Raw genomic sequence first — 99,366 nt, 5'->3', positions numbered from 1 at the left:
CCCGCGACGTCCCTCTCCGAGGGGGACCGCGTCGAGGTCCTCACCGCCGTCCAAGGAGGCTGACCCATGGCCGACGACCCCTTGACATGCGCTTCCTGGTATCGGCGTCGGCGAGTGACACGCGCCTCCCGGCATCGGCGTGGGCGAGCGATACCCGCCCCCCAACACCAGCGCCGACCAGCTCCCTGCCCACCGCACGCCGCCGGACCCACCGCCGGCGCCGGACCCTCCTCGCCGCCCTCATTGCCGCCGCCGTGGTCCTCCCTCTCTCCGGAGCCACTCGCCCCCAGATCCCCGCCCCACCCCCGGCAACCCTCGCCCCCCTCACGCCCTCCACCCTCACCGCGGCCTACGCAGCCAACCGCGCCAACGCCGCCGAAGCCGCCCGTATGGCCGCGGCCCACCGCGACACCTCCCGTGCCGCCGCGGACCGTGCCATGGCCGCCCCTGCCCGCCATCTCCTCCACTTCGACGGCCGAGGCCCCGGCGAGGCCACGGAGGTGTTCGGCGACCTCGCCCACGCGACCCGTATCGCCGTCCTGGTCCCCGGCTCCGACACCTCCCTCGACACCTACGGCCGCTTCCGGGCCACCGCTGTGGCCCTCGATCAACGGCTCACCCGCGAGGCCCCCGAAGGCACCCGCACGGCGGTCGTGGCCTGGCTCGGCTACCGGACACCCGCCACGATCAGCACCACCGTCCTCACCCCGGGCCGAGCCGAACAAGCCGCCCCCCACCTGCGCGACCTCATCCGCGAACTCCGCGCCACCGCAGGCGACAAGCCCGCCGTCTCCCTGCTCTGCCACTCCTACGGCACGGTCGTCTGCGCCCGCGCGGCGGCCGGCCTGGACGCCGCCCATCTGCACGTCACCGACATAGCCCTGGTCGGCAGCCCCGGCACCGGCGCGGACTCGGCGGCCGGCCTGCACACCCGGGCCCGTATCTGGGCCGCCCGCGGCGCCGACGACTGGATCGCGGACGTACCGCACATCCGGACCGACCTCTTCGGCACGACCGTCGGCTTCGGCACCGACCCGGTGTCCCCGTCCTTCGGCGCCCACGTCTTCGCGGCGGGCCCCGGCGGCCACAGCGACTACTTCAAGCCGGGCTCGGTCTCCCTGACCAACCTCACCCGCATCGTCCTCGGCGAGACAACGGAGGTGACCCATGCGTGAGTCCAAGACGCCGGAGTCGAGTGCGGGCGGACGGACCGTGCCGAGGCAGAGGCCACCTGTGCCGACTACGTCGTCGGCTGCGTCGGCCGCGATGGCCGCGATGGCCACGTCGGCGTCGCGCGCCCCGGTGCCATCGGTGCCGTCCCTCCTCCACCGCGCCCGAACCGCCCTCCACCGCACCGCCACCCGCATCGACACCGCCACCCCACCCACCCGCGACCGGGCCGTGGACGCGCTCCGCGCCTTCGCGATCCTCGGTGTCGTCCTCGGGCACTGGCTGGTCACCGCGCTCGTCGCGGACGGCGGCACCCTCCACACCACCAGCCCGCTCCAGCACATGCCCTGGCTGGCCCCGATCTCCTGGGTCTTCCAGACCCTCGCCGTGTTCTTCCTGGTCGGCGGTCATGTGGCGACCCGGAGTTACACGGCGGCCCAGGCCAAGGGCACTCCGTATCTTCGGTGGCTGACCGCCCGTCTGTCCCGCCTCTTCAAGCCGGTCGCCGCCGTCCTCACCCTGTGGACGATCGCCACGATCGCCCTGCTCCTGTCGGGCACGGAGTTCGAGACGGTCCGCACCCTCGTCAAACTCGCCCTCTCGCCGATGTGGTTCCTGGTCGTCTTCGCGGCGCTGACGGCGGCGACCCCGCTGCTCACCCGGCTCAACCCCCTGTGGCCGCTCGCCGTCGTCCTCCATGTGGACCTTCTCCGCTTCGGCCTCGGCGCCCCGCAGAGCCTCGGCTGGGTCAACCTGGCGGCGGGCTGGCTGGTGCCCTACACCCTGGGCGCGGCCTGGACCCGCGGTGAACTGGACCGGCCGCGCGCCGGCTGGATCCTGCTCGTCGGCGGCGCGGCGACCACCGCCGCACTGGTCGCCTGGGCGGGCTACCCGGCGTCCATGGTCGGCGTCCCCGGCCAGTCCCTCTCCAACCTCAACCCGCCCACCCTGGCCGCCGTCACCTTCGGCCTGGCCCAGTGCGGCCTGGCCCTTCTCCTCCGCGACCGGCTGCGCCGTGCGATGCGACGCCCGTTCGCCTGGGCGGCGGTGGCGTTCGTGAACCTCTCCGCGATGACGATCTTCCTCTGGCACCAGACGGCGATGATGGCGACCACGGCCACCGGTCTCCTCGTGGGCCGGCTCCCCGGCCTCCACAGCCGCCCCGACAGCGTCGTCTGGGTGGCGTACCGCCTGGCCTGGCTCCCGGTCTTCGCCCTGTCCCTCGCCCTGTGCTGGGCGGCTTTTCGGTCCTACGAGCAGACCAGGCCCCGTAAGCGGCGCAGCTCCCGCGTCGTCCGGACATATCGCTCGTCCGATCGGGCGAGGGCGGCGGGGCCACGTCGTGTCTAGGGTGGTCCGCGTGACGGAGACGGGGATCCGGCGGCTGCTCGGCGGGCGGGTGCTGGGCTGGCTGCGGGTGCTGCGCGACGACCTGTGGACGGTCCGGGCCGACCCGCTTCCGCCGTCCGTATGGCTGCGCCGGCTGCCTCATGGCGTGGTGTGGCTGACCGGTCTCGGCGTCATGCTCGGCGGACTGGCCCAGCTTCAGGACAACGGACACCTGGGCTTCGGGTCCGCCTTCCTGATCGCGGTCGCGCAGAGCGGCGCCGTCGTCCTCGCGCTGTGGCGGCCGATCCCGGCGTGGTGGCTGTCCCTGGGCGCCACGCTGGTGGGCGCCCTCGCGCTGCACGGCAGGCTCGGCATGCAGCCGGGCACCGAGTTCACCTGGCCCTGGACCGCGGCCGGTATCGTCGCCCACCTGGTCGTCCTGCTCCTGCTCGCCCTGCGGGTGCCCACCCGGGTGTCCACGGAGGCGCTGGGCCTGACCGTGCTGGTCACCTATGTCCTCGAAGCGGGGTGGGGCGGAGGCGACCACCACCAGCCCACCGCTTTGCTCACCGTCGCGCTGTCCACGGTCGTCGTCGTCCTCGGCACAGCGCTGCGCGGCCGCCGCGAGGCGCGCAGCGAACTGCGCCGGCAGGCCACGCTGACCGCCGAGGAGCGGGCCCGGCGCACGCTGCTGGAGGAGCGCAACCGCATCGCGCGCGAGCTGCACGACGTGGTTGCCCACCACATGTCGGTCATCTCCATCCAGGCCCAGGTCGCCCCGCACCTTGTGGAGAACCCGCCCGCGGAGCTCAGGGAGAACCTGGACGGCATCCGGAACAACGCGCTGGAGGCGCTGACCGAGCTGCGCCGGGTGCTGGGCGTCCTGCGTTCGGAGGACCCCGGCTCGGCGGACGCGCCCGGCCTCGCCGAACCGCACACCCCGCAGCCGACCCTGGACCGGCTCGACGCGCTGGTCGAGAACACCCGGGCCGCCGGTCTGGACGTGACCCTGAAGGTCACCGGCGAGAACCGTGCGCTGCCCCAGGGCATGGAGCTGTCGGCGTACCGGATCGTGCAGGAGGCGTTGAGCAACGTCCTGCGCCACGCGCCCGGCGCGAACGCCGGCATCCAACTCCGTTACACCGCCTACGGGTTGATCGTGGACATCGTCAACTCGCGGCCGACGCGGCCCGCAGCTCCGTCGCCCGGTGCCGGGCATGGTCTGCTCGGCATGCGGGAGCGGGTCACGATGCTCGACGGTTCCCTGACGGCGCACCCGCTGCCGGACGGCGGCTACAAGGTGTTCGCGTTCCTCCCGTCGCACCCTGCCGCCGGTGGCCCCGACCCCACCGATGCCCTCGACCCCACCGACGCCCCCGACTCCGGGGACGATCCCGCCTAGACCCCGCCCAGACCCTTAAGGACGCCTCCGCATGACGAGCAGCCCCATCCGCGTACTGATCGCCGACGACCAGCAGATGGTCCGGCAGGGCTTCACCGTGCTGCTCAACACCCAGCCCGACATCGAGGTGATCGGACAGGCGGTGGACGGCCTGGACGCGGTGGCGAAGGTCGCCGAACTCGCCCCGGACGTGGTCCTGATGGACATCCGTATGCCGGAACTGGACGGTATCGAGGCCACCCACCGGATCACCACCGAGCGGGAACACATCAAGGTCCTGGTGCTCACCACGTTCGACCTCGACGAGTACGTCTACGAGGCGCTGCGCGCGGGTGCCTCCGGCTTCCTCCTCAAGGACGCGTCCGCGGACAAGCTCGCCGAGGCGGTGCGGGTGGTGGCGGCCGGCGACGCCCTTCTCGCGCCGGGCATCACCCGCCGGCTGATCGCCGAGTTCTCCCGTCTGGACGGCAAGCCCCGCGCCCCGCTCAAGCAGCGCGTCGGCGATCTGACGGAGCGCGAGACGGAGGTCCTCGCCCTGATCGCCCAGGGCCTGTCGAACGCGGAGATCGCCGAGCGCCTGGTCGTGGCCGAGCAGACGGTGAAGACGCATGTGGGCCGCATCCTGGTGAAGCTGGGCCTGAGGGACCGTACGCAGGCGGCGGTGTTCGCGTACGAGTCGGGTCTGGTACGGCCGTCGGGGCGTTGACCTGCCCTCCCCTCGGCCGTACCCGTAGTACTTGAGGCGGATGCCGAAGGACCCCTCTCACTGGTGACGACCGAGACCCCCGCCTGCGCCTACCGTTCCTGATGTGACCGAGACGACCCAGACGACGCCCACGAGCCCACCGGAGCCGCCGGAGGGTGCGCACGAGGCGTACAAGCCGAACAGCCCGGAGTTCCGGGCGGCCGTGGACGCCCTGCGCGGTATGCGGCAGGACCTGTTCCACGACGCCTTCGCCTATCGCCCGCTGCCGCGCCTGAGCCTCGACGACCCGCTCGTCCGCCGCCTGCCGGGGCGCCTGCGGGACTACGCGACCTGGATCCCGCACGCCGTGATCACCGCGTTCGCCGTCCTGGCCATGCTCATCGCCGCGAACAGCGCGGTGATCGGCGCCGGCGGCAACTTCTTCCTCGGTCTGCTGGCCCTGGTCCCGGTCCTGCTGACGACGGTCCGGCCGGTCGGTGCGTTCTGGGCGTCGATGGCCGCGACCCCGGTCGCCGCGGTGCTCGGCTCCGACTGGGACACCGAGTGGCCATGGCTGCCCGGCGCGTTCGCCTGCCACCTGTTCGTGCTCACGATCGTGGCGATACGGACCAGGCCGCGCACGGCGGCCTGGATGTGGGCGCTGACCGGGGTCTACGGCGTGGTGGTCGCCACCTTCTTCAGCTGGGGCCACTCCACCTTCGACACCAACACCGCCCAGATGCTGTCCTTCTCCGCCCTGGTCCTCCTCGCGGTCGCCGTCTGGCACATCCGCCGGCAGGCCCGCCAGGAGGTGACCGCCCAGCAGACGGTGACCGCGCACGAGCGTTCGCGGCGCACCCTCCTCGAAGAACGCACGACGATCGCCCGCGAACTGCACGATGTGGTCGCCCACCACATGTCGGTCGTCGCCATCCAGGCGGAGGCCGCCCCGTACCGGGTGGAGAACCCGCCGCCGGAGCTGGAGAAGGCGTTCGCGACGATCCGGGAGAACGCGGTGGCGGCGCTGACCGAACTGCGCCGCGTGCTGGGCGTGGTCCGCGCCGAGGACTACGAGGCCCCGGACGCCCCGCAGCCCACCCTCGCCGACCTGGAGGGACTGCTCGCCAACGTGCGCGAGACCGGCCTGCAGGTGGACAGGACGACGACCGGGGCGATACGGGAACTCCCGCAGGGCGTCGAGCTGTCGGCGTACCGCATAGTCCAGGAGGCGTTGAGCAACACCCTGCGCCACGCACCGGGGGCGAGCGCACGTGTCGAGATCGGTTATGTCCTCGGCGGCCTGGGCCTGCGCATAGTCAACGGCCCGCCCCCGAACCCGTCCCTTCTCAAGCCCTCGCCCGGCGCCGGTCACGGCATCACCGGCATGCGGGAGCGCGTCACGATGCTGAACGGCGAGATGACGGCGGGCCGGACGGACGGGGGCGGCTACGAGGTGACGGTGTTCCTGCCGGTCGCCACCGGGACCGAAGGAGAGGCATGACGATCCGCGTACTCATCGCGGACGACCAGATGATGGTGCGCGAGGGCTTCTCGGTCCTGCTGAACGCGATGCCGGACATCGAGGTCGTGGGCGAGGCGGTCAACGGCCGCGAGGCGGTCGACCGCGTCCGTGAACTCGCCCCCGACGTCGTCCTGATGGACATCCGCATGCCCGAACTGAACGGGATCGAGGCGACCCGAGAGATCGTGGCCGCCGACACGACGTCGAAGGTGCTGGTCCTGACGACCTTCGACCTCGACGAGTACGTCTACCAGGCGCTGCGGGCAGGGGCGTCCGGCTTCCTCCTGAAGGACGCGTCCGCCCGCCAACTGGCGGACGGCGTAAGGGTGGTGGCCTCGGGCGAGGCACTCCTGGCCCCCACGGTCACCAAGCGGCTGATCACCGAGTTCTCCAAGCTCTCCCAGGCCCCGCGCATCATGCGGTCCGCCCAGGCGGCCTACGGCGACCTGACCGAGCGCGAGACGGAGGTCCTGGTCCTGATCGCCCAGGGCCTGTCCAACGCGGAGATAGCGGAGCGCCTGGTGGTGGCCGAGTCCACGATCAAGACCCATGTCAGCCGCATCCTGGTGAAGCTCGGCCTGCGGGACCGCACCCAGGCGGCGGTGTTCGCGTACGAGGCGCGGCTGGTGACGCCGGGCTAGGGGTGTGCCTCCAGACCTTGGTCACATGCGTGCGAACTTTTCGATGGCCGCTGGGGTGACGGGGGTGAAGAAGTTGACGAGGTTGCCGTCGGGGTCACGGAACAGCAGCGACCGGTTGCCCCAGGGCATCGTGGTGGGCTCGGTGACGAAGTCGGTGACGAAGCCGGTCAGGTTCCGGTGAACGCGGTCCACGTCGTCGACGAGGAACTCGGTGATCACACTGTGGTTGTCCGCCGGGCGGGCAGAGCCCGGGGCGAACAGCGGGACGGTGCGGGTGCCGGCGATCGCGAGGGTGGCGCCCGCGGTCCTGAGTTCGGCGAAGTCTTCGGTGGCCCACGTCGCCCGCGCCCCTGTTGCTCGCTCGTAGAACTCGACGAGGCGCGCCACGTCGCCGGTGATGATGCGGATCGAGACGAAGTCCATGGGATTCTCCTTGGCCGGGCTGGAGGCGTGCACGTCGCACTGCCACGTCGCAGGCTAGGAGAAATAGTGGACAGAATCGGTCCTGTATTCGCAGTAGGCTGCGCACATGCCTCGCCCCACCGGCCGCGTGCTGACACTCCTGGAGCTGCTGCAGTCGGGCGGCACCCGGACGGTGGCCGAACTCGCCGACCGGCTCGGCGTCGAGGGGCGCACCGTGCGGCGGTATGTGGACCAGCTGGTCGACCTGGATGTGCCGGTGGAGTCGGTGCGCGGGCGCTACGGCGGGTACCGGCTCGCCCCCGGGTACCGCCTGCCTCCGCTCATGCTCAGCGACGACGAGGCGCTGGCCGTGCTGCTCGGCCTGGTCGCCGGCCGCCGGGCGGGGTTGACGACGATGGAGCGCACGGCGAGCGAGACGGCATCGGCGAAGATCCGGCGGGTGCTGCCCAAGCACATCGCCCGCCGGCTCGACACACTTCTGGAGGCTCTCGCCTTCACGGACCAGCCCGGCGAGTTCGATACGCCCGACGCTGAGGTCCTGCTCACCATCGCCGACGCGGTGCGCCACCGCCGACCGGTCTCGATCCGCTACACCGACCGCGAGGGTCGGCGCAGCGAACGCACACTGCACGCGTACGGGATCGTCGCCCATGCGGGCCGCTGGTACGTCACAGGCGAGGACGCCGAGGTCGGCGAGGACCGGACCTTCCGGCTCGATCGCATCGCGGACGCGAGGACCCTGCCCGGCTCGTTCGAAGCGCCGGTGGGTCCCGATCCGGCCCAGCGCGTGCTGTCAGGATTCGCCACGGCCGAGTACCGGCATGAGGTGACCTTGCGGATCCACGGGACAGTGGAGCAGATCCGAGCCCACCTCCCCGCCGGCGTCGCGAGCCTGGAGGAGCACGAGCCCGCGGCCGGCCAGGGCCCGGCGGCCGAGCGCTGGCTGCGCGTCGAATTGCGGGCGGAGCGGCTCGACTGGTTGCCCCGGATTCTCGCCGCACTCGACCGGCCGTTCGTCATCGAGCGCCCCGCCGAACTGCGCGACCTGGTCCTCGCGCTCGCCGACCGCCTCACGTCCCACGCGCGCCGAGCCTGACGCCGAGGAACCACTGTCAGGAAACGGCACAGCCAGGACTCGTCCGGCACGGAAACCGGAAGGAGTCACCGAGCGCCGCCAACGCGAGCAGCGGCGCGCCTGCAGCCACGACGAGGGCGACCAGGAGGGCGCCTTGGACGCCGTGCGTCTGCGCGAGGCCGCCGGAGACGGCTTGTCCGGCGGCTGTCCCGAGGGGGCCGCCGGCGCAGAGGACGGTCATGGCGACGGTGGCCCGTTCGACGGGGGCGAGTCGTTCGGTCAGGGCGTACAGGCTGATCATGTAGGGCGCGACGGTGACGCTCGCGACGGGGAGGGATGCCAGTCGGGTGCCGACGAAGAGAACCAGCATGCCGACGAAGAGCGTCGCGGCGAAGGTGAGGTAACGGGCGCGGAGGGAGAACCGCTCGGGCAGCCAGGCACAGGCGGCGCCGGCCAGGGCGCTCCCGATGCCGAACTCGGCGTAGACGAGCCCCGAGGCGGCCGGCCTGCCGATCGTGTCGGCGTAGACGGTGACGGCGGTCTGGACCGCGCCGAAGACCGCCCCCATCGCGGCCATCGCCAGGAACATGACGGCCAGGGGGCGGCGAGGCAGGCGCGGCTTCTCCGGCCCGCCCGGCGAAGGGCGGCGCGCGCCGGCATGGGCGTGGAGCTGGGCGAAGGGGAGGGTGGCCAGTGCGAGCAGAGCCATCGTGGCGAGGGCCGGGGCAAGAGGGGAGAGAGACGCGAGCAATCCGACGAAGGCCGGCCCGGCGACGAAGCTCAGCTCGTCGGCTGACGCCTCGTAGGAGAGGGCCGCGGGCAACAGGTGGTGCTGGTATCCCGGCGGGGAGGCGAGGGCTGGGCCGGAGTGGGCTTCGCAGGGCCGGCCGTGTGCTCAGAGCTCGGTGCCGCCACCGGCGAAACGTACCGGAGAGACGAGTGCGATGCGGATCAGGCCGGGCTCGGGAGGCGGGGCGTCGTAGACGTAGGTGGCGGTGAGCGCGGGGTGGGTGTCCGTGGCTTCGAGACGGGTCGTGTAGATCTTCATGCCTCGGGCGGCGCTTTGCGCTCGTCGGCCGAGTGTCGGGTTCTTCTCCAGCTCTGCTCGTAGCGCCTCGACAGCCTCAAGTGCTCCGCCGCCGATGGCGAGGCAGCGCGCATGGGCCTCGCGGGTGATCTCTGCGACGGTCGGCTGCTGGTTCTCGTTCAACGGTCGTTTCCCCGAGCCTTTCGGATCTCGGCGGCGGCCGCGGCGACGGCGGAGTCGAAGGCAGGGTCCTGGCGTGCGGCGACCCGGCCGCGGAACTCCTCGACGAGGCGGACGACACCGGAGAGATCCGCAGGGTCGGCATGGTTGATCTCACGGGCCAGCTCGGCTTCGAAGTCGTCCGCGTCGCCGGGGAAGCCGTAGCCCATGGTGAGGGCCGCGCGGAGCTCGCCGATGGTGCGCATCGGCGGGAAGTGGGGCTGGCCGGACTCTGCCGGGCGGGTGGTCATGGCGTCGGCTCCCTTTCGCGGTGTCGCTTTCACCGTACCCGGACGATTCCGTGCGGTGATGTTCACGCCGCCACCAGTTCGCACCACACGTACTTGCCCCGGTTGCCGTTCCTCGACTGTGGTTGCCAGCCCCATACGTCGCCGCAGGCGCGGACCAGGGAGAGGCCGCGGCCGTTCTCGGAGTCGGTGAGGTGCTCCAACGGGCGGGGCGGGTCGGGCGGTTCGGGGTTCGCGTCCCATGCGGCGAGGCGGAGTACGCCGGGGGAGTGGCGGACGCGCAGGGCGGCGGGGCCCTTGGTGTGCAGTACGGCGTTGGAGATCAGCTCGGTTGCGAGGAGTTCGGCCGTGTCTACCAGCGTGATCAGGCCGTGCAGGGTCAGGATCAGGCGGAGCGTGCGGCGACAGACGGTGACGGCTCGGGGGTCGTTGGGGATGGAGAGGGTGTACTCCCAGGTTTCGGGCATGCGTGAACTCCGTACGAGTGAGGGGGAGTTGTGCGGTGGCGGTGCCGCGGCCGTCGTGGCGGGACGGTGCGGTGCACTTCCGCACTGTGTGCGTTGCGTCACCGACGGTAGGGCAATAATTATCGCCAGCGCAACTGGTTGTCGTAGTCTTGCCCTCGAACGAGGCATATCAACAGGGGTGTTGAGGAGGGCTGATGCCGCCGAGGAGTCATGCGACCGCACGGCAAATGCGCCTGGGGGCTGAGCTGCGACGCCTGCGCGAGGCGGCCGGGCTGAAGGCGCGTGAGGTGGCAGGGCTGCTGAACTCGACCTCGGCGCAGATAAGCCAGATGGAGCTGGGTTTCGCAGGCGTCAGTGAGGAGCGGGTGCGGCGCCTCGCGGCTCATTACGCCTGTACGGACGAGGCGTTGATCGACGCTCTCGTGGCGATGGCGACCGATCGTACGCGTGGTTGGTGGGAGAAGTATCGGGGCGTGCTGCCTCCGGTGTTCCTGGACACCGCCGAGGCCGAGCATCATGCGACATTTCTCCGGGAAGTCGTGATCATGCTCGTGCCCGGGCTGCTGCAGACGGCGGACTACGCCCGCGCGGTGTACACATACATGAGACCCGAGCTTTCCGAGAACGAGGTCGCGCTGCGCGTGGAGCACCGGTTGAACCGGCGAGCCGTCATCGAAGGCGACGATCCCACCCCGTACGAGACGGTCATCCACGAGTTCGCCCTGCGGGTCCATGTGTCGGATCGCCGCATGTCACTGGCTCAACTCAGGTTCATCCTGGAGGAGATCGAGAAAGGGCATGCCACCGTGCGGGTCATCCCCGTCGACTACGTGGGTTTCGCCGGTGCCGGTGCCTCGATGATGTACCTGGGCGGCCCCCTGCCTCGGCTGGATACCGGGCTGCGAGACGCGCCGACCGGCGTCGGTTTCTCCGATACGGAAGCCCAGTTGGAGAAGCTGCGCACGCTGTTCCATAAGGTGAGGAGCGCGTCGCTGGAGCCGGTGGCGTCGCGGGACTTCATTCACCGGTTGGCGAAGGAACTCTGATGAACTGGCGGAAGTCGACGTACTCCAGCGGCGGCGACGGTGACACCTGCGTCGAGATAGCCACCCTCCCCACCCGCATAGCCGTCCGCGACTCCAAGGCCCCGGACCGTGCCACCCTCTCCTTCCCCAACACCTCCTTCGTGGCCCTCGTCGAGCACCTGAAAGTAGCGTTCACTTCTCGTCCATTGCAATGAGGGGTCGTCTATCGTTGCGTTAACTTCAGTAGTGTTGCAATGAAATATCTGCTCTGAGCTGTGTAAACGCATCTCCAGTGCAACAAATATGTTGTCACTATTTGGAAAGCTACGTAGCGTTTCCCGTGTCAGAAACAAAGACGCACACGGGAGACCACAATGCAGAAGTTCGACACCCCCGCCCCGATCTCCGCCGTCCTGGACATTCCCGCCGGCCGCATCCGGTTCCTCGCCGCGGACCGCGTCGACACCGCCGTCCAGGTGCTTCCCGGCGATCCGGCCAAGAGTCGTGACAGCAAGGCCGCCGAGCAGACCGCCGTCTCCTACGCCGACGGCGTTCTGCGGATCGCGGCCCCCGACAGCAAGCTCTTCGGTCCTTCCGGATCCCTGGAGGTGACCGTCGAGCTGCCCGCCGGGTCCCGTGTCGAGGTCAAGGCCGCCAGTACTGAGCTTCGGGCCGTCGGGCGCCTCGGTGACGTCGTCTTCGAGGGGGCGTACCGCGAGACAAGGATCGACGAGGCCGCGAGCCTCCGCCTCAGCGCGACCGACGGTGACGTCGAGGTCGGGCGGCTGGGGGGCGACGCGGAGATCAGCACCGCGCGGGGCGACATCCGGATCGCCGAGGCCGTACGCGGGACCGTCGTGCTCCAGACCCGGTCCGGCGACATCTCGGTCGGCGCCGCTCCCGGAGTCCCCGCCTCCCTGGACGCCGCCACCCCCAACGGCCGCGTCAGCAACGCCCTCAAGAACGACGGCAGCGCCGAACTCGACATCCGCGCCACCACCTCCAACGGCGACATCACCGCCCGCAGCCTCTGACGCAGGACCCACCCGACAGCCGGCCCACCCGACCCGGAGGAACTCATGATGAAGAACAGCACTTCCATGGTCCCGGTCGACGACACCGCCCTCGCCGTCACCGACACCGGCGGCCCCGGTATCCCCGTCGTCTACCTCAACGGCCAGTTCGCCACCCAGGGCTACTGGCGGCGGGTCCTCGCCGAACTCGGCCCGGACTGGCGGCACATCACCTACGACGAGCGGGCCCGCGGCAAGAAGTCGGGGCGGTCGGCCGACTACTCCTTCGAGGCGACCGTCCGGGACGTGGACGCCGTCCTCGCGGCCCGGGGTGTGGACCGGGCGCTGGTGGTCGGCTGGTCCTACGGCGCGTTCGTCGGCGCCCACTGGGCCGAACGGAATCCGGAGCGTGCCCTCGGCGCGGTCCTGGTCGACGGCGCGCAGCCGTACGACTGGCTGGACGAGGCCATGGAGCAGCGGATCCGCAAGCTGTTCCGGCGGGTGAGCTGGTTCGCACCGCTGCTGCGTCCGACCGGTCTGATCCCGCGGATGTCCGCCGAGGAGATGGCGGAGTGCAACATCGAGCTCGGCCGGATCTCCCGCGAGCGCGAACTGGCCCCCGTGCTGGACGCCATCACCGTCCCGGTGCGGTACGTGCTCGCCTCGGGGGCGTCCCTCGGCAGCAAGGGAGACGAGCAGGAACGCATCCGCGCAAGCCTCGACCAGGTCTTCGGGCGCAACCCGAACCTCCGGCTCGGCGCCAAGGTCGCCAGCAACCACGACGCGATCCTCAAGAAGGACTTCGCGGCCGTCGCCGAGGCCGTGCGCGAGGTGGCCGCTCTCGACCACCGCGGCACCCCGGAGTGAGACACCCCTGGTCAGAAGCGGGGACGCCGGGCTAGCGTCCCCGCATGGCAGCCTTCGATCCGTGGGACCCGGCGTTTCTCGCCGACCCCTACCCCGCTTACGCCGAGCTGCGCGCCAAGGGGCGCGTGCACTACTACGAGCCCACGAACCAGTGGCTCGTCCCGCACCACGCCGATGTCTCGGCGCTGCTGCGCGAGCGGCGGCTGGGGCGGACGTATGTGCACCGGTTCACGCACGAGGACTTCGGACGGACCGCGCCGCCCGCGGCGCACGAGCCGTTCCACACCCTCAACGACCACGGGATGCTCGACCTGGAGCCGCCGGACCACACCCGCATCCGACGGCTGGTGTCGAAGGCGTTCACCCCACGGACGGTGGAGCAGCTGAAGCCGTACGTGGCCCGGCTCGCCGGGGAACTGGTGGACCGTCTCGTCGAGAACGGCGGCGGCGATCTGCTCACCGACGTCGCCGAGCCGTTGCCCGTCGCCGTCATCGCCGAGATGCTGGGCATTCCGGAGGCGGACCGGGCTCCGCTGCGGCCCTGGTCGGCCGACATCTGCGGGATGTACGAGCTCAATCCGCCGGAGGAGGTGGCGGACCGGGCCGTGCGGGCTTCGGTCGAGTTCTCCGGGTATCTGCGGGAGCTGATCGCCGAGCGGCGCCAGCACCCCGGCGACGATCTGATCTCGGGGCTCATCGCCGCCCACGACGAAGGTGACCGGCTGACCGAGCAGGAGATGATCTCGACGGCCGTCCTCCTCCTCAACGCTGGGCACGAGGCGACCGTCAACGCCACGGTGAACGGCTGGTACGCCCTCTTCCGCAACCCCGGCCCGCTGTCCGCCCTGCGCGCCGACCACTCCCTGATCCCGAGTGCGATCGAGGAGCTCATGCGCTACGACACCCCGCTCCAGCTCTTCGAGCGGTGGGTGCTGGACGAGATCGAGATCGACGGCACGACGATTCCGCGGGGCGCGGAGGTCGCGATGCTCTTCGGCTCCGCCAACCATGACCCGGAGGTCTTCCGGAACCCCGAGCGGCTCGACCTCACCCGCACGGAGAACCCGCACATCTCGTTCTCCGCCGGCATCCACTACTGCATCGGCGCCCCGCTGGCCCGTATCGAACTGGCGGCCTCCATGACCGCCCTCCTGGAGAAGGCCCCGACCCTCGACCTCGCCGAGGAACCGAAGCGGAAGCCGAACTTCGTGATCCGGGGTCTTGAGGGGCTCAGCGTCGTGGTCTGAGGCGCCGGAGCAGGGCCCATACGCCCAGGGCGGCGGCGGTTCCGCCGAGAACCGCCGGCGGCAGTTCGGCGTAGAGCACGCTCCAGTCGGGGGCGGCCTCGAACCGCCACAGCCGTTCCCGGACGTCGACGGCCCACAGCGCCGGGCCCGCGCCCGCGCCGACGGCGGCGATCAGACATCCTGCGGCGGCCTCCGTACGTTGTCCCATGCCCGGGACGGACGTACGCGGGCCGCCCACGGGTTCCCGGCGCCGGTCAGCTCGTGAGGTCGCGCCGCCGCAGCCCTGCCAGACCTACGGCGACCAGCGCCGCCGCCACCCCCAGCAGGGCCAGCACCGGCCCCCAACTCATCTCCCCGCCCGGCAACTTGGGCAGATGGCCGAAGGGGGACACGTCCAGTACCACCTGCGGGACGTCCAGCGCCGGTCCGACCCAGCCGATCAGCAGGACCGCGCCCGCGACACCCCACGCCGCCGTCGCCGCCCGCGGCAGCAGGCCGTGCAGCAGCACCGCCACCCCGCCGATCACCCACACCCCGGCCACCTGCACCAGACACGCCCCGAGGATCGGCCCGACCTCCTTGCCGTAGCCGACGGCGAAGCCGAGGCCGGCGAGCAGCATGATCAGGACCGCGCCTCCGAAGGCGATCGTCAGGTGGCCCGCCGCCCAGCGCAGCCGGCCGACCGCGTTGGCCAGCAGCGGTTCCGCCCGGCCGGAGGTCTCCTCCCCATTGAGGCGGAGCACCGACGCCACCACGTACAGCGCGGCGATCAGGCCCAGCATGCCGGTCATCGACGCCAGGAACGCGTCCGTCAACCCACTGTGGCCGCCCATCCGTTCGAAGATCTCGCGGGCGTTCCTGTTGTCGCCGACCAGGTCCGCCACCCCGTCGGTCAGGCCGCCGTAGACGACACCGGCCAGGAAGAAGCCGATCGACCAGCCCAGGACGCCGCCGCGTTGCAGTCGCCAGGCCAGTGCGCCCGCCGTGCCGAGGCGGCCGACCGCCGGTCCGATGGGGGTACCTCCCACGCCCTTAAGGCGGTGGGGGAGTGTCGGCAGGAAGCTCATGCCCACGTCCCGGCGGCCCGCGAGGCCGTAGGCGACCGCGGCCTGGAGAGCCACGGCCGCCGCGAACAGCAGCAGCACCCACCAGCGTTCGGAGGCGTACGGCCGCAGGTTCTCCAGCCAGCCCAGCGGGGACAGCCAGGTCAGGGGCGAGGAGCCGTGGTCGGTCGCCGCGTCACCGGCCGCGCGCAGCACGAAGGCCGCGCCGAGCACCGCCGCCGTCAGGCCCCGCGCCAGCCGGGCGCTCTCCGTCAGCTGGGCGACGATCGCCGCCATCGTGGCGAAGACCATGCCGACCGCGGCCAGGCCGAGACCGAAGGCGACCGCCCCGGTGGCGCCCTGGCCGGCCAGGCCCGCCGCAACCAGCAGCGCCAGTACGGCATTGGCCACCGCCGCCGCCAGCAGGGCCGCCGTCAGCGAGGCGCGGCGGCCCACCGCGCCGGAGGCGATCAGCTCCTGGCGGCCGCTCTCCTCCTCGTCCCGGGTGTGGCGTACGACGACGAGGAGGCTGGTGGCGGCGGCGAGCGCGCCCGAATAGACGCCGACGCGCCAGGCCGTGAGCGCGCCGAGCGAGTCGCCGAAGGCAGGACCGATCAGGGCGCGGAAGGAGGCGTTGGTGGCGACCTGGTGCAGCAGGTCGGTGCGCTCGGCCTCGGTGCCGTAGAGGCCCTTGAGGGTGTTCGGCATGGAGAGGACCATCAGGGCGTTGACCGCCACCCACACCGGGATCATCAGCCGGTCGCGGCGCAGGTTGAAGCGGAGCAGCACGCGCGTGCCCGCGAGGGAGGTCATGACGCCTCCTGGTAGTGCCGCAGGAACAGCTCCTCCAGCGTCGGCGGCGTCGAGGTCAGGGACCGGACGCCGGACTCGCTCAACTGGCGCAGTACGGCGTCGAGTTGGTCCGTGTCGACCTGCAACCGCACTCGCTTCCCCTGTACGTCGAGATCGTGCACGCCCGGCAGCTGCCCCAAGCCGTTGGGAGCGCCCGCGAGTTCGGCCGTCACGCTCGTCCTCGTCAGGTGGCGCAGGTCGGCGAGCGAGCCCGACTCGACCGTGCGGCCCTTGCGGATGATGCTCACGCGGTCGCACAACTCCTCGACCTCGCTGAGGATGTGGGACGAGAGCAGGATCGTCCGGCCCCGGTCCCGCTCCTCCTCCACGCAGCGCTGGAAGACCTCCTCCATCAGCGGGTCCAGGCCGGACGTCGGCTCGTCGAGGATCAGCAGGTCCACGTCCGAGGCGAAGGCGGCGACCAGGGCGACCTTCTGGCGGTTGCCCTTCGAGTAGGTGCGGCCCTTCTTGGTGGGGTCCAACTCGAAGCGGTCGATCAGGTCGGCGCGGCGCCCCGCGTCCAGGCCTCCGCGGAGACGGCCGTAGAGGTCGATGACCTCGCCGCCCGAGAGGTTGCGCCACAGCGTCACGTCTCCGGGGACGTACGCGATCCGGCGGTGCACCTCCACCGCGTCCTGCCACGGGTCGCGGCCCAGCACCTGTGCGGCGCCGGCGTCGGCGCGCAGCAGGCCGAGCAGGACGCGGAGGGTGGTGGACTTGCCGGAGCCGTTCGGGCCGAGGAAGCCGTGCACCTCGCCGGTCTCGACGTCCAGGTCCAGGCCGTCCAGGGCATGAGTGCGACCGAACGACTTGTGGAGGCCGGACACGCTGATTGCCTTCGTCATGGTGGTGAACGTACGCTTCTTTCAGAAATTTGTGAAGTTAAGGAAGTGAGTGAATCGTCGATAGGATGAGCCCATGACGAAAGCAGCTGGTGGGCGGGACGCGGAGGCCGTGTCGCAGTTCGTCGAGTCCTTCGCGGCCCAGCTCGTCGAGGCCGGGATGCAGCGGATGCCGGCGCGGGTCTTCGCCGCGCTGCTCTCCTCCGACGAGGGCTCGATGACCTCCGCCGAGCTGGGCGAACAGCTGCAGATCAGCCCGGCCGCGGTGTCGGGCGCGGTGCGCTATCTGGCCCAGACGCACATGGTCTCGCGCGAGCGGGAGCCCGGTTCACGGCGGGAGCGGTACCGGGTGCACGGCGATCAGTGGTACGAGGCGCTGACCAACCGTGAGGCCCTCATCAAGCGGTGGGAGGGGGCGCTGCGGGAGGGCGTCAGCAGCCTCGGAGAGCACACTCCGGCCGGCCGCCGGATGGCCGAGACGCTCGCCTTCTTCGAGTTCGTCGAGGGGGAGGTCGCGGCCATGATGGAGCGGTGGCGGGTGCACCGGGAGAAGACGTTCGGCGCCTGAACGGCCGTGCTGTCAGGGCTTGTCGAGGCGGTCGCGGAGTCGGGCGTGGCGGAACTGGTAGACGGCGCCGGCCTGGCGCAGGACACCTCTGTGGTGGGCGTCCTCGAGGAAGGCGGCCGGGTCTCGGGGGAGTCGGCCGGTGAGGGGGAGCCAGATGCGGGCGAGGGTCGTCCACTGGCCCCAGGCCGTGAGGGCGAGTCCGTGGGCGATGCCGAGGCCGAGGCCGCCCACGGTCGTGAACACGAACCAGTTCAGGTACTGACCGCCGAGGCCGTAGAAGAGCCACCCCACCAGCCCGAACGTCAGCGTGCTCAGGAGCGTCCGATGGGCCACCGCTCTGCGGCGCGGGCAGTACGGCGAGTTCGGCGGGGCATCAGGCGTGGCAGTCGCTGCGTGAGCTGGTGCTGCGCCGGTCGGTGGAGGCCGGCGAAGCGGCCGACGGGCGACGGGAGTTGGAGGCGCTGGACGAGGAGCCGGACAGCGAGGAACGTGCGCGGGCGTTGTCGGACGCGCTGGCCGCGCGAGCCGGTCGGGACGCCGGGTTCGCACGGCTGCTTCAGGCGTGGCACGACCGGGAGGTTGCCGAGGCGGGCGGGTGCGAGCGGACCGGCGGGACCGGGGCGGGGGACGTGACCGGCACGGTCTCCGGCACCGTGCACGGCACGGTCGTCATGGTCCGGGACGTCAACGGGGACATCAACATCCGCTGAGCCGCCCCCGTCGTACGGCATCGCCGGCCTATCGCCCCGGCGCGCGCAGCCGCCGCCACCCCCACCAGCCGCATCCCAGCACCCCCGCCCCCATGGCAAGGGCCACCGCGACCACCCGCAGCGGTCCCGCGACACCCGTGCCGTCGGTCTCGGCGGCGGCAGGGGAGGCGCTGGTGCCGGGGGCGCCGGTGGGCGAGGCCGATGCCGTTGCGCCGGGTGTGCCTGAGGTGTCCCGGCCGGTTCCCGAGGCGGAGGCCGACCCCGACGCGGATGCCGAAGCCGCGCCCTCCGCCCCCAGGTCGCCCGCCCCCTTCGACGCTCTCGAGTGGATCGGGAACGCCGAAACCTCCCCGCTCTGCCCGGAGTTCAGGTCGCAGGGCGCGTCGATCGTGCCCGCCGGAGTGCCCCCGTTCGCGCCCCTGGGCACGAGGCGCAGGTCGATATGGCCGAAGACGAGCCTCGCCCCGCCCGCCTTGGTGAAGGTGAGCGAGGGCAGGGTTCCGGTCGTCTCGATGGTCAGGTCTCCGGACTCCGGGACCGGACTCTTGGGCACGACGAAGGTGACGTCGACGGCTTTGCCAGCGCCGGGCGCGGCTACTACGGCCTTGACGTCCGCCGAGCCCTCCACGGTGCTCGCCCCGATCAACCGCAGCGATGCACTGACGTTCCCGCCGACCGTCGCCGTGGCGCCGAGGGACGATCGGGGAGCGGCTCGACCGGCCTCGTACGACGGTGGCGACGGCCATGTCACCGTCGCCGTCATCGGCTTGCCCTCGATGAAGGGGAAGTCACATGTGTAGTGCAGAGCACGCGGAGCCGGGGCCGCCGCAGCGGACCCGGCTCCGAACAGACCCGCACTTCCGAGAAGAGCAACTGCTGTGACGTACCGGGCTAAGCCAGCGACCATGCTCCGCAGGTTACGAACCCCGCCCCCGTCGGCACCAGAGGGCCCACCGAAGCCCTTACGGCTCCCTCGTATCCTTATACGGCACTTTCGCCCCCGCACTGCGAGTGGAGGACGTGGCGTCGGGGGCCGGCTACCGCCAGGGTTTACACGTCATCAACTGAGCGATTGACGACGCCGGGCGTCCCGGCGGTCCAGTCTTCTCCTGGTGCCAGGGCCATTGGCCAGGCCTCGGCGGACACACATGCCAGAGTGTGAGGGGACCAGAACATGGTGAAGCGGAAACGCACCGTGATGAGCGGTGCTACGGCGATGGTCGCGGCCGGGCTGCTGCTCACGGCCGGTGCAACGGCCCCGGCCCAGGCAGCGGCGCAGTCGGTCGTGTTCGAGCCGAGCACCGTCACGTGGTACGGCAACAATTGCAAGGCGTGGATCAACACCGAGAAGCAGTCCGGCGACTGGTACGCCCAGGGCCTGGTTCACTCCTGGAACGGCGGCGACTGCACCATGAAGCTGATGCGTTATCACAACGGGGAGTGGACGGAAATCACGCATCGCGACATCATCAACGGGCAGAGGCAAACCGGCTGGCACTACGACGGGCCCGGCTACAAGTCGACGGTGTGCGTGATCGACTGGAGCATCGCGGCGAACGCCGACTACAACTGCAACTACGCCGGAGCCGTGTGACACGGCGTAGATCTGGCAGCCCCGGGCCGGGGGAAGCGGTCCGGGGCTGCGGGCCGGTGCGAGAGGTGCGGCAACTCGCCGGCTCACCGCGGCGGTTACGCCGGTTGAGCCCGAGCCGGCGATCCGTGCGCCTACCGCTCCTTCGTCTCCTCCAGCACCGTCCGCCCCAGCAGCGCGTACCGCTCGGGCGAGCGGCGCTTGAGGTACTGGGCGTAGCCGATGCCGGTCGCCGCGACCAGGGCCACCAGCCAGGGTGTCGCCTTCAGCACCAGTGAGCCGGACTCCGAGCCGGCCGCGACGCTCATGTTGGACACCAGCAGCAGGACTACGGCGAGCATCGCGATGCCGCCGATGAGCGGGGCGGCGAAGGTCTTGAACCAGTGCCGGCTCTCGGGGTGGTTCTTGCGGAAGTAGACCAGCACCGCGAAGGAGCACACCGCCTGCACGATCAGGATCGCCATCGTGCCGAGGATGGCGAGCAGGACGTAGAGGGCGTTGGCCGGGTCCTTGCTCGTCGCCCAGAACGCGACGATCAGTACGGCGCTCACCACCGTCTGCACGAAGCCCGCGATGTGCGGCGAACCGTGCTTGGCGTGGGTGCGGCCGATGGTGTTCTTCAGCGAGGGGAGGACGCCCTCGCGGCCCAGCGCGTACATGTAACGGCTGGCGCAGTTGTGGAAGGCCATGCCGCAGGCCAGCGAGCCGGTGATCATCAGCCACTGCATGAGGTCGACCGCCCAGTGGCCGACGTAGTGCTCGGTGGGGTTGAAGAACAGGGCGAGCGGGTTCGCGGACGAGGCGGCCTTCACGGCCTCCGTCTCGCCGTTGCCGATGATGGCCATCCAGGAGACGAAGACGTAGAAGACGCCGACGCCGAGGACCGAGATCATCGTGGCCTTGGGGATGATCTTCTTCGGGTCGCGGGACTCCTCGCCGTACATCGCGGTCGACTCGAAGCCGACCCACGACCAGAAGGCGAAGAAGAGACCGAGACCGGCGGACGTCCCCTTGAAGGCGTTGACCGGGTTGACCGGGCCGAAGGTGAAGCCGTGGGGGCCGCCGCCGTGCAGGGCGACCGAGATCGCCATCGCCGCGAGGACGGTCACCTCCGTGCCCAGCAGGACGACGAGCAGCTTCTCGGCGACCGTGACGCCGAACCAGGTGCCCGTCGCGTTGACGGCGAGCATCAGGATCGCGCAGGCCCACCACGGGACGTCAAGTCCCGTCTGGTCCTTGAGGGTTCCGGTGGCGAAGATCGAGAAGATGCCGATCAGCGCCGGCTCGAACACGACGTACGCGAAGGTCGCGAGGAGCCCCGAGGCGAGGCCGACGGTGCGGCCCAGGCCGTAGGAGATGAAGCCGTAGAAGGCGCCCGTCGAGGTGATGTGCTTCGCCATCGACGTGAAGCCGACGGAAAAGATTGCCAGGACGACCATTGCGACGAGATAGCTCGCCGGGGCGCCGATGCCGTTGCCGGACGACACCATGAAGGGCACGTTGCCGGTCATCGCGGTGATCGGCGCGGCGGTGGCGACGGCCATGAAGACCACGCCCAGTAGGCCGATCGCGTTGGGCTTGAGCCGGTGAACCGTGCCTTCGCCGCCTGTTTCCGTCGCCGGGGCGACTCCCTCATCCACTGCCATCGGGGTGGCCCCTCTCCTGCTGTCCGCTGGTTGCAATGGACCGGAACTCTGTAGTCCGAATGAGTCGAGAAAGGGTCTCGGGGCGTTAAATGTTTGTCAACCAGACCTTTAGAAACCTGGGGCAACCTGACGGCAACACACGGCTCGTACGGTCGCCGCCATGACCGTCTACACGTCCACTCTCGGTGTCGAACGCTTCCGCTTCGACTCCCTCGCGCGTCTCCTCGCCGCCGCGAGCCCCGAGCGCTCCGGCGACCGGCTCGCCGGCCTCGCCGCCGCGAGCGCCCAGGAGCGGGTCGCGGCGCGCTGGGCCCTCGCCGAGGTGCCGCTGGCGACCTTTCTGACCGAGCCTGTGATCCCGTACGAGACCGACGACGTGACCCGGCTGATCCTCGACACGCATGACGCGGCCGCCTTCGCGCCGGTGGCCGGGATGACGGTCGGGGAGCTGCGGGAGTGGCTGCTGGCGGCGGGGAGCGAGGCGCTGGCCGCGGTCTCGCCGGGGCTGACCCCGGAGATGGTCGCGGCGGTCTCGAAACTGATGGGGAACGCCGATCTGGTTGCCGTGGCCCGCAAGGTCCAGGTCGTGACGGCGTTCCGCTCGACGATCGGGCTGCCGGGGCGGCTGGCGACACGCCTCCAGCCCAACCACCCGACGGACGATCCGGCGGGAGTGGCGGCGGCCCTGCTCGACGGCCTGCTGCTGGGCTCCGGCGACGCGGTGATCGGCATCAACCCGGCGACGGACAGCCCGAAGGCGGTACGGGACCTGCTGGAACTCCTGGACGGAGTGATCGGCCGGTACTCCATCCCCACCCAGTCCTGCGTCCTCTGCCATGTCACGACGAGCGTGGACCTGATGGAGCGCGGCGCACCGGTCGACCTGGTCTTCCAGTCCATCGCGGGCACGCAGGCGGCGAACGCGTCCTTCGGCGTGACGCTCGGCCTGCTCGACGAGGCGTACGAGGCGGCGCGCGGGCTGGGCCGGGGGACGGTCGGCGACAACGTCATGTACTTCGAGACCGGCCAGGGCAGCGCGCTGTCGGCCGACGCGCACCACGGGGTGGACCAGCAGACGGTGGAGGCGCGGGCGTACGCGGTGGCGCGGCGCTACGAGCCCCTGCTGGTGAACACGGTGGTCGGCTTCATAGGCCCGGAGTACCTGTACGACGGCCGCCAGATCCTCCGGGCCGCTCTCGAGGACCACTTCTGCGGCAAGCTGCTGGGCCTCCCGATGGGCCTGGACATCTGCTACACGAACCACGCCGACGCCGATGACGACGACGTGGCCACCATGCTCACGATGCTCGGCGTCGCGGGCGCGTCCTTCGTGATCTGCACGCCGGGCGGCGACGACATCATGCTCAACTACCAATCGGCCTCGTACCACGACGCGTTGTACCTGCGGGAGGTGTTGGGCCTGCGCCCGGCACCGGAGTTCGAGGCGTGGCTGGGGTCGATCGGGCTGCTGGACGAAGGGGGTTCGATCAGGGAGGTGCCGTCCGACACGGCGCATCCCCTGACGGCGATCGGAAGGGAACTGGCGGCATGACGGATGGTCGAGCAGAGCTCGTTGTCGGTGACCTGCCCCTGTGGTCCGCCCTGCGCCGGCACACCCAGGCGCGTATCGGCCTCGGCCGCGCGGGTACGGCGCTCCCGACCCGGCACCGGCTGGAACTCCAGTCCGCGCACGCGGCGGCCCGGGACGCGGTGCACTCGCCGTTCGAGCCGGAGGAGGTGGCGGCGGGGCTGGCGGGCCTGGAGACGGTACGGGTCCGCAGCGCGGCCGGCGACCGGCTGACGTATCTCCAACGCCCCGACCTGGGCCGCCGGCTGGACCCGATGGACCGCGCCCACCTCCCGGCCGGCGACTGGGACGTGGTGTTCGTGGTCGCGGACGGGTTGTCCAGCCGTGCGGTGCACGAGCATGCGGCGGCGATGGTGCGGGAGACGGTGGCGCGGCTGGCGGGATGGAACGTGGCCCCCGTGGTGCTGGCCGAACAGGCCCGAGTGGCCCTCGGCGACGACATCGCGGAGGCCATGGGTGCGGCGATGGTGGTGGTGTTCGTGGGCGAGCGCCCCGGCATGTCGGCGGCGGACTCGCTGGGGGCGTATCTGACGTACCGGCCGAGAGCGGGGGTGACGACGGACGCGGACAGGAACTGCCTGAGCAACATCCGGCCGCCGCTGGGGCTGTCGTACGAGCTCGCGGCGGGGAAGCTGACGGGGTTGATGGGCAGGGCACGGGAGCTGCGGCTGACCGGGGTGGGGCTGAAGGACGAGTCGGACGCGCTGCCGGGGTAGCGGGAGCTCAGCGGGGCATGGCTCGGAGCAACTCCCCGACCCGTTCACGCGCCGGGCCCGTCCAGTCCCGGTCGGGGAACAGCGGCGCCTGGAGGTCTGTCCGGTCTTCGAGGCCGACCCGGTGTTCCGGCCACCGCACGTCGGCACCGGCCCGCTCCGCCAGGGCCACTGCGGTGGCGAGGAAGCCGGCGGAGAGCGCGTCCACGACGTGGTGCCGTGTGCGGTCGCGCCAGTGCAGCAAGGTGTTCACGAACGTCCCGAGTGCGGCCGGGTCGATCTGGCACTCGTCGTTCTCCATCGGCCCGATGCCCGACGGCACGCCCAGTTCGTCCTCGTAGAGGGTCACATGGCGCAGGAACAGCCGGGCCGCTCCGTTGGAGGGGTTCCACAGGGTCTCGTCACCGACGTCGAAGTACTGGCTCATGGCTGCCCCTCCCGGAGATGATCACGGACGGGCACGCTAGCCGGACTGCTCACCCCACGCCGCCCCTTTTCGCGCCGCCCCCGGTCACCCCACAGGCACCGTAAGCCCCCAAGCCCCCTCCCACACCGTCCACGTCCGTCTCCGGACCGGCCCCCACACCCCCGCGTCCGCCCGGTACCGGAAATCCGTGCCCGAGACGCTCACCGTCCGGCCCAGAGCCCGTAGCGGTGAAGCCTCCGCGCCCACCGACAGGGGGCGGATCTCGACCTCCGCCATGCCCGCGGCGCCGGGTGTCACCCACACCGCCTCCACCGGCTGGTCCAGGTCCACCAGGGTCACGCCGTCGACCTCGACCCGCAGCCGGGCGGCGCGGGGCGGGGGGAGCGGGGTCTCGCGGGCCGGGACCAGGGTTCGTACGAGGGACTGGGCGGTGCGCAGCCAGGGGCGGCCCACGTCCAGCGACGGGGGGCGCGGAGCCACCGGAGGTATGCGGAGCGTGCCCAGCACCACCCCGTCGCTGTCGTCCACCAGCAGGTCCCGCCGCCGTACGACCCCGTCGAGCACCGCCCGTGCCGCCGCCACCGCCCCCGTCGGCACGCCCAGGGCCCCCGCGACGGACAGCGCGGCGCCCACCGGCACCATCGACAGCGCACATCCGGCCAGCTCCCGCTGCCGGTGGAGGACGGACACCGCACGGACCAGGGCGCGGTCGTCACCCACGACCACCGGCCGGCGCGAGCCCCGCCGCGCCAGCGCGCGGGCGAACTCCTCCGGTCCCTCCGGCAGGCATACCTTCGCCTGCGCACCCGCGCTGAGCACGTCTTTCGCGATACGTACCGACTCCCCGTCCGTCCGTCTGGCGATCGGATCGATGACCACCAGCAGCTGATCGGAAGTCGCGGAAGTCGCCACCTCGGTCCTGCCTCGCTTCCTCGGGTAGCATCTTTGTGCAAGAGCCCCTTGCGCTATTGCGCCAGGGGCTTCGTCTATTCCGGGGCATCCGGGTCCGACGGGTTCGCGGCCGACGACGGCCGTCGGTGGCCGCAGCTGGTCGCCGGTGTACGAGGCACAGGGCCGTGCCGCGTACGCCCCTGACCTTGGACATGCCCCGCCCGGAAGGGGTGTACGCGCGTGCCCGCACTTGTGCTGCTCGGTGCTCAGTGGGGTGACGAAGGCAAGGGAAAGGCGACGGACCTGCTAGGCGGGTCGGTCGACTATGTAGTGCGCTATCAGGGCGGCAACAACGCCGGTCACACGGTCGTCGTCGGCGACCAGAAGTACGCACTGCATCTCCTCCCTTCTGGAATCCTCTCGCCGGGGTGCACCCCGGTCATCGGCAACGGTGTCGTCGTCGACCCGTCGGTCCTGTTCTCCGAGCTGAACGGGCTGAACGAGCGTGGCGTCGACACGTCCAAGCTCCTGATCAGCGGTAACGCTCACATCATCACGCCGTACAACGTGACGGTGGACAAGGTGACGGAACGCTTCCTCGGGAAGCGGAAGATCGGGACCACCGGCCGCGGCATCGGGCCGACCTACGCGGACAAGATCAACCGCGTCGGCATCCGGGTCCAGGACCTGTACGACGAGTCGATCCTCACCCAGAAGGTCGAAGCCGCCCTCGACGTCAAGAACCAGATGCTCACCAAGCTCTACAACCGCCGCGCGATCGCGATCGAGCAGGTGGTCGAGGAGCTGCTGGGCTACGCGGACCGGCTGAAGCCGTACGTCGCCGACACGGTCCTCCTCCTCAACCAGGCGCTGGACGACGACAAGGTGGTCCTCTTCGAGGGCGGCCAGGGCACGCTGCTCGACATCGACCACGGGACCTATCCCTTCGTGACGTCCAGCAACCCCACCGCCGGTGGCGCGTGCACGGGTGCGGGCGTGGGCCCCACCAAGATCAGCCGGGTCATCGGCATCCTGAAGGCGTACACCACCCGGGTCGGCTCCGGCCCCTTCCCGACCGAGCTGTTCGACGAGGACGGCGCGGCGCTGCGCCGCATCGGCGGCGAGCGGGGTGTGACGACGGGCCGTGACCGGCGGTGCGGCTGGTTCGACGCCGTCATCGCCCGGTACGCGACCCGGGTCAACGGCCTGACGGACTTCTTCCTCACCAAGCTCGACGTCCTCACCGGCTGGGAGCAGATCCCCGTCTGCGTCGCCTACGAGATCGACGGCAAGCGCGTCGAGGAACTCCCGTACTCGCAGTCGGACTTCCACCACGCGAAGCCGATCTACGAGACCCTCCCCGGCTGGTCCGAGGACATCACCAAGGCGAAGTCCTTCTCCGACCTCCCGAAGAACGCCCAGAACTACGTCAAGGCGCTGGAGGAGATGTCGGGCGCGCCGATCTCGGCGATCGGTGTCGGCCCGGGCCGGGACGAGACGATCGAGATCAACTCGTTCCTGTAGGTCTGACCTGGAGCGGCGGCAGCTTGACAGAGGTGTCGGCTGCCACCGCGCTCGGGGGACGCGGGCGGGATGGTGTGACTAGTCTGTCCGCCATGAAGGAGACAGGATGCTGCTGAGATTCAGGGCGGCGAACGTCCGGTCCCTGCGTGACGAACAGGAGCTGTCGTTCGTCGCACGGGAAGGCGCCGAGGGTGACGTCGCGGCGGCGCGCGAGGTGGAACTCTCCGACGGCCGACGCCTTCCCGTCCACACTGTTCTCGGCGTCTTCGGCGCCAACGCATCCGGCAAGTCCAATGTCATCACCGCTCTGAAGAACATGCGCAAGGCGGTGCTGCGTTCCTACGCCGACTGGACTTCCTACGACGGCATTCCCCGCGACGAGTTCGCCCTGGATCCGAAGGCGGCCTCGGAGACCACGTTGTACGAAGCGGACTTCATTCTTGACGCAGGCGTCCGATGGACGTACGGCTTCGAGTTGGGAGAGCGTCGAGTAGAGGCGGAGTGGCTCTACGCCTATCCCAAGGGCCGCCGTCAGGTGTGGTTCGAGCGGGATGCGACGCGGGAGAAGGACTTCGAGTTCCCGGGGGAGCGTCTGCACGACCGGGCGCGGCTTGCGCGCACCACCCGCAAGGACGCTCTACTGCTGACCCGCGCCGCCACCGACGGGCATGAGCAGCTCACCCCGGTCTTCGACTGGTTCAAGAACAACCTGTGGGACGTAACGCCGGAGACCGAGCGTGCGCAGCGCGAGGACTACACGGCGTTGCGGCTGCTGCGCAGCGAGGACTTCCGGCGGCGGACCGAGGAACTGCTGCGGGTGGCCGACCTCGGTATCGCTGGCGTCGAGGTCGAGCAGTCGTCCTCCGGTCGCCCCGTGGTGCGCCTCGTCCACGCCGGCAGCGGTGAGCGGACCTCGCTGGACTGGTCGTCGGAGTCGTGGGGAACGCGCTCGTGGTTCGCGCTGATCGGCCCCCTGCTCCTCGCCCTCGACACAGGCGCGGTCCTGCTGGTCGACGAGCTCGACGCCAGCCTGCACTCACGCTTCGCAGCGGAGGTCGTGCGGCTCTTCCAGGCGCCCTGGGTGAATCCGAAGGGCGCCCAGCTGGTCTTCACTGGACATGACCCCTCTCTCCTGCGGACACCGGGCGGTGGACGGCTTCTGCAACCGGGACAGATCTGGCTCACGGAGAAGGACGAACGAGGTGCCACGGAACTCTCTTCGGTCGCCGAGTGGGAGCCGACGGAGGAGGAGGACCTGATGGTCTCGTACCTCGCCGGTTCGTTCGGCGCGGTACCGAAGGTGTCCGAAGGGCAGATCGGGCGGCGGCTGCTGCGTACGGACGACATCGCGCGGATGGAGGCGGAAGAGGTCTGATGGCCAGGCCAAAGGGAGGGGACAGCATCGCCCCCAAGAAGGGCGGCGCGAAGGGGCGCGCTCATCGAGACCGTCAGGTGTACGTCTTCACCGAGGGCGAGGTCACCGAGCCCGAGTACATCGACATCATCGTGAAGAACGGCGTTCTGGACAGGCCCGACCGCAAGGTCCAGCACCACATCGAGAACCCGAACGCCGAGGGCAAGCACCGCAAGCCCTACAGGATGGTCCAGGACGCCGTCCGTACGCTGCGCAAGGTGGAGCGGGAGGCGAAGGCGGCGGGCCTGAAGCCGTACCGCGTCGCCGGTGGGGTAGAGGAGGGCGACTGGAACTGGCCCCAGGTGTGGGTGCTGTTTGACCGCGACGGTCACCAGGGCATCCGGGAGGCCAGGCAATTGGCGGAGAAGGAGGGGATCAGGGTCGCGTACTCCCACCCCTGTTTCGAACTCTGGCGGCTGCTGCACTACACCAACTACACGAGCACGTTCGGCACGGAGGCGTGCGGCGACGCCAACAGCCGCCTGCGGTCGAGCCGCGGCTTCGCAGCGACGTACGGGCGCGGCGTCCGGTCGGTCTCCGAACAACAGTCCAAACATGTGCGCGAGGAGCAGGTGCTGAGCCCGGAGGGCACGGACGGCAGCCGATACCGCGAGGCCAGGAATTACGCGAAGGCGATCAACAAGCGCTGCGATTCGCCTAACCCGAACGACTGGGACCCCTACACGGACGTCTGGTCGTTCGTGGAGGACGGACTGCTCCTCGGCCACTACTAGGCTGAGGGGTCGCACTTCTCCGTCGTGGGGCGGTGCGCCGCCCGCTGCCCGCCCGCTCACATCTCAGGGAGCCCGTACGTGGCCAAGCTCACGCTCGACCAACTGGAGCGCCACCTCTTCGCGGCCGCCGACATTCTGCGCGGCACGATGGACGCCGCCGAGTACCGCGACTTCCTCCTGGTCCTGCTGTTCCTCAAGCGTGTCAACGACGAGTTCGACGCGGCTCGCGAGGACATCATCAAGAGGGAGATTGCAGGAGGCGCCTCGCGCGCGGAGGCGGAGGAGGAGGCCGACGAGCCGGCCAACTACACGGCTCGCCGGATTATGTACGTTCCGCCGGAGGCGCGTTGGCAGGCATTGGCCGACGCGGTGGACGACGTGGCCACGAAGCACCTCCAGCCCGCGCTCGACGCGGTGGAGGGCCAGAAGGGCAATGAGCGGCTGCGTGGACTGTTCAACCACATCAACTTCAACCGCATCGGCGGTGGCGGTGGCACCGGGGCGGCGGCGGCCAAACTCGCGGACAAGCGGCTGACCGCGCTCATCGGGCACTTCGGCAGTCTCCGGCTGCGCGGCGGGGACTTCGAGTTCCCCGACGTCATCGGTGCCGCGTACGAGTACCTGCTGAAGGACTTCGCCGACTCGGCGGGTGCCAAGGGCGGTGAGTTCTACACCCCGCGCGAGGTGGTGCGGATGATGGTCGAACTGGCCCGCCCCCGCGCCGGAGACAGCGTGTACGACCCCTGCGTGGGATCGGGTGGCATGCTTATCCACGCCAAGGAGTACATCGAGGAGCACGGCGGCGACAGTGAGGATCTGGCCCTTGCCGGACAGGATCTCAACAACGGCTCCTGGGTCATGGCCACGATGAACATGCTGCTGCACGACGCCCACGACTTCGAGTTGTACGTCGGCGACACCCTGTCCCAGCCGCTCCACCTGGACCGGTCCTTCGACGTCGTACTCAGCAACCCGCCCTTCTCCATGGACTACCGGGCGGGCGACATCGGTGACATCGACGACCGCATGCCCTACGGCCAGACGTCCGAGAAGGGCAAGGCCGACCTGATGTTCCTCCAGCACATGCTGCACATGGCGAAGGGACGCGGCGGCTCGGTCTTCACCGTCATGCCGCACGGCGTGCTGTTCCGGGGCGGCGCGGAGGAGAGGATCCGGGCGAAGATCATCGAGGACGACCTGCTGGAGGCCGTGATCGGCCTGCCGTCCAACATCTTCTACGGCACCGGCATCCCGGCCTGCATCTTGGTCCTGCGCACGCGTGGCCGCAAGCGCGACGGCCGCGACGACCAGGTCCTCTTCATCAACGCGGACCGCGAGTACCACTCCGAGCGGGCACAGAACGTCCTGCTGCCCGAGCACACGGAGAAGATCGTCTCCACCTTCCACGCGCCGGCGGGCACGGAGGTGCCGCGCTTCGCGCGGTGGGTCGAGCGGGACGAGATCCGCAGGAACAAGTACAACCTCAACATCCGCCGGTACGTCGACAACACCCCGCCGCCCGAGCCGCAGGACGTGCGGGCGCACCTGGTGGGGGGCGTGCCCCGGTCCGAGATCGAGGCGGCGGAGAAGGCGGCGGTGCTGTCGGCGTACGGGGTGGGCGTGACGGACCTGTTCGCCGAGCGGGAGGGAGAGTCTTCCGAGTACGTCGACTTCCTGCCGGAGGACCGGCGGCCGGACGCCGACCGGCTGACCGCGCTCGCCGAGGACCGTGAGCGCGAACTCTGGGAGGCGTTCGAGTCCTGGTGGACACCCGAGACGGAACAGATCGCCGCCATCGCGCCGTACGAGGATGACGACCGTACGGAAGCCGAGAAGCGCGCCCAACTCGCCCGTCTGCGGGCTGACTTGATCGACTCCTTCCGTGAACGACTGCTGCGTGTAGGCCTGTTGGACCGTTACGCGCTGGCCGGCGCGGTCGCGGGGTGGTGGCAGGATGCCAGGAACGAACTCAAGGCGCTGGCGGAGAACGGCTTCAAGGGCGTTGTCGAGGGCTGGGTCGACACGGTGGAGACCCTGCTGGAACCGGAACCCGACCCGTGGACGGGCGGAGCGCGCAAACGGACGGCTGCGGAGCGGCGACAGGCCTACGGGCACAAGGTTGTCGCCCGTATCGCTGGTGAGTTCCTGAAGGAGCTGGCTGATGCCGATGCTGAGAAGGCCCGGCTGGATGCCAAGGTGAAGGCGGCTGAAGAGGCAGAGGCGGCGAGGGCCGCGGCGGCAGTGGGTGCCTTGGAGGACGGCGAGGCCGGTGAGGGTGCCGATGGCTCTGAGGGCGGTCCCGCCCTCGACCCGGCGGTGGCGGAAGCGCTGCTCAGCGAGGCCGACCTGAAGAAGGCGAAGCGGGAGCGGACGGCGGCGGGGAAGGCGGTGAAGGTGCTGGAGGAGGCGTTCTATCCGCTGGACGGGTTGGGGACCGGTGCTGTCGCGAAGGCCGGTAAATCGTCCAAGGCGACCGAGATCGCCGCCTCCGATGACGCGGCCGGACAGACAACCCTCGACGTGACGCTTCCGGCTGAACCGGACCGTCCTGTCCCTGGTCTGCACGAGGCACGCGACGCCTTGGACGAGGCGGGCGCGCGAGAAGTCGTCCTCGGCATCCTCCGCGACGACCTGGCCTCGAAGCTGGAGGGGCATGTGGTGCGCAGGCGGCGCGAGTTGATCGACACGTACCTGGGTTGGGAGCGCAAGTACCTGGTGTCGCTGCGGGACATCGAGGCGCGGCGGGAGGCTGCGGCGGGGCGGCTGAACGGGTTCCTGAAGGAGCTGGATTATGTCGGCTGAGCTGATCGAGCGGGTGCCTCTTGAGTACTATCTTGCTGGCCCTCCTCGAAACGGCTATTCGCCGGTTGAAAGCGCGGACTGGACCGGGGTGCAGATGCTGGGTCTGGGATGTCTGACACCGGACGGGTTTGAGCCGAGGCAGCTAAAAAACGCGCCTGGCGGTATCACCATCTCGCATTCGGCAATCCTGCGTGATGGCGACCTATTGATGAGTCGAGCCAACACGCGAGAACTGGTGGGACTCGTGGGGAGGTATCGCGACGTGGGTTCGCCATGCATCTATCCCGACCTCATTATGCGGCTTGAGGTATCCGAAAATTGTTCCCCTGAATTTCTGGAAATTTTGCTGCGCTCTCTGGGTGTACGTCAGTCTCTTGCAAGTAGGGCTCAGGGGACATCTGAGAGCATGGTGAAGATCTCTGCGGAATCTGTTCGGTCGTTGCGTGTTCCGCTATTGTCGGTGACTGAGCAGTGGCGCGTCGTCGAGGCTGTGTATTCGATCGCTGAGTCTGAGCGGGATTTGGAAGCGGTGATCGCCAAGCTTCGATCTGTGCGACGTGGGGTCCTCTTGAAGGGCATGTCAGCCGTTGAGGCTTCTGTTGCGCCGGTGGGTTGGGAGCGTGTTCCGTTGAGGGAAGTCGTCCCGTCGGCCGACTACGGTATCTCTGTCGCCTTGAACGCTGACCCCAGCGGAGTCCCAACGCTCAGGATGAACAACCTTCGTGCTGGTCGGCCAGATCTCAAGGAGTTGCGCTACTCGCCGCAAGAGGTGAACCCGCGAGTCCTGCTGCAAACGGGTGACGTGCTATTCAATAGAACAAATAGCATCGAACATGTCGGCCGGGCAGGTATCTGGGGTGGGGAGCTTGAAAGGGCTACCTTCGCTTCCTATTTGGTGCGATTGAACCCTGACATCAGACGTATAATTCCTCGCTATCTTGTCGAATGGCTTCAGCATCCTGTGATTCGTCAGCGAGTGCGTTCGATCGCGACAGTCGCGGTTCAGCAGGTCAACGTGAACCCTTCGCGGCTCCGCGAGCTGGAAATCGACCTGCCTATTGATCTGTCCCAACAGGAAAAACTGGTCTCCAGTCTGGATGCCTGTGACCAGCGGATCGCTGCGGAGCTGGAGAACCTCGACAAGCTTCGCACCATGAAACAAGGTCTGGTCGCCGAACTACTCAGGGGAAACCTCGCTCGCTAAACTCCGTGAGCTCAGCCCAGGCATGAACCAAGGGGAGGCCCCTCGTGCCCATTCGCAAGCCCCCCACCGCCCGCCAGCGGCGGCTCGGGGCCGAGCTTCGGCGGATGCGTGAGCAGGTCGGGCTGTCCCTGACCGAGGCCGCCGCGCTGCATCGGGTGGACAAAACCGCGATCAGTAACACCGAGTCGGCCCGGTTCGGGGTGAGTGCCGACCGGGTGCGTGTATGGGCCGCCAACTACTCGTGCCCGAACCAGGCTTACGTCGACGCGCTCGCGAACATGGCCAGGGAGCGGGCTGGCGCCAACTGGTGGGACGGTTATCGGGACTCCATGGCCTCGTTCATGTTGGACCTGGTCGAGCTGGAGCACCACGCCGTCAGCCTGAGGCATGTGCAGATCACGCATCTTCCCGGGCTGTTGCAGCACGAGGACTACGCCAGAGCGGTCTTCGGGGAGGCTGTTCCGCCCCTTGCGCCGCAAGTCCTCGACCTGCATGTCGAGTTCCGTTTGCGGCGACGGGCGTTGCTCGACGGACCGGAGCCGCCGGACTGCTCGTTCCTGCTTCATGAGGCGGCACTGCGGATGCTGTTCGGTGACCGTGCCGTCGTGCGGAGGCAGTTGGAAGAGTTGCTGAAGCAGGCAGAGCGGGAGTCGGTGACCCTGCGGGTGATTCCCTTCGCCTCTGGAGGCTTTCCGAGCGCGGGCAGTTCGACGGTGTACGCAAGTGGGCCGGTTCGTCAGCTGGACACCGTTCAGATCGACGTCCCGAACGGTGTCACATTCCTGGACTCCGAGACCCACCTCACCAACTACCGCGCTGTACTTGATCGTATGGAGCAGCGGTCCCTGGAGCCGGGACACTCGCGTGACTTCATTCGCAAGGTGCTGCATGAGTTGTGAGGGCTTGAGGATGTTGGAGATTCAGTGGCGTAAGTCGTCGTACTCCGAGCAGTCGGGCAACTGCCTTGAACTGGCGGTGGTTGATGGCCGGGTTCTGGTCAGGGAGAGTGACGACCCTGGCGTGATCGTCAGCACGACCCGTGCCAAGCTCGCGGCGTTCCTGGCCGGGGCCAAAGCTGGGGAGTTCGACGACCTCGCATGAGGTCCCCCGAAGCGGGCATATGCCAAATCATCCGGCTTGCGCATCAATGTTGATGCACAAGCAGAGTTGTGGCTACTTTGGTGTCGGACGGTAGTCGATCGGTCACCGTCCGAACGTCAAGCGCCCCGGCGGTGTTAGCGGCACCCCGGGGCATGGCCAACGCCCTGTAGGGAGCGTCAGCATGTCCCACCGTATCCGGCCCGGCCTCGCACGAACACTCGTGCAGGTGGCCGTCCTCCTTCTTGTGTGCCTCGTGCGCGCACTCATCCCCGTGCCCGTACCCACGTCCGTGTCGGACGTGGTCCGGCGGCCACCCGGTTACCGGATTCTCGTCGCCGGTGCCGAGATCCCCGTACTGCCGCCGTATCTGCTGAGGCGGCGTCGGCCCAGTGGGACGGCCACGGCAGCCGCAGCCCGTCGTCCCGCCTCCCGCATCCGCCCCTACCTCGTCGCGCACGAACAGCGCATGCGGCGGCGGGCGTTGGTGCTTGCGCTCGACGGGATCGACGTCGGGCCCTGGGTGATCCACGGTCATCGCATTGGCAGCCCGGTGGGCACTCCCGTGAGGGTGGCGGCCTGATGAATGCGCCCCGGATGCGGATCAGCCGCGTACCCAGCAAGCCCGTACGGCGAGGGGAGGACGGCGACCTCACCATCGACCTCTGGCTGACCAGGGACGGGGGGTTCGAGACCGACCTCGCCCTGCGCCTCACGCCCGCCGAGGCGGAGGTCCTGCACGCCCAGCTCTGCTACGCGCTGGACGACTCGACGACCTCGGTGATCACGCCGGTGTCCAAGCTGCCTGACTGCCGCAAACCCGCTGTGGGCAGCCAGGGAGTGCGCTGGCCATAGGGTCTCGAAGTGGGGCGGTGCGTCCCTCCGGCCGTACCTCGGGGAGGCTTCTCCGTGAAAGCGTGACACTCTGCGCAGAAGTGTCACGCTTTCGTGACGAGGACTGTTCAGCGCCTACGCGATGCGGGCCCACCGCCCACCTCCGTAGAGCCGCCATGGGGCCGGATCCCCCGCGTGCGGGCGGCGCGAACACCAACGTGCCGCCCCCCACACGCGACGCAGTCGACTCATGCCCTTCGTCCGCCCGGCGCCTGCGGGTACCGTCGACAACACAGCGAACGTCCACCGACCGGGAGCACACCGTGACCGCCCTCCCCGCGGATCCCCAGCCCGACGAGCCGCTCATCCCCATGCCCGCGCTCACCCCCGGGGCGCTGCGTGCCGCCGTCGAAAGCCTGACGCCGAGCCGGATGCCGGCGTTCGTTAGCGATCTTGTCGACGCGACCACCAGCGCCCAGCAGCTCCAGTCCTTCGCGCCGCTCCGTACGTTCGTCCACACCTGGGGGGTGTTCGTGGCGATCCAGAGGTATCCCTCGCGCGCCGCCCGCCTGCGCCATCTGGAAGAGATGGTGAGTGCCGGGGTGGAGGAACCGGCGGACGCCATCGTCGAGATCAGGAAGATCCATGAGAGCGCCGAGGCCGAGGCCGGGCTGTGACCGACTGGAAATGGGACTACAACCCGAGCGAGGAGTACCTGACCGACGGCCTTCCCGTCGGTGTGATTGCCGAGGTGGAGCGGATCGCCACCGAACTGGCCGCGCTCGGACGTGACGCCGAGACGGCGGGCAGCAGGCCCGAGGACAAGCCGGGTGGGTTGAGGAACTTCCCACTCTTCGGCGGACGCGGCTTCATCCAGTTCCTCGCGGTTCCCCACCATGAGTGCGTCTACGTATGCAACATCGTCTGGAATGGATGAGACGGGCCGCACACCAGCTTGACGTCACGGCGCACCGGGGTCGGTGAAGGCGTCGCTGAGCAGGTCCGTCAAGAGGCCCAGCCGGAACACTTCGTGCTTCGCGATCAGTTGTCTGTGAGCCTCGATCTGCGTGCCGATCTCGTTGAGCGCCCCCGCGATGGTCCGCTGCCGTTCCAATGGGGGAACGAAGATCGGAGCCGTGGCCAGCGCCTGGGACGGGAGTGTCTCCACGGCCTGGCCACGGTTGGCCTGCGAGGCGATCCACTCATGGACGAGCGGATGCCCGAGGTAGTGGAGAAGGTACTCGGGCAGGATCGTCTCTGTTGTGGGCCTGATCCGCAGGCAGGCGGCGCCGAAGAGCCAGGTCGCCTCCGCGGTGCTGACGAGAGCCCTCCTCCCGAGCGCACCGAGTGTCCCCTGGCGCACGTAGACCAGGTCCCCCCTCCGCAACCGGAACCGCGCGAGACCGGCCGCGGTCCCCACGCTTACACGCTTGATGTTGCGCGCTTCGACCTTGTGCTCGGCGGTCAGATCGGGGGGTGAGATGACGGGGACGCCCTCCAAGCTCGCCGAAAGCCCCTCCAACTGCTGCCCCGACGGCCCGGAGGCGATCTCGCAGAGGTCGATGAGGCGGTGTGTTCGGCTCGGGGGCATCTTGGCGGGTCCTTACTGTTGCCATGCCGGTGGCGCTCGGGAAGGGGTCTGATTCGTCCCGCGAACGGAGGAGGCCGGGGCGCTGGGCGCCCCGGAGTGCCGATGCGGCTAGACGCGGACGATGTCGCGGATCTGCCGGAGCTGGGCCCGCGCCTCGGAGTCACCGGCGCCGCGCAGGACCGCGTCACCCTTGAGGCTCGGGTTGTGGACGGCGTCGACGGTGTCGGCGATCGGGGTCCCTTGCAGGTAGACCCGTACCGGGCTGTCCTGGTTGGCAGGCAGTTCCCGGGGGATGTGTCCCATCCCGTGCGACTCCAGCCGCTCGGAGATGGTGCCGAGTACCCGGTTGCCCAGGCGGCCGGCCCCCTGGATGTCACGCAGCACGCCCATGGTGACGACGTGCAGACCGCCGTCGTCCGCGACCGCAGTACGGAGGTCCTCGTAGCTGCCCATCCCCATCCCCATTTCTCGCGTGCGCCCTGCGCACAGCGATGTCCGGAGCAGTTGGCACCTGAGTCCCATCCGCCCCACCCCTCATCCGTGGGCAAGAAGGTAGCCCTGCCCCTTAAGCGGGCGCAACTCTCCTTCATAGGGTCCTGTGATGGATTGCTGCATCAAAGTCTGCGCATCCATGGTCCGGCTGAGGGTGCATCAACTGTGCACGCGTAAAGGCCTTCTTGATCTCGGCACATCACCAGAGCCGCTCGAAAGCTTCGCCTGCCCAGGAGCGCGCAACCACCCCACGCGCCCTTACCCGTGGCCCACAATGGACCCTCACACGTTCACCGTGACGCAGGGGAGGGCACGGGCGCATGGCTGCCGGTGTGGTCAGGGAGTCGACCGAGCGGGCCGAGGCGGAACGACCGCTTCTGGAGCACCTCAAGGCGATGGGGTGGCAGCACATCGAGGGCGCCCGGCTGAAGGAGACGGCGGAGCGTGGAGACTTCCGGGAGGTGCTGCTGGAGCGGCGCCTGCGGGCAGCCCTGCGCCGGTCCTCGTCCTGGATGAAGAGTGACGAGCAGACCGAGGCGGCCGTTTCCACGCTACGTACCGCCACCCGCCACGTGTCCACCCAGTCCCTGCCGCGGGCCAACCGCGATGTCACCACGCTCCTGCTGTACGGCGACATGCAACCGGGGCCCGACGACAAGCAGGTGCAGGCGAAGTTCTTCGACTGGTCACGCGAGGCACTGGGAGGCAGCCGCGAGGAGGTCCTGGCCCGTAACGACTATCTCGTCGTCGACCAGTTCCGGGTGCACGACGCGGACGGGCGGCCGTCCGTGCTGGACCTCGTCCTCTTCGTGAACGGCATCCCGCTCGTCGTCATCGAGTGCAAGTCACCGGACATACCCGACCCGCTCGGCAAGGCCATCCGGGACCTGCGGGCCTATACCGGTCGCCCACTGGATGACGACACCCGGCGTGGCTCCGGTGCGCCACGAGGCGTGCCCCACCTGTTCGTTCCGGCGCAACTCCTCGTGGCCGCCGATGGAACCCACGCCGCGCTCGGCACGTACTCCTCGGCCGAAGCGCACTACGCGCTGTGGCGCAGTGTCACCCCGGACTACGGCGATCCGGACCGGCCGGGGGACGACGGAGCCGAGGATCTGCGCCGTGAGCTGAGGGGGTGGGGGCTGCTCGGTCCGGAGGAGGCGCCCACCCTTCAGCAGCGACTCACCGCGATCGTTCTCAGGCCCGGCAACCTCCTCAACATCGTCCGGCACTACGTCTTCGAGAAGCCGGTCGACGACGACAGCGGCGACCGTGCGAAGAGTCGCTCCAAGGCCGCCGAGCCGCAGACGGTCAAGGTGGTCTGCCGTCACCAGCAGTACCGGGCCACCGAGAAGATCGTGGCGCGGCTGCGGACGCGGCCGAGCCGCCGCGTCACCGGAGGGGACCGGGACGAACGGGGTGGTGTCATCTGGCACACCCAGGGCGCCGGCAAGAGTTTCACCATGCAGTTCCTGGCCCGGCGACTGCACATGAGTCCGGACCGCGAGCTGAACGGGATCACGATCGTCGCCGTCACGGACCGTACAGACCTTCAACGGCAGTTGCGGCGCGCGGTGGCACTCAGCGACTCCGAGATCCGGGAGGCCACCTCCCGTACGGACCTGGAGCGCCTGCTCCGCCGGGCCGGACGGGTCGGCGGACGTGCGGTGATCTTCGCGACGATCCAGAAGTTCCTCGGCGATCTGGCACCCCCCACGGGGGAGGGGAACGATACGGCCGACGGTGACGACCGGGCGCTGGCCGAGGACTTCGAGCAAGCGCGACGGCGGCTCGCAGCGGGCGAGAGCGCCGAGGAGGTCTCCGACCCCACGCCGGACGAGCGAACGTTGAGCCGCGCCGAGCGGATCTTCCCCGAGTGCAGCGACGAGGACCGGGTCCTGGTCCTCGTCGACGAGGCCCACCGCTCGCACACCTCGGTCCTGCACGCCTGTCTGCGCAAGGCCCTGCCCAACGCGGCCCGGATCGGCTTCACGGGCACCCCGCTGATGCAGGGCCGCCTCACCGACACCGGGCGCATCTTCGGTCTGGAGCCGAGCAGTGAACCCGGCGGGGCCCCCGAGTTTCTCGACACGTATCGCATGACCGAGGCCGAACGCGACAAGGTCGTCGTGCCCGTGCGCTATGCGGGCCGCGCCACCACCGCGGAGGTGCGTGACAAGGAGCGGCTGGACGAGTGCTTCGAGGACCTGATCGAGCCGCTGGATGAGGACCAGCAGGAGTGGGTGCGGGAAAAGTACGGCGCACCCTCCGCGCGTGTTGTGGCGGAGTCGGCGCCCATGATCCGGCGCAAGGCGATGGACATGCTGGAGCACTACGTCACCGGGCCGCTCACTGGCGGGTTCAAGGCGCAGGTCGCCGCGGTGAGCCGACGGGCCGCGGTCACCTATCGCAGTGCTTTCCGTGACGCGCGGACCGATCTGCTGCACCGGATTGAGGAGTTTGACCTCAGCGGGCGGCGCGAGGCTCTGCGGGGCAAGGCTCCGGAGACGTACACATCCGAGGAATCGCTCCTTCTGCGGGCCTGGCAGTTCCAGGAACTGCTGCGGCGGATCGACTTCGTACCAGTCATTTCCGCCGGAGCCGAGCAGAAGGAGGGAGTGTGGCGCGAGTGGACCGACCCGGAGGAGCAGCGCAAGCACATCGCAGGTTTTCTGCGCCCGTTCCCGGAGTTGCCGCCCGACAATCCGTGGGCGACTCATCCGTCCGCCGAGCCCGACCCGGTACCGGCCGGGTCCGTGGGCAGCATGAACCCCTGGAGCGATCTGGTCTTCGGCGGCGGTTCCACATCCGGTGGCAAGGGAGAGGATGAGGCCGGCCGGCCACCGATCGCGTTCCTCATCGTCAAGTCGATGCTGCTCACCGGATTCGACGCCCCCATCGAGCAGGCGCTCTACCTGGACCGGCCCATTCGCGACGCCGAACTCCTCCAGGCGATCGCTCGTGTCAACCGGCCGGCCCGCCGGAAGCGGGAGGGGCTGGTCGTCGACTACTACGGCGTCCTGAACAATCTCGGCGTCACACTGGCCGCCTACCGGGGCAACCCGCCTGCCCTGGACTCACTGCGCAGCCTGGCCGACGACATCCCGGAGATGAAGCGGACAGCCGACCTGGTCCGCGAGTTCCTCGTCGCGGCGGGCATCGATCCGGACGGCCTCACGACTCGTGGTGCTCTCGGCAGCGCTGTGCTCGCGCTCGGGGACCCCACGGTTCGCGCCGAGTTCGACGGTCGACTGGGCGACTTCCTGGGTGCGGTCGACCGTGTCCTGCCACATGAGAAGGCGCTGGACCACCTGCACGACGTACGGGCGTGGAGTGTGCTCCAGATGCGCGTGCGTCGCCACTACCGGGACGACACCGGTGGCGGCTTCGCGATGCGCGGGTACGGCCGGAAGGTGCGCGCCCTGATCGCCGATCACCTTCAGACACAGGAGATCGAGCAGAAGATCCCTCCCGTCTCCATCCTCGCCCCCGACTTCGACGAAGTGGTCGGCACGCTCCCCGTACGTGAGGCCGCTGCCGAGCAGGTGCAGGCCTTGCGCTACCACTTGGAGGAGCGTCTGGCTGTGGAGGAGCGACCAGCGTACCGGCAGCTCTCCGCCGAACTGGAGCGGGTGCTGGAGGAGTTCGCCGGGAACTGGGAGGAGATCTCCCGCGAGCTCCTGCCGCTGGTCGACCGGGCCCGACGGGCGGAGGAAGCCGATCCTGCCGTCGCCGACCTGTCGCCGATGGAGCAGCGGCTGTACGTGCTGATCGGCGAGAAGCTGACGGAGAGCGAGGCCTTGGAGGAAGCGTCGCCGGAGCGGCTGCGTCAGCTCGTCGACGAGGTGTACGACGAGATCACCGCCGCCGTGCGGCTGGCGTCGTTCGGCGGGCGGGAGCGACATGTGACGTTGCTGGAATCACGTCTCTACCAGCGGCTGCGGGTCTCAGGTCTTCGCGGTTCCGGCGCGACACGTGACGCGGTCAAGCGGCTCGCCTCCGCACTCGCCGGATACGCGACGGAGCACCTCGCGGAGTTCCGGGCCGAGGCACGGCAAGAATGAGTCCATGACCGATGCCCAGCCCGCCGGCGCCCAGGCCCGACCCGATGAGCCCGAGATCACGGAAGACGGGCCCTTGCTGGTCGACGGGCGCGAGCTGTGTGTCCGGATCAGCTCACGGCGGCGTCGTCTTGGCCTGACTGTCGAGCGGGACCGGTCCCTGACCCTGCATGTTCCTCAAGGGTGCACTGTTCGGCGGGCCGAACAGTTCGTGCGGGACAGCGGTGAGTGGATCGGCGACAAAACTCGCCTCAGCGAGGAACGCAGTCAGCTGCATCCTGCTCGTGCCCTCCGGGACGGAGAGATTCATCGCTACCTGGGGCGGGACTACCGGCTTCTCGTCGTCGGTGATGAGGGGCCTGACGACTCGACCGCGACGCCGGCCGTAAAGCTCGTAGCGGGACGACTGCGCATGGACAGCTGCGTCGCCGCAGATCCGGCCCTCGCGAAGAGAGCACTCGCCGACTGGTACATCCAGGCCGGGCAGCGCTGGGTCGGGGGACGCCTTCAGCCCTGGGCAGCTCGGATGGACGTCCCGGAGGCTGCGGTGCAGGTGCGGGATTTGGGGCACCGCTGGGGTAGCTACCGTTCCGGAACGGTGGGCGAAGGGGTGGTCTCGCTGCACTGGGCGACCTTCCAACTGCCGATCCACCTGGTCGACTACGTCGTCGCACACGAGTTGGCGCATGCGCGTGTATCCGGTCACGGGCCTGAGTACTGGCGGCTGCTCGGTAGGGCGCTTCCCGAGTGCCGCCGATTGAAGACGGAGCTGGACGAACTAGGGCGACGGGTATGGATGGGTGACCTGGCCTGCTGATGGTCGCGACGAGACGATCGAGTTCAACTCGTTCCTCTGATCCGTAGAGAGCGGTGGCCGGCCTGCTGTGAGCGGTCGGCCGCCGTCACACCACCTCACCGCCCCCGCACCCACCCCCCGAGCGGGCTCGTCCGCACGTACACCCCCACGTCGTTCACCCGGCAACTCGGGCCCCAGCTCACGATTCCCAGCACGGTGGCCGGGCTTCCCCCGCTCAGGAGCGGGCTGCCCGAGTCGCCGGTGCAGGTGTTGCGGTCGGCGCCGGTGTCCGGGATGGCACAGAGCTGGCGGTCGGGATACGGCGTGATGCCCAGGGTGCGTTGGGCCTGGGCGCAGCGGTTCTCGGGTACGAACCGCAGCGGTACGGGCGTACGGCGGCAGGGCGCGATCCCGCCGTAGCCGTCGCGGCCCCAGCCGAACTCGGTGGCCGTGGCGGGCGTCCGCTCCCCAGCGCCCGGCAACCGCGCTGGGGCCGTGGTGGCGCGGCCGGACAGGATGAGCAGGGAGGCGTCCGTGCCACGGCCCGACGGGTACGACAGAACCCGGCGTACACGCAGGCGCAGGCCCGGAACCGGGGCGTTGCGGCACAGGTTGTCCGCGCCCACGACGGCGTCGACCGAGCCGGGGCGCCGGGTGCGGACGCAGTGCGCGGCGGTGAGCACCCGGTCGGGAGCGACGAGGACGCCGCCGCAGAACTGGCCGTTGAACAGGTCGCCGGCCGGTGAGGAGGCGTTGACCAGCGCCACCACCGGGCTCGGGTCCGGACCCGCCGGCCCAGCGGTGACGCTCGGGGTGTCGGCGGACGCGACCGACACCCCGAGCGTCATCAGCAGTGCCCCAACGGCGAGCCGCAGGTGCCTCAGCACGACTTCTTTCTGGTTTCCACGCTGAGGCCCATGACGTTGTGCCAGCGGTACTTCTTGCCGCCGACGTGGTAGTCCACCGTGATCCCCTTCATCCGTACGCGGGAGGTGCCGGTCACCAGGATCGCCACCACGAGGTTGTGTGTGGCCTTGGACGTGGCGGACTGCGGTGCGAGGGTCGCCCCCACCGCGGGCCTCCGGTGCTTCCAGCCCGCGCCCACGGAGTCGAGGCTGAACTTCGACGGCGGATAGTGGGTGTCGTAGCCGATGAGACTCGTCGTGGCCGGTACGAGGACCGCGTCGGTGAACCGCAGCCCGTGCGGCTCGGCAAGGGCGACGCCGTCGACGACCGCCTTGTCCTTGCCGTAGTTGTGCAGTTCGTCCCCGCCGAACGTCAGCGTGGCACCCTGTTTCGCCGGCAGGCACACGTTGCCCGAGCCGGCGTCGGAGTAGTCCGGCCCGTTGAGCGGGCCGTCCCCCGCGGGGGTACCGGGCTTTGACGAGCAGCCCGTCGTCAAGGCGAGGACCAGCGTCAGAGCACCGGCCCGCCCGAGCAGGACCCGCGGCGGCGAAGTGAGGATCACGGCTTGTACCCGCTCTTCGTTGTGGTGGCCACGAAGTTGTACGGGTGAGAGCTGCCGGGCGCCCCGCCGGTTCCGCAGATGTAGCGGTTGGCTTTGAACGTGTACACCACGGTCGTCTCCGAGGAGTAGCCGGTCTCCGCCGAGAGGTTGATTCCGATGGCGTCGCCGGTGCTCGCCCCGTCGGTCCAGGTGATCGCCTTGGACGAGGTCCGGGTGAACTTCGCACCGTCGGGATAGGGAGCGCAGGTCGTCGCTTTCGGCGTCTTGGCGGAGACGATCTTTTCGCCGCCGTAGTAGTACCGCGCGCGCACCTCGTAGTGGTATGTGATGACGCTTCCGTGTCCACCGCTCACGCACGCCATTTTGTACTTGCCGTAGTCGTACTCGGATTTGTAGTAGACGCCCTTGTGGTTGCCGTAGTCCGGGTAGTCGTTCGTGACGCTGCTCTCCTTGGAGACGGACCCACTGGCTTCGAAGGAGCCGTAGGCCCCGGTGGCGGACGTGCCGACGCCGAGCGAGCTGGAGGAGCCCTTCGTGTAGGAGAGGGTGTGCTTCACCCCTGTAGTGGCGCTGTACGTCTGTCCGACGATGACCCACTTCGGGCCCAGGTCCTTGGTGAGGGTCCCGGTGCAGGCCTTGGTCACGCCGGCGGTGTCGGCCGTGTCGGAGGTGTCGGCCGCGCTCGCGGCCGCGGCGGCGTCATCGGCCGCGGAGGCGTCCGCGCTGTCCGGGCTGTCGCCGACGGAGACGGGAGTGTCGGTGGTGTCCTCGGCGGTGGCGGACGTCTCGTCGGTGTCGGACGTGGTGACCGGCGCGGCGTTCAGGACGAGTGTGGCGCTCACCGGGGTCTGGGTGTCGGCGCTCGAAGTATCGCTGTCGGTGTCCGTGGTCGTCGCCGCGAGGTAGGCGCTGCTGGTGCCTGAACCGACCAGTTTCCGCGGGAAGTTGAAGGTCGCCTCGTCGTCCCCCGAGTAGGCGATGGTCTCGAAGTTGACCGTCCCGTCGCTTGCCGCCTCCGGTGCCGCCAGGTCGGCCGAGGCGAGCCGCAGCGTGTAGTTCCCGGAGCTGTCGGCGATCGCCTTGGCCACGGGCTGCAGCTTGACCGAGTCCCCCTCCTGGAGGGCGGCGTCCGTCTCGTTGTCCGGCCACGCGTAGAGGACCACGTCGGCGCCCGCCACGGCCGTACCGTCCGCGTTCTGCACGGTGCCGCTGCTGACCGCGGGGGTGCTGAGGGAAGCGGAGTCGGTGATGCCGGCGAGTTCTGCCTCCTCGTACGTGACGCTCAGGTGCGGTTCGACCGAGTTGTCGCCGGCGATGTAGTTCGCCGAGCGGTAGCGCCGCCAGGTGAGGGAGTCGGTCTCGTCCACGGCGCGCAGCTGGAGGCCGTAGTTCGGGGCGCCGTCGGCCCAGGCCTGCACGATGTTGTCGATGTCCCAGTGGCTGTACGCGGCCGGGCAGTCCGAGGAGTAGCCGTGCGCACCGGTGTTGACGACCTCGCCCGCGCTTGTGACGGTCGGCATCGCGTCCCAGGTGATGGCGGAGGGATCCCAGTCGGAGGTGACGCGTCGGACACGGACCCCGGAGCCCGCGGTCGAGCAGGTGGAGGACCAGTAGGAGTACAGCTTGAGGTCGGTGTCCACGATGTGGGTGCCGGTGAACTCGGAGGTGTCGAACTTGAGGAAGGCGCGGGCCCGGTGGGTTCCGCCGTCGTATGTCCCGACGCGCAGTTCCCCGGAGGAACGCTGCGAGTCCGTGTAGTTGGGGTCCTCCAGCCAGGTGTCCGTGGTCACCGCGAGCGTGGTGGTCGGGTCGATGGTGAGTGGGTAGCTGAGGTTCGGCGAGTCGAGGAAACCGGAGTCCGGAGTGAGTACCAGGACCTGGCCCGAGTCCGTGTCCTCGATCCTCGACTCGACCTTGGTGTCGTGCGCAGGCAGGCCGGAGGTCGCGTCGAGCGACGAGTCCCACATGTGCGGGGCGGGCGCGTCGGCGACGGTCTTGCCGGAGCCGTCGGTCAGCAGCAGGTGGCCGGCCTCGTTCTGGGAGACCTTGAGGCCGCCCGACGTGGTCAGCGGGATCCGGATGGTCAGCGGACCATCCGGCCGCTTGTGCAGGACGACCTGCTCCGAGAAGCCGCTCGGCAGCGCGGTCACCACGAGGTCGCCGCCCGCGACGGCGTCGTGGTAGGTGGCGGTGTCTCCGTCCAGGTCTGGTGCCGGCAGGTCCTTGCCGAGGGAGAGCGATACGGCCTTGGCCCCGTCCTCGAGCTGGGCGAAGGGTCCGGATCCGCCGTCCGAGAAGTGCAGTTCGGCCGGTATGGCGTCAGGTGTCACCGTTGTGCCGGTGTCGGCGAGCGTGGTGTTCACCGGGGTCCAGGCTCCGTCCCGGCGGACCCGGATCGGAGCGTCGTAGACATCCGTGGTCAGGGTACCGGAGGGGTTGGCCCAGGTCGTCGAGGTCTCGGTGCGTTTTCCGGTCACCTCGACCCGGGATCCCCGCTCCCGGGCGGCGGCCAGTGCGGAACCGGTGTCGGGCTCGGCGGACGCGGTGGCCGACGAGGTCGTGGCTGCCGACGTGGAGTGCGTTGCCCCGCCGGCGTCGGCGAATGCGGTCGCCGTCGTACCGCCGCCGGTCGCGGTGAGCGTCAGGCCGAGGCCGAGTACGGCGATACGAGATTTGAAATGTCTGGACCATGACAAAGATCGGGTGAATCGCATGCGGAGCCCCCCGTGGCTGGTTTTCCTCCCGATGTGGAGGAGTGGCTCACGCTAGAGCCGTCCCGTGAGTCACACCAACACCTAACCTTCACATTTACTTCTTACTTGGCCCCCAATTTGCCGCCCCTTGACGGGAGTTGCTCACTTCGGCCCCCAAGGTGTTGGTCAGGTCATGGACATCTTTGACCTGTCCATGGCTTGTTCCTGGTTCCGCCTGTAATACGGGGACGCAACTATCTACGCGGGTAGCCCCGTATCTCTCCTCCCTCTCCCGTTCCAGGAGCCTCGCATGCCCGTCAGTCCCATGAACCGTCGGCAGTTCGTGAAGAAGTCGGCCGTCACCGGTGCGGCCGTCGCCGCCGCGGGAGCGGTCGGCACCAGCAGCGCCCAGGCCGCCGACCTCGGCAAGCCCGAAAAGGCCCCGAAGACCTGGTCGTTCTCCATCCTGGGCACCACCGACCTGCACAGCCACGTCTTCAACTGGGACTACTACAGCAACAAGGCGTACTCGGACAGCAAGGGCAACACCTACGGCATCGCCCGGATCGCCACCCTGGTCAAGCAGTTGCGCGAGCAGAAGGGCGAGGACCGGGTGCTGCTCGTCGACGCGGGCGACATCATCCAGGGCACCTCCCTCGCGTACTACTACGCGAACGTCGACCCGATCACGGGCAAGGACGGCAAGCGCGGCCCCAAGCACCCCATGGCGATCGCCATGAACGAGATGCGCTACGACGCCGCCGCCCTCGGCAACCACGAGTTCAACTACGGCATCGAGGTGCTGCGGAAGTTCGAGCAGCAGTGCCGCTTCCCGCTGCTCGGTGCCAACGCGCTGGACGCGAAGACGCTGCGGCCCGCCTTCCAGCCGTACACCGTCAAGTGCATCAGGGTGCCGGGCGCGCCCGACATCAAGGTCGGCATCCTCGGCCTGACCAACCCGGGCATCGCCCTGTGGGACAAGGACAACGTCAGCGGCAAGCTGGTCTTCCCCGGCCTGGTCGAGCAGGCGAAGAAGTACGTGCCCCGGCTGCGCGCGCTCGGCTGCGACGTCGTCTTCCTCACCGACCACTCCGGTCTGGACGGCTCGACCTCGTGGGGCGACGAACTCCCGTACGTGGAGAACGCCTCCAACCTGGTCGCCGAGCAGGTCCCGGGCATCGACGCGATCCTCGTCGGCCACACGCACGTCGACGTCCCGACGTACACGGTGAAGAACGAGGAGACCGGCGAGGACGTCCTCCTGTCCGAGCCGTACTGCTACGGCTACCGCCTCTCCGTCTTCGACTTCCAGCTCGAGCTGCACCACGGCTGCTGGAAGGTCACCGGCAAGACGGCGACCACGCTCAACAGCAACACGGTCGCGGAGGACGCGCGGATCACCGAACTGCTGGAGGCCGACCACGAGTTGGTCGTCAAGTACGTCAACACGGCGATCGGCACGAGTACCGAGGACATGTCCACGGCGGAGGCCTGCTGGAAGGACGTACCCGCCATCGACTTCATCCACCAGGTCCAGATGGAGGCGGTGAAGTCCGGGCTGTCCACCGCGGACGCCGCGCTCCCGCTGATCTCGGTGGCCGCGTGCTTCAGCCGCACCGCCGACATACCGAAGGGCGACGTGACCATCCGCGACGTCGCGGGCCTCTACATCTACGAGAACACGCTGTACGGCAAGAAGCTCACCGGCGCCCAGCTCAAGGACTACCTGGAGTACGCGGCGAAGTACTACCACCAGGTGCCGTCCGGCACGAAGGTCGACACCTCGACGGTGACGAACGCCAACAGCTTCTGGGACTACATGTACGACACGGCGGCCGGCGTCTCCTACGACATCGACATCGCGCAGGCCGAGGGTTCGCGCATCAAGAACCTGACCTACAACGGCGCGGCGGTCGCCGACGACCAGGTCTTCGTCGTCGCGGTCAACAACTACCGCGCCAACGGCGGCAGCGGCTACCCGCACATCGCGGCCGCGGAGGCCGCGTACAGCTCCACCAACCAGGTCCGCGACCTGATGATCGCCTACGCCACGGCGAAGGGCACGATCGACCCGTCGACCTTCGCGGCGACCAACTGGAAGCTCACGCAGGACGGGACGGCGGTGTTCTAGGACACCCCCGAGGGGGCGGGGGGCCGTTGTGGTCCTCTGCCCCCTGACCTCCGTCTTTCACAGGAAACTCGCATTCTCATCAGGCCCGCCGGCCCTTATCCTCACTCTCACGACGGGCCCTTGTTCTGGAGCGCATACGCCCAGGGGTCCGTTTCGAATGTGGGGATACACATGAGAAAGCTCGCCATAGGCGCCGCACTGTCCGGCGCCCTGGCGCTGACCGGCCTGACCGCGCCCCTCGCGTCGGCCGCGACCACGAGCCCGGACCTGGTCTTCTCGGACGTCGTGGTGAACAACGGCAAGACGATCGTCGTCGGCACGACGGCGACGGTGAAGGTCCCGGTGACGTTCACGCTCACCCGCCCGGCCGACCTGACGATCGACAACGAGAACAACTTCGCCGGTGTGATCCTCTACCGCGGCACGCTCAAGAGGATGAGGAACGCCCTGGACTCGGAGGACCCGGCCACCTGCACCACCACCGCGACCTCGGACACCACGGTGACCGAGGCGTGCACGGAGACCATCGTCGTCGACCCGCAGGACAGCCTGTCCGAGGCCGCCGACGCCACCACCTGGAACGTGGGCGGCTTCTACAGCCACACCGACAGCTCCTCCTCCGACGAGCACATCAGCTTCGAGTACGGCTACGACCTGTGGGGCGGCCTCGGCACCGCCCAGCTCAAGCGCGCCGCCAAGCTCACCGCCGACGCCACGCCCGAGCCGGTCGTCAAGGGCAAGACCCTCACGGTCAAGGGCAAGCTGACCCGCGCCGACTGGAACACCACCAAGTACGCGGGCTACACGGGCCAGTCGGTGGCCCTGCAGTTCCGCCCGGCGGGCAGTGACACCTACACGACCGTCAAGACGGTCACGTCCGGCACCGCCGGCGCCCTCTCCACGACCGTGAAGGCCACCAAGAGCGGCTACTACCGCTACTGGTTCGCGGGCACCTCGACGACGGGCGCGAAGACGTCCGCCGGCGACTACGTCAAGGTCAACGCGAGCTGACGCGGATACCGCCCCGTCCTTGCTGCTGCCGTCGCGGAGGCTCCCGTACGAACTGCCGCAGTGCACGGTGGTCCTGGCGTTGGCGGAGGTGCGGGGGGTGACGGTGCTGACGCTGGGGCTGTGGGTGCCGCATGACCTGTAGGCGGGGAGGCCTCACCGCCCGAACGCCCCCGCATGCGCTGCCGCCCACTCCGCGAACGTCCGCGCCGGGCGCCCCAGCACCTCCGCACCGTGGTCGCCGCCGCTCGCCGCCGGCCGCCGTACCAGCTCGCCGCCCACATGGCCCGTCGCCCCGGTCACCAGGATCATCGCCGTCTCCTTTCGGATGGTCCCAGCCTGCGCCCGGACCCTCACGCGCCGCGTCGCCCCCGTGGAGACATGTCCGCTGCTTCCGGAGGAGTACGGGAGGAGTACGAGAGCAGCACGGGAGGAGCGCGGGCGGAGCGCGGGAGGGGTTCGGCAGGATAAAGCTCACATATCGGGCTTACGCTGTAAGCGTGTGCGTGCCCACGCAGGCAACCGGCGACGCAGAAGAAGGTGAGTGCCATGCGCATGCTGCTCAAGGCGTCCTTCGACACGGAGAAGGGCAACGAGGCCATCCGGAACGGCACGCTGGGGAAGATGGTCCAGGAGGCGGTGGAACACATCAAGCCCGAGGCGTCCTACTTCACCGCCGAAGACGGTCGGCGCACCGCCCTCCTCTTCTTCGACATGCGGGAGAGCTCCCAGATGCCGGTGTTGGCCGAGCAGTTCTTCCTGAACCTGGACGCCAAGGTCACCTTCACTCCGGTGATGAACCTGGAGGACGTGGAGAAGGGTCTCTCCCAGCTCGGTCGCTGACCTTCACGCCGACCCTCAGCTGAACACGATCATCGACCCCTGCGCCAGACTCCGCGTCGCCGCCGCGTGCAGGCCCAGCCAGACGTGGCGTTCGCGGGCGAAGGGGCTGGGATCGTACGGCGCCGGGACGGCCGGCTCCTCCAACTCCGTGGGGGCGCGCGGCGGTTCCGGTGCCGCCGGGGGGTTGGCCGGGTCGATGCCGATCGACGGGGCCATGTACTCCAGCTCCCGCAGCAGGGCCTGGGAGCTGCCCAAGGGGCCGCCGCCCGCGAGGAGGTCGTCGTTGGAGAGGGGCTGCGGGAAGTCGACGGGGACGTACGCGCCCGCGTGGTCGTAGTGCCAGACCAGGTGCGACTGCTGGGCCGTCGACTCGAACATCTCCAGCAACTGCTCGTAGTCGCCGCCCAGTTCGTCGACCGGAGTCACCGGCAGGCCGCACACCTGCAGCAGGTAGACGCGGCGCAGGAAGTGCAGCGCGTCGTAGTCGAAGCCGGCCACCGGGGCGACCTCGCCGGACAGGCCCGGCATGTACTGGTACACCGGCACCGGCGGGAGCCCGGCCCCGGCGAGCACGTTGTTGTACTGCGCGAGTTCGTCGGCGAACGGATTGTCGGGGGTGTGGCACAACACGTCGACGAGTGGTACCAGCCACAGGTCACAGGCCAAAGAGGGCTCCTCATACACACGGATGGTGGTCAAGGCAGGGTAGTCGGTGCGGCTCGCGGGCGACCCCGTTCGTGCGGTTCAGGTGCCCGTGTGCAGGTCCCATACCCACACCCCGTCCACCCACTTCCCGTCACGGCCCACCAGTTCGGTCACGGCTCTGCGCAGCCGGTCGTCGTTCGGCTGCGGGGCCACCACCAGCGCGCCGGCCTTCCAGTACGCGAAGTCCCGCTTCGCCTGAGCCCGCCAGTTCTTGCCAAGGGTCGGGACGACGCCGGTGTAGCGGACGTCACGCAGCATCTGCGCGGTGTAGCGGGGCGGGGCACCGTAGACGCCGATGCGGTCCTTGCCGAAGGGGCCGTTGAAATAGCCGCCGGGAAGGCTGAAGCCGAGGCCGGCCTGCTCCTGCCAGTGCAGTTGCTCCGCGTAGCCGGAGTCGGGCAGTGGGATCGTGACCAGGGACTCGCCGTCGCGGACGTACGACTTCCAGGTCCCGTCGGTGAAGAAGGCGGGGGTCGCCGGGCGTTCGACCGTCTTCAGCGGGGCCGGGATCAGGGGCAGCAGGGCGAGGCAGACGCCCAGCAGGCCGAGGTACTGCACGCCCCGGTCGCGGGTGGCGGCCAGCCGCTCCAGCGCGAGCGCGAGCAGCATGCCCAGCGCGGGCGCGCAGACCATCGCGACCCGGCCCTCGATCACCGACTCGAAGAGGGGGACGTGGGCGAGCAGCGCCCAGGGGCCGGGGTAGACCTCGTCCGTCATGGGGATGCGGAACTTCGGGCCGAGGGAGAGCAGCGCCGCGCCCACCGCGGTCACCGCGAGCGCCTTGACCAGGGCCCGCTCCCACAGTCGTACGGCGATCGCGAAGGCGAGGGCGACCAGCGGCCAGCCGTAAAAGGCGTTCTGCTCGGTGGGGTTGAGGGAGAGGGAGTTGGCGCGTTCCGCGCTGCCCGCGACCAGGGAGCGTTCGGCGAAGGAGAGCAGGGCGAGGGGGCTGTTGCCGGCGTCGTCGCCGTGCAGGATGCTCTTGTAGCTCTGCGGGCCGGTGAACTGCCAGGTCAGCGCGTAGGCGACGAGGGGCAGACAGACGGCGGCAGCCACCCCCAGCCCCTTGAGCAGGGGCCGCCGGGCCTGCTTCGCCACATCCCTGCGTACGACGGCGTAGGTGCCGCCGAACAGCACCATGCCGATGCTCGACAGGAGCAGCGGCTCCTCGCCGAGGAAGATCTGGTACGTCGCCATCAGGCCCAGCACGGCCCCGTTCCGCACGACCCGGCCGCTGCCCTCGCACAGGCGCAGGGCGCGGTCGATGATCAGCGGGATCATGAAGAGGATCACGAAGTTGGGGTGCGCGTTGGCGTGGCTGACCATCGGCGGGGCGAAGGTGGCGAGCGAGGCGCCGAGGAAGGCCGAGGGGCGGTGGCGTACGACCCGCTTCCTGATCAGCCAGTACCAGGCGGCGCCGGTCGCGGCGAGGCCCAGGGTCATGGCGGTGCTGAGGGCGACCGCGGGGCCCGCGAGGAGGGTCAGCGGCGCGAAGGGGACGGAGACGCCGAGCATGACCGTGTTGGCCATGAGGTTGACGCCGTCGGGGAAGCCCTGGAGGTCGGAGAAGAGGGGGTTGTGGAGGTGGGCCAGGTTGTGGGCGGTGACCGCGAAGAACCACTCCCACTGGTTCTGGTCCTGGAGGGAGTCGGAGAGGTAGCGGTGGTTCGGGTCGAAGAGGCGGCCCGAGTACAGGGCCATCGCCATCAGCAGGAAGAGGAGGACCGCGAAGAGGTCCGCGGGGCGCAGGGTGCGGGCGCGCAGGCGGGTCAGTTCGGCGAGGACGCGGGGGTAGTCGAGGGTGCGGACCTTCGAGCCGGGCTGGTGGGACCAGTGGACGGGGACCTCGGTGATCCGGAGGTCGGCGCGTTGGAGGTGGTGCAGGACCTCCACGTCTATGCCCCACCCGTCGATCCGGGAGGCGGCGAAGGCCTCGCGGGCACGGTCGCCCTCGAAGAGCTTGAAGCCGCACTGGGTGTCGCGTATGCCGTGGACCGTCGTCCTTCGTATGAGTAAGTTCCCGGCGCGGCCCAGGAGTTGGCGTACGGGATGCTGACGTTCGCCGATGACCGCACCCGGCACCGAACGGGAGCCGATCGCCGCGGAGTTGCCCTCGCCGAGCGCCTTGTCGAGCTTCTCCAGCTCCTCGATGGGAGCGGCCAGATCGGCGTCGGTCACGAGCACCCGCCGCCCCCGGGAGGCGGCGACACCGATCCGCAGGGCGTTGCCCTTGCCGCGGTTGCGGGGACTGGTGACCAGCTGGACACGGGGGTCGGCGCACCCGGAGACGACACCACGGGTCCCGTCGGTGGACCCGTCGTCGGCGACGATGACCTCCCAGGCGCCCCAGCGGCCCTGGTTCTCGGAGAGGTACCGGGTGACGGCGTCCAGGGTGGGACCGAGGCGATGCTCCTCGTCGTAGGCGGGGATGACGACGGAGAGGTCGACCGCGGGGGCCGACGAGAGAGCGGGCGACGGGGTCGCCGGGAGGCGGTCGGGTGAACGGGGCGCGGGGAGGTCCGCCGAGGGGACGGCCGGGAGCCTCGCGGAGGAGGTCTTCGGGCGTTCCGCGGAGGGGGAGGTGGGGATGTCCGGGCGCTTCGGCGAGGGGCTCGCGGGGGTGTCCGCGCGGTCGGCCGGGCGTGCCGTGGGGGTGTCCGTGCGGTCCGCCGAGGGGACGGCCGGGAGCCTCGCGGAGGAGGTCTTCGGGCGTTCCGCGGAGGGGGAGGTGGGGATGTCCGGGCGCTTCGGCGAGGGGCTCGCGGGGGTGTCCGCGCGGTCGGCCGTGCGTGCCGTGGGGATGTGTGCTCGGTCGGCCGGGCGGGCCGTGGGGGTGTCCGTGCGGTGTGCCGGGCGTGCTGGGGGGATGTGCGGCCGGTCCGCCGGGGAGGGGGCCGGCAAGGGCGCCACGTCCGGTGAAGGAAGCGTCGGGAGGTCCGTCGGGTCGGCCGTGGCGGGGTGCGCCGGCCCCTGCTCCGTCGCGCTCATCGCTCCGCCAGCCGTTCGATCAGGGCCAGGGAGTGCGCGTTGTAGTCGTCGACGATCGAACGGGCCCGGGTGGTGTCGCGGTGGGACAGGGCGTCGACCAGGTCGGTGTGGCCGGACCACAGGGCGCCGCGGAGGTCGGTCAGGCGGCGCAGGTGCTGGACCGCGCAGACCCAGGACTGGACGCGCAGCCGGTGCAGGAAGTCGGCGAGGTAGGGGTTGCCGAACAGGACGCCGAGCTCGTGCCAGAAGCGCAGGTCGTAGCCGATCAGCACGGTGAGGTCGCCGGCCAGCGAGGCCCGCTGCGCCTCCTCGCCGCGCCGCCGCACCCCGGCGAGGGCGGCCATGGCACGGGCCTCGTCGTGCGGCGGGAAGCGGCTCTCGTCACCGTCCAGGGCGTGGAACATGCCGTCGCTGATCAGGCTGCGGGCCTCGACGATGCCGCGGTAGTCGGCGACCGAGTACTCGTGGACGTGGAAGCCGCGATGCTGGTCGGCGTCGAGCAGCCCCTGCGCGGACAGGTCGACCAGCGCCTCGCGCACGGGCGTCGCGGAGACCCCGTACTGCTCGGCGATCTCCTTGACCGTGAACTCCTGCCCGGGCTGCAGCCGCCCCGCCAGCACCTCGTCGCGCAGCGCGTCGGCGATCTGCTGTCGCAGGGTGCTTCGGGTGACGGCGCCGTTGCCGCTGCTGGCGGGCATGGGGTGGGCGTCTCCTCGTCGCGTTCGGGTGGCGTGCACGTCTCTATGTACGAGCACGCCACCTTACGCGTTCGGCTTCCCGCTGTTTACCCGCGTAGCTGTGGGCGGACGGTGCGGTATCCGAGCGGCCGCACCCGACTACCGTACGTACTACACCGTGTACTCGTCGGCCACGGTCAGCGCCGCGTCCAGCGCCGCGAACCCCTCCTTCAGCTCGGCCTCGCTCACGTTGCAGGGCGGCACGACATGGGTGCGGTTCATGTTCACGAACGGCCAGATGCCGTGCTGCTTGGCCGCGGCCCCGAAGGCGGCCATCGGGGCGTTCGCCTCACCGGCCGCGTTGTACGGCACGAGCGGCTCGCGCGTCTCCCGGTTCTTCACGAGTTCGACGGCCCAGAACATGCCGACCCCGCGCACCTCGCCGATGCTGGGGTGCCGCTCGGCGAGCTCGCGCAGGGCGGGCCCGACGACGGTCTCACCCAGCCGCCCGGCGTTCTCGACGACGCCTTCCTCCGCCATGACGTTGAGGGTCGCGACGGCGGCGGCGCAGGCGAGCGGGTGCCCGGAGTACGTCAGCCCGCCGGGATACGGCCGCTTGCCGAAGGTCTCGGCGATGGCACCGGAGATGGCGACACCCCCGAGCGGCACATAGCCACTGTTGACCCCCTTGGCGAAGGTGATCAGGTCCGGTACGACCCCGAACAGATCCGCCGCGAACCATTCCCCGGTCCGCCCGAACCCGGCCATGACCTCGTCCAGGATGAAGACGATCCCGTACTTGTCGCAGATCTCCCGCACGCCGGCGAGATAGCCGGGCGGCGGAACCATGATCCCGGCGGTCCCGGGGATGGTCTCGAGGACGATCGCGGCGACGGTGGCCGGCCCCTCGAAGGCGATGGTGGTCTCCAGGTGCTCCAGCGCCCGGGCGCACTCCTGCTCCTCGGTCTCCGCGTAGAACCGCGAGCGGTACAGGAACGGCGCCCAGAAGTGCACGACACCGGCGGCGGCACCGTCGGAGGCCCAACGCCGGGGGTCGCCGGTGATGTTGATGGCCTGCTGGGTACCACCGTGGTACGAGCGGTACGCCGACAGCACCTTGGGCCGCCCGGTGTGCAGCCGCGCCATGCGCACCGCGTGCTCCACGGCGTCGGCTCCGCCGTTGGTGAAGAAGATCTTGTCCAGATCCCCGGGCGCCCGCTCGGCGATCAGCCTCGCCGCCTCCGACCGCGCCTCGATCGCGAAGGCGGGCGCGAAGGTGGACAGGGTCGCGGCCTGCTCCTGAATCGCGGCGACGACCTTCGGATGCCGGTAGCCGATGTTCGTGTAGACGAGCCCGCTGGTGAAGTCGAGGTACCGCTTCCCGTCGTAGTCCCAGAAGTACGACCCTTCCGCACCGGCGACGGCAAGCGGGTCGATGAGCTCCTGCGCGGACCAGGAATGAAACACATGCGCACGGTCCGCGGCCTTCACGGCGGCGCCGACCTCGGGGGTGGGATGAGGGGTCATGCGGGGAGCGTAGGAGCCCGGGGTGACCGGGGGACATCGGCGTCATGTCTGTGGTCCGGGCGTTTCCGCGACAGGTTGTCGACGACGGACCGGCTCGGCCCCCTGTTACGGAACCGTAGACACCGCCCCCGCCACCTCGCCTTACGCCCGCACTATCGTTGGGATGTTGCACAGGTGCGTATCGGGGGATTTCGGGGGCTCGGGATGGAGAAGCTCGCGGGTGGTGATCCGCAGCGGATCGGGGCGTATCGGCTGCTGGCGCGGCTGGGGGCCGGGGGGATGGGGTACGTGTATCTCGCCCGGTCGGACCGTGGCCGTACCGTCGCCGTGAAGCTGGTGCGCGAGGAGTTGGCCGCCCAGGAGGAGTTCCGGGCGCGGTTCCGGCAGGAGGTGCAGTCCGCGCGGCAGGTCGGCGGGCACTGGACGGCACCCGTGCTGGACGCCGACACCGAGGCGGCCGTGCCGTGGGTGGCGACCGGGTACGTCGCCGGGCCGAGCCTGCAGCAGGTGGTCGGGCACGATCATGGGGCGTTGCCCGAGCGGTCCGTACGGATTCTGGCGGCCGGGCTCGCGCACGCGCTCAAGGACATTCATGCCGCCGGGATCGTCCACCGGGATCTGAAGCCGTCCAATGTGCTGGTGACGATCGACGGGCCTCGCGTCATCGACTTCGGTATCGCGCGGGCGCTGGAGACGGTCACCGACGGGGGGCTGACCCGCACCGGCGCGCTCGTCGGGTCGCCCGGCTTCATGGCGCCCGAGCAGGTGCGGGGCGACCGGATCACGCCCGCCTGCGACGTCTTCTGCCTGGGGTCCGTCCTGGCCTACGCCGCCACCGGCGCCCTCCCCTTCGGCACCGCCAACAGCGGTGTGCACGCCCTGATGTTCCGTATCGCCCAGGAGGAACCCGACCTGGAGGGGGTGCCCGAGGGCATCGCCGACCTCGTACGGGACTGTCTGAAGAAGGACCCGGCGGCCCGGCCGACGCTGGACCAGGTCCTGGAGCGCACCGGCGCCGAGGACACCGTACTGGGCGGGCGCTCCCGGGACCCCTGGCTGCCGAGCGCGCTGGTGGCCCAACTCGGGCGGCACGCGGTGCAGTTGCTGGACGCGGAGGACCCCGAGCGGACCGGGGAGGTCTCCGTCGGGAAGCCCGCGCCCGAAGCCTCCCCCGAGCACGCCTCCGTGCCCGAGCCCAGCACCGGAACACCCGTCGGACCACCCCCGTCCGGGCAGCCGGGCAACGGGGCGCCCCTGAACCACCTGCCGACCCAGGTCGCGGGCCAGGCCCCGACACCCGCACCCGCCCCGCAGGGCCCCGCGCAGACACCGCCGTCCGGCCACCCTGCCTACGGCTACCCCCAGCAGCATCCGCAACAGCAGCAACCCGCCTACGGCACCCCCCAGCAGCAGCCGGGCTACGGCTACCCGCAGCAGCCCCCCGCCTACGGCTACCCCCAACAGCCCACCCCCTACGGCGCGCTGGGCTCCACCCCGCCCTACGGCCCCGCCCCCTACACCGGCCCTCTCACCCCCACCCCCCAGGAACCACCCCGAAGAAGCGGCCGCTCCACCGTCGCCCTCGTCGCGGTGGCCCTGGTCGTCGCCCTCGGCGCCGGCGGCTCCGTCTACGCCCTGATGAACGGCGGCGGCGACAACAGCGACGACAACAAGGCCGGGCCGGGCCCGAGCACCACCGCACCCCCCACCACCGGCCCGTCCACGCCCCAGCAGTCCCCGACGACCGCCTCCCCGACGACCTCCGCCCCCTCCGACGGCGTCGTCCCGACCGGCTACCTCGGCACCTGGACCGCCACCATCACCAACAAGGACGGCGAGAACACCCGCCAACTCACCATCCAGCAGGGCAAGGTGGGTGAGGCGGTGCTGTCCCTCGTCGCCGACGGCCCCACCTCCAGCGGCACCTACCACTGCGTCTTCCAGGCGCAACTCACCCAGGACCCGGGCAGCAGCGGCCCGTTGGAGCTCGGCCCGTCCACCGTCACCGCCGGCGACAGCGGCTACTGCAAGCCCGGCGACCCCACCGAGATCAGCCTCCTCTCGGACGGCAGCCTGCAGCGGGTCAACACCAGCAACGGGGAGAGCCTGAAGTACACCAGGGAGTAACCCCAAGTACCGCTTCTGGTAAGGCTGTTGGAGTGGTGCGGCCGTACGGTTCGGTCGGTGGGGTGGCTGAGCGCAGAGAACATCGTGGCCGTCGGTACCGCGGTCCTGGGCATCGTCGCGTCCGGTGTCATGGTCTGGTACGAGCGCCGGGTACCGCGCCGCAAACGCATCGGCTACCGGGTGCAGATGGACAGTCCCATAGGCGACGACGTCCAGCTGGGCCGGGTCAACGTCCGCCTGGGGATCTTCGGCGAGGACCCCGGCATGTCGGATGCCACCCTCGTCCTGATCCGCGTCGAGAACGACGGCTCGCAGGGCATCGACCGCGACGACTACACCAGCCCGGGCACGCACGGCCTGACCGCGGTCTTCACCGACCGCACCATCCAGGGCGTCTCGGTCACCCAGCCCTCCGACACCGACCATCTGATGGACCACTTCACGGCCGAGCGCGGCCTCGGCTACGAGGGCAACACCCTGCGCATCCCGCGTGTCCCCCTCAACCGCGGCGACCACTACAAACTGCTGGTGCTGCTGTCCGGCGGTGCCGTGGGCCGCCCGATCCGGCTGATCGGCGGTATCCGCGAGGGCGAGGTGCACACCAACCGCAGCGCCACGCCCGACGAGAAGCCGCCCCTGTTCAGCCGCGCCGCCCGCCTCATCACCCTCACCCTCACGGTCAGCGTCCTCGCCCTCGCGACCATCGTCGTGGCCCGCGACGACACCCCGCCCCCGATCGGCTGCGAGACCGGCCGTCTGAAGGTCACCGGATCGACCGCGTTCGCCCCCGTCGTCGAGGAGTTGGCGAAGGAGTACGAGAAGAAGTGCCCGGGATCCGGCATCACGGTCGACGCCCGCGGCAGCTCGGCCGGCGTCAACTCCCTCGCTCCGGGCGCCCATGACGTCATCGCCTTCTCCGACGGCCCCGCGATCGGCGCCGACACCGGCAGGCTGGTCGGGCAGCGTGTCGCCCTCTCCGTCTTCACCCTCGTCGTCAACGACGGCATCCGGCTGCCCGCCAAGGGGCTGTCCCTGGCCGACGTACGCCGTGTCTACCGCGGTGAGGTGACCCGCTGGAGACAGCTCGACGCCTCTCTCCCCGACACCCCGATCGTCCTGGTCAGCCGTAACGCCGACTCCGGCACCCGGCAGATCTTCCAGCGCCGGGTCCTCGGCAGCTGGGAGCGCGTGCCCAGCACCTCGCTGGACTGCGTCCACAAGGACGACACCTCGGCACCGGTCATGCGCTGCGAACTCGACTCCACGGACGCCGTGTTGGCGAAGGTCGCCCAGCTCCCCGGCGCCATCGGCTACACCGAACTCACCCTCGCCACCGGCCACCGGGGCCTGCGCACGGTCCCCCTCGACGGCGCGGCGCCTTCTGTCGAAGCGATCGAGTACGGCCGCAGCGAGTACCCCTACCGGGGCGTCGAGTACGCCTACACCTACGGCCGCGCCCCCTCCGGCTCCCTCGCCTCCGCCTTCCTCGCCTACCTCGACGAGGGCACCAGCGAGAACGTCATCCGCGCCCACGGCCACCTGCCCTGCTCGGCGACGGCGTCCTCGGGGCTGTGCGCACGGGACTGACGGGCACCCTTGTGCCGTGATTCCGCGTCCTCGACGATGAGAGGAGCGCGTCCGCATCGGCAGCCCCGGGAGGACACATGCGTCCCACCAGAAGAACGGTCCTGACCGCGACGGCGGCGAGTGCGGCCGCCCTGGGGACGGCGGGCCGCGCCGAGGCCACGGCCACGCCGGGCGGCGGCCGACCACCGGCCACAGCACAGCGCCCGAGCCGTGAACTCCGCGCGTTGTTGGGGGAGTTGGATCGGTCGAGGATCGAGGCGACGATCCGCAGGCTGGTCTCCTTCGGCACCCGCCACACCCTCTCCGCCCAGGACGACCCGAAGCGCGGCATCGGCGCGGCGCGCGACTGGCTGCTCGCCGAACTCCGGTCGTACGCCGCCGAGTCGGGCGGCCGGATGACGGTCGAGCTCCAGTCGTACGTCCAGGAACCGGCCTCCCGCATCCCCACCGCCACCCGCATCACCAACGTCGTGGCGACCCTGCGCGGCTCGGTGACACCCGAGCGGGTGTATGTCGTGTCGGGGCACTACGACTCCCGGGTCACCGACGTCATGAACGCCACGGCCGACGCACCGGGCGCCGACGACGACGCCTCCGGGGTGGCCGTGGCGCTGGAGCTGGCGCGGGTGATGGCGAGGCGGCGGCCGGCGGCGACGATCGTGTTCGCGGCGGTGGCGGGGGAGGAACAGGGACTGTACGGGTCGACGTACATGGCCCAGCAGTTCAAGGCGGCCGGCACCGATGTGCAGGGCATGTTCACCAACGACATCGTGGGCAGTTCGACCGCGGACGACGGTACGAAGGACCCTCCCCCAGCCTTCGGCCGGGGGGACCCCCATCTCGCTCCGCTCACGATCCGGCTCTTCGCGGAGGGCGTCCCCTCCTCCGAGACCCCCGAACAGGCCGCGACCCGCAAGTCGGTGGGCGGCGAGAACGACTCCGCGACCCGCCAACTCGCCCGCTTCGTCAGGGACGTGGCCGACAACGACGCCACCGGTATGCACGTCCGTGTCGTCTACCGCCGGGACCGCTACCTCCGGGGCGGCGACCACATCCCCTACCTGGAACGCGCCTACCCGGCCGCCCGTTTCACCGAGCCCGCCGAGGACTTCGCCCACCAGCACCAGGACGTCCGCGTCGAGAACGGCAAGCAGTACGGGGATCTGCCGGAGTTCTGCGACTTCGACTTCGTCACGAGGGTGGCGAAGGTGAACGCGGCCGCCCTGTGGACGCTGGCGCAGGCGCCGGGCACGCCGAAGGGCGCGAAGATCGTGACCTCGGCCCTGACCAACTCGACCACCCTGGTGTGGAGTCGGGGGAGCGAGCCGGATCTCGCCGGGTACGAGGTGGTGTGGCGGGAGACGACGGCGCCGGAGTGGACGCGGGTGATCCCGGCCGGGGACGTGACGACGTACGAGGTGGACCTGTCGAAGGACAACGTGTTCTTCGGGGTGCGGGCGGTCAACACCAAGGGGCTGCGGAGTCCGGTCGCCTTCCCGGCCCCGCAGACATAGCCGACGTGGCCGGCGGCAACACGGCAGGGGCGTCCCTCACCTCATCGCGGCTCCGGCGGCCGCTGCCTCGGCATGTTCGGTCGGCCGTTCGTCCCCGGAGGCACCGCGAAGCGGCCCTGGGGGCTCGTCGCCTCCTGGCGTACGGTCCCCGTGCCCGCCGACTGGATGCCCATCGGCGCCGAGCCGGTCCGGAACTCCACCATCCAGTCGGCCGTCTCCGTCCGCACCAGCTCCGTCACGTCCTCGGAGAAGCGGCGCAGCACGGTCAGGCACCGCTCGGCGGCCTCGCCGGCCGTGCCCTCCGTCGGCCCCAGCACCTCCCGCACACTCTCCGTCGCCCAGTCGAACTGCAACACCTGCAACCGCCGCTGTACCGCCTGGGCCGTCGCCACGTCCCTTATCCACCCGGACGTCACACCGAAGAACCGGTCCACGGCCACGCACGCCACCGCCAGCAGCAGCGCCAGATACCCCCACGCGGCGACCCCGCCGACCGCCCCGGTCAGATCCAGCAGCGGCAGCGCGGCCCCGGTCACCGCCCCCGCCGCCGCCCCGCCCCGCAGCACTCGCGCACCCCGCCGCTTCCACACCCGGTCCGCCAGATACCAGGCCGCCGTCTCCAGCGCCCCGCGCTCCACCCACCGATACAGTTCGTACAGCCGTTCGGCCGGCTCGCCCCAGTCCCCGAGCGGGAACGGCCGCCCGACCAGATCGCCCGGCCGCAGCCCGGCCGCCCCCTCGCCCCGACCGTCCTGAGGCGGACCCTCGGGCTGCATCTCCGGCTGACCCACCCGGCACTCCCTACTGATCACGGCCGTTCACGTTGCGTGACATCACTGCCGACGCGGAACCCTTCCTACCGCCCAATGGGTGGCGAAGGCGCGTCTTTCACCTCTTTTCCGCCCGTAAGAGGGTCTTGATCAGGTATGGGAGCCACGGCGATCTCACTCGAAAGAGTGGCGGGGCGATGGCCGCACGGACCACGTAGGCTCGTGCACAACGGAGGAAACTCCGGCGGATGAGACGACGAGACCAGGAGCTGATCGTGATTCCCGGTGGTGGCCAGCCCAATATGCAGCAGCTGCTCCAGCAGGCCCAGAAGATGCAGCAGGACCTGCAGCGGGCGCAGGAGGAACTGGCACAGACCGAGGTCGACGGGCAGGCGGGCGGCGGCCTGGTGAGGGCCACGGTCACCGGCTCCGGCGAACTGCGCGCGCTGAAGATCGACCCGAAGGCGGTGGACCCGGACGACACGGAGACCCTCGCCGACCTGATCGTCGCGGCCGTGCAGGCGGCCAACGAGAACGCGCAGACCCTCCAGCAGCAGAAGCTCGGCCCGCTGGCCCAGGGCCTCGGCGGCGGCAGCGGCATCCCCGGACTGCCCTTCTAGGACCCGGGCCGGCCTGTCCGGACCCGGGCCTGCCTTTCTAAGAGGGGCCGGGGCCAACTACCGTACGTACTGGAAGACTCCAGAAAGGGCAGTCCGTTGTACGAAGGCGTGGTGCAGGACCTGATCGACGAACTGGGGCGGCTGCCCGGCGTCGGTCCCAAGAGCGCCCAGCGGATCGCCTTCCACATCCTGCAGGCGGAGCCGACCGACGTACGGCGCCTCGCGCAGGCCCTGATGGAGGTCAAGGCGAAGGTCCGCTTCTGCGCGACCTGCGGCAACGTCGCACAGGAGGAGCTGTGCAACATCTGCCGCGACGCCCGCCGGGACCTGTCGGTGATCTGCGTGGTGGAGGAGCCGAAGGACGTGGTCGCCATCGAGCGGACCCGCGAGTTCCGCGGCCGCTACCACGTCCTCGGCGGCGCGATCAGCCCGATCGAGGGCGTCGGTCCCGACGACCTGCGTATACGAGAACTTCTCGCGCGGTTGGCCGACGGTGCGGTCACGGAGCTGATCCTGGCCACGGACCCGAACCTGGAGGGCGAGGCGACCGCCACCTACCTCGCCCGCATGATCAAACCCATGGGCCTCAAGGTCACCCGCCTGGCCAGCGGCCTCCCGGTGGGTGGCGACCTGGAATACGCGGACGAGGTCACCCTCGGCCGCGCCTTCGAGGGGAGACGACTTCTAGATGTCTGACGCCACGTTGCATGAAACGACGCAGGACCCGGACGACTTCGCGGTCCAGATCGCGGACCAGGTGGAGAGCTTCCTGGTCGCCGTCACGGAGGTGGCGAAGGGCGACGAGCCCGACTCGGCCGTCCCCTTCCTCCTCCTGGAGGTCTCCCAGCTGCTGCTGGCCGGCGGCCGTCTCGGCGCGCACGAGGACATCGTCCCCGACGAGCGCTACGAGCCCGACACGGGCCCGGACGCCGACGTGGACGAACTCCGGGAGAACCTGGCGAGGCTGCTGGACCCGGTCGACGTGTACTCGGAGGTCTTCGACCCCTACGAGCCCCGGAAGGCCCCCGTCCCGGCCCGTCTCTCCGACGACATCTCCGACATCATCACCGACCTCCGCCACGGCATGGCCCACTACCGCGCCGGCCGCGTCACGGAGGCCCTGTGGTGGTGGCAGTTCTCCTACTTCTCCAACTGGGGCCCCACGGCGTCCGCCGCGCTGCGCGCCCTCCAGTCCGTCCTCATCCACGTCCGCCTCAACCAGCCGCTGGAGGAGCTGGACGGCCTGGACACGGACCAGAGCATGGGCGACGAGACGCTGGAGTTCGAGGCGGGCAAGGTGATGGCGGAGGAGATCGCGGGGCCGCTGGGGATGCGGCCGGTCAAGTAGCCGTCTTCGGGAAGCGGCCCGCCTGTCCCAGCAGGGTGAACGGCTCCGTCCGGGACTGCGTGACACCGTCGCCGCCGGCGGCGGCCACCTGGTCCCGGCGGGCCACCGCTCCGGAGCCGCCGTGGACGAACACCGGTGTCGTGGAGTCGGACTCGCGGATCTCCTTGATCAGTTCGAGGCCGGCTTCGCATGTCCAGCGCCGATGTCACAGTCCCCAGAGTCCCTTCGCCACCGCCGTGACCCCACCTCCCAACGCCAGCCCCAACACCAGCAGTCGGGCTCGCTTCTCCGGTATCCGCTCCGCGAGCCCCCTGCCGATCACCGCCCCCACCGCCATCGCCGCCACCACCACCCCCCACCGCACCCCGCCCAGCCCCGGCACCCCGTTCGCCGCCACCGAGAACGCGTTCACCATCACCCCGTAGAACTGCGCGTTCGGCACGAACTCCCGTACCGTCCAACCCGCGTTGAGCGCGTACAGCGACACCGGTGGCCCGCCCACCCCCGCCGCCGAGTTCATGAAACCGCCCACCGCGCCGGCGGCGACCGCACCCTTCGTGCCCCGCAGCGCCGGCACCCGCGCACCCCGCAGCACCAGCAGTACGGCGATCGTGACCAGGCCGCCCATCACCAACAGCAGTGCGGGCTCGGGGAGTCGGCGGGTCAGCCAGGTGCCCGCCGGTACCGTGCAGGCCGCCGCCGCGCACAGGGGCACCATCGCGCGGGGGCGTACCCGTCGCCAGCCGCCGGCCAGGCCCACGACACTGATCGCCCCTGCCGCGCAGTTGGCCAGCACCACCCCCTCGGCCGGGCCCAGGAGCAGCACCAGCGCGGGTACCGAGACCAGCGCGAAGCCCATCCCGGTCAGCCACTGCACGGACGAGCCGAGCAGGACGATGGACGCGAGCAGTGCGTCGTCGGTGCAGTGCACTGAACCCCCGTTCCGGGAGGGTGCTCCCGGTCCTGTCAGTAACCGTGGGTGAGTCGGCCGATGCCATCCGTGAGTTGGGTGCGTCTTGGATCTCCGCTGTACCTCGGCTGCACGGGCCCTAACCAGTGAAAAGCGAGTCTGGAGTCACTTCCGGAACAGGAAGTGACCCTCCGCCAGATCCTCACCGCTCTGGAGATGCGATGACCCGTCGTTCCCTCAGCAAGCGCGCAGCCATCGTCACGGCCACCGCCCTCCTCACCGTCGGCACGGTCGGTACCGTCGCCGCCACCGCCGGGGCGCAGCCCGCCGCCCCCAAGCCCGGCAAGGCGCAGATCGCCGGGCTGTTCACCACCTGGAACAAGACGCTGCAGACCGGCGACCCGGAGAAGGTCGCGGACCTGTACGCGAAGGACGCGGTGCTGCTGCCCACCGTCTCCAACAAGATCAGAACCAACCACGCCGAGATAGTCGACTACTTCGAGCACTTCCTGCAGAACAAGCCGGTCGGGAAGAAGATCGACACGATCGTGAACGTGCTCGACAAGAACTCGGCCATCGACACCGGCATCTACCAGTTCACGCTCACCGACCCGAAGACCGGCGAGAAGAGCGTGGTCAAGGCCCGCTACACGTACGAGTACGAGAAGCGGGACGGGAAGTGGCTGATCGTCAACCACCACTCCTCGAAGATGCCCGAAGGGTGATCGAGACGCACAGACCGCCGCCGGGAGCGTCCCGCAGGGTCACCGTGCCTCCGTCGTCCGTCACGAGTTGTTTGACGACGGCGAGGCCCAGCCCTGACCCGGAGCGCCCGGTCAGGCCCTGACCGCGCCAGAAGCGGTCGAACGCGCGGGACTTCTCCGCATCCGACATGCCCGGGCCTTCGTCGAGCACGGAGAGGACGACCTCGTCGGCCCTCGCCTCGACCCGGACGGTGATCGTGCCGCCGTCCGGGGAGACCTCCAGCGCGTTCGAGAGCACGTTGTCCAGCACCTGGTCCAGATGACCGGGGCCGGCCAGCACAGACGGCCGGCCGTCGACATCACTCCCCCTGAGCGCGATGGTGACTCCGCGCTCGTCGGCGGCCGGTCTCCACACCGACAGCCTCTCCCGCACGATGTCCACGAGCGACAGCGGCTCCGCCGCCGTCACCTTCGCCTCCGCCCGCGCCAGCACCAGAAGTCCGTTGACCAGCCGGCTCATGCGGACGACTTCGGCGGTCGCCTGCTCGACGTCCTCGCGTACGAACTCGTCGTCCACGCCGTCCGCGATGTTGTCCAGGGAGAGCCTCAACGCCGTGAGGGGCGTACGGAGTTGATGCGAGGCATCGGCCACGAAGATGCGTTGCGAGGCGACCAGTGTGTCGAGGCGTTCCGCGCCCTGGTTGAGGGTGCGGGCGAGGGTCTGGGTCTCCGGCGGGCCCGTGACCGGTGAGCGTGCCGTCAGGTCGCCGTCGCTGAACTTGCTCGCCATGGCGTTGAGTTCACGCAGGGGTGCGGTGATCCGGCGTGCGGCGAACGCGCCGATGGCGGCGGCCGCGGCCAGTACCAGTGCGGCGAGCCCGGCCCGGAAGCCCCAGATCTGCCACAGCCGCCTGGTCATGTCCGAGGTCGAGTAGACGATCCGTACGGCGGCGTCCCCCTGTGCGGGGACGGTGACCGTCAGATGCCTGCCCCAGATGAAGTCGGAGCCCCAGTCGGTCGTCGGCTCGTTCTGCTGTACGGCCCGGGTCAGCGCCGCGCCCGCGGCCGGCGCCCGCAGTGTCGGGGCGCAGCCGACGCTCGGGGTCACCTCGACCCTGCCGGGGGTCCTCTCGCGGTACGCCTTCGCCACCTCGGTCAGGGCCTCGCACGAGATCCGGTCGCCGTTGCCCAGCAGCAGCGCCATCGTCTGGGCCTCGCGCAGCACGGACTGCTTGGTGTCGTCCCGCAGCTGCTTGGTGAGCGTGAACGCCACCGGCACCGTGAACAGGAGGATGGCGACCGCGACGAGCAGGATGTAGCTCCGGATGAGCTGCCGGTTCATGAGGCGCCGTTTCCGCCCACGTCGTTCACGATCTCCAGCCGGAACCCGACCCCTCGTACCGCCTCGATCGTGATCGCTCCGGCGAGCTTGCGCCGCAGCGCCGCCACGTGGACGTCCAGTGTCTTGGTCGGCCCGAACCAGTTCGCGTCCCAGACCGCCTCCATGATCTGCTCGCGCGTCATCAGCGCGCCCGGCTCCTCGGTGAGGAAGGCCAGCAGGTCGTACTCCTTGGGGGCGAGGGCCACCTCCTCGCCGTCGAGGCGGACGCGGGCCGCCTTGCGGTCGATGGTGAGGCGGGTGCCGTACTCGTCCGCGGTGCTTTCCGAGGACGAGGCCGTACGGGGCCGGACGCGCCGCATGACCGCTCTTATGCGGGCGATGACCTCCCGTACCCCGAACGGCTTGGAGACGTAGTCGTCCGCGCCGAGCTCCAGCCCGACCACCCGGTCCGTCTCGTCGCTGCGCGCGCTGATCACGATGATCGGCACGTCACCGCGCTCGCGCAGCGCCTTGCAGACGTCGAGGCCGTCGGTGTCGGGCAGCCCGAGATCGAGGAGTACGACGTCGTACGGACCCTCGTGGCTCAGCGCCGCCCCGCCCGTCGAGACCCACTCGACGTCGAAGCCGTAGCGGCCGAGGCCACGGCGCAGGGACTGGGCGACCGGCTCATCGTCTTCCACCAGCAGTACGCGCACACAGCGCACAGTAGTGCTTGAAACTTAATTCACAGTCGTCACTGTGACCCGGGGCACTTTCGGAGTGGTCGCGTCCCCGGCGGGCAGGGAGGTGGTGGAGCGTCCGGTCTCACCATGTGGTTCCACTCGGGTGGAATTCGGACGCTCGTTAAACTGAGCCGACATATACGGGACTGAGCGAGGAGCGCACGTGGGCCTTGTCGTGCAGAAGTACGGAGGCTCCTCCGTAGCCGATGCCGAGGGCATCAAGCGCGTCGCCAAGCGGATCGTGGAAGCCAAGAAGAACGGCAACCAGGTGGTTGTCGTGGTCTCCGCGATGGGCGACACGACGGACGAGCTGATCGATCTCGCCGAGCAGGTGTCTCCGATGCCTGCCGGGCGTGAGTTCGACATGCTGCTGACCGCCGGAGAGCGGATCTCCATGGCTCTGCTGGCCATGGCGATCAAAAACCTGGGCCACGAGGCCCAGTCGTTCACCGGCAGCCAGGCGGGCGTCATCACCGACTCCGTCCACAACAAAGCCCGGATCATCGACGTGACGCCCGGCCGGATCCGGACCGCGCTGGACGAGGGCAACATCGCCATCGTCGCCGGCTTCCAGGGCGTCAGCCAGGACAAGAAGGACATCACCACGCTCGGTCGTGGTGGGTCCGACACCACCGCCGTCGCGCTGGCCGCCGCGCTGGACGCGGAGGTGTGCGAGATCTACACCGACGTGGACGGCGTGTTCACCGCCGATCCGCGGGTGGTGAAGAAGGCGAAGAAGATCGACTGGATCTCCTTCGAGGACATGCTGGAGCTGGCGTCGTCCGGTTCCAAGGTGCTGCTCCACCGGTGTGTGGAGTACGCCCGCCGCTACAACATCCCGATCCATGTCCGCTCCAGCTTCAGTGGGCTGCAGGGGACCTGGGTCAGCAGTGAGCCGATTGGGGACCAGAAGGTGGAGCAGGCCATCATCTCCGGTGTCGCGCACGACACCTCCGAGGCCAAGGTCACGGTCGTCGGCGTGCCGGACAAGCCGGGCGAGGCCGCCGTCATCTTCCGCGCGATCGCGGACGCCGAGATCAACATCGACATGGTCGTGCAGAACGTGTCGGCCGCCTCCACCGGGCTGACCGACATCTCCTTCACCCTTCCCAAGACCGAGGGCCGCAAGGCCATCGACGCCCTGGAACGTGCCAAGGTCGGCATCGGCTTCGACTCGCTGCGCTACGACGACCAGATCGGCAAGATCTCCCTGGTCGGCGCCGGCATGAAGACCAACCCCGGAGTCACCGCTTCCTTCTTCGAGGCGCTCTCCGACGCGGGTGTGAACATCGAGCTGATCTCGACCTCCGAGATCCGCATCTCGGTCGTCACCCGCGCCGACGACGTGCCGGACGCCGTGCGCGCCGTGCACAGCGCCTTCGGCCTGGACTCCGACAGCGACGAGGCCGTCGTCTACGGAGGCACCGGGCGATGACCGGACGACCGACGCTCGCGGTCGTGGGAGCGACCGGAGCCGTCGGCACGGTCATGCTCCAGATTCTGTCCCAGCACGCGGACATCTGGGGCGAGATCCGTCTGATCGCCTCGCCGCGCTCGGCCGGCCGCAAGCTGTCCGTGCGGGGTGAGGCGGTCGAGGTGGTGGCCCTGTCGGAGGAGGCCTTCGACGGGGTCGACGTCGCCATGTTCGACGTGCCCGACGAGGTGGCCGAGCACTGGGCGCCGGTCGCCGCGGCCAAGGGCGCGGTCGTGGTCGACAACTCCGGCGCCTTCCGGATGGACCCGGACGTGCCGCTGGTCGTCCCCGAGGTCAATCCGCACTGCGCCCGTCGCCGGCCGCGCGGGATCATCGCCAACCCCAACTGCACGACGCTGTCCATGATCGTGGCCCTGGGCGCGCTGCACGCCGAGTTCGGGCTGCGCGAGCTGGTCGTCTCCTCGTACCAGGCCGTGAGCGGGGCGGGGCGCGCCGGTGTCGAGACGTTGCGGCAGCAGCTGGCGCTGGTCGCGGGGACGGAACTGGGGACGCACCCCGGTGACGTACGGCGGGCCGTCGGCGACAACACCGGGCCGTTCCCGGAGCCGGTCGCGCTGAACGTCGTACCGTGGGCCGGGTCGCTGCGTGAGGACGGCTGGTCCTCGGAGGAGATGAAGGTGCGGGACGAGTCCCGCAAGATCCTCGGGCTGCCCGAACTGCCCGTCGCCGTCACCTGTGTGCGGGTGCCGGTCGTCACGACGCACTCGCTGACCGTCCATGCCCGCTTCGAGGGCGAGGTCACCGTGGACAAGGCGCGCGAGATTCTGGCCACCGCGCCCGGTGTCGTCCTCTTCGACAATCCGGAGGCCGGGGAGTTCCCCACGCCGGCCGATGTCGTGGGCACCGATCCGACCTGGGTGGGCCGGGTGCGGCGCGCGCTCGACGACCCGACCGCGCTCGAACTCTTCGTCTGCGGTGACAACCTCCGCAAGGGCGCGGCCCTCAACACCGCACAGATCGCGGAGTTGGTCGCCGCCGAACTCGCAGGCCAGTGACCCGGACCAGTTTGTAAGATCGGTCAACGAAATGTGAGCCGGTCGATGGTCCGGACCACTTGCTGTGGAAGCCCTTCGCGTCCGAAGATTTTCCTCCCCGTCCTCCGCAACCGCGTGCAGGGCGGGGAGCGTCTTTGCGAACGCCCTTCAGGGGGTTGCGGGGATGCGGTACGAGGTGTGGGGACATCTCGGTCATTCAGAATATAGGGGAAGAGCGGGTAGGTATGAGGGCGTTTGACGCACGGTCAGTTGCGCTGCCTGACACCAGACCGCCGGTTGCGGCACATGACGCAAAAGTGACGCTCGGCACGTACAACCCTGACGGGGGGGAACGTGTCCAACTGGCGTGGCAGAGGTTCTCGACTTCAGTGCGGCGACCCGCGGTACGGCCCTACGGCCCCGCCCGTCGCTCCGACCCCGCATGCCCGGCGCGTCCGGCGGCATGCCGGTGATCGCGCCCATGCCCGCAGCGCGGCCCGCCCGCATACCCAGTCAGCGCGACGGCGCCGAGTACGCCGAGGACACCGCGGCGGCCGGCACCACCGTCGACCATCTCACCGAGACCTACCGCGCGCACTACCGCTCGCTGCTGGGTCTCGCCGCCCTCCTGCTCGACGACACCGCCTCCTGCGAGGACGTCGTCCAGGAGGCCTTCATCCGGGTGCACTCGGCGCGCAAGCGCGTCCGTGACCCCGAGAAGACGCTCGCCTATCTGCGTCAGACGGTCGTCAATCTCTCCCGCTCCGCCCTGCGTCGTCGCATCCTCGGACTCAAGCTCCTGTCCAAGCCCATGCCCGACATGGCGAGCGCCGAGGAGGGCGCGTACGACCAGCTGGAGCGGGACTCCCTCATCAAGGCGATGAAGGGCCTGCAGCGCCGCCAGCGCGAGGTCCTGGTGCTGCGCTACTTCGCGGACATGACCGAGGCCCAGGTCGCCGAGACGCTCGGCATATCGCTGGGCTCGGTGAAGGCGTACGGTTCCCGGGGCATCGCCGCCCTCCGGATCGCGATGGAGGCGCCCGCATGAACCGGGACGCCCAGGGACCCGACTCCCACGACCGCCACGAGCCGTTCGCCTGGCACGAGCCGACCGGACCGCACGGGCAAGACCACACGCAATCGCACGCTGGGAACGGAACTGTGAACCACGGCCTCGACGACCAGAACCCCGGCGGGTTCGACTCGGACGAGCAAGCCCTGCGCAGGATGCTGCACCAGGCGGTGCAGACGGTCGAGCCGCGTGACGGCACGCTGGACCACCTGCGGCGGGCCGTGCCCGCCCGACGCGCCCGCAAGCGGCAGGCGATGGTCGGCATGGCGGCCGCCGCGCTCTTCATCGGCACCGCCGTCCCGGCCCTCGTGCACGTCTCCAACTCCACCGGCTCCGATGTCAACCCGTCGATGGCCGGCCAGGCCTCCCAGGCCCAGGGCGGGGCGAGCCAGGGAAAAAACGCGGACGGCAGTGAGTCCACTGCCGGCGGCTCCTCAGGACAGTCCCAGGCCACGGACAAGGCCGGCACCAAGGGCGACGGCAAGGGCAAGAACGGCGGCGCCGCGACGGCCGGCGGCACCGGCACCGACCCCGCGTCGACCCTTGCGGCGGCTCCCGTCTGCACGGCGGCGCAACTCGGCCAGCCGACCGGCACCGTGGGCTCCCCGGACTCCCTCGGCGCGGTGTACGGCACCTTCCGCGTCGTCAACATCTCCACCGCCTCCTGTACGGTCGGCGGCCCCGGCTCCGTGTCCTTCCAGGCCACGGGCGCGGCGGACGCCACCAAGATCAGAACGGCACGTCATGTGGCCGGGGACGCGGCGGCCTCGCTGCCCGACCCGTCCACCGAGGTCGCCTCGCTGGTACTGGCGCCGGGTGCGGCCTACGAGGTCAAGTTCGCCTGGGTGCCCTCGGAGACCTGCCCCACCACCGGTGGCACCACCGGCGGCACGACGGACGGCGGCTCCACCGCCTCGCCGACGCCCACGCAGGACGCGAGCACCTCGGGGACCACGTCCAGCGGCACGGACAGCGGCGTGACGACCCAGATGCTGACCGAGGACGGCGGCACGGCGGACGGCAGTGTGATCGTGTCCCACACGACCGAGGCGGGGTCGCCGACGGTTTCGGCGACGGTGTCCAACGCGTGTGTGGGGGTTGTCTACTACACCGGGGTGCTGGCGGGTTCGTGAGCCGAAGGAGGAGAGCGACCGGCGTCAGACGCCGACCTTCTCCTCCTGCTGCACCAGCCCCATCTCCGCGTCCCGCGCGAACTCGGCCTCCCGGCGCAGCAGGCGGAACCACATGAAGACCACGAAGCCGGCGAAGACGAACCACTCGCCGGTGTAGCCGAGGTTCTGGAACGCCTTCAGGTCCAGGCCCGAGTCCGCCGGTGCCGTCGCCGGTACGGCGGTCATACCGGCGTCGGCCTCGTTCAGCGTGACCCACGCGTCGTACACGTGGTACGGCACGAGGTTCACCAGCGACGCCGAGCTGATCGCCGCCGTCTGCCCGGACGGGAGCCCGCCCTGGGCGCTCACCCCGTTGTCGCCCGGTGTCTCGGAGGCCTGCAGCGCACCGGTCACGGTGACCTCGCCGGTCGGCGCGGCGGGCGCCTTGGAGGCATCCGCCGATCCCGGCAGCCAGCCCCGCACCACGGGCAGCGCCCTGCCGCCGTCGGTGCGCAGCAGCGTCAGGACGTAGAACCCCTTCTTGCCGTCGAGCGTGCGGTCCGGGACGAGCAGCTGCTTGCCGTACCGGCCGGTCGCGGTGACCTGCTTGCCGGACGTCGCCTTGTTCACCGGCAGCAGCTCCCGCAGCGGCCTGGCCGCCTCGTGCTTGCTCTCGGCGACCTGCTCGGTCGCGTTCCGATGGTCCTGTACCCGGTCCTCGAAGCGGCTCAGCTGCCATGACCCCATGAAGATGCAGAAGGGGATGGCGAGCAGCACGAAGACGTTGATCCCCCACCAACGGGGCGTCAGCAGAAACCGGTACACGCTTCCACGGTACGGGGCCGCCGCGCCGGGCTCGGCCGCGGGGTTCAGTACCGCTCGGAGAGATGGTCCCGGCCGGCCGGGGGCTCGTACGGCTCCGGCCAGAAGTCTGTGATGGTGGATATACGGCCGTCCTCGTCCGCGGTGAAGAAGGAGATGGCGTACATCTCCTCCCACCCGACCGTGACGTGTGCCCAGGTGACCACCTGGTCCGGCTCGGCGATCGTCCGCTCGACTCGCAGGTGCCAGTCGCCGGGATATTCCCGGTTGAACCGGACGTACCGCACCCGCCCGCTGATCCGCTCGCGGGTCTGCGGGAGCGTGTAGACGACGTCCTCGGCGAGAGTGCTCGCGAACGTGTCCCAGTCCCGGGCCTCGGCGGCGGCCCAGAACGTCTCGACTGTCTTGCGCAGATCGGTCATGTCGAGAAGTCTGCACCCCGCCACTGACAGTCAGTCTGCCGGCGCGGGCGGGGTGGACATGAGCCGCCTTCCTGACCTGCTTGGACGTGCGTTCGGTAAGTGAGCGGTAGAAGTTGTCCACAGCCTGAGGAGCTCACCGGCGAATTGTCGGCGGGACCAGGCACCATGGCTGCATGACTGAGAGCAACGCCTCCGCCGCGCCGGAGCGGAACGAAGAGATGCCGGACTGGGAGAAGCGCTTCCGGGCGCCCCGGGTGTCGCTGCCCGACTGGGCCGAGGACGCCCCCGACCGCTCCCTGTTCGTGTCGAACGCGACGGGGACGTACGAGCTGTATGCCTGGGACCGATCGTCCGGCGAGCAGCGCCAGGTGACGGACCGGCCGAACGGTACGACGGACGGCGTGCTCTCCCCGGACGGCGCGTGGATCTGGTGGTTCGACGACAAGGACGGCGACGAGTTCGGCGTCTGGCGCAGACAGCCCTTCGGGGGAGGGGCGGACGACCTCGCCGTCCCGGGCCTGGACCCCTCCTACCCGGCGGGCCTGGCCATCGGCCGCGACGGCGGTACGGCGGTCGTCGGCCGCTCGACCGACGAGGACGGCACGACGATCCACCTCGCCCGTATCGGCGAGGACCCCCTGGAGATCTACCGTCACCGCGAGTCGGCCGGCGTCGGCGACCTCGCGCACGACGGTTCGCTGATCGCCATCGAGCACACCGAGCACGGCGACGCGATGCACTCCGCGCTGCGCGTCCTGCGCCCCGACGGCACGGCGGTCGCCGAACTCGACGACACCAAGGGCGGCACGGAGGAGCTGGGCCTGGAGGTGCTGGGCTTCGCACCGGTCGACGGCGACACCCGGCTGCTCGTCGGCCACCAGCGCCGGGGGCGTTGGGAGCCGCTGGTGTGGGACGTGGCGACCGGCGAGGAGACCGACCTCGCCCTCGACCTGCCCGGAGACGTCAGTGCCGAGTGGTACCCGGACGGCACGGGCCTGCTGGTCGTGCACAGCTTCGAGGCCCGCAGCGAGCTCTTCCGCTACGACCTCGCGAGCAGCGCCCTGGTCCGGGTCCCCACCCCGCCCGGCTCGGTCTCCGGCGCGACGGTCCGCCCCGACGGCAGCGTCGAGTACCTGTGGTCGTCGGCCGCCGAGCCGTCCGCGGTGCGCTCCACCACGGGCGAGGTGGTCCTGGACCCGCCCGGTATGAAGTCCCCGGGCTCGGTGCCGGTGCAGGACGTGTGGGTGGAGGGCCCGGGCGGCCGTATCCACGCGCTGGTCCAGAAGCCGGCGGGAGCGACCGGCCCCCTGCCGACGGTCTTCGACATCCACGGCGGCCCGACCTGGCACGACAGCGACGCCTTCGCGGCGGGCCCGGCGGCCTGGGTCGACCACGGATACGCGGTGGTCCGCGTCAACTACCGCGGCTCGACGGGCTACGGCCGTGCCTGGACGGACGCCCTGAAGCACCGGGTCGGCCTGATCGAGCTGGAGGACATCGCGGCGGTCCGCGAATGGGCGGTCACCTCGGGCCTCGCCGACCCCGACCGCCTGATCCTGACCGGCGGTTCGTGGGGCGGCTACCTCACCCTCCTCGGCCTGGGCACCCAGCCGGACGCGTGGACGCTGGGCATCGCGGCGGTTCCGGTCGCCGACTACGTCACGGCGTACCACGACGAGATGGAAGCGCTGAAGGCCATGGACCGCACGCTGCTGGGCGGCACCCCCGAGGAGGTCCCCGACCGCTTCGAGGCGTCCTCGCCCCTGACCTACGTCGACAAGGTCAAGGCCCCGGTCTACATCTCGGCCGGCGTCAACGACCCACGCTGCCCGATCCGCCAGATCGAGAACTACGTGGAGCGGCTGCAGGGCAGACGCGCCGTCCACGAGGTGTACCGCTACGACGCCGGACACGGTTCGCTGGTGGTGGACGAGCGGATCAAGCAGGTGCGGCTGGAACTGGAGTTCGCGGAGAGGCATCTGGGCTGACGGTCGGCTCTCGGCGCCGGTCGGGTGTATCCAGCCCGTTGGGGGGTGCCCCCTCCGGGGGAGGACTAGGCCCGTTCAGGGCCGACGCGGGGTCTGGGGGCGGCAGCCCCCAGCAACGCCTGCTGCGACTGCGACGGCCGGCGCCCCATCAACTCGGCCAACCCCGTCCTCGTGGCGGCCAGCACCACCCGGTCCGACCCCTTCAACGCATAGGAGTCATCCAGGTCCCACACCAACCCCGACTGCCGCCCGTCCTCGTAGGCCTCCTCCGTCGCCGTCTCCTGACGATCCCCCGGCGGCGACGTCGACCGATCGAGCGCCAACACCCGCCACGCTCCCGCCCGAAACGCCTGAGCGAGCGTCTTCCCCTCCAGCTGCGGATGCCCGCCCACATCCACCGCAGCGAACAGCAGCACCCGCCGCTCGACCGGAATCGCCCCCAGAATCTGCCGCCCCATCATCGCCCCGGCAAACGCGGGGGCCGCCAGATGAGACACACTCCGAGACCGGGTGGACGCCCGCGGATGCGCCGCCCGCAGGGTGCGGTACACGGCGGTCGCGAAGTCGTCGTCGTACAGCCGCAGCACCACCCGTAGATCCGGCCGTACGGAACGGGCGTACAGCGCGGCCTCCAGATTCGTCGTGTCCGCGCTGGTCACCGCGAGCAGCGCATGCGCACGGTGGATCTTGGCGGCCTCCAGGACGCCCTCCTCGGTGACGTCCCCGAGGACGACCGGCACCCGCAGCCGCCGAGCCGTGGCGAGCCCTCGCGCGTCGGGGTCGGACTCCACGCACACCACCGGAATGTTCAGTTCCCGCAGCCGGGTCAGCACCCGTGTGCCGATCTTGCCGAGCCCGAGGAGGACCACATGCCCGCCCAGCCCCCTAGGCGGCTTCCGCAGCGCGGACGCGGTGCGGAAGGTGCCGAGCGCCTCGAGCACCGCGGCCAGCAGCACCGGAAGCAGCAGCAACCCGACCAGTCCGGAGAGGAGTTGGAGGATCTGACGGCCGAGGGACTGCCCGATGGCGGGATCGTCGATGGCGAACATGTCGAGCAGCGTCAGATAGAAGGCCTTCAGCGGATGCATGTCCGTCACCAGCCACAACGCCACCGCGAGCGCGACCACGCACGCCACCATGCCCGCCAGCGACCACCGCAGCCGCCGCGAGAACAGCGAGGCGAACGGTACGGCGCCGCGCGCGGGCGGCAGCGCGGGGCCGGCGTAGGAGACCTGTTCCAGGACGACGGTCCCGCGCCCGGTCGCGCCGCGTACCGTCTCCGCGTCGGGCAGCAGCAACGGCCCCTGTTCCTCGCCGAGTTGGGAACTGTCGGCGCCGGGCGGTTCGTTGCTGGAGAGCACCGCCAGCGTGGCCAGCCCCGGCCGGGCGACCTGTCCGGGACGCGGTGTGCGCTCCACCGCGCGCAGCAGCAGCCCGTCGGTCTGGACGACCTTGCTGGTGCCGGCGACGGCGGTGGCGGCCAGTGCCGGTGCGGCCGTGTCGGCGTCGGACAGGACGGTCGTGGAGGCGTCGAAGCCCGCGCCGTCGCCGCCGCCCGCGGCCAACGTGGCGGCCTGGTCGAGGAGTTCCTCGATGTGCTGCCCCAGCCGGCGGTTGTAGAGGCGGAGGACGAGGCGCAGTCGGGGGTTGAGGCGGCGGGCGGTGAGGGCGGCGCGGATGTTGGTCTCGTCGTCGTCATAGACGAGGGCGAGGGCGGCGGCCCGTTCCACGCCGGCGTCGGCGAGCACGGCCTCGGTCGCCTCGACGGCCTCGACGATCTGCTGGGTGCCGACGGGTTCGGCGCCGTTCCCGCCGGCCCGGCCCACCGCCGCGGTCACGCGGTCGAGCAGTGCCGTCGTGGTCGCGCGGGCCCGGCCCACGACCGGCAGGCGGACACTGCGCTCGGAAGGTGGTACGACGAGGGTGACCTGTTCGCCGTAGACACCGCGCAGTTCGGCGGCCAGACGGTGCGCCAGCCCGTCGTCTCCGCACACGACCATGTGCGCATACCCCGCCGCACCATCCGGCTGACCTTGATTCGGAACACTCGCCACGAGGGGAAAGACTGCCTCACCGGGACGGGTGGTTCCAGCGACGAACTCGTAAGGTCGCTGAACGTCCACCGACTCCCCGCCGTACTGAGGGGGAGGAAGACGAGCGCCCTTCCGCAGCGCACCACCGGAGGTACCGAGCCTGTGGCCATCACCAAGCCGGCCCCCACGGGGGCGGACAGCCATGAGCCGGTGCGGGGTGCGCCGGAGCCGAAGCCGGACGAGACCCCCCGGGCCGGTCACCGGACCGAGGATTCACCCAGGGCCGGTCAGGACGCCAAGAGCCCACCGGAAGTCAAGAACGCACCGGAAGTCAAGAACGCACCGGAAGTCAAGAACGCACCGGAAGTCAAGAACGCACCGGAAGCGAAGAACGGACCGGAAACCAAGGACTCGCGGTCCTCTCTCGTCCTGACCATGCTTCTGCTTCTCCTCGTGCTGCTCCAGGGCCCCATCCGCGGCGCCCTCTCCGCGCCTGTGATGCAGAGCTGGATGACGGTCTTCGTCGCCGTGCTCGTGCAGGCGTTGCCCTTCCTGGTGCTCGGTGTGCTGCTCTCGGCGGCGATCGCGGTGTTCGTGCCGCCGTCGTTCTTCGCACGCGCCCTGCCGAAGAGGCCGGCCCTCGCCGTTCCGGTGGCGGGCATGGCGGGCGCGGTGCTGCCCGGCTGCGAGTGCGCGTCGGTCCCCGTGGCCGGAGCGCTCGTGCGCCGGGGCGTGACCCCCGCCGCCGCGCTGGCCTTCCTCCTCTCCGCCCCCGCGATCAACCCGATCGTGCTGACCGCCACCGCCGTCGCCTTCCCCCGCAACCCCGAAATGGTCCTGGCCCGCTTCGTCGCCAGCCTGCTCGTGGCCTGTGTGATGGGCTGGCTGTGGCAACGTGTCGGCCGTACCGACTGGTTGAGGCCGCCGGAGCGCCCGCACTACGAGGGGCAGAGCAAGGGCGCCGCCTTCTGGGGCTCGGTCCGGCACGACGTGATGCACGCGGGCGGCTTCCTGGTCATCGGCGCGATGGCCGCGGCGACGCTGAAGGCGGTGGCCCCGGCGAGCTGGCTGCGTACGGCGGCGGACAACCCGGTCGTCGCCATCCTCGCGCTCGCGATCCTCGCCGTACTGCTGTCGATCTGCTCGGAGGCGGACGCGTTCGTGGCGGCGTCGCTGACGCAGTTCTCGCTCACCGCGAAGCTGGCGTTCCTGGTCGTCGGCCCGATGATCGACCTCAAGCTCTTCGCGATGCAGGCCGGCACCTTCGGCCGCGGCTTCGCGCTGCGCTTCGCCCCCGCCACCTTCTGCCTCGCGATCGCGGGCGCGGTCCTGACCGGGGCGGTGCTCCTGTGAACCGGCAGGCCCAGGCGGCGATCCTGTTCCTGACCGGCGCGGCCCTGCTGCACGCCGGTTTCACCAACCTCTACCTGCGCTACGTCAAGGCGGGACTGCAACCGCTGTTGCTGGCCTCGGGCGCGGTACTGATCGCGACGGCGCTGGCGACGGTCTGGTACGAGTGGCGGAACCGGAGGAAGGACGACACCCACGGCGATGCCCGTGCCCAAGACCATGCCCATGCCCATGCCCATGCCCAAGAGCATGAACACGGGGACGACCACGGCCATGTCCACCACGAAACCCGCATCTCCTGGCTCCTGGTCCTGCCCCTTCTCGCCCTGATCCTCGTCGCCCCGCCCGCCCTCGGCTCCTACAGCGCGATGCGCACCGGTACGGCCCTGCAACAGCCGTACGGCTACAACAAGTTGCCCGCCACCGGTCCTCTCGACCTCAATGTGGTCGACTACGCGACCCGGGCCGTCTACGACCACGGCCGCTTCATAGAGGGCCGCCCGATCAAGATCACCGGTTTCGTCGCCCTCGACCACGCCGGCGCTCCCTACCTGGTCCGCATGGCCCTCAACTGCTGTGCGGCGGACGCCCAGCCGGTCAAGATCGCGCTCACCGGCAAGATCCCGCCCGTCCTCCAGCCCGACAAGTGGCTCGAGGTCACCGGGACCTACACCGCCAGGCAGACCAAGGACCCGGTCAACAACGGCCCCATCCCGTACTTCCAGGTGACGTCCGCGTCCCCGGTGCCGACGCCGAAGGACCCGTACGACGAGAGCTGGAACAACTGACGCGCCTGTGTACAGAGCTGTCCACGCCAAGAAACAGCAGGTCACGGAAGTCGGCCCTGTGACATCATGACGCCCCATGACGACCGGCCACACCCCGTTGACCATGCAGGACGCCATCCTCACGCTCCAGAACTACTGGAGCGCCAACGGTTGCCTGATCACGCAGCCGTTGAACACGGAGGTCGGCGCGGGTACGGCCAACCCGTCCACGGCGCTCCGGGTGATCGGCCCGGAGCCGTGGAGCGTGGCGTACGTCGAGCCCAGCGTGCGGCCCGACGACTCCCGCTATGGCGAGAACCCGAACCGCCTGCAGACGCACACCCAGTTCCAGGTGATCCTCAAGCCGGACCCGGGCAATCCGCAGGAGCTGTATCTCGGCAGCCTCCGGGCCCTCGGCGTCGACCTCACCGCGCATGACATCCGGTTCGTCGAGGACAACTGGGCCTCGCCCGCGCTCGGCGCCTGGGGGCTGGGCTGGGAGGTCTGGCTGGACGGCATGGAGATCACCCAGTTCACCTACTTCCAGCAGGTCGGCGGGGTCTCCCTGAACCCGGTGTCGGTCGAGATCACCTACGGCCTCGAACGCATCCTGATGAACCTCCAGGGCGTCTCCCACTTCAAGGACATCGTCTACGCGCCCGGCATCACCTACGGCGAGGTGTTCGGCCAGAACGAGTACGAGATGAGCCGCTACTACCTCGACGACGCCGACGTGGAGACGAACCACAAGCTCTTCGAGGCCTACGCGTCCGAGGCGCGGCGCCTGCTGGACCTGGAGCTGCCGGTCCCGGCGTACCTGTACGTCCTCAAGTGCAGCCACACCTTCAACGTCCTGGACGCGCGCGGAGCGATCAGCACCACCGAGCGCGCCAAGTCGTTCTCGCTGATGCGCGGCCTGACCCATGAGTCGGCCAAGCTGTGGGCCGCGCGCCGCACGGCCCTCGGCCACCCCCTCGGGGTGACCCCGGACCCCGCCCCGGCGGTGCGCGCCGCCCTGCCGGCCATGTCCCGCCCCGAGACGCTGCTGTTCGAGATCGGCCTGGAGGAGCTGCCGTACGCGGATGTCGTCGCCACCACCGACGCGGTACGGGAGTCGATCACCACCAGGCTGGCCGCCACCCGTCTCAAGCACGGCACGATCACCGTCATGGCCACCCCGCGCCGGGTCGTCGTCACGGTGGAGGCGGTGCAGCCGCGCGAGGCGGACACCGAGAAGACCGTACGGGGGCCGAAGGCGGCCGCCGCCTACAAGGAAGGCGCTCCCACGCAGGCCCTGCTGGGCTTCGCCCGCAGCCAGGGCGTCGAGCCCGAGGCCGTCAGGACGGTCACCGTCAAGGGCACCGACTACGTGGCGGTCACCCGCGAGGAGCCGGGCCGCCCGGCGCCCGAGGTGCTCAGCGACCTGCTCTCCGAGGTGGTCTCCGGCCTGCGCGCCTCCCGGAACATGCGCTGGAGCGACCCGAACCTCTCCTTCTCCCGCCCGGTCCGCTGGCTGCTCGCGCTGCTGGGCCGCACCCCGCTCCCCGTGACGGTCTCCGCGCTCGCCTCCGGTACCACCACCCGCGTCCACCGCACCGCCGCCGACCCGGTCGTCCATGTGACGACCGCGGAGGGCTACTCCCACTTCCTGCGGATGCACGGCATCGTGCTGGAGCGGGAGGTGCGGTACGACGCGGTGGTGCGCGGCGCCGAGCGGCTGGCGGTGGAGGTCGGCGGGCGTATCGACGCGGAGGCCCAGGCCGGCCTGATCGACGAGATCACCGACATCCTGGAGTTCCCGCACCCGGTGCTGGGCTCCTTCGAGGAGCGCTACCTCGAACTGCCGACGAGCGTGCTCACCACCGTCATGCGCAAGCACCAGCGCTATCTGCCGGTGCTGCAGGGCGACCAGCTCATGCCGCACTTCATCACCTTCGCCAACGGCGCCTGTGACGACGACGTCGTCCGGGCGGGCAACGAGGCGGTGCTGCGGGCGCGTTACGAGGACGCGGCCTTCTTCTGGCGGGCCGATCTGAAGGTGGCGCCGGCCGAGTTCCGGGGCCGGCTGGACCAGCTGACCTTCGAGGACCGGCTGGGCACGGTGGCCGACCGCGCCGGACGGATCGCCGCGCTCGCCCTCGAACTCGCCACCACCGCGGGGCTGGTGGAGGACACGCTGGCCACTGTCCGCCGGGCCGGTGAGCTGGCGAAGTTCGATCTGGCCTCGCAGATGGTGGTCGAGTTCTCCGGGCTCGCGGGGGTGATGGCGGAGGAGTACGCCCGTCGCGCCGGTGAGCCGGAGGCGGTGGCACGGGCGCTGGCCGAGATGGAGATGCCGCGGGCGGCGGGCGGCGCGCTGCCGGCCTCCGACGCGGGCGCGGTCCTCTCGCTCGCCGACCGGTTCGACCTGGTCACGGGCATGTTCGTGATCGGTGCGGTGCCGACGGGAAGCTCCGACCCGTACGGGGTGCGCAGGGCCGCCATCGGGCTGGTCAACGTCCTGCGCGCGGTGCCCGCGACGGCCGGCCTCGCGGTGACCGACGGTCTCCGTGCGGCGGCGGCCCGGTACGCGGCCCAGGGCATCGAGATCCCGGCCGAACGCCTCACCGAGGCCGCCGAGTTGATCGCCCGCCGCTATGAGCAGCAGCTGGTGGACGCGGGCCACGAGCACCGGCTGGTGCAGGCCGTACGGGTGTGGGCGGACCGCCCGGCGCAGGGCGACCGCGTACTGGCGGCGCTCGAACGGCACGTGGACACCGAGGAGTTCACGGCACTGGTGGCGGCGCTTCAACGGGTGGTGCGGATCCTTCCGGAGGACCAGCCGAAGGACGCGGACCGCACCCTCCTCACCGCCCCCGCGGAACTGGCCCTCGCCGAGGCGACCGAGTCCGTCCGCCAGGCCCTCCAGGGCCGCGAGGACGACCTCACGGCGCTGGTGGAGGCCTCGGCTCCGCTGGTCGCGACGATCGACGCCTTCTTCGAGGGGGTGCTGGTCATGGACCCGGACCTGGAGATCCGGGCGGCCCGGCTGTCCCTGCTGTCGGAGGTGGCCCACCTGGTGAACGACACGCTCCAGTGGAGTGCCTTGTAGATCAGAGCTCTTTCGTCGGCCAGTCCAGCAACCGCGCCCCGATCACCGCCGTCTGCAACATGTAGCGGTGAGCGGGGTCGGTCGGATCTGCCCCGGTGAGTTTCTGGATCCGCTCCAGCCGATACGTCAACGCCCGCACGCTCAAGGACAGTCGCCGAGCCGCCTCGGCCGCCACACACCCGCAGTCGAAGTAGGCGGCAAGCGTGACCAGCAGCGGCTCGGCGCCGCCCCGAGCCGTCGTCAGCGGGCCCAGCGCGTCCTCCACGAGGTCGGCCATCGCCTGCCGGTCCCGGGTCAGCACCGGATACACCAGCATGTCGGCGGCCCGCAGCACCGGCCCCTCCAACGCCAACCGACCCGCCAGATCAAGGGTGTTGAGCGCCTCCTCGTAGGACTGCACGACCCCACCGGCACCGTGGTGCGGCCGCCCGATGGCGACCCGCCCGCCGTCCGTGGCCGCGTACGCCTGCTTGGCGAAGTAGGCGAGGACCTCGTCCTGGTCGCCCGGCGCGATGCACAGCAGCCGGCCGTCCTTGGTGGTCACCAGGATGTTGCGTTCGCCGAAGCGGGAGTTGAGGGACCGCTCGACGCGGCGCAGGACCGGCGCGCCCTCGTCGTACGGTGTGGAGCCGACCGCGACCGCGACGGCGTGGGCGTGGGAGAGGCGCAGGCCGAAGCGTTCGGCGCGTTCGGCGAGATGGCCGAGGTCGCTGCGGCCGTAGAGGAGGTCGTCGATGAACTCCCGGCGCGCGGCTTCCTCCTGGCGTACGGCGAGCAGTTGGGCGTGTTCGTAGCCCTCGGCGAACGCGTCCACGACCTGCTGCACGGCCGCGAGGGTGCTGTCGGCCGAGCCGGGGGTGGTGGGCCAGGCGGCGCGGGTCGCGGCGAGATGGGCGCTGACCAGCGCGCGCAGGCCGTGACCGGCCTCGGCGGCCCTCTCGCCCAGCGTGCGCCGGGTCTCCAGCTCGTCGCGGGTCAGGCGGCGCCCGGTGGCCGAGACGTCCGCCAGCAGCTGGGCATACCCGTCCAGATACTGGTCGGGTATCTCATGCTCCGCCACCTCGGCCCCCGTTTTCTTGACGCGCCGGTGACGGTTTCTTAGCGCTGCCCGGCATCGAAACCCTAATGAACACTGCCGGAAACCGGCAATGCGCGGGCGCACGAACGGCGCGCACCATGAGCCCCAGGGGAGCACGACGGAAGGTCCCGATGCCGGACACCGGCATCGGGACCCGGGAACGGGGGCTGGGAATCATGGGGGCGTTTCTCGCGGCCGCCGCGGGGTTTCCCACCATCCTGTTCACCTCGGCGCTCGTCGTGGTCGTCGTCTTCTGGCTGCTGACGGCCGTCGGCGCGGCCGACCACCACGGCTTCCACGGCCACCAGCACTTCGACGCGTGGGGGATGGGCGGCGTCCCGGTGACGGTCGCCTTCTCACTGCTCACGGCCGTGGGATGGTTCGTCAGCCTGAGCGCGAGCGTGCTGCTGGATCCGCTGGCGCCGACGGGACTCGTACGCGTCCCGCTGAAGGCGGCGATCCTGGCCGGCGCGGTGCTGGTGGCCTGGCGCGCGACCCGGATTCTGGTACGGCCGCTGCGCCATCTCTTCCCCGAGGTGACCGGGCCCTCCCGCCAGGACTTCGTCGGCCTGACCTGCACCATCCGCACGGGACGGGTCGACGGCCGCTTCGGCCAGGCCGAGGTCAGGCCGGCCGACGGCTCCAGCGCGCTGGTCCAGGTGCGGCAGACGGGCGATGACGCCCTGCGCAGCGGCAGCACGGGACTGCTCTACGCCTACGACGAAGCAGGCGAGTTCTTCTGGGTCGCGCCCTATGACAGCGCGCTGGACCCGCACCCCAACTCCGGGTGATCGCACCGGACTCACGTCCGCAAGGCCCCACCTTTCTCTTCCTTCGAGGACTCACGAGGACTCATGTCATGAACGCCATCACCGTGGGCATCGGCGTGCTCGTCGCCGTCGTGCTGCTCATCGCGCTCACCCTGCTGCTGGTCGTCGGCCGGCTGTTCCGCAAGGTGGAGCAGGGCCGGGCGCTGATCATCTCCAAGACGAAGAGGGTCGACGTCACCTTCACCGGGGCGGTCGTCCTGCCGGTGCTGCACAAGGCCGAGTACATGGACATCTCGGTGAAGACGATCGAGATCCGCCGCACCGGTCGCGAGGGCCTGATCTGCCGGGACAACATCCGTGCCGACATCCACATCAGCTTCTTCGTACGGGTCAACAAGACCGTCGAGGACGTCATCAAGGTCGCCCAGGCGATCGGTACGGCGACGGCGAGCGACCCGGCGGCGATCCAGGACTTCTTCGCGGCCAAGTTCTCCGAGGCCCTCAAGACCGTCGGCAAGCAACTGGACTTCGTCGACCTCTACACCAAACGCGAGGAATTCCGGGACCGGATCATCCAGGTCATCGGCACCGACCTCAACGGCTACCACCTCGACGACGCGGCCATCGACTTCCTCGAACAGACCCCGATGACCCAGCTGGACGCGGCGAACATCCTCGACGCCCAGGGCATCCGGAAGATCACCGAGCTGACGACGGTCGAGCACGTCCGCACGAACGAGTTCCAGCGCACCGAGCAGAAGGAGATCACCCGGCAGAACGTCGAGGCCCGGGAGACCATTCTGGAGCTGGAGCGCCGGCAGGCCGAGGCCGAGATCAGGCAGCGGCGCGAGGTGGAGACGCTGCGCGCCAAGGAGGAGGCCGTCACCGCGCGTGTGCAGGAGGAGGAACGGCTGGGCGCACAGACCGCGTTCCTCCGCACCGAGGAGCAACTCGGCGTGCAGCGTGAGAACCAGGCACGCGAGATCGCCGTCGCGCAGAAGAACCGCGAGCGGGTCATCGCCGTGGAGAACGAGCGCATCGAGAAGGACCGCCTGCTGGAGGTCATCGCGCGCGAGCGGGAGACCGCCCTGTCCGGGATCGCCAAGGACAAGGAGGTCGAGGCCGAGCGGCGCGAGGTCGCGGACGTCATCCGGGAGCGGATCGCCGTGGACCGCACGGTCGCCGAGCAGGAGGAGGCCATCAAGAAACTGCGGGTGGTCGAGGAGGCCGAGCGCGAGCGGCAGTCGGTGATCATCGCCGCAGAGGCGGAGGCACAGGAGAAGCTGGTCAAGGACATCAAGGCCGCCGAGGCCGCCGAGTCCGCGGCCAAGCACCGGGCCGCCGAGCAACTCACCCTCGCCGAGGCCCGGTTGAAGTCCGCCGACCTCGACGCCCGCGCCAAGCTGCGGCTCGCGGAGGGCGTCCAGGCGGAGCAGGCCGCGGCCGGTCTGGCGGCCGTACAGGTCCGCGACAAGGAGGCCGAGGTCACCGAGAAGGCCGGGCGCGCGGAGGCCGTGGCCACGGAGGCGCGGCTGCGGGCCGAGGCCGAGGGCACCCGGGCCAGGACGCTCGCGGAGGCCGAGGGCGCCGAGGCCAGGCTCCGCGCCGAGGCGGAGGGTGCGCGGGCCAAGGCGCTCGCGGAGGCCACCGGTATCGGCGAGAAGCTCAAGGCCGAGGCGGAGGGCCTGAACCAGAAGGCGGTCGCGATGGCCGCCCTGGACGACGCCTCCCGCGGCCACGAGGAGTACCGGCTGCGGCTCGCGGCGGAGAAGGAGGTCCGGCTGGCCGGCCTCGACATGCAGCGGCAGGTCGCCGAGGCGCAGGCCACGGTCCTGGCGACCGGGCTGGAGAACGCCGACATCGACATCGTGGGCGGCGAGTCCGTGTTCTTCGACCGGCTGATGTCGGCGATCTCGCTGGGCAAGGGGGTCGACGGGTTCATGGACAACTCCCGCACCGCACAGGCCCTGGCCGGGCCCTGGCTGGACGGCACGGCGAGCTTCCCGGAGGACATGAGCCGGGTGCTGGGCTCGGTCTCCACCGCGGATGTGCAGAACCTGACCGTCTCGGCCCTGCTGCTGAAGCTGATGAAGACGGGTGGGGCGGACTCGGCCGCACTACGGCAACTGCTGGACAAGGCAGGGGAGTTGGGTGTCGCGGACACCCCGCTCGCGGCCCTGAACGGCAGCGCCAGGGCCTGACCCACCGACTGTTCCGGAGCCGCCGCACGAGGGGACGGCGGCTCCGGAACGAGATGTCCCCTACGTACTGAGAGGGCTCCATGACCACCGGTTCGGACACCGGTTCGTACGAGGCGCCGGGCGACGGCGCCTACGAGGTACTGCGCGACCGCCTCACCGCCCAGGCCGCCGAGCTCGCCCGCCGCACCGACGCGCTCAACGCCCGCCGCGTCGAGGAGTTCGGCTCGACTCGGCTGGAGCTCGGCGGTACGGGACGCATCCGCACCGAACGGCCCTGTCTGGCGCGGGACGTGGTGGCGGTCGGTGATGTGCTGCTGTTCGGTGCCGACACCGCGGGCAGAGCCGGCGAGGTGCTCTCCCTCCACGGCCGCGACCTCGGTCCGCTCCCGCCCGACACGGTCCCCGGCCTCCTCGACGACCCCGCCTTCCTCCGCGAGTCCGCCGAGCTGCACCGCTACTACCGCGACACCCGCCTCCTCCAGCTCCGGCGGACGGACGGCAGGGTGCTCGCCGTCTTCCAGACCGGCGAGCAGACCGCCGACATCCGCGTGCTGCGCTGGACGGTCGCCGCCGACGGCCGGGTCTCCTTCCTCGACGCACGCGGCGAACGCGACGACACCTTCCCGCCGGCCCACGACTTCACCTGGACGGAGACCACCCGCGAGGACCACGTCCTCGGCCGTCACCCGCATGTCTCCATCGAGGGCGAGGTGTACGTCGGCACGGTCGGCGGCACCCTCACGGTCAAGGTCGAGAACAACACCGAGACGGCCGAGGGCATCTACTCCGAGCCCGTCGCCGAGCCGCTGCAGTCCCTCGCCGACGCGTCCGTCGCGTACGCGCGCGTGGGGGCGCTGATTCTCGTCGACATCCTGCCCTACAAGGAGGATGTCCACCGATACCTGGTCTTCAACACCCTCACCAGGACGGTCGTCCGCCTCGACGGCATCGGCGGGTCGTGCCGCCGCCTCCCCGAGGACCAGGGCATCGTCTTCCCCGGCGGCTACTGCCTGGCCACGGGCGCGTACAAGACCTTCGACGGCGTGGACACCGACGGCCTGGCATTCGAGCGGACGGTGCGCTCACCCAACGGCGAGGACGTCCTCTTCGCCTACCACGCCCGTGCGACCGGCCGCAGCCTCCTGCTGTCGTACAACCTGGTCCGCAAGGAGGTGGCGATCCCGCTGACCTGCGACGGATGGGCGCTCTTCGAGGACGGTGGGCTGGTGGTCCTGCGCGCGGAGACCGATGAGCCGGCCCGTGTCCACCCGGTCCAGCTCTGGACCACCCCGTACGCGTCCGACGCCCACCCCACCGGCACCGGCCCCCTCGCCCGCGTCGGCAACGCCGACCTCGTCCGGGGCATCTCCGACTGCCGTACCCTCACCGCCACCGCCGCCGAGATGACCCCGACGACCGAGGTGTACGAGGCGCTGGTCGCCGCCTGCGTCCGCGCGACGGACACCCACCACTGGCTCGGCGACCCCGAACTCGGCGATCTGCGCGCCCCGTTGGACGCCGTCCGCAGCACCGCCGAGCAGGTCCTGACCGAGTTCGAGACCGTCCAGACCCTCACCCGCCAGGCCGCCGACGCCCTGACCGAGGCATCCGACCGCGTCACGGCTCTCGTACGACGCCTGCGCGGCGAGGTCCCTCGGGACGCCGCTGCCTGGGTCACCGGCCTGACCGAACTGCGCCGGTCCCAGGGCCGGTTGCTGACGCTGAAGGACCTGCGGTACGCCGACACCGCCCGTATCGACGCCCTCGCGGCGGAGGTCGGGGCGGACCTGGCGTCGTTCGGGCAGCGGGCGGTGGCGGCACTGGCGCGCGAGGACGCCTTCGCGGGGTATCACGGGGACATCGAGGCACTGGTGGGGGAGGCGGGTGAGCTCGCCACGGTCGCCGGCGCGGCCCCTCTCGCCACCCGTCTCGACGAACTCGCCGGTCGACTGCGCACCGTCACCGAGGTCGTGGCCGCCCTGGACATCGCGGACGCCACGGTCCGTACGTCGGTCCTGGAGCGGGTCGCCGAGGTGCTGGGCGGGGTCAACCGTGCGCGGGCCGTGCTGGAAGGCCGTCGCCGGGAGCTTCAGGACCGGGAAGGCAGGGCGGAGTTCGCGGCCGGGATGGCGTTGCTGGGGCAGTCGGTGACCGGGGCGCTGGCCGACGCCCCCGACCCCGGCTCCTGCGACGCCCAACTGGCCGGCCTGTTGGTGCAGTTGGAGAACCTGGAGACCCGCTTCACCGACTTCGACGACTTCCTCGCCGAGCTGGCGGACAAGCGGACGGAGATCTACGAGACCTTCGCGGCCCGGAAGCAGACCCTGGCCGACGAGCGGGCCCGTCGCGCCGAGCAACTCGTGGCTTCCGCCGATCGTGTGCTGGAGACGGTGTCCCGCCGGGCTGTTGCCTTGTCCGACGCCGAGTCGATCAGCACGTACTTCGCCTCCGACCCCATGGTCGCCAAGGTCCGCCGCACCGCCGACGACCTGCGCGCCCTCGGCGACCGGAGTCGGGCCGAGGAACTGGACGGCCGCCTCGCCGCCGCCCGCCAGGAGGCCGGCCGCGCCCTGCGCGACCGCACCGACCTGTACGCCGACGCGGGGCGCACCCTGCGTCTGGGGCGCCACCGTTTCGCCGTCAACACCGAGCCCCTCGACCTCACGCTGGTCCCGTACGGCACCGACGGGCTGGCCTTCGCCGTCACCGGCACGGACTACCGCTCCCCGGTCACGGACCCCGCCTTCGCGGCCACCCGCCCCTACTGGGGACGTCCCCTGCCCTCGGAGTCCCCCGAGGTCTACCGGGCCGAACACCTCGCCGCCCGCCTCCTCGCCGAACACGGCCCGCAGGCCCTGGCCGAGACCGACCTCGCGGAGCTGGTCCGACGGGAGGCGCAGGAGTCGTACGACGAAGGCTACGAGCGGGGTGTCCACGACCATGACGCGACGGCGATCCTCGCGGCGGTGCTGCGCCTGCACTCGGCCGCGGGCCTGCTGCGCCACCCGCCCTCCGCGCGGGCCGTCGCCCACCTCTTCTGGGCGCACGGCAGCACTCCCGAGGCGCGAGAGGTCTGGACGCGGCGGGCGCGGTCGCTGGCACGCGCGAGGGACACCTTCGGACTGGTCCCGGCGATCGCCGACTTCTGCGCCGAACTGGGTTCCGAGATGGGAGACGCGACGGCGGCGGCGTACCTCTTCGAGGAGCTGACGACCGGCCCGGACGGTTTCGTGATCACTCTCGGCACCCGCGAGTTCCTCGACAAGTTCCGCCACACGGTGGGCACGTCGGCCTATGACGACGACCTGACCGCCCTCGACGACCCGGCCGCCCGCCGCCAACTCGTCCAGGCCTGGCTCTCGGCGTACGCCACGACGAGCGGCGCCGTCGACCTCTCCCCGGACGACCTGGCCGAGGCGGTCGCGGCGGAACTCTGCCCCGGCCTGCCGCGCTACGAGTCCGACGCCCCCCTGACGGCGACGGTGGAGGGGCTGTTGGGCAGCCATCCCCGTATCCGCTCCGGTGTCCTCCCTCTTCGTATCGACGAATTCCTCTCCAGGACGGGGGAGTTCGGGGCCTCTGAGGTTCCGGCCCATCGCGCGTACCAGCGGCAGCGCACGGCGTTGGTGACCGCCGAGCGGGAGCGGATCCGGCTGGACGACCACCGGCCCCGTGTGATGACGAGCTTCGTCCGCAACCGCCTCATCGACGAGGTCTATCTGCCGCTGATCGGCGACAGCCTGGCCAAGCAGCTGGGCGCGACGGGGGAGGCCGGGGTCGGCGGGCTGCTCCTGCTCATCTCCCCTCCCGGCTACGGGAAGACGACGCTCATGGAGTACGTGGCGGACCGCCTGGGCCTGGTCCTGGTCAAGGTCGACGGGCCCGCGCTGGGCCACGGGGTCACGTCCCTCGACCCCGCCGACGCTCCGAACGCCACGGCCCGCCGGGAGGTCGAGAAGATCCGATTCGCGCTGGCGGCGGGCAACAACACCTTGCTGTACCTGGACGACATCCAGCACACGTCGCCCGAACTCCTGCAGAAGTTCGTCCCGTTGTGCGACTCCACGCGCCGCATCGAAGGTCACGACCTGCGCGGCAAACGCTTCGCCGTCTGCATGTCCGGCAACCCCTACACCGAGTCGGGAACCCGCTTCCACGTTCCCGACATGCTGGCCAACCGCGCCGACGTGTGGAATCTGGGCGACGTCCTGACCGGCAAGGAGGCGGTCTTCGCGCTGAGCTTCGTGGAGAACGCCCTGACCTCGAACCCGACGCTGGCTCCCGTGGCGACCCGCCCCCGCGCCGACCTGGACCTGTTGGTCCGCCTGGCGGAAGCCGACCCCACGGCCTCGGCGGACCGACTCACCCATCCCTACGCCCCCGCCGAACTCGACCGCGTTCTCTCCGTCCTGCGCCACCTCCTCACCGCCCGCGACACGGTCCTGTCCGTCAACGCGGCCTACATCGCCTCCGCCGCCCAGTCCGACACCACCCGCACCGAGCCGCCGTTCCGACTCCAGGGCTCCTACCGCAACCTGAACAAGATCGCCCAACGCATTCAGCCGGTCATGAACGCCGCGGAACTCGCCGCCGTGGTCGACGACCACTACCGTGCCGAGGCCCAGACCCTGACGACGGACGCGGAGGCGAACCTGCTGAAGCTGGCGGAGCTGCGGGGGGTCATGACGGCTGAAGAGGTGGTGCGTTGGGGGGTGTTGAAGGACGCCTATGGTCGTGCCTAGGGGGGTGCGTGGGCGGGTGCGGGTCCGTCGTGGTTTTCGCGCCCACGCGGCGGTAGCCGCACATCCACTGCAGTCCCGTCAGGCCCGCAACCCCAACGCCGCCCGCCCCGCGTACCGAGCCTGCGCCCCCAACTCCTCCTCGATCCGGACGAGTTGGTTGTACTTGGCGGTCCGGTCCGCGCGCGACAGCGATCCCGTCTTGATCTGCCCGCACCCGGTGGCGACGGCGAGGTCGGCGATGGTGGTGTCCTCGGTCTCGCCGGAGCGGTGGGACATCACGACCGTGTACCCGGCGCGGTGCGCGGTGCCCACCGTGGCCAGCGTCTCCGTCAACGTACCGATCTGATTGACCTTCACCAGGATCGAGTTGGCGATCCCGTCCCGGATTCCCGCCCGCAGCAGCGTCTCGTTGGTGCAGAAGACGTCGTCGCCGGTGAGCTGGCAGCGGTCGCCGAGCCGGGCGGTCAGCTCGCGCCAGCCCGCGTGGTCGTCCTCGGCCATCGGGTCCTCGATGGAGGCGACGGGGTAGCGGTCGACGAGGGTGGCGAGGTAGTCGGCGTGCTCGGCGGGGGTGCGGCGGACGCCCTCGCCCGTGTAGTCGTAGACGCCGTCACGGAAGAACTCGGACGTGGCCGGGTCCATGACGAGGGTGATGTCGGTGCCGGGCTTGTACCCGGTCTGCTCGACGGCCCGTACGACGAAGTCCAGCGCCTCCTCGGCGGTGCGCAGGTCGGGTGCGAAACCGCCCTCGTCGCCGACGTTCACGCTGTGGCCGGCGGCGAGCAGGTTCCGGCGCAGGGTGTGGAAGACCTCGGAGCCCATACGGACGGCCTCGGCGAAGGTGGCCGCGCCGACGGGCGCGATCATGAACTCCTGGAAGTCGAGCGGATTGTCGGCGTGGGCACCGCCGTTGACGATGTTCATCATCGGCACCGGCAGCAGAAGGGCGTCGACCCCGCCGACGTAGCGGTACAGCGGGAGCCGGTGGGCGGCCGCGGCGGCCTTGGCGGTGGCCAGGGAGACGCCGAGCAGGGCGTTGGCGCCGAGCCGGGACTTGGCGTCCGTGCCGTCCAGCTCGATCATCGTGCGGTCGACGGTCGCCTGGTCCTCGGCGTCGAGCCCGATCACTGCGTCCGCGACGCTCTCGTTCACGGCGTCCATGGCCCGCCGAACTCCCTTGCCGTGGAAGCGAGTCGGGTCGCCGTCCCGCAGCTCCACCGCCTCGCGGGCCCCGGTGGAAGCCCCGGACGGGACGGCCGCGCGACCGAGCGACCCGTCCTTCAGTTCCACGTCCACCTCGACGGTCGGATTCCCCCGGCTGTCGATGATCTCCCGTGCGACGACCCGGCTGATGACAGTCACGCTGCAACTCCTCAGTCCTGAGAGTTCATCCTGAAGGTTCGTTCGAACGTTCACCCGAAAGTTCACTCACGAAACAAAGTGAGTCCCGAAAGGGAACTTACTATGAGTGCATGAGGATGCACAACGCCGACGAGACCTGTGGCATCGCCCAGGCCGCCCTCGTCCTGGGCGACTGGTGGAACGTCCTGGTGCTGCGCGAGATCGCCCGCGGCCGCGTCCGTTTCGACGCGCTCGCCTCCGAGATCGGCCTGTCCCGCAAGGTGCTGACCGAGCGGCTCGGACGGCTGGTCGCGAGCGGGGTACTGCGGCGCAGCCTCTATCAGCGACGCCCGGTGCGCTACGAGTACCTGCTCACCGACGCGGGGGCGGCGCTGTTGCCCCTGCTGGTCGCGATGCAGGACTGGGGCGACCGTTGGGTGCTGGGGGACGGGACCCTCACGGCGACGGCGGACGTGGACGGGGCCGAGCATGCGCGGGTGCACGGACTGGTGGGCACGAGGGTGCCGGACGACCTCGAACTGCCGGGCGGGGAGAGGGGGTTGCTCCCCGTGGTTCCCCCGGAGGCGTCCGCCACTGTCCTGTTCACCTACCCCGGCACGGGCGTCGAGTGGGGCCCGATCCCGGGCGCCGCGGGTTGCACGCTGGAGAACCGGCTGTTCAGGGAGGCCTGGCCGGACTTCCGGCGGTCGGGCGTGGAGGTGCGCGGAACCAGTACCCAACTTGCCTGCGAACAGGCGGAGTTCATTCGTGCCGAGAACCTCCCGTACCCCCTCCTCTCCGACGCCGCCCACGAGTTGACCGCGGCACTGAGGCTCCCGACGTTCCGCGGTGCGGGACGACTCCGCCACAAACGCCTGATCCTGATCATCGACCCGGAGCGGACCGTGCGGCATGCGCTGTACCCGGTCGTGGACATCCCGGGGGCGGTGGAGGAGAGCCTGCGGCTGGCGGGGGAGTGCGCGCGGACGGTCTGACGGGCAACGAGGACTCCGCTTTGCTGTTCCGCGGCAAACAGGGAGATCGTCAATCAGCGGCCAAGGGGCAGTAAAGAATCCCGGCTGGAAAAGTGATCGAAAGCGGACGGATCGGAGTTGATCATGTCCATGTCCTCCCTTCGCGGCTGCTAGCGTCTCGACGGCCCTGGACCTGACCATCCGGGGCTTTGCAGAAAAACGGGAGGAATCCATGCGCAAGTTGGCAGTCGGCGCGATCGCCGCAGGCCTGTTCGCCGTCAGCGCCGGGACGGCAGTCGCCGTCTCATGGCACACCATTCCGACGCTCTCCACGGGCGGCGCCTCGTTCACCAGCGGGGAGTACGCCTTCTGGCCCTCGAGCCAGCACAAGGGCGGTTTCGAGTGGGCGGGCAACCTGAACGACACCGACAACGGCGACGGTCACAACGTCTACATGCAGGTGCGCGTGGACGGGTATGACTGGAGCCGTTACAACGGCAAGCAGAAGCAGAGCGTCCCGCTCGACGAGATCAACTGGGACGGCGACGTCCTGCACACCGACGACGCCTACATACGCGTCTGCCGTGACAAGGGCTCGCTCAACCCTGACAACTGCTCGCCGACGAAGCACTACCAGAGGTAGGCAGCGCTCCGGCGGGACCTCGGGCCCAGGGGCACACGCCCCTGGGCCCGCATGCTTCTTTGGGGGAAGCCATCAGCACGTCAGACATACTCTCAGCCGTCGGTGTCGACCTCTCCTACGGCAGCCAGCCGGCCGTCCGCGACGCCCACCTCTCGGTCATGCCGGGAGAGGTCGTGGCGATCACCGGACAGAGCGGCTCCGGCAAGTCCTCACTGCTCTACTGCCTGGCCGGCGTCCTGCCCACCACCCGCGGTCAGGTCCGCTTCGAAGGGCGCGCGCTCGGCGACCTCTCCGACGACGAGATCAGCACCCTGCGCCGGGAACGCTTCGGCTTCGTCTTCCAGTACGGCGAACTGCTCCCGGAACTGACCGTCGAGGAGAACACGGCGCTGCCCCTGCGTCTCGCCGGGCAGCGGAAGCGGCCCGCCCTCGCCCGAGCCGGCGAGGTACTCGAGCGGCTCGGCCTCGGCGAGCTGCGCGAGCGCCGGCCCTCACAGGTCTCGGGCGGCCAGAGCCAGCGCGTCGCCGTGGCAAGGGCACTGGTCCACCGGCCCGCGCTCGTCTTCGCGGACGAGCCGACGGGCTCCCTGGACAGCGCCAACGCCTCCACCGTACTCAAGGAGTTCCTCGACCTGGCCCGCTCGCAGGGCACCGCCGTCATCCTGGTCACGCACGATCACGGCGTGGCGGCGCAGGCGGACACCCGGTACACGATGGCCGACGGAGTCCTCACCCCCCGAGGTGCGGTGTGACGGAGTTCCTGCTCGGTCTGCGGCTCCTCTTCGGCGGGGGACGAGGCAACCGCGTCCGTTTCTTCCTGATGGCGGCCGGAGGCTCGATCGGCGTCTGCTGCCTGGCTCTCGTCCTCACCATTCCGGCGATCCTGCACGCCCACGACGGTCGTGCCGCGGCCCGGCAACCCGTCACCACGTCCAGAGGACCGGCGGACGGCACGCTCGTCGTCCAGCGCTCCGACGCGTACGGATCGAAGTCGTTCACCCGTGTCTTCATCGCCCGGGGCACCCAGGGCACCCGGTCGGCCCCTCCTGGCCTGACCCGACTCCCCGGCCCCGGCGAGCTGTTCGTCTCGCCGCGCGTCCACGACCTCCTGCGCGAGTCGCCCGCCCTCAAGGGGCTGCTGCCGGGGCGTGAGACGGGCACCATCACGCAGGACGGGCTCGCCCACCCCGACGAGCTGTACGCGTACGTCGGCACCACACGCGACCGGATCGCCGGCGAGGGACGGACCCTGAAGGGATTCGGGTACGACTACGCACCGTTCCCCGCCGTGGAACCGTCCACGCTGACGGACGTGCGGTTCGCCCTGGCCACCCTGGTCCTCCTGCCCCTGGCCATCTTCCTGTCCGTCTGTGCCCGTCTCTCGGCCGCCAGCCGCACGCGTCGCCTGGCGGCGCTACGGCTGCTCGGCCTCAGCAGGAAGGGCACGCAGCGGGTCAACGCGGCCGAGACCGTCGTTGCCGCGCTGCTGGGAGCGGTGCTCGGCCTGGGCGAGTACTGGGTTCTCAACCAGCTGATGTCCCGGACCGGTCTGCCCGCGCTGCGGTGGTATCCGAGCGACGGCGCCCTGTCGACGACCACGGTCGCCGTATGTCTGATCGGCTGCCCGGCGCTGGCCTGGTTCGTCGGCCGGAAGAGCGCGCGAGAGGCCACCGCCGATCCGCTGGCGGTACGGCGGACCGCCGTACCGCGATCACCGTCCAAGTGGGGCGGCCTGCTCCTCGTCGTAGGCCTGGGCATCGTGTCCGGCTACTGCGCCAGTGCTCTGCTGGGGCATCCCGCCTCGAGCGTGGGCCTGAACGCGCCGCTCGTGGTCGGCGGCGTCGTGCTGACCGGAGTCGGCCTCGTGCTGACGCTCCCCTTGCTCTCGTACGTCCTCGCCCGCCGCGTGGCACGGACCACCCAGTCCATCACCCTCAACCTGGCGATGCGGCGCAACGAGGCGGAACCCGGGAGCACGATGCGGGTCGTCACCGGACTCGTCCTCCTCGTCTACGCCGCCTCCCTCGCACAGGGCGTCCTCATCCAGCTCGAACAGGTCACCCGACCGGACGGCCCCGTACAGGACTACTCCCTCTCCCTGTCCGGCATCACCGCGCAGCAGCAGCGGGACCTCGGCGGCGTGGCCGGCGTACGCACCCACGCCCTCATGATGAACTCCTGGGTCGATCTCAACAGGCAGCGTCCGGACGCGGCGTTCGCCTCGTCGGCCACCGCCCTGGTCGCCACGTGCGCCCAGCTGGACCGGATGGTCGAGCGCGCCGAGGGCTGCGTGGACGGCAAGGTGATGCGGCTCGTGGACCCCAACTCGAGCGTCGGATCGGGCATGAGGCCGGGCACCTCCTTCCGCTTCCGCTTCTCCGCGGCCAGGACCGATCACCTGGACATCCCGCTCCCCGTCGAACACATCGTCTACCGCGGCTACTCGGCGTCCTCCGTCCAGAACGCCGTCCTCCTCGTCCCACCCTCGGCGCTGCCCGAACACACTCGCCCCCGTGACGCGGAGCTCGTCCTCACCAGCAGCTCGGAACCCGGCACGGTGCGCGGTGTCCTGGACGGCATCGGAGCCATCGCCCCCATCGCCGAGGTGGAACTGGTCGGGTTGAACGTCCAGGGACTCGAACAGATCTCGGTCGTCGAAACCCTTCTCGCCCTCGGCATGATCATGGGGCTGCTCATCGGTGTGGCCGCCTTCCTGGTCTCGGTGACCGACCGCGCGGTCGAGCGCCGGGCCCAGGTCACCGCCGTCACGTTGATCGGGGCACGGGCACGGACGATGAGAACCGTGCAGTGCCTCCAGGTGGTGCTACCACTCGCCCTCGGCCTCGCCCTGGCCGTCATCACCGGAAAACTGGCCGAATCGAGCTACCTGATCACCGGCGGCGGCACCATCCGCTGGGACGTCGCCGGCATCCCCCTGCTGCTCCTGGCGGCAGCGGGGGCGGTGGGTGCGGCGGCGGCGGGCTCACTGCCACTGGTCGGCCGCCGAATCGACCCGGAACTGATCCGCCGCGACTGACGGACGAACGGCCCCGACCGGAAGAACCGGTCGGGCCCGTCGTACCTCGCACAGCCGGCGACATCGAGGTCCCGGTCCGGTCCGTGAGCGCGGGGGCCGGAGGAGGTCTACCGGAAGCAGATCCGGCCCGTTATCCAGACCAGCGCCGTGGCCATGGACGGAATCTTCAAGCGGGACCCGGAGCGGTAGTCACGCAGAAAGACACTCAGACGAAACAGGTGAGGCACCTCCCAAATTTGGGAGGTGCCTCACCTGGTGTTTCACTGTCGGGGTGGCGGGATTTGAACCCACGACCTCTTCGTCCCGAACGAAGCGCGCTGCCAAGCTGCGCTACACCCCGATGTCGCTGCTGTCCTGCTTGTCGCGGCGACGTCGTTTACTTTAGCCCACCGGTGGCTGTAGACGAAATCCGGTTTTCGCGCGGTGATGGACGCGATGGCGGACGGGGTTCGGGCGGGCGTGGTCGATGGCGATCAGGAGGAGCGCGAGGGCGTAGAAGGCGAGGCCGAGAAGGACGGCGTTGCCGAGAACGCTCTTGTAGCCGTGCAGGTCGACGTCCAGGAAGGGGTAGAGGTAGCGCCCCGGCGTGCCGGGGACGATCAGCTCGCCCCGGACGAAGGAGAACGCCAGGTAGGCCAGGGGGTAGAGGATCCACGGCGCTGCCTGGCGGAGGCGGAGGTGGCCGGGGGCCGTCAGGAGCAGCCAGTCCAGTGCCGCCGCGATCGGCACCGCCGTGTGCAGCACCTGGTTGGTGATCCAGTGCCAGCCGGTCGGCGGGGTCGTCCCGCCGGTCATGGAGAAGGGGGTGGACGCGTTTGCCAGTAGCAGGTGGTACACCAGGGCCGTGATCGTGATGTAGAGGAGTGTCGCGCCCGTCAGTGGCGACGGGAGCGGGCGGCGGGCCGACCATGCCCGGCGTGCCGACGCCGCGAAGACCAGCGCCAGCAGCACGTTGCTCTGGATCGTGAAGTAGCTCAGCACCCGGACCGGGCTGCCCGTGAGCAGCTCGATCGTCACCGCCCCGGCCGCTGCGAGGGCGACCAGCAGGCGGAAGAGCGCGGTCAGGGGGCGTCGTGCGGGGGCCACCACCGCTGTGGCGGGGACGCGAGAGGGCAGCAGCGCGGGCACGCCCGGGACCGCGGGGAGGTCCGGGATGTCCCTGGGTATCGGGGCAGTCATGGACCCAAGTTAGGCAAAGGGGATATATGGGGCGAGGTGGGCGGGCTGTGCGGGTTAACCGTGCGGCACAGACATGGCCGTGACTCCTGGTTCCCTGCCCCAGCCGTAACTCCTAGGTCCCCGCTCCAGCCATGGCCCCTGTTTCCCGGCCCCAGCCGTGACTCCTGGTTCCCGGCCCCAGCCATGGCCCCTGCTTCCGGGCCCCGCCGTAACCCCTACTGCCGCTCCACCAACGTCAACAACGTCACCTCAGGCGGACAAGCGAACCGCACCGGCGTGAAGCGGTTCGTCCCGCACCCCGCCGACACATGCAGATACGACGTCCGTCCCTCCGCCGTGTGCCGCGACAGCCCCTTCACCCGCTCCGTGTCCAGGTCGCAGTTGGTGACCAGGGCGCCGTAGAAGGGGATGCAGAGCTGGCCGCCATGGGTGTGGCCCGCCAGGATCAGGGGATACGAGTCCGCCGCGAAGGCGTCCAGCACGCGCAGATACGGCGCGTGCACCACCCCCATCGAGAAGTCCGCCGCCGTCGACGGACCGCCCGCCACCTGCTGGTACCGGTCGCGCTTGATGTGCGGGTCGTCCAGGCCGGTCAGCTCCACCGACGCGCCCTCGATCTTCAGCGTGCCTCGTGTGTTCGTCAGGTTCAGCCAGCCCGCCGCGTCGAAACCGTCCCGCAGGTCCTCCCACGGGTTGTGGATCACGCCGACGGCCGGCGGGTTGCCGTTCAGGCCGTGGCGGCCGACGGCCTTCTCCACCAGGTAGCGGGCCGGGTTACGGAACCTGGGGCCGTAGTAGTCGTTCGAGCCG

General features: G+C 70.1%; 92 protein-coding genes and 1 tRNA gene (1 of these 93 running past the window's edge). 57 read left to right on the top strand and 36 right to left on the bottom strand.

All coding sequences use genetic code 11. The annotated features are described in order from the left end of the window. From ACWC09_RS14055 to ACWC09_RS14025, 7 genes are all read left to right on the top strand, one after another. Positions 1 to 63, top strand: a 63-nt coding sequence (locus tag ACWC09_RS14055) for a MoaD/ThiS family protein (protein ID WP_450850780.1), incomplete at its 5' end; no start/stop codon positions are given. A gap of 191 nt (positions 64 to 254) precedes the next feature. Then, on the top strand, positions 255 to 1,175 hold the full coding sequence (locus ACWC09_RS14050; protein ID WP_450850773.1) for an alpha/beta hydrolase: 921 nt from the start codon (positions 255 to 257) through the stop codon (positions 1,173 to 1,175). Between the two features lie 100 nt (positions 1,176 to 1,275). After that, the gene (locus tag ACWC09_RS14045) at positions 1,276 to 2,520 is read left to right on the top strand and encodes an acyltransferase family protein (RefSeq protein ID WP_450850779.1); all 1,245 of its coding nucleotides are present in this window, start codon (positions 1,276 to 1,278) and stop codon (positions 2,518 to 2,520) included. Continuing rightward, positions 2,513 to 3,901: a sensor histidine kinase gene (locus ACWC09_RS14040; RefSeq protein ID WP_450850772.1), complete on the top strand. Its 1,389-nt coding sequence runs from the start codon at positions 2,513 to 2,515 to the stop codon at positions 3,899 to 3,901. Before ACWC09_RS14045 ends, ACWC09_RS14040 begins: the two co-directional genes overlap by 8 nt. A 31-nt stretch (positions 3,902 to 3,932) precedes the next feature. After that, positions 3,933 to 4,607 carry a response regulator gene (locus tag ACWC09_RS14035; protein WP_450850771.1) on the top strand — a complete coding sequence of 225 codons (675 nt, stop codon included), beginning with the start codon at positions 3,933 to 3,935 and terminating at the stop codon, positions 4,605 to 4,607. Positions 4,608 to 4,710: 103 nt separating this feature from the next. Then, the gene (locus tag ACWC09_RS14030) at positions 4,711 to 6,087 is read left to right on the top strand and encodes a sensor histidine kinase (protein WP_450850770.1); all 1,377 of its coding nucleotides are present in this window, start codon (positions 4,711 to 4,713) and stop codon (positions 6,085 to 6,087) included. Further along, positions 6,084 to 6,749 carry a response regulator gene (locus ACWC09_RS14025; RefSeq protein WP_450850769.1) on the top strand — a complete coding sequence of 222 codons (666 nt, stop codon included), beginning with the start codon at positions 6,084 to 6,086 and terminating at the stop codon, positions 6,747 to 6,749. Before ACWC09_RS14030 ends, ACWC09_RS14025 begins: the two co-directional genes overlap by 4 nt. Positions 6,750 to 6,770: 21 nt before the next feature. On the opposite strand, the gene ACWC09_RS14020 is transcribed toward ACWC09_RS14025, so the two are convergent. Then, positions 6,771 to 7,172 carry a VOC family protein gene (locus ACWC09_RS14020; RefSeq protein WP_450850768.1) on the bottom strand — a complete coding sequence of 134 codons (402 nt, stop codon included), beginning with the start codon at positions 7,170 to 7,172 and terminating at the stop codon, positions 6,771 to 6,773. A gap of 106 nt (positions 7,173 to 7,278) precedes the next feature. Between ACWC09_RS14020 and ACWC09_RS14015 the strand changes: the two genes are divergently transcribed. Next, entirely contained in the window at positions 7,279 to 8,268 is a 990-nt protein-coding gene (locus tag ACWC09_RS14015; protein ID WP_450850767.1) for a helix-turn-helix transcriptional regulator, read from the top strand. A gap of 16 nt (positions 8,269 to 8,284) precedes the next feature. Here the strand turns inward: ACWC09_RS14015 and ACWC09_RS14010 are convergent, their stop codons facing one another. The 4 genes from ACWC09_RS14010 to ACWC09_RS13995 all read right to left on the bottom strand — a co-directional run bounded on the left by ACWC09_RS14010 (position 8,285) and on the right by ACWC09_RS13995 (position 10,208). Beyond that, the gene (locus ACWC09_RS14010) at positions 8,285 to 9,070 is read right to left on the bottom strand and encodes a hypothetical protein (protein ID WP_450850766.1); all 786 of its coding nucleotides are present in this window, start codon (positions 9,068 to 9,070) and stop codon (positions 8,285 to 8,287) included. Positions 9,071 to 9,142: 72 nt separating this feature from the next. Further along, positions 9,143 to 9,457: a hypothetical protein gene (locus ACWC09_RS14005; RefSeq protein WP_450850765.1), complete on the bottom strand. Its 315-nt coding sequence runs from the start codon at positions 9,455 to 9,457 to the stop codon at positions 9,143 to 9,145. Next, positions 9,454 to 9,744, bottom strand: coding sequence for a hypothetical protein (locus ACWC09_RS14000; RefSeq protein WP_450850764.1), 291 nt, complete (start codon positions 9,742 to 9,744; stop codon positions 9,454 to 9,456). The genes ACWC09_RS14005 and ACWC09_RS14000 overlap by 4 nt, the downstream gene beginning before the upstream one ends. Positions 9,745 to 9,806: 62 nt before the next feature. Further along, positions 9,807 to 10,208, bottom strand: coding sequence for an ATP-binding protein (locus ACWC09_RS13995; RefSeq protein WP_450850763.1), 402 nt, complete (start codon positions 10,206 to 10,208; stop codon positions 9,807 to 9,809). A gap of 194 nt (positions 10,209 to 10,402) precedes the next feature. Here ACWC09_RS13995 and ACWC09_RS13990 point away from each other — a divergent pair, with 194 nt between their 5' ends. The 5 genes from ACWC09_RS13990 (at position 10,403) to ACWC09_RS13970 (ending at position 14,360) form a co-directional block, all read left to right on the top strand. Beyond that, a complete protein-coding gene (locus ACWC09_RS13990; RefSeq protein ID WP_450850762.1) occupies positions 10,403 to 11,254 on the top strand; it encodes a helix-turn-helix domain-containing protein in 852 nt (283 codons plus the stop codon). Continuing rightward, the gene (locus ACWC09_RS13985) at positions 11,254 to 11,448 is read left to right on the top strand and encodes a DUF397 domain-containing protein (RefSeq protein WP_450850761.1); all 195 of its coding nucleotides are present in this window, start codon (positions 11,254 to 11,256) and stop codon (positions 11,446 to 11,448) included. Before ACWC09_RS13990 ends, ACWC09_RS13985 begins: the two co-directional genes overlap by 1 nt. A gap of 159 nt (positions 11,449 to 11,607) precedes the next feature. Further along, complete coding sequence (locus ACWC09_RS13980) at positions 11,608 to 12,267, top strand: DUF4097 family beta strand repeat-containing protein (protein ID WP_450850760.1); 660 nt, start codon at positions 11,608 to 11,610, stop codon at positions 12,265 to 12,267. Positions 12,268 to 12,315: 48 nt separating this feature from the next. Continuing rightward, a complete protein-coding gene (locus ACWC09_RS13975; RefSeq protein ID WP_450850759.1) occupies positions 12,316 to 13,113 on the top strand; it encodes an alpha/beta fold hydrolase in 798 nt (265 codons plus the stop codon). A 44-nt stretch (positions 13,114 to 13,157) separates the two neighbouring features. Beyond that, positions 13,158 to 14,360 (top strand): cytochrome P450, encoded by a 1,203-nt coding sequence (locus ACWC09_RS13970; protein WP_450850758.1) that lies wholly within the window; start codon positions 13,158 to 13,160, stop codon positions 14,358 to 14,360. Here ACWC09_RS13970 and ACWC09_RS13965 read toward each other — a convergent pair. Genes ACWC09_RS13965 through ACWC09_RS13955 form a run of 3 tightly spaced genes read right to left on the bottom strand, consistent with a single transcriptional unit; the run spans position 14,344 to position 17,100 of the window. Further along, positions 14,344 to 14,568 (bottom strand): hypothetical protein, encoded by a 225-nt coding sequence (locus ACWC09_RS13965; RefSeq protein WP_450850757.1) that lies wholly within the window; start codon positions 14,566 to 14,568, stop codon positions 14,344 to 14,346. The two genes, ACWC09_RS13970 and ACWC09_RS13965, sit on opposite strands and share 17 nt — an antisense overlap. 46 nt (positions 14,569 to 14,614) lie before the next feature. Next, positions 14,615 to 16,216, bottom strand: a complete 1,602-nt coding sequence (locus tag ACWC09_RS13960) for an ABC transporter permease (RefSeq protein ID WP_450850756.1) — start codon at positions 16,214 to 16,216, stop codon at positions 14,615 to 14,617. Next, positions 16,213 to 17,100 carry an ABC transporter ATP-binding protein gene (locus ACWC09_RS13955; protein WP_450850755.1) on the bottom strand — a complete coding sequence of 296 codons (888 nt, stop codon included), beginning with the start codon at positions 17,098 to 17,100 and terminating at the stop codon, positions 16,213 to 16,215. Before ACWC09_RS13955 ends, ACWC09_RS13960 begins: the two co-directional genes overlap by 4 nt. A 73-nt stretch (positions 17,101 to 17,173) precedes the next feature. Between ACWC09_RS13955 and ACWC09_RS13950 the strand changes: the two genes are divergently transcribed. After that, positions 17,174 to 17,665: a GbsR/MarR family transcriptional regulator gene (locus ACWC09_RS13950; protein ID WP_450850754.1), complete on the top strand. Its 492-nt coding sequence runs from the start codon at positions 17,174 to 17,176 to the stop codon at positions 17,663 to 17,665. Between the two features lie 12 nt (positions 17,666 to 17,677). Here the strand turns inward: ACWC09_RS13950 and ACWC09_RS13945 are convergent, their stop codons facing one another. Further along, entirely contained in the window at positions 17,678 to 17,998 is a 321-nt protein-coding gene (locus ACWC09_RS13945) for a hypothetical protein (protein ID WP_450850753.1), read from the bottom strand. A gap of 68 nt (positions 17,999 to 18,066) precedes the next feature. Between ACWC09_RS13945 and ACWC09_RS13940 the strand changes: the two genes are divergently transcribed. Continuing rightward, the gene (locus tag ACWC09_RS13940; RefSeq protein ID WP_450850752.1) at positions 18,067 to 18,375 is read left to right on the top strand and encodes a hypothetical protein; all 309 of its coding nucleotides are present in this window, start codon (positions 18,067 to 18,069) and stop codon (positions 18,373 to 18,375) included. 28 nt (positions 18,376 to 18,403) lie between these two features. Here ACWC09_RS13940 and ACWC09_RS13935 read toward each other — a convergent pair whose 3' ends face one another. Beyond that, positions 18,404 to 19,282, bottom strand: coding sequence for a DUF6801 domain-containing protein (locus tag ACWC09_RS13935; RefSeq protein WP_450850751.1), 879 nt, complete (start codon positions 19,280 to 19,282; stop codon positions 18,404 to 18,406). 267 nt (positions 19,283 to 19,549) lie between these two features. On the opposite strand from ACWC09_RS13935, the gene ACWC09_RS13930 reads away from it, so the two are divergent. Continuing rightward, positions 19,550 to 19,969, top strand: coding sequence for a hypothetical protein (locus tag ACWC09_RS13930; RefSeq protein WP_450850750.1), 420 nt, complete (start codon positions 19,550 to 19,552; stop codon positions 19,967 to 19,969). Positions 19,970 to 20,100: 131 nt separating this feature from the next. Here ACWC09_RS13930 and ACWC09_RS13925 read toward each other — a convergent pair whose 3' ends face one another. Beyond that, complete coding sequence (locus ACWC09_RS13925) at positions 20,101 to 21,612, bottom strand: APC family permease (protein ID WP_450850749.1); 1,512 nt, start codon at positions 21,610 to 21,612, stop codon at positions 20,101 to 20,103. 160 nt (positions 21,613 to 21,772) lie between these two features. On the opposite strand from ACWC09_RS13925, the gene ACWC09_RS13920 reads away from it, so the two are divergent. Together ACWC09_RS13920 and eutC are read left to right on the top strand one after the other, a co-directional pair. Then, a complete protein-coding gene (locus ACWC09_RS13920; RefSeq protein ID WP_450850748.1) occupies positions 21,773 to 23,164 on the top strand; it encodes an ethanolamine ammonia-lyase subunit EutB in 1,392 nt (463 codons plus the stop codon). Then, positions 23,161 to 23,916: an ethanolamine ammonia-lyase subunit EutC gene (eutC, locus tag ACWC09_RS13915; protein ID WP_450850747.1), complete on the top strand. Its 756-nt coding sequence runs from the start codon at positions 23,161 to 23,163 to the stop codon at positions 23,914 to 23,916. Before ACWC09_RS13920 ends, eutC begins: the two co-directional genes overlap by 4 nt. A gap of 7 nt (positions 23,917 to 23,923) precedes the next feature. Here eutC and ACWC09_RS13910 read toward each other — a convergent pair whose 3' ends face one another. Together ACWC09_RS13910 and ACWC09_RS13905 are read right to left on the bottom strand one after the other, a co-directional pair. Continuing rightward, a complete protein-coding gene (locus tag ACWC09_RS13910; RefSeq protein ID WP_450850746.1) occupies positions 23,924 to 24,340 on the bottom strand; it encodes a DUF6086 family protein in 417 nt (138 codons plus the stop codon). A gap of 84 nt (positions 24,341 to 24,424) precedes the next feature. Continuing rightward, a complete protein-coding gene (locus ACWC09_RS13905) occupies positions 24,425 to 25,252 on the bottom strand; it encodes a diacylglycerol kinase (protein WP_450850745.1) in 828 nt (275 codons plus the stop codon). A gap of 219 nt (positions 25,253 to 25,471) precedes the next feature. On the opposite strand from ACWC09_RS13905, the gene ACWC09_RS13900 reads away from it, so the two are divergent. From ACWC09_RS13900 to ACWC09_RS13850, 11 genes are all read left to right on the top strand, one after another. Further along, entirely contained in the window at positions 25,472 to 26,755 is a 1,284-nt protein-coding gene (locus ACWC09_RS13900; protein WP_450850744.1) for an adenylosuccinate synthase, read from the top strand. Positions 26,756 to 26,861: 106 nt separating this feature from the next. Next, entirely contained in the window at positions 26,862 to 28,130 is a 1,269-nt protein-coding gene (locus ACWC09_RS13895) for an AAA family ATPase (protein ID WP_450850743.1), read from the top strand. Then, positions 28,130 to 28,903: an RloB family protein gene (locus ACWC09_RS13890; protein ID WP_450850742.1), complete on the top strand. Its 774-nt coding sequence runs from the start codon at positions 28,130 to 28,132 to the stop codon at positions 28,901 to 28,903. The genes ACWC09_RS13895 and ACWC09_RS13890 overlap by 1 nt, the downstream gene beginning before the upstream one ends. A 78-nt stretch (positions 28,904 to 28,981) precedes the next feature. Continuing rightward, positions 28,982 to 31,705 carry an N-6 DNA methylase gene (locus ACWC09_RS13885; protein ID WP_450850741.1) on the top strand — a complete coding sequence of 908 codons (2,724 nt, stop codon included), beginning with the start codon at positions 28,982 to 28,984 and terminating at the stop codon, positions 31,703 to 31,705. Further along, positions 31,695 to 32,909 carry a restriction endonuclease subunit S gene (locus ACWC09_RS13880; protein ID WP_450850740.1) on the top strand — a complete coding sequence of 405 codons (1,215 nt, stop codon included), beginning with the start codon at positions 31,695 to 31,697 and terminating at the stop codon, positions 32,907 to 32,909. The genes ACWC09_RS13885 and ACWC09_RS13880 overlap by 11 nt, the downstream gene beginning before the upstream one ends. Before the next feature lie 44 nt (positions 32,910 to 32,953). After that, entirely contained in the window at positions 32,954 to 33,808 is an 855-nt protein-coding gene (locus ACWC09_RS13875) for a helix-turn-helix domain-containing protein (protein ID WP_450850739.1), read from the top strand. Positions 33,809 to 33,818: 10 nt separating this feature from the next. Then, a complete protein-coding gene (locus ACWC09_RS13870; protein WP_450850738.1) occupies positions 33,819 to 34,010 on the top strand; it encodes a DUF397 domain-containing protein in 192 nt (63 codons plus the stop codon). Positions 34,011 to 34,191: 181 nt separating this feature from the next. After that, on the top strand, positions 34,192 to 34,590 hold the full coding sequence (locus tag ACWC09_RS13865) for a hypothetical protein (protein WP_450850737.1): 399 nt from the start codon (positions 34,192 to 34,194) through the stop codon (positions 34,588 to 34,590). After that, positions 34,590 to 34,862 (top strand): hypothetical protein, encoded by a 273-nt coding sequence (locus ACWC09_RS13860; protein ID WP_450850736.1) that lies wholly within the window; start codon positions 34,590 to 34,592, stop codon positions 34,860 to 34,862. The genes ACWC09_RS13865 and ACWC09_RS13860 overlap by 1 nt, the downstream gene beginning before the upstream one ends. Before the next feature lie 302 nt (positions 34,863 to 35,164). After that, positions 35,165 to 35,518, top strand: a complete 354-nt coding sequence (locus ACWC09_RS13855; RefSeq protein ID WP_450850735.1) for a DUF6247 family protein — start codon at positions 35,165 to 35,167, stop codon at positions 35,516 to 35,518. Then, positions 35,515 to 35,778, top strand: a complete 264-nt coding sequence (locus ACWC09_RS13850; RefSeq protein ID WP_450850734.1) for a hypothetical protein — start codon at positions 35,515 to 35,517, stop codon at positions 35,776 to 35,778. Before ACWC09_RS13855 ends, ACWC09_RS13850 begins: the two co-directional genes overlap by 4 nt. Positions 35,779 to 35,802: 24 nt before the next feature. Here the strand turns inward: ACWC09_RS13850 and ACWC09_RS13845 are convergent, their stop codons facing one another. Next, entirely contained in the window at positions 35,803 to 36,432 is a 630-nt protein-coding gene (locus ACWC09_RS13845; protein WP_450850733.1) for a restriction endonuclease subunit S, read from the bottom strand. A gap of 108 nt (positions 36,433 to 36,540) precedes the next feature. After that, positions 36,541 to 36,885 carry a hypothetical protein gene (locus ACWC09_RS13840; protein ID WP_450850732.1) on the bottom strand — a complete coding sequence of 115 codons (345 nt, stop codon included), beginning with the start codon at positions 36,883 to 36,885 and terminating at the stop codon, positions 36,541 to 36,543. Between the two features lie 359 nt (positions 36,886 to 37,244). Between ACWC09_RS13840 and ACWC09_RS13835 the strand changes: the two genes are divergently transcribed. Continuing rightward, positions 37,245 to 40,988, top strand: coding sequence for a type I restriction endonuclease subunit R (locus tag ACWC09_RS13835; protein WP_450850731.1), 3,744 nt, complete (start codon positions 37,245 to 37,247; stop codon positions 40,986 to 40,988). Between the two features lie 4 nt (positions 40,989 to 40,992). After that, positions 40,993 to 41,802 carry a M48 family metallopeptidase gene (locus ACWC09_RS13830; protein WP_450850730.1) on the top strand — a complete coding sequence of 270 codons (810 nt, stop codon included), beginning with the start codon at positions 40,993 to 40,995 and terminating at the stop codon, positions 41,800 to 41,802. A 95-nt stretch (positions 41,803 to 41,897) separates the two neighbouring features. Here ACWC09_RS13830 and ACWC09_RS13825 read toward each other — a convergent pair whose 3' ends face one another. Genes ACWC09_RS13825 through ACWC09_RS13815 form a run of 3 tightly spaced genes read right to left on the bottom strand, consistent with a single transcriptional unit; the run spans position 41,898 to position 45,945 of the window. Further along, positions 41,898 to 42,668, bottom strand: a complete 771-nt coding sequence (locus tag ACWC09_RS13825; protein ID WP_450850729.1) for a S1 family peptidase — start codon at positions 42,666 to 42,668, stop codon at positions 41,898 to 41,900. Further along, a complete protein-coding gene (locus tag ACWC09_RS13820; RefSeq protein ID WP_450850728.1) occupies positions 42,662 to 43,249 on the bottom strand; it encodes a hypothetical protein in 588 nt (195 codons plus the stop codon). The genes ACWC09_RS13825 and ACWC09_RS13820 overlap by 7 nt, the downstream gene beginning before the upstream one ends. Next, entirely contained in the window at positions 43,246 to 45,945 is a 2,700-nt protein-coding gene (locus ACWC09_RS13815) for a DNRLRE domain-containing protein (protein WP_450850727.1), read from the bottom strand. Before ACWC09_RS13815 ends, ACWC09_RS13820 begins: the two co-directional genes overlap by 4 nt. 307 nt (positions 45,946 to 46,252) lie before the next feature. Between ACWC09_RS13815 and ACWC09_RS13810 the strand changes: the two genes are divergently transcribed. From ACWC09_RS13810 to ACWC09_RS13800, 3 genes are all read left to right on the top strand, one after another. Continuing rightward, a complete protein-coding gene (locus ACWC09_RS13810) occupies positions 46,253 to 48,073 on the top strand; it encodes a bifunctional metallophosphatase/5'-nucleotidase (RefSeq protein ID WP_450850726.1) in 1,821 nt (606 codons plus the stop codon). Positions 48,074 to 48,244: 171 nt separating this feature from the next. After that, the gene (locus ACWC09_RS13805; RefSeq protein WP_450850725.1) at positions 48,245 to 49,084 is read left to right on the top strand and encodes a hypothetical protein; all 840 of its coding nucleotides are present in this window, start codon (positions 48,245 to 48,247) and stop codon (positions 49,082 to 49,084) included. 19 nt (positions 49,085 to 49,103) lie between these two features. Further along, positions 49,104 to 49,226, top strand: a complete 123-nt coding sequence (locus tag ACWC09_RS13800) for a hypothetical protein (protein ID WP_450850724.1) — start codon at positions 49,104 to 49,106, stop codon at positions 49,224 to 49,226. An 11-nt stretch (positions 49,227 to 49,237) separates the two neighbouring features. On the opposite strand, the gene ACWC09_RS13795 is transcribed toward ACWC09_RS13800, so the two are convergent. After that, positions 49,238 to 49,393 (bottom strand): hypothetical protein, encoded by a 156-nt coding sequence (locus tag ACWC09_RS13795; protein ID WP_450850723.1) that lies wholly within the window; start codon positions 49,391 to 49,393, stop codon positions 49,238 to 49,240. Between the two features lie 237 nt (positions 49,394 to 49,630). Here ACWC09_RS13795 and ACWC09_RS13790 point away from each other — a divergent pair, with 237 nt between their 5' ends. Then, positions 49,631 to 49,924, top strand: a complete 294-nt coding sequence (locus tag ACWC09_RS13790; protein ID WP_450850722.1) for a hypothetical protein — start codon at positions 49,631 to 49,633, stop codon at positions 49,922 to 49,924. A 15-nt stretch (positions 49,925 to 49,939) separates the two neighbouring features. Here ACWC09_RS13790 and ACWC09_RS13785 read toward each other — a convergent pair whose 3' ends face one another. The 4 genes from ACWC09_RS13785 to ACWC09_RS13770 all read right to left on the bottom strand — a co-directional run bounded on the left by ACWC09_RS13785 (position 49,940) and on the right by ACWC09_RS13770 (position 55,821). Beyond that, a complete protein-coding gene (locus ACWC09_RS13785) occupies positions 49,940 to 50,590 on the bottom strand; it encodes a hypothetical protein (protein ID WP_450850721.1) in 651 nt (216 codons plus the stop codon). 78 nt (positions 50,591 to 50,668) lie between these two features. Beyond that, a complete protein-coding gene (locus ACWC09_RS13780; RefSeq protein WP_450850720.1) occupies positions 50,669 to 53,617 on the bottom strand; it encodes a glycosyltransferase in 2,949 nt (982 codons plus the stop codon). Further along, on the bottom strand, positions 53,614 to 54,315 hold the full coding sequence (locus tag ACWC09_RS13775) for a GntR family transcriptional regulator (RefSeq protein ID WP_450850719.1): 702 nt from the start codon (positions 54,313 to 54,315) through the stop codon (positions 53,614 to 53,616). Before ACWC09_RS13775 ends, ACWC09_RS13780 begins: the two co-directional genes overlap by 4 nt. Positions 54,316 to 54,465: 150 nt before the next feature. Next, positions 54,466 to 55,821, bottom strand: a complete 1,356-nt coding sequence (locus ACWC09_RS13770) for an aminotransferase class III-fold pyridoxal phosphate-dependent enzyme (protein ID WP_450850718.1) — start codon at positions 55,819 to 55,821, stop codon at positions 54,466 to 54,468. Positions 55,822 to 56,025: 204 nt separating this feature from the next. Here ACWC09_RS13770 and ACWC09_RS13765 point away from each other — a divergent pair, with 204 nt between their 5' ends. The 3 genes from ACWC09_RS13765 (at position 56,026) to ACWC09_RS13755 (ending at position 61,049) form a co-directional block, all read left to right on the top strand. After that, positions 56,026 to 57,948: a protein kinase domain-containing protein gene (locus ACWC09_RS13765; RefSeq protein ID WP_450850717.1), complete on the top strand. Its 1,923-nt coding sequence runs from the start codon at positions 56,026 to 56,028 to the stop codon at positions 57,946 to 57,948. Positions 57,949 to 58,005: 57 nt separating this feature from the next. Next, complete coding sequence (locus ACWC09_RS13760) at positions 58,006 to 59,535, top strand: PstS family phosphate ABC transporter substrate-binding protein (protein WP_450850716.1); 1,530 nt, start codon at positions 58,006 to 58,008, stop codon at positions 59,533 to 59,535. Between the two features lie 77 nt (positions 59,536 to 59,612). Then, complete coding sequence (locus ACWC09_RS13755) at positions 59,613 to 61,049, top strand: M20/M25/M40 family metallo-hydrolase (RefSeq protein ID WP_450850715.1); 1,437 nt, start codon at positions 59,613 to 59,615, stop codon at positions 61,047 to 61,049. Positions 61,050 to 61,090: 41 nt separating this feature from the next. Here the strand turns inward: ACWC09_RS13755 and ACWC09_RS13750 are convergent, their stop codons facing one another. Beyond that, complete coding sequence (locus ACWC09_RS13750) at positions 61,091 to 61,840, bottom strand: SLATT domain-containing protein (RefSeq protein WP_450850714.1); 750 nt, start codon at positions 61,838 to 61,840, stop codon at positions 61,091 to 61,093. A 254-nt stretch (positions 61,841 to 62,094) separates the two neighbouring features. Between ACWC09_RS13750 and ACWC09_RS13745 the strand changes: the two genes are divergently transcribed. The 3 genes from ACWC09_RS13745 to ACWC09_RS13735 all read left to right on the top strand — a co-directional run bounded on the left by ACWC09_RS13745 (position 62,095) and on the right by ACWC09_RS13735 (position 63,787). Further along, positions 62,095 to 62,439 (top strand): YbaB/EbfC family nucleoid-associated protein, encoded by a 345-nt coding sequence (locus tag ACWC09_RS13745; RefSeq protein WP_450850778.1) that lies wholly within the window; start codon positions 62,095 to 62,097, stop codon positions 62,437 to 62,439. Positions 62,440 to 62,535: 96 nt separating this feature from the next. Beyond that, the gene (gene recR / locus ACWC09_RS13740; protein ID WP_450850713.1) at positions 62,536 to 63,135 is read left to right on the top strand and encodes a recombination mediator RecR; all 600 of its coding nucleotides are present in this window, start codon (positions 62,536 to 62,538) and stop codon (positions 63,133 to 63,135) included. Continuing rightward, on the top strand, positions 63,128 to 63,787 hold the full coding sequence (locus tag ACWC09_RS13735; RefSeq protein ID WP_450850712.1) for a DUF5063 domain-containing protein: 660 nt from the start codon (positions 63,128 to 63,130) through the stop codon (positions 63,785 to 63,787). The genes recR and ACWC09_RS13735 overlap by 8 nt, the downstream gene beginning before the upstream one ends. On the opposite strand, the gene ACWC09_RS13730 is transcribed toward ACWC09_RS13735, so the two are convergent. Together ACWC09_RS13730 and ACWC09_RS13725 are read right to left on the bottom strand one after the other, a co-directional pair. Continuing rightward, positions 63,780 to 63,920: a hypothetical protein gene (locus ACWC09_RS13730; protein ID WP_450850711.1), complete on the bottom strand. Its 141-nt coding sequence runs from the start codon at positions 63,918 to 63,920 to the stop codon at positions 63,780 to 63,782. The genes ACWC09_RS13735 and ACWC09_RS13730 overlap by 8 nt on opposite strands. Before the next feature lie 72 nt (positions 63,921 to 63,992). Continuing rightward, on the bottom strand, positions 63,993 to 64,718 hold the full coding sequence (locus tag ACWC09_RS13725; protein ID WP_450850710.1) for a sulfite exporter TauE/SafE family protein: 726 nt from the start codon (positions 64,716 to 64,718) through the stop codon (positions 63,993 to 63,995). 200 nt (positions 64,719 to 64,918) lie between these two features. On the opposite strand from ACWC09_RS13725, the gene ACWC09_RS13720 reads away from it, so the two are divergent. Beyond that, positions 64,919 to 65,422 carry an SgcJ/EcaC family oxidoreductase gene (locus tag ACWC09_RS13720; RefSeq protein ID WP_450850709.1) on the top strand — a complete coding sequence of 168 codons (504 nt, stop codon included), beginning with the start codon at positions 64,919 to 64,921 and terminating at the stop codon, positions 65,420 to 65,422. Here the strand turns inward: ACWC09_RS13720 and ACWC09_RS13715 are convergent. Both ACWC09_RS13715 and ACWC09_RS13710 read right to left on the bottom strand, forming a co-directional pair. Continuing rightward, positions 65,388 to 66,743, bottom strand: a complete 1,356-nt coding sequence (locus tag ACWC09_RS13715; RefSeq protein ID WP_450850708.1) for a sensor histidine kinase — start codon at positions 66,741 to 66,743, stop codon at positions 65,388 to 65,390. The genes ACWC09_RS13720 and ACWC09_RS13715 overlap by 35 nt on opposite strands. Further along, complete coding sequence (locus ACWC09_RS13710) at positions 66,740 to 67,438, bottom strand: response regulator transcription factor (protein WP_450850707.1); 699 nt, start codon at positions 67,436 to 67,438, stop codon at positions 66,740 to 66,742. Before ACWC09_RS13710 ends, ACWC09_RS13715 begins: the two co-directional genes overlap by 4 nt. 190 nt (positions 67,439 to 67,628) lie before the next feature. Between ACWC09_RS13710 and ACWC09_RS13705 the strand changes: the two genes are divergently transcribed. The 4 genes from ACWC09_RS13705 to ACWC09_RS13690 all read left to right on the top strand — a co-directional run bounded on the left by ACWC09_RS13705 (position 67,629) and on the right by ACWC09_RS13690 (position 72,139). Beyond that, positions 67,629 to 68,900 (top strand): aspartate kinase, encoded by a 1,272-nt coding sequence (locus tag ACWC09_RS13705; RefSeq protein ID WP_450850706.1) that lies wholly within the window; start codon positions 67,629 to 67,631, stop codon positions 68,898 to 68,900. Continuing rightward, a complete protein-coding gene (locus ACWC09_RS13700) occupies positions 68,897 to 69,955 on the top strand; it encodes an aspartate-semialdehyde dehydrogenase (protein ID WP_450850705.1) in 1,059 nt (352 codons plus the stop codon). Before ACWC09_RS13705 ends, ACWC09_RS13700 begins: the two co-directional genes overlap by 4 nt. A 346-nt stretch (positions 69,956 to 70,301) precedes the next feature. After that, positions 70,302 to 70,982 (top strand): SigE family RNA polymerase sigma factor, encoded by a 681-nt coding sequence (locus tag ACWC09_RS13695; RefSeq protein WP_450850704.1) that lies wholly within the window; start codon positions 70,302 to 70,304, stop codon positions 70,980 to 70,982. 113 nt (positions 70,983 to 71,095) lie between these two features. Beyond that, complete coding sequence (locus ACWC09_RS13690) at positions 71,096 to 72,139, top strand: hypothetical protein (RefSeq protein ID WP_450850703.1); 1,044 nt, start codon at positions 71,096 to 71,098, stop codon at positions 72,137 to 72,139. A 24-nt stretch (positions 72,140 to 72,163) separates the two neighbouring features. Here ACWC09_RS13690 and ACWC09_RS13685 read toward each other — a convergent pair whose 3' ends face one another. Together ACWC09_RS13685 and ACWC09_RS13680 are read right to left on the bottom strand one after the other, a co-directional pair. Then, complete coding sequence (locus ACWC09_RS13685; protein ID WP_450850702.1) at positions 72,164 to 72,943, bottom strand: SURF1 family protein; 780 nt, start codon at positions 72,941 to 72,943, stop codon at positions 72,164 to 72,166. Between the two features lie 44 nt (positions 72,944 to 72,987). Continuing rightward, the gene (locus ACWC09_RS13680; RefSeq protein ID WP_450850701.1) at positions 72,988 to 73,362 is read right to left on the bottom strand and encodes a nuclear transport factor 2 family protein; all 375 of its coding nucleotides are present in this window, start codon (positions 73,360 to 73,362) and stop codon (positions 72,988 to 72,990) included. Positions 73,363 to 73,535: 173 nt separating this feature from the next. Here ACWC09_RS13680 and ACWC09_RS13675 point away from each other — a divergent pair, with 173 nt between their 5' ends. Then, positions 73,536 to 75,350, top strand: coding sequence for a prolyl oligopeptidase family serine peptidase (locus ACWC09_RS13675; RefSeq protein WP_450850700.1), 1,815 nt, complete (start codon positions 73,536 to 73,538; stop codon positions 75,348 to 75,350). A 65-nt stretch (positions 75,351 to 75,415) separates the two neighbouring features. Here the strand turns inward: ACWC09_RS13675 and ACWC09_RS13670 are convergent, their stop codons facing one another. After that, positions 75,416 to 77,350 carry an NAD-binding protein gene (locus ACWC09_RS13670; RefSeq protein WP_450850699.1) on the bottom strand — a complete coding sequence of 645 codons (1,935 nt, stop codon included), beginning with the start codon at positions 77,348 to 77,350 and terminating at the stop codon, positions 75,416 to 75,418. A 195-nt stretch (positions 77,351 to 77,545) separates the two neighbouring features. On the opposite strand from ACWC09_RS13670, the gene ACWC09_RS13665 reads away from it, so the two are divergent. The 3 genes from ACWC09_RS13665 (at position 77,546) to ACWC09_RS13655 (ending at position 82,591) form a co-directional block, all read left to right on the top strand. Then, on the top strand, positions 77,546 to 78,736 hold the full coding sequence (locus ACWC09_RS13665) for a permease (RefSeq protein ID WP_450850698.1): 1,191 nt from the start codon (positions 77,546 to 77,548) through the stop codon (positions 78,734 to 78,736). Next, the gene (locus ACWC09_RS13660; protein WP_450850697.1) at positions 78,733 to 79,521 is read left to right on the top strand and encodes a TIGR03943 family putative permease subunit; all 789 of its coding nucleotides are present in this window, start codon (positions 78,733 to 78,735) and stop codon (positions 79,519 to 79,521) included. The genes ACWC09_RS13665 and ACWC09_RS13660 overlap by 4 nt, the downstream gene beginning before the upstream one ends. 76 nt (positions 79,522 to 79,597) lie before the next feature. Then, a complete protein-coding gene (locus ACWC09_RS13655; RefSeq protein WP_450850696.1) occupies positions 79,598 to 82,591 on the top strand; it encodes a glycine--tRNA ligase in 2,994 nt (997 codons plus the stop codon). Position 82,592: 1 nt separating this feature from the next. On the opposite strand, the gene ACWC09_RS13650 is transcribed toward ACWC09_RS13655, so the two are convergent. Beyond that, a complete protein-coding gene (locus ACWC09_RS13650) occupies positions 82,593 to 83,651 on the bottom strand; it encodes a PucR family transcriptional regulator (RefSeq protein WP_450850695.1) in 1,059 nt (352 codons plus the stop codon). A 194-nt stretch (positions 83,652 to 83,845) separates the two neighbouring features. On the opposite strand from ACWC09_RS13650, the gene ACWC09_RS13645 reads away from it, so the two are divergent. The 3 genes from ACWC09_RS13645 to ACWC09_RS13635 all read left to right on the top strand — a co-directional run bounded on the left by ACWC09_RS13645 (position 83,846) and on the right by ACWC09_RS13635 (position 91,382). Then, positions 83,846 to 84,460, top strand: coding sequence for a hypothetical protein (locus tag ACWC09_RS13645; RefSeq protein ID WP_450850777.1), 615 nt, complete (start codon positions 83,846 to 83,848; stop codon positions 84,458 to 84,460). Between the two features lie 68 nt (positions 84,461 to 84,528). Next, on the top strand, positions 84,529 to 86,640 hold the full coding sequence (locus ACWC09_RS13640) for a flotillin family protein (RefSeq protein ID WP_450850694.1): 2,112 nt from the start codon (positions 84,529 to 84,531) through the stop codon (positions 86,638 to 86,640). 80 nt (positions 86,641 to 86,720) lie between these two features. After that, positions 86,721 to 91,382: a DNA repair ATPase gene (locus ACWC09_RS13635; RefSeq protein ID WP_450850693.1), complete on the top strand. Its 4,662-nt coding sequence runs from the start codon at positions 86,721 to 86,723 to the stop codon at positions 91,380 to 91,382. Between the two features lie 78 nt (positions 91,383 to 91,460). Here ACWC09_RS13635 and eno read toward each other — a convergent pair whose 3' ends face one another. Next, complete coding sequence (eno, locus tag ACWC09_RS13630; protein ID WP_450850692.1) at positions 91,461 to 92,744, bottom strand: phosphopyruvate hydratase; 1,284 nt, start codon at positions 92,742 to 92,744, stop codon at positions 91,461 to 91,463. Between the two features lie 110 nt (positions 92,745 to 92,854). Between eno and ACWC09_RS13625 the strand changes: the two genes are divergently transcribed. From ACWC09_RS13625 to ACWC09_RS13610, 4 genes are all read left to right on the top strand, one after another. Then, positions 92,855 to 93,718, top strand: coding sequence for a winged helix-turn-helix transcriptional regulator (locus tag ACWC09_RS13625; protein ID WP_450850691.1), 864 nt, complete (start codon positions 92,855 to 92,857; stop codon positions 93,716 to 93,718). A 211-nt stretch (positions 93,719 to 93,929) separates the two neighbouring features. Beyond that, positions 93,930 to 94,340, top strand: a complete 411-nt coding sequence (locus ACWC09_RS13620; protein ID WP_450850690.1) for a hypothetical protein — start codon at positions 93,930 to 93,932, stop codon at positions 94,338 to 94,340. 158 nt (positions 94,341 to 94,498) lie between these two features. Beyond that, positions 94,499 to 95,092, top strand: coding sequence for an ABC transporter ATP-binding protein (locus ACWC09_RS13615; protein WP_450850776.1), 594 nt, complete (start codon positions 94,499 to 94,501; stop codon positions 95,090 to 95,092). Then, positions 95,089 to 97,377, top strand: a complete 2,289-nt coding sequence (locus tag ACWC09_RS13610) for an FtsX-like permease family protein (protein WP_450850689.1) — start codon at positions 95,089 to 95,091, stop codon at positions 97,375 to 97,377. The genes ACWC09_RS13615 and ACWC09_RS13610 overlap by 4 nt, the downstream gene beginning before the upstream one ends. 266 nt (positions 97,378 to 97,643) lie before the next feature. Here ACWC09_RS13610 and ACWC09_RS13605 read toward each other — a convergent pair. The 3 genes from ACWC09_RS13605 to ACWC09_RS13595 all read right to left on the bottom strand — a co-directional run. Beyond that, positions 97,644 to 97,717: transfer RNA gene (locus tag ACWC09_RS13605), tRNA-Pro, on the bottom strand. A 41-nt stretch (positions 97,718 to 97,758) separates the two neighbouring features. Continuing rightward, positions 97,759 to 98,556, bottom strand: a complete 798-nt coding sequence (locus ACWC09_RS13600; protein WP_450850688.1) for a Pr6Pr family membrane protein — start codon at positions 98,554 to 98,556, stop codon at positions 97,759 to 97,761. A gap of 215 nt (positions 98,557 to 98,771) precedes the next feature. Further along, positions 98,772 to 99,366, bottom strand: the 3' portion of a protein-coding gene (locus ACWC09_RS13595) for a metallophosphoesterase (RefSeq protein WP_450850687.1). It continues 332 nt past the right edge of the window; the window shows 595 of its 927 coding nt (coding positions 333-927); its start codon lies off the right edge, out of view — the gene reads right to left on this strand; its stop codon occupies positions 98,772 to 98,774.

The organism is Streptomyces sp. NPDC001617 (genome assembly GCF_053596855.1).
Note: the sequence above shows the minus strand (reverse complement) of the source record. Positions and strands in the feature narration are given on the sequence as shown.

What these genes read in the sequence shown, in the direction of transcription:
- ACWC09_RS14045 (WP_450850779.1), top strand. Translation starts at nt 1,276, where the DNA reads ATGGCCACGTCGGCGTCGCGCGCCCCGGTGCCATCGGTGCCGTCCCTC.
- ACWC09_RS14035 (WP_450850771.1), top strand. Translation starts at nt 3,933, where the DNA reads ATGACGAGCAGCCCCATCCGCGTACTGATCGCCGACGACCAGCAGATG.
- ACWC09_RS14025 (WP_450850769.1), top strand. Translation starts at nt 6,084, where the DNA reads ATGACGATCCGCGTACTCATCGCGGACGACCAGATGATGGTGCGCGAG.
- ACWC09_RS14020 (WP_450850768.1), bottom strand. Translation starts at nt 7,172, where the DNA reads ATGGACTTCGTCTCGATCCGCATCATCACCGGCGACGTGGCGCGCCTC.
- ACWC09_RS14015 (WP_450850767.1), top strand. Translation starts at nt 7,279, where the DNA reads ATGCCTCGCCCCACCGGCCGCGTGCTGACACTCCTGGAGCTGCTGCAG.
- ACWC09_RS14000 (WP_450850764.1), bottom strand. Translation starts at nt 9,744, where the DNA reads ATGACCACCCGCCCGGCAGAGTCCGGCCAGCCCCACTTCCCGCCGATG.
- ACWC09_RS13995 (WP_450850763.1), bottom strand. Translation starts at nt 10,208, where the DNA reads ATGCCCGAAACCTGGGAGTACACCCTCTCCATCCCCAACGACCCCCGA.
- ACWC09_RS13990 (WP_450850762.1), top strand. Translation starts at nt 10,403, where the DNA reads ATGCCGCCGAGGAGTCATGCGACCGCACGGCAAATGCGCCTGGGGGCT.
- ACWC09_RS13985 (WP_450850761.1), top strand. Translation starts at nt 11,254, where the DNA reads ATGAACTGGCGGAAGTCGACGTACTCCAGCGGCGGCGACGGTGACACC.
- ACWC09_RS13980 (WP_450850760.1), top strand. Translation starts at nt 11,608, where the DNA reads ATGCAGAAGTTCGACACCCCCGCCCCGATCTCCGCCGTCCTGGACATT.
- ACWC09_RS13975 (WP_450850759.1), top strand. Translation starts at nt 12,316, where the DNA reads ATGAAGAACAGCACTTCCATGGTCCCGGTCGACGACACCGCCCTCGCC.
- ACWC09_RS13970 (WP_450850758.1), top strand. Translation starts at nt 13,158, where the DNA reads ATGGCAGCCTTCGATCCGTGGGACCCGGCGTTTCTCGCCGACCCCTAC.
- ACWC09_RS13965 (WP_450850757.1), bottom strand. Translation starts at nt 14,568, where the DNA reads ATGGGACAACGTACGGAGGCCGCCGCAGGATGTCTGATCGCCGCCGTC.
- ACWC09_RS13960 (WP_450850756.1), bottom strand. Translation starts at nt 16,216, where the DNA reads ATGACCTCCCTCGCGGGCACGCGCGTGCTGCTCCGCTTCAACCTGCGC.
- ACWC09_RS13955 (WP_450850755.1), bottom strand. Translation starts at nt 17,100, where the DNA reads ATGACGAAGGCAATCAGCGTGTCCGGCCTCCACAAGTCGTTCGGTCGC.
- ACWC09_RS13950 (WP_450850754.1), top strand. Translation starts at nt 17,174, where the DNA reads ATGACGAAAGCAGCTGGTGGGCGGGACGCGGAGGCCGTGTCGCAGTTC.
- ACWC09_RS13935 (WP_450850751.1), bottom strand. Translation starts at nt 19,282, where the DNA reads ATGGTCGCTGGCTTAGCCCGGTACGTCACAGCAGTTGCTCTTCTCGGA.
- ACWC09_RS13930 (WP_450850750.1), top strand. Translation starts at nt 19,550, where the DNA reads ATGGTGAAGCGGAAACGCACCGTGATGAGCGGTGCTACGGCGATGGTC.
- ACWC09_RS13925 (WP_450850749.1), bottom strand. Translation starts at nt 21,612, where the DNA reads ATGGCAGTGGATGAGGGAGTCGCCCCGGCGACGGAAACAGGCGGCGAA.
- ACWC09_RS13920 (WP_450850748.1), top strand. Translation starts at nt 21,773, where the DNA reads ATGACCGTCTACACGTCCACTCTCGGTGTCGAACGCTTCCGCTTCGAC.
- eutC (WP_450850747.1), top strand. Translation starts at nt 23,161, where the DNA reads ATGACGGATGGTCGAGCAGAGCTCGTTGTCGGTGACCTGCCCCTGTGG.
- ACWC09_RS13910 (WP_450850746.1), bottom strand. Translation starts at nt 24,340, where the DNA reads ATGAGCCAGTACTTCGACGTCGGTGACGAGACCCTGTGGAACCCCTCC.
- ACWC09_RS13895 (WP_450850743.1), top strand. Translation starts at nt 26,862, where the DNA reads ATGCTGCTGAGATTCAGGGCGGCGAACGTCCGGTCCCTGCGTGACGAA.
- ACWC09_RS13890 (WP_450850742.1), top strand. Translation starts at nt 28,130, where the DNA reads ATGGCCAGGCCAAAGGGAGGGGACAGCATCGCCCCCAAGAAGGGCGGC.
- ACWC09_RS13880 (WP_450850740.1), top strand. Translation starts at nt 31,695, where the DNA reads ATGTCGGCTGAGCTGATCGAGCGGGTGCCTCTTGAGTACTATCTTGCT.
- ACWC09_RS13870 (WP_450850738.1), top strand. Translation starts at nt 33,819, where the DNA reads ATGTTGGAGATTCAGTGGCGTAAGTCGTCGTACTCCGAGCAGTCGGGC.
- ACWC09_RS13865 (WP_450850737.1), top strand. Translation starts at nt 34,192, where the DNA reads ATGTCCCACCGTATCCGGCCCGGCCTCGCACGAACACTCGTGCAGGTG.
- ACWC09_RS13860 (WP_450850736.1), top strand. Translation starts at nt 34,590, where the DNA reads ATGAATGCGCCCCGGATGCGGATCAGCCGCGTACCCAGCAAGCCCGTA.
- ACWC09_RS13845 (WP_450850733.1), bottom strand. Translation starts at nt 36,432, where the DNA reads ATGCCCCCGAGCCGAACACACCGCCTCATCGACCTCTGCGAGATCGCC.
- ACWC09_RS13840 (WP_450850732.1), bottom strand. Translation starts at nt 36,885, where the DNA reads ATGGGCAGCTACGAGGACCTCCGTACTGCGGTCGCGGACGACGGCGGT.
- ACWC09_RS13835 (WP_450850731.1), top strand. Translation starts at nt 37,245, where the DNA reads ATGGCTGCCGGTGTGGTCAGGGAGTCGACCGAGCGGGCCGAGGCGGAA.
- ACWC09_RS13830 (WP_450850730.1), top strand. Translation starts at nt 40,993, where the DNA reads ATGACCGATGCCCAGCCCGCCGGCGCCCAGGCCCGACCCGATGAGCCC.
- ACWC09_RS13810 (WP_450850726.1), top strand. Translation starts at nt 46,253, where the DNA reads ATGCCCGTCAGTCCCATGAACCGTCGGCAGTTCGTGAAGAAGTCGGCC.
- ACWC09_RS13805 (WP_450850725.1), top strand. Translation starts at nt 48,245, where the DNA reads ATGAGAAAGCTCGCCATAGGCGCCGCACTGTCCGGCGCCCTGGCGCTG.
- ACWC09_RS13795 (WP_450850723.1), bottom strand. Translation starts at nt 49,393, where the DNA reads ATGATCCTGGTGACCGGGGCGACGGGCCATGTGGGCGGCGAGCTGGTA.
- ACWC09_RS13790 (WP_450850722.1), top strand. Translation starts at nt 49,631, where the DNA reads ATGCGCATGCTGCTCAAGGCGTCCTTCGACACGGAGAAGGGCAACGAG.
- ACWC09_RS13780 (WP_450850720.1), bottom strand. Translation starts at nt 53,617, where the DNA reads ATGAGCGCGACGGAGCAGGGGCCGGCGCACCCCGCCACGGCCGACCCG.
- ACWC09_RS13775 (WP_450850719.1), bottom strand. Translation starts at nt 54,315, where the DNA reads ATGCCCGCCAGCAGCGGCAACGGCGCCGTCACCCGAAGCACCCTGCGA.
- ACWC09_RS13770 (WP_450850718.1), bottom strand. Translation starts at nt 55,821, where the DNA reads ATGACCCCTCATCCCACCCCCGAGGTCGGCGCCGCCGTGAAGGCCGCG.
- ACWC09_RS13765 (WP_450850717.1), top strand. Translation starts at nt 56,026, where the DNA reads ATGGAGAAGCTCGCGGGTGGTGATCCGCAGCGGATCGGGGCGTATCGG.
- ACWC09_RS13755 (WP_450850715.1), top strand. Translation starts at nt 59,613, where the DNA reads ATGCGTCCCACCAGAAGAACGGTCCTGACCGCGACGGCGGCGAGTGCG.
- ACWC09_RS13735 (WP_450850712.1), top strand. Translation starts at nt 63,128, where the DNA reads ATGTCTGACGCCACGTTGCATGAAACGACGCAGGACCCGGACGACTTC.
- ACWC09_RS13720 (WP_450850709.1), top strand. Translation starts at nt 64,919, where the DNA reads ATGACCCGTCGTTCCCTCAGCAAGCGCGCAGCCATCGTCACGGCCACC.
- ACWC09_RS13715 (WP_450850708.1), bottom strand. Translation starts at nt 66,743, where the DNA reads ATGAACCGGCAGCTCATCCGGAGCTACATCCTGCTCGTCGCGGTCGCC.
- ACWC09_RS13700 (WP_450850705.1), top strand. Translation starts at nt 68,897, where the DNA reads ATGACCGGACGACCGACGCTCGCGGTCGTGGGAGCGACCGGAGCCGTC.
- ACWC09_RS13680 (WP_450850701.1), bottom strand. Translation starts at nt 73,362, where the DNA reads ATGACCGATCTGCGCAAGACAGTCGAGACGTTCTGGGCCGCCGCCGAG.
- ACWC09_RS13675 (WP_450850700.1), top strand. Translation starts at nt 73,536, where the DNA reads ATGACTGAGAGCAACGCCTCCGCCGCGCCGGAGCGGAACGAAGAGATG.
- ACWC09_RS13670 (WP_450850699.1), bottom strand. Translation starts at nt 77,350, where the DNA reads ATGGTCGTGTGCGGAGACGACGGGCTGGCGCACCGTCTGGCCGCCGAA.
- ACWC09_RS13655 (WP_450850696.1), top strand. Translation starts at nt 79,598, where the DNA reads ATGACGACCGGCCACACCCCGTTGACCATGCAGGACGCCATCCTCACG.
- ACWC09_RS13645 (WP_450850777.1), top strand. Translation starts at nt 83,846, where the DNA reads ATGGGGGCGTTTCTCGCGGCCGCCGCGGGGTTTCCCACCATCCTGTTC.
- ACWC09_RS13640 (WP_450850694.1), top strand. Translation starts at nt 84,529, where the DNA reads ATGAACGCCATCACCGTGGGCATCGGCGTGCTCGTCGCCGTCGTGCTG.
- ACWC09_RS13635 (WP_450850693.1), top strand. Translation starts at nt 86,721, where the DNA reads ATGACCACCGGTTCGGACACCGGTTCGTACGAGGCGCCGGGCGACGGC.
- ACWC09_RS13625 (WP_450850691.1), top strand. Translation starts at nt 92,855, where the DNA reads ATGAGGATGCACAACGCCGACGAGACCTGTGGCATCGCCCAGGCCGCC.
- ACWC09_RS13620 (WP_450850690.1), top strand. Translation starts at nt 93,930, where the DNA reads ATGCGCAAGTTGGCAGTCGGCGCGATCGCCGCAGGCCTGTTCGCCGTC.
- ACWC09_RS13615 (WP_450850776.1), top strand. Translation starts at nt 94,499, where the DNA reads ATGCCGGGAGAGGTCGTGGCGATCACCGGACAGAGCGGCTCCGGCAAG.
- ACWC09_RS13600 (WP_450850688.1), bottom strand. Translation starts at nt 98,556, where the DNA reads ATGACTGCCCCGATACCCAGGGACATCCCGGACCTCCCCGCGGTCCCG.